At 66.1% G+C, this 95,542-nt stretch carries 98 protein-coding genes and 2 pseudogenes (1 of these 100 only partly in view); 43 read left to right on the forward strand and 57 right to left on the reverse strand.

Annotation, left to right across the window (positions count from 1 at the left end; genetic code table 11):
• A protein-coding gene (locus ACLMAL_RS24205) for a methionine ABC transporter permease (protein WP_328402849.1) crosses the window boundary here: on the forward strand, nucleotides 1-566 show its 3' portion. Its footprint begins 97 nt before the window's first position; only the last 566 of its 663 coding nucleotides appear in the window; the start codon falls outside the window, past its left edge; it ends in the stop codon at nucleotides 564-566.
• Between the two features lie 45 nt (nucleotides 567-611).
• On the opposite strand, the gene ACLMAL_RS24210 is transcribed toward ACLMAL_RS24205, so the two are convergent.
• The 11 genes from ACLMAL_RS24210 to ACLMAL_RS24260 all read right to left on the reverse strand — a co-directional run bounded on the left by ACLMAL_RS24210 (nucleotide 612) and on the right by ACLMAL_RS24260 (nucleotide 8,954).
• Complete coding sequence (locus ACLMAL_RS24210; protein ID WP_412001175.1) at nucleotides 612-1,046, reverse strand: DUF4189 domain-containing protein; 435 nt, start codon at nucleotides 1,044-1,046, stop codon at nucleotides 612-614.
• A gap of 75 nt (nucleotides 1,047-1,121) precedes the next feature.
• The gene (locus ACLMAL_RS24215; RefSeq protein ID WP_412001176.1) at nucleotides 1,122-1,544 is read right to left on the reverse strand and encodes a DoxX family protein; all 423 of its coding nucleotides are present in this window, start codon (nucleotides 1,542-1,544) and stop codon (nucleotides 1,122-1,124) included.
• A 203-nt stretch (nucleotides 1,545-1,747) separates the two neighbouring features.
• A complete protein-coding gene (locus tag ACLMAL_RS24220) occupies nucleotides 1,748-1,966 on the reverse strand; it encodes a hypothetical protein (protein WP_412001177.1) in 219 nt (72 codons plus the stop codon).
• Nucleotides 1,967-2,144: 178 nt separating this feature from the next.
• Nucleotides 2,145-2,522 carry a metal-sulfur cluster assembly factor gene (locus ACLMAL_RS24225; RefSeq protein WP_328402857.1) on the reverse strand — a complete coding sequence of 126 codons (378 nt, stop codon included), beginning with the start codon at nucleotides 2,520-2,522 and terminating at the stop codon, nucleotides 2,145-2,147.
• Nucleotides 2,519-3,013: a Fe-S cluster assembly sulfur transfer protein SufU gene (gene sufU, locus ACLMAL_RS24230; protein WP_328402859.1), complete on the reverse strand. Its 495-nt coding sequence runs from the start codon at nucleotides 3,011-3,013 to the stop codon at nucleotides 2,519-2,521. Before sufU ends, ACLMAL_RS24225 begins: the two co-directional genes overlap by 4 nt.
• Nucleotides 3,014-3,016: 3 nt before the next feature.
• Nucleotides 3,017-4,270, reverse strand: coding sequence for a cysteine desulfurase (locus ACLMAL_RS24235; protein WP_412001178.1), 1,254 nt, complete (start codon nucleotides 4,268-4,270; stop codon nucleotides 3,017-3,019).
• A 1-nt stretch (nucleotide 4,271) separates the two neighbouring features.
• Nucleotides 4,272-5,048: a Fe-S cluster assembly ATPase SufC gene (gene sufC, locus ACLMAL_RS24240; RefSeq protein ID WP_328402862.1), complete on the reverse strand. Its 777-nt coding sequence runs from the start codon at nucleotides 5,046-5,048 to the stop codon at nucleotides 4,272-4,274.
• A 38-nt stretch (nucleotides 5,049-5,086) separates the two neighbouring features.
• On the reverse strand, nucleotides 5,087-6,298 hold the full coding sequence (gene sufD / locus ACLMAL_RS24245) for a Fe-S cluster assembly protein SufD (protein WP_328402864.1): 1,212 nt from the start codon (nucleotides 6,296-6,298) through the stop codon (nucleotides 5,087-5,089).
• The gene (sufB, locus tag ACLMAL_RS24250) at nucleotides 6,298-7,734 is read right to left on the reverse strand and encodes a Fe-S cluster assembly protein SufB (protein ID WP_412001179.1); all 1,437 of its coding nucleotides are present in this window, start codon (nucleotides 7,732-7,734) and stop codon (nucleotides 6,298-6,300) included. The genes sufD and sufB overlap by 1 nt, the downstream gene beginning before the upstream one ends.
• Nucleotides 7,731-8,552, reverse strand: a complete 822-nt coding sequence (locus tag ACLMAL_RS24255) for a helix-turn-helix transcriptional regulator (protein ID WP_412001180.1) — start codon at nucleotides 8,550-8,552, stop codon at nucleotides 7,731-7,733. Before ACLMAL_RS24255 ends, sufB begins: the two co-directional genes overlap by 4 nt.
• 192 nt (nucleotides 8,553-8,744) lie before the next feature.
• Complete coding sequence (locus tag ACLMAL_RS24260; RefSeq protein WP_412001181.1) at nucleotides 8,745-8,954, reverse strand: hypothetical protein; 210 nt, start codon at nucleotides 8,952-8,954, stop codon at nucleotides 8,745-8,747.
• Nucleotides 8,955-9,052: 98 nt separating this feature from the next.
• On the opposite strand from ACLMAL_RS24260, the gene mptB reads away from it, so the two are divergent.
• The 11 genes from mptB (at nucleotide 9,053) to ACLMAL_RS24315 (ending at nucleotide 20,263) form a co-directional block, all read left to right on the forward strand.
• Nucleotides 9,053-10,732 carry a polyprenol phosphomannose-dependent alpha 1,6 mannosyltransferase MptB gene (gene mptB, locus ACLMAL_RS24265; RefSeq protein WP_412001182.1) on the forward strand — a complete coding sequence of 560 codons (1,680 nt, stop codon included), beginning with the start codon at nucleotides 9,053-9,055 and terminating at the stop codon, nucleotides 10,730-10,732.
• Nucleotides 10,729-11,661 carry an ABC transporter ATP-binding protein gene (locus ACLMAL_RS24270; RefSeq protein WP_328402874.1) on the forward strand — a complete coding sequence of 311 codons (933 nt, stop codon included), beginning with the start codon at nucleotides 10,729-10,731 and terminating at the stop codon, nucleotides 11,659-11,661. Before mptB ends, ACLMAL_RS24270 begins: the two co-directional genes overlap by 4 nt.
• On the forward strand, nucleotides 11,658-12,449 hold the full coding sequence (locus ACLMAL_RS24275; RefSeq protein ID WP_412001183.1) for an ABC transporter permease: 792 nt from the start codon (nucleotides 11,658-11,660) through the stop codon (nucleotides 12,447-12,449). The genes ACLMAL_RS24270 and ACLMAL_RS24275 overlap by 4 nt, the downstream gene beginning before the upstream one ends.
• Nucleotides 12,450-12,517: 68 nt before the next feature.
• Entirely contained in the window at nucleotides 12,518-13,492 is a 975-nt protein-coding gene (locus ACLMAL_RS24280; RefSeq protein ID WP_412001184.1) for a COX15/CtaA family protein, read from the forward strand.
• A 725-nt stretch (nucleotides 13,493-14,217) separates the two neighbouring features.
• Nucleotides 14,218-14,910 carry a type 1 glutamine amidotransferase domain-containing protein gene (locus ACLMAL_RS24285; RefSeq protein ID WP_412001185.1) on the forward strand — a complete coding sequence of 231 codons (693 nt, stop codon included), beginning with the start codon at nucleotides 14,218-14,220 and terminating at the stop codon, nucleotides 14,908-14,910.
• A gap of 5 nt (nucleotides 14,911-14,915) precedes the next feature.
• On the forward strand, nucleotides 14,916-15,500 hold the full coding sequence (locus ACLMAL_RS24290; protein WP_412001186.1) for a TetR/AcrR family transcriptional regulator: 585 nt from the start codon (nucleotides 14,916-14,918) through the stop codon (nucleotides 15,498-15,500).
• 232 nt (nucleotides 15,501-15,732) lie between these two features.
• Nucleotides 15,733-16,605, forward strand: coding sequence for an aldo/keto reductase (locus ACLMAL_RS24295; protein WP_412001187.1), 873 nt, complete (start codon nucleotides 15,733-15,735; stop codon nucleotides 16,603-16,605).
• 119 nt (nucleotides 16,606-16,724) lie between these two features.
• On the forward strand, nucleotides 16,725-17,597 hold the full coding sequence (locus ACLMAL_RS24300; protein WP_412001188.1) for an LLM class F420-dependent oxidoreductase: 873 nt from the start codon (nucleotides 16,725-16,727) through the stop codon (nucleotides 17,595-17,597).
• A gap of 497 nt (nucleotides 17,598-18,094) precedes the next feature.
• Entirely contained in the window at nucleotides 18,095-18,304 is a 210-nt protein-coding gene (locus ACLMAL_RS24305; protein WP_328402891.1) for a hypothetical protein, read from the forward strand.
• A gap of 9 nt (nucleotides 18,305-18,313) precedes the next feature.
• Nucleotides 18,314-19,774 carry an SPFH domain-containing protein gene (locus tag ACLMAL_RS24310; protein ID WP_412001189.1) on the forward strand — a complete coding sequence of 487 codons (1,461 nt, stop codon included), beginning with the start codon at nucleotides 18,314-18,316 and terminating at the stop codon, nucleotides 19,772-19,774.
• A gap of 282 nt (nucleotides 19,775-20,056) precedes the next feature.
• Nucleotides 20,057-20,263: a hypothetical protein gene (locus tag ACLMAL_RS24315; RefSeq protein ID WP_412001190.1), complete on the forward strand. Its 207-nt coding sequence runs from the start codon at nucleotides 20,057-20,059 to the stop codon at nucleotides 20,261-20,263.
• A gap of 77 nt (nucleotides 20,264-20,340) precedes the next feature.
• Here ACLMAL_RS24315 and ACLMAL_RS24320 read toward each other — a convergent pair whose 3' ends face one another.
• Complete coding sequence (locus tag ACLMAL_RS24320; RefSeq protein WP_412001191.1) at nucleotides 20,341-20,871, reverse strand: CGNR zinc finger domain-containing protein; 531 nt, start codon at nucleotides 20,869-20,871, stop codon at nucleotides 20,341-20,343.
• Nucleotides 20,872-20,909: 38 nt separating this feature from the next.
• Here ACLMAL_RS24320 and ACLMAL_RS24325 point away from each other — a divergent pair, with 38 nt between their 5' ends.
• A complete protein-coding gene (locus ACLMAL_RS24325) occupies nucleotides 20,910-21,857 on the forward strand; it encodes an EamA family transporter (RefSeq protein WP_412001192.1) in 948 nt (315 codons plus the stop codon).
• A 300-nt stretch (nucleotides 21,858-22,157) separates the two neighbouring features.
• On the opposite strand, the gene ACLMAL_RS24330 is transcribed toward ACLMAL_RS24325, so the two are convergent.
• Both ACLMAL_RS24330 and ACLMAL_RS24335 read right to left on the reverse strand, forming a co-directional pair.
• A complete protein-coding gene (locus ACLMAL_RS24330; protein ID WP_412001193.1) occupies nucleotides 22,158-22,517 on the reverse strand; it encodes a hypothetical protein in 360 nt (119 codons plus the stop codon).
• Between the two features lie 241 nt (nucleotides 22,518-22,758).
• Nucleotides 22,759-22,905, reverse strand: coding sequence for a DUF1059 domain-containing protein (locus tag ACLMAL_RS24335; protein ID WP_412001194.1), 147 nt, complete (start codon nucleotides 22,903-22,905; stop codon nucleotides 22,759-22,761).
• A gap of 540 nt (nucleotides 22,906-23,445) precedes the next feature.
• Between ACLMAL_RS24335 and ACLMAL_RS24340 the strand changes: the two genes are divergently transcribed.
• Nucleotides 23,446-23,601, forward strand: coding sequence for a hypothetical protein (locus tag ACLMAL_RS24340; protein ID WP_412001195.1), 156 nt, complete (start codon nucleotides 23,446-23,448; stop codon nucleotides 23,599-23,601).
• 164 nt (nucleotides 23,602-23,765) lie between these two features.
• Here the strand turns inward: ACLMAL_RS24340 and ACLMAL_RS24345 are convergent, their stop codons facing one another.
• On the reverse strand, nucleotides 23,766-24,506 hold the full coding sequence (locus ACLMAL_RS24345; protein ID WP_412001196.1) for an SDR family oxidoreductase: 741 nt from the start codon (nucleotides 24,504-24,506) through the stop codon (nucleotides 23,766-23,768).
• Between the two features lie 133 nt (nucleotides 24,507-24,639).
• On the opposite strand from ACLMAL_RS24345, the gene ACLMAL_RS24350 reads away from it, so the two are divergent.
• Nucleotides 24,640-25,032, forward strand: coding sequence for a hypothetical protein (locus ACLMAL_RS24350; RefSeq protein ID WP_412001197.1), 393 nt, complete (start codon nucleotides 24,640-24,642; stop codon nucleotides 25,030-25,032).
• Here ACLMAL_RS24350 and ACLMAL_RS24355 read toward each other — a convergent pair.
• The 4 genes from ACLMAL_RS24355 to ACLMAL_RS24370 are packed head-to-tail and all read right to left on the reverse strand — an operon-like array spanning nucleotide 24,984 to nucleotide 29,541.
• Nucleotides 24,984-26,699, reverse strand: coding sequence for an ABC transporter ATP-binding protein (locus ACLMAL_RS24355; protein ID WP_412001198.1), 1,716 nt, complete (start codon nucleotides 26,697-26,699; stop codon nucleotides 24,984-24,986). The genes ACLMAL_RS24350 and ACLMAL_RS24355 overlap by 49 nt on opposite strands.
• The gene (locus ACLMAL_RS24360; protein ID WP_412001199.1) at nucleotides 26,696-28,039 is read right to left on the reverse strand and encodes an ABC transporter ATP-binding protein; all 1,344 of its coding nucleotides are present in this window, start codon (nucleotides 28,037-28,039) and stop codon (nucleotides 26,696-26,698) included. The genes ACLMAL_RS24355 and ACLMAL_RS24360 overlap by 4 nt, the downstream gene beginning before the upstream one ends.
• On the reverse strand, nucleotides 28,018-28,527 hold the full coding sequence (locus tag ACLMAL_RS24365) for a hypothetical protein (protein ID WP_412001200.1): 510 nt from the start codon (nucleotides 28,525-28,527) through the stop codon (nucleotides 28,018-28,020). Before ACLMAL_RS24365 ends, ACLMAL_RS24360 begins: the two co-directional genes overlap by 22 nt.
• A 33-nt stretch (nucleotides 28,528-28,560) precedes the next feature.
• Complete coding sequence (locus ACLMAL_RS24370; protein ID WP_412001201.1) at nucleotides 28,561-29,541, reverse strand: alpha/beta hydrolase fold domain-containing protein; 981 nt, start codon at nucleotides 29,539-29,541, stop codon at nucleotides 28,561-28,563.
• 129 nt (nucleotides 29,542-29,670) lie between these two features.
• On the opposite strand from ACLMAL_RS24370, the gene ACLMAL_RS24375 reads away from it, so the two are divergent.
• Entirely contained in the window at nucleotides 29,671-30,396 is a 726-nt protein-coding gene (locus ACLMAL_RS24375; RefSeq protein WP_412001255.1) for a helix-turn-helix domain-containing protein, read from the forward strand.
• A gap of 14 nt (nucleotides 30,397-30,410) precedes the next feature.
• Here the strand turns inward: ACLMAL_RS24375 and ACLMAL_RS24380 are convergent, their stop codons facing one another.
• Nucleotides 30,411-30,551, reverse strand: a complete 141-nt coding sequence (locus ACLMAL_RS24380) for a hypothetical protein (protein WP_412001202.1) — start codon at nucleotides 30,549-30,551, stop codon at nucleotides 30,411-30,413.
• 161 nt (nucleotides 30,552-30,712) lie between these two features.
• Here ACLMAL_RS24380 and ACLMAL_RS24385 point away from each other — a divergent pair, with 161 nt between their 5' ends.
• The 3 genes from ACLMAL_RS24385 (at nucleotide 30,713) to ACLMAL_RS24395 (ending at nucleotide 32,377) form a co-directional block, all read left to right on the forward strand.
• Nucleotides 30,713-30,838, forward strand: coding sequence for a hypothetical protein (locus ACLMAL_RS24385; protein WP_412001203.1), 126 nt, complete (start codon nucleotides 30,713-30,715; stop codon nucleotides 30,836-30,838).
• A gap of 97 nt (nucleotides 30,839-30,935) precedes the next feature.
• The gene (locus tag ACLMAL_RS24390; protein WP_412001204.1) at nucleotides 30,936-31,781 is read left to right on the forward strand and encodes a metalloregulator ArsR/SmtB family transcription factor; all 846 of its coding nucleotides are present in this window, start codon (nucleotides 30,936-30,938) and stop codon (nucleotides 31,779-31,781) included.
• A complete protein-coding gene (locus tag ACLMAL_RS24395; protein WP_412001205.1) occupies nucleotides 31,778-32,377 on the forward strand; it encodes a dihydrofolate reductase family protein in 600 nt (199 codons plus the stop codon). Before ACLMAL_RS24390 ends, ACLMAL_RS24395 begins: the two co-directional genes overlap by 4 nt.
• A 209-nt stretch (nucleotides 32,378-32,586) precedes the next feature.
• Here ACLMAL_RS24395 and ACLMAL_RS24400 read toward each other — a convergent pair whose 3' ends face one another.
• Nucleotides 32,587-33,426: a helix-turn-helix transcriptional regulator gene (locus ACLMAL_RS24400; protein WP_412001206.1), complete on the reverse strand. Its 840-nt coding sequence runs from the start codon at nucleotides 33,424-33,426 to the stop codon at nucleotides 32,587-32,589.
• Nucleotides 33,427-33,529: 103 nt separating this feature from the next.
• Here ACLMAL_RS24400 and ACLMAL_RS24405 point away from each other — a divergent pair, with 103 nt between their 5' ends.
• The 4 genes from ACLMAL_RS24405 to ACLMAL_RS24420 all read left to right on the forward strand — a co-directional run bounded on the left by ACLMAL_RS24405 (nucleotide 33,530) and on the right by ACLMAL_RS24420 (nucleotide 36,832).
• Nucleotides 33,530-34,246, forward strand: a complete 717-nt coding sequence (locus tag ACLMAL_RS24405) for an SDR family NAD(P)-dependent oxidoreductase (RefSeq protein WP_412001207.1) — start codon at nucleotides 33,530-33,532, stop codon at nucleotides 34,244-34,246.
• A gap of 107 nt (nucleotides 34,247-34,353) precedes the next feature.
• Nucleotides 34,354-36,093, forward strand: coding sequence for a DUF3556 domain-containing protein (locus ACLMAL_RS24410; protein ID WP_412001208.1), 1,740 nt, complete (start codon nucleotides 34,354-34,356; stop codon nucleotides 36,091-36,093).
• Nucleotides 36,094-36,144: 51 nt separating this feature from the next.
• Nucleotides 36,145-36,324 carry a hypothetical protein gene (locus tag ACLMAL_RS24415; protein WP_412001209.1) on the forward strand — a complete coding sequence of 60 codons (180 nt, stop codon included), beginning with the start codon at nucleotides 36,145-36,147 and terminating at the stop codon, nucleotides 36,322-36,324.
• A 34-nt stretch (nucleotides 36,325-36,358) separates the two neighbouring features.
• Nucleotides 36,359-36,832 carry an NUDIX hydrolase gene (locus tag ACLMAL_RS24420; protein ID WP_412001210.1) on the forward strand — a complete coding sequence of 158 codons (474 nt, stop codon included), beginning with the start codon at nucleotides 36,359-36,361 and terminating at the stop codon, nucleotides 36,830-36,832.
• 14 nt (nucleotides 36,833-36,846) lie between these two features.
• Here ACLMAL_RS24420 and ACLMAL_RS24425 read toward each other — a convergent pair whose 3' ends face one another.
• Nucleotides 36,847-37,425: a TetR/AcrR family transcriptional regulator gene (locus tag ACLMAL_RS24425; RefSeq protein WP_328402933.1), complete on the reverse strand. Its 579-nt coding sequence runs from the start codon at nucleotides 37,423-37,425 to the stop codon at nucleotides 36,847-36,849.
• Between the two features lie 91 nt (nucleotides 37,426-37,516).
• Between ACLMAL_RS24425 and ACLMAL_RS24430 the strand changes: the two genes are divergently transcribed.
• On the forward strand, nucleotides 37,517-38,233 hold the full coding sequence (locus tag ACLMAL_RS24430) for an alpha/beta fold hydrolase (protein ID WP_412001211.1): 717 nt from the start codon (nucleotides 37,517-37,519) through the stop codon (nucleotides 38,231-38,233).
• A gap of 141 nt (nucleotides 38,234-38,374) precedes the next feature.
• Nucleotides 38,375-38,962 carry a CAP domain-containing protein gene (locus ACLMAL_RS24435; protein ID WP_412001212.1) on the forward strand — a complete coding sequence of 196 codons (588 nt, stop codon included), beginning with the start codon at nucleotides 38,375-38,377 and terminating at the stop codon, nucleotides 38,960-38,962.
• 13 nt (nucleotides 38,963-38,975) lie between these two features.
• On the opposite strand, the gene ACLMAL_RS24440 is transcribed toward ACLMAL_RS24435, so the two are convergent.
• Both ACLMAL_RS24440 and ACLMAL_RS24445 read right to left on the reverse strand, forming a co-directional pair.
• A complete protein-coding gene (locus tag ACLMAL_RS24440; protein WP_412001213.1) occupies nucleotides 38,976-39,305 on the reverse strand; it encodes a hypothetical protein in 330 nt (109 codons plus the stop codon).
• Between the two features lie 5 nt (nucleotides 39,306-39,310).
• On the reverse strand, nucleotides 39,311-39,643 hold the full coding sequence (locus ACLMAL_RS24445) for an ArsR/SmtB family transcription factor (protein ID WP_412001214.1): 333 nt from the start codon (nucleotides 39,641-39,643) through the stop codon (nucleotides 39,311-39,313).
• A 62-nt stretch (nucleotides 39,644-39,705) separates the two neighbouring features.
• Between ACLMAL_RS24445 and ACLMAL_RS24450 the strand changes: the two genes are divergently transcribed.
• Nucleotides 39,706-40,047 carry a putative quinol monooxygenase gene (locus ACLMAL_RS24450; RefSeq protein WP_412001215.1) on the forward strand — a complete coding sequence of 114 codons (342 nt, stop codon included), beginning with the start codon at nucleotides 39,706-39,708 and terminating at the stop codon, nucleotides 40,045-40,047.
• Nucleotides 40,048-40,183: 136 nt separating this feature from the next.
• Here ACLMAL_RS24450 and ACLMAL_RS24455 read toward each other — a convergent pair whose 3' ends face one another.
• The 5 genes from ACLMAL_RS24455 to ACLMAL_RS24475 form a co-directional block, all read right to left on the reverse strand.
• Nucleotides 40,184-40,642 (reverse strand): VOC family protein, encoded by a 459-nt coding sequence (locus ACLMAL_RS24455; RefSeq protein ID WP_328402941.1) that lies wholly within the window; start codon nucleotides 40,640-40,642, stop codon nucleotides 40,184-40,186.
• Between the two features lie 59 nt (nucleotides 40,643-40,701).
• On the reverse strand, nucleotides 40,702-41,952 hold the full coding sequence (locus ACLMAL_RS24460; RefSeq protein ID WP_412001216.1) for a cytochrome P450: 1,251 nt from the start codon (nucleotides 41,950-41,952) through the stop codon (nucleotides 40,702-40,704).
• Nucleotides 41,953-42,384: 432 nt separating this feature from the next.
• The gene (locus ACLMAL_RS24465; protein ID WP_412001217.1) at nucleotides 42,385-44,172 is read right to left on the reverse strand and encodes a hypothetical protein; all 1,788 of its coding nucleotides are present in this window, start codon (nucleotides 44,170-44,172) and stop codon (nucleotides 42,385-42,387) included.
• A 9-nt stretch (nucleotides 44,173-44,181) separates the two neighbouring features.
• A complete protein-coding gene (locus ACLMAL_RS24470; RefSeq protein WP_412001218.1) occupies nucleotides 44,182-45,396 on the reverse strand; it encodes a cytochrome P450 in 1,215 nt (404 codons plus the stop codon).
• Between the two features lie 1,178 nt (nucleotides 45,397-46,574).
• The gene (locus ACLMAL_RS24475) at nucleotides 46,575-46,925 is read right to left on the reverse strand and encodes a hypothetical protein (RefSeq protein ID WP_328402949.1); all 351 of its coding nucleotides are present in this window, start codon (nucleotides 46,923-46,925) and stop codon (nucleotides 46,575-46,577) included.
• Nucleotides 46,926-46,986: 61 nt separating this feature from the next.
• Here ACLMAL_RS24475 and ACLMAL_RS24480 point away from each other — a divergent pair, with 61 nt between their 5' ends.
• Complete coding sequence (locus ACLMAL_RS24480) at nucleotides 46,987-47,952, forward strand: quinone oxidoreductase family protein (protein WP_412001219.1); 966 nt, start codon at nucleotides 46,987-46,989, stop codon at nucleotides 47,950-47,952.
• A gap of 66 nt (nucleotides 47,953-48,018) precedes the next feature.
• On the opposite strand, the gene ACLMAL_RS24485 is transcribed toward ACLMAL_RS24480, so the two are convergent.
• The gene (locus ACLMAL_RS24485; RefSeq protein ID WP_412001220.1) at nucleotides 48,019-49,179 is read right to left on the reverse strand and encodes a serine hydrolase domain-containing protein; all 1,161 of its coding nucleotides are present in this window, start codon (nucleotides 49,177-49,179) and stop codon (nucleotides 48,019-48,021) included.
• Between the two features lie 325 nt (nucleotides 49,180-49,504).
• The gene (locus ACLMAL_RS24490; protein ID WP_412001221.1) at nucleotides 49,505-50,107 is read right to left on the reverse strand and encodes a TetR/AcrR family transcriptional regulator; all 603 of its coding nucleotides are present in this window, start codon (nucleotides 50,105-50,107) and stop codon (nucleotides 49,505-49,507) included.
• Between the two features lie 85 nt (nucleotides 50,108-50,192).
• Between ACLMAL_RS24490 and ACLMAL_RS24495 the strand changes: the two genes are divergently transcribed.
• Nucleotides 50,193-51,665: an FAD-dependent monooxygenase gene (locus ACLMAL_RS24495; RefSeq protein WP_412001222.1), complete on the forward strand. Its 1,473-nt coding sequence runs from the start codon at nucleotides 50,193-50,195 to the stop codon at nucleotides 51,663-51,665.
• 40 nt (nucleotides 51,666-51,705) lie between these two features.
• On the opposite strand, the gene ACLMAL_RS24500 is transcribed toward ACLMAL_RS24495, so the two are convergent.
• A complete protein-coding gene (locus ACLMAL_RS24500; protein ID WP_412001223.1) occupies nucleotides 51,706-52,695 on the reverse strand; it encodes a heme o synthase in 990 nt (329 codons plus the stop codon).
• Between the two features lie 383 nt (nucleotides 52,696-53,078).
• On the opposite strand from ACLMAL_RS24500, the gene tkt reads away from it, so the two are divergent.
• The 8 genes from tkt (at nucleotide 53,079) to ACLMAL_RS24540 (ending at nucleotide 63,045) form a co-directional block, all read left to right on the forward strand.
• Nucleotides 53,079-55,220: a transketolase gene (gene tkt, locus ACLMAL_RS24505; RefSeq protein WP_412001224.1), complete on the forward strand. Its 2,142-nt coding sequence runs from the start codon at nucleotides 53,079-53,081 to the stop codon at nucleotides 55,218-55,220.
• Nucleotides 55,221-55,226: 6 nt separating this feature from the next.
• Nucleotides 55,227-56,381 (forward strand): transaldolase, encoded by a 1,155-nt coding sequence (tal, locus tag ACLMAL_RS24510; protein ID WP_412001225.1) that lies wholly within the window; start codon nucleotides 55,227-55,229, stop codon nucleotides 56,379-56,381.
• A gap of 5 nt (nucleotides 56,382-56,386) precedes the next feature.
• Complete coding sequence (gene zwf / locus ACLMAL_RS24515; protein WP_412001226.1) at nucleotides 56,387-57,961, forward strand: glucose-6-phosphate dehydrogenase; 1,575 nt, start codon at nucleotides 56,387-56,389, stop codon at nucleotides 57,959-57,961.
• Nucleotides 57,958-58,866, forward strand: coding sequence for a glucose-6-phosphate dehydrogenase assembly protein OpcA (opcA, locus tag ACLMAL_RS24520; protein WP_328402969.1), 909 nt, complete (start codon nucleotides 57,958-57,960; stop codon nucleotides 58,864-58,866). The genes zwf and opcA overlap by 4 nt, the downstream gene beginning before the upstream one ends.
• On the forward strand, nucleotides 58,859-59,614 hold the full coding sequence (pgl, locus tag ACLMAL_RS24525) for a 6-phosphogluconolactonase (protein WP_412001227.1): 756 nt from the start codon (nucleotides 58,859-58,861) through the stop codon (nucleotides 59,612-59,614). The genes opcA and pgl overlap by 8 nt, the downstream gene beginning before the upstream one ends.
• Before the next feature lie 122 nt (nucleotides 59,615-59,736).
• Nucleotides 59,737-61,974 carry a thiamine pyrophosphate-dependent enzyme gene (locus tag ACLMAL_RS24530; protein WP_412001228.1) on the forward strand — a complete coding sequence of 746 codons (2,238 nt, stop codon included), beginning with the start codon at nucleotides 59,737-59,739 and terminating at the stop codon, nucleotides 61,972-61,974.
• Nucleotides 61,975-61,998: 24 nt separating this feature from the next.
• A complete protein-coding gene (locus ACLMAL_RS24535) occupies nucleotides 61,999-62,352 on the forward strand; it encodes a hypothetical protein (protein WP_412001229.1) in 354 nt (117 codons plus the stop codon).
• A gap of 213 nt (nucleotides 62,353-62,565) precedes the next feature.
• Nucleotides 62,566-63,045, forward strand: a complete 480-nt coding sequence (locus ACLMAL_RS24540; protein WP_412001230.1) for a hypothetical protein — start codon at nucleotides 62,566-62,568, stop codon at nucleotides 63,043-63,045.
• A 201-nt stretch (nucleotides 63,046-63,246) separates the two neighbouring features.
• On the opposite strand, the gene ACLMAL_RS24545 is transcribed toward ACLMAL_RS24540, so the two are convergent.
• Complete coding sequence (locus ACLMAL_RS24545; RefSeq protein ID WP_412001231.1) at nucleotides 63,247-64,230, reverse strand: alpha/beta fold hydrolase; 984 nt, start codon at nucleotides 64,228-64,230, stop codon at nucleotides 63,247-63,249.
• A 54-nt stretch (nucleotides 64,231-64,284) separates the two neighbouring features.
• On the opposite strand from ACLMAL_RS24545, the gene ACLMAL_RS24550 reads away from it, so the two are divergent.
• The gene (locus ACLMAL_RS24550) at nucleotides 64,285-65,133 is read left to right on the forward strand and encodes an SDR family NAD(P)-dependent oxidoreductase (RefSeq protein ID WP_412001232.1); all 849 of its coding nucleotides are present in this window, start codon (nucleotides 64,285-64,287) and stop codon (nucleotides 65,131-65,133) included.
• An 18-nt stretch (nucleotides 65,134-65,151) separates the two neighbouring features.
• Here ACLMAL_RS24550 and ACLMAL_RS24555 read toward each other — a convergent pair whose 3' ends face one another.
• Nucleotides 65,152-65,412 carry a hypothetical protein gene (locus ACLMAL_RS24555; RefSeq protein WP_412001233.1) on the reverse strand — a complete coding sequence of 87 codons (261 nt, stop codon included), beginning with the start codon at nucleotides 65,410-65,412 and terminating at the stop codon, nucleotides 65,152-65,154.
• Nucleotides 65,413-65,692: 280 nt separating this feature from the next.
• Nucleotides 65,693-66,397 (reverse strand): annotated as a pseudogene (locus ACLMAL_RS24560) (LysR family transcriptional regulator); the annotation flags it as partial.
• A 180-nt stretch (nucleotides 66,398-66,577) separates the two neighbouring features.
• Between ACLMAL_RS24560 and ACLMAL_RS24565 the strand changes: the two are divergent.
• A pseudogene (locus ACLMAL_RS24565) lies at nucleotides 66,578-67,608 on the forward strand (YbfB/YjiJ family MFS transporter).
• Nucleotides 67,609-67,695: 87 nt separating this feature from the next.
• Here the strand turns inward: ACLMAL_RS24565 and secG are convergent.
• From secG to ACLMAL_RS24585, 4 genes are all read right to left on the reverse strand, one after another.
• Nucleotides 67,696-67,929 (reverse strand): preprotein translocase subunit SecG, encoded by a 234-nt coding sequence (gene secG, locus ACLMAL_RS24570; RefSeq protein ID WP_328402986.1) that lies wholly within the window; start codon nucleotides 67,927-67,929, stop codon nucleotides 67,696-67,698.
• Nucleotides 67,930-67,962: 33 nt separating this feature from the next.
• Nucleotides 67,963-69,561: an MFS transporter gene (locus ACLMAL_RS24575; protein ID WP_412001234.1), complete on the reverse strand. Its 1,599-nt coding sequence runs from the start codon at nucleotides 69,559-69,561 to the stop codon at nucleotides 67,963-67,965.
• Nucleotides 69,562-69,712: 151 nt separating this feature from the next.
• On the reverse strand, nucleotides 69,713-70,291 hold the full coding sequence (locus tag ACLMAL_RS24580) for a hypothetical protein (RefSeq protein WP_412001235.1): 579 nt from the start codon (nucleotides 70,289-70,291) through the stop codon (nucleotides 69,713-69,715).
• A gap of 210 nt (nucleotides 70,292-70,501) precedes the next feature.
• Nucleotides 70,502-70,753, reverse strand: a complete 252-nt coding sequence (locus tag ACLMAL_RS24585; protein WP_412001236.1) for a TetR/AcrR family transcriptional regulator — start codon at nucleotides 70,751-70,753, stop codon at nucleotides 70,502-70,504.
• 221 nt (nucleotides 70,754-70,974) lie between these two features.
• Here ACLMAL_RS24585 and ACLMAL_RS24590 point away from each other — a divergent pair, with 221 nt between their 5' ends.
• Nucleotides 70,975-71,754 (forward strand): META domain-containing protein, encoded by a 780-nt coding sequence (locus ACLMAL_RS24590; protein WP_412001237.1) that lies wholly within the window; start codon nucleotides 70,975-70,977, stop codon nucleotides 71,752-71,754.
• A gap of 62 nt (nucleotides 71,755-71,816) precedes the next feature.
• Here ACLMAL_RS24590 and tpiA read toward each other — a convergent pair whose 3' ends face one another.
• From tpiA to ACLMAL_RS24640, 10 genes are all read right to left on the reverse strand, one after another.
• On the reverse strand, nucleotides 71,817-72,602 hold the full coding sequence (tpiA, locus tag ACLMAL_RS24595) for a triose-phosphate isomerase (RefSeq protein WP_328402994.1): 786 nt from the start codon (nucleotides 72,600-72,602) through the stop codon (nucleotides 71,817-71,819).
• Between the two features lie 2 nt (nucleotides 72,603-72,604).
• Nucleotides 72,605-73,819 (reverse strand): phosphoglycerate kinase, encoded by a 1,215-nt coding sequence (locus tag ACLMAL_RS24600; RefSeq protein ID WP_412001238.1) that lies wholly within the window; start codon nucleotides 73,817-73,819, stop codon nucleotides 72,605-72,607.
• 4 nt (nucleotides 73,820-73,823) lie between these two features.
• On the reverse strand, nucleotides 73,824-74,843 hold the full coding sequence (gene gap, locus ACLMAL_RS24605) for a type I glyceraldehyde-3-phosphate dehydrogenase (protein WP_328402998.1): 1,020 nt from the start codon (nucleotides 74,841-74,843) through the stop codon (nucleotides 73,824-73,826).
• 225 nt (nucleotides 74,844-75,068) lie between these two features.
• Nucleotides 75,069-76,052, reverse strand: a complete 984-nt coding sequence (gene whiA, locus ACLMAL_RS24610) for a DNA-binding protein WhiA (RefSeq protein WP_328403000.1) — start codon at nucleotides 76,050-76,052, stop codon at nucleotides 75,069-75,071.
• A complete protein-coding gene (locus ACLMAL_RS24615; RefSeq protein ID WP_328403002.1) occupies nucleotides 76,043-77,089 on the reverse strand; it encodes a gluconeogenesis factor YvcK family protein in 1,047 nt (348 codons plus the stop codon). Before ACLMAL_RS24615 ends, whiA begins: the two co-directional genes overlap by 10 nt.
• The gene (rapZ, locus tag ACLMAL_RS24620; RefSeq protein ID WP_412001239.1) at nucleotides 77,086-78,069 is read right to left on the reverse strand and encodes an RNase adapter RapZ; all 984 of its coding nucleotides are present in this window, start codon (nucleotides 78,067-78,069) and stop codon (nucleotides 77,086-77,088) included. Before rapZ ends, ACLMAL_RS24615 begins: the two co-directional genes overlap by 4 nt.
• A 119-nt stretch (nucleotides 78,070-78,188) precedes the next feature.
• On the reverse strand, nucleotides 78,189-80,282 hold the full coding sequence (uvrC, locus tag ACLMAL_RS24625; RefSeq protein ID WP_412001240.1) for an excinuclease ABC subunit UvrC: 2,094 nt from the start codon (nucleotides 80,280-80,282) through the stop codon (nucleotides 78,189-78,191).
• Nucleotides 80,283-80,370: 88 nt separating this feature from the next.
• Complete coding sequence (locus ACLMAL_RS24630; protein WP_412001241.1) at nucleotides 80,371-80,871, reverse strand: hypothetical protein; 501 nt, start codon at nucleotides 80,869-80,871, stop codon at nucleotides 80,371-80,373.
• 208 nt (nucleotides 80,872-81,079) lie between these two features.
• Nucleotides 81,080-81,640: a hypothetical protein gene (locus tag ACLMAL_RS24635; protein WP_412001242.1), complete on the reverse strand. Its 561-nt coding sequence runs from the start codon at nucleotides 81,638-81,640 to the stop codon at nucleotides 81,080-81,082.
• 56 nt (nucleotides 81,641-81,696) lie between these two features.
• Nucleotides 81,697-82,383, reverse strand: coding sequence for an HAD family hydrolase (locus ACLMAL_RS24640; protein ID WP_412001243.1), 687 nt, complete (start codon nucleotides 82,381-82,383; stop codon nucleotides 81,697-81,699).
• 97 nt (nucleotides 82,384-82,480) lie between these two features.
• On the opposite strand from ACLMAL_RS24640, the gene ACLMAL_RS24645 reads away from it, so the two are divergent.
• Nucleotides 82,481-84,427: a gamma-glutamyltransferase family protein gene (locus ACLMAL_RS24645; protein ID WP_412001244.1), complete on the forward strand. Its 1,947-nt coding sequence runs from the start codon at nucleotides 82,481-82,483 to the stop codon at nucleotides 84,425-84,427.
• 213 nt (nucleotides 84,428-84,640) lie between these two features.
• On the opposite strand, the gene ACLMAL_RS24650 is transcribed toward ACLMAL_RS24645, so the two are convergent.
• The 4 genes from ACLMAL_RS24650 to ACLMAL_RS24665 form a co-directional block, all read right to left on the reverse strand.
• On the reverse strand, nucleotides 84,641-85,168 hold the full coding sequence (locus ACLMAL_RS24650; protein ID WP_412001245.1) for a PH domain-containing protein: 528 nt from the start codon (nucleotides 85,166-85,168) through the stop codon (nucleotides 84,641-84,643).
• Between the two features lie 4 nt (nucleotides 85,169-85,172).
• Complete coding sequence (gene ribH, locus ACLMAL_RS24655) at nucleotides 85,173-85,652, reverse strand: 6,7-dimethyl-8-ribityllumazine synthase (protein WP_412001246.1); 480 nt, start codon at nucleotides 85,650-85,652, stop codon at nucleotides 85,173-85,175.
• Between the two features lie 37 nt (nucleotides 85,653-85,689).
• Complete coding sequence (locus ACLMAL_RS24660) at nucleotides 85,690-86,934, reverse strand: bifunctional 3,4-dihydroxy-2-butanone-4-phosphate synthase/GTP cyclohydrolase II (protein WP_328403020.1); 1,245 nt, start codon at nucleotides 86,932-86,934, stop codon at nucleotides 85,690-85,692.
• An 84-nt stretch (nucleotides 86,935-87,018) separates the two neighbouring features.
• Nucleotides 87,019-87,642 carry a riboflavin synthase gene (locus tag ACLMAL_RS24665; protein ID WP_328403022.1) on the reverse strand — a complete coding sequence of 208 codons (624 nt, stop codon included), beginning with the start codon at nucleotides 87,640-87,642 and terminating at the stop codon, nucleotides 87,019-87,021.
• A gap of 601 nt (nucleotides 87,643-88,243) precedes the next feature.
• On the opposite strand from ACLMAL_RS24665, the gene ACLMAL_RS24670 reads away from it, so the two are divergent.
• Nucleotides 88,244-88,714: a hypothetical protein gene (locus tag ACLMAL_RS24670; RefSeq protein ID WP_412001247.1), complete on the forward strand. Its 471-nt coding sequence runs from the start codon at nucleotides 88,244-88,246 to the stop codon at nucleotides 88,712-88,714.
• A gap of 34 nt (nucleotides 88,715-88,748) precedes the next feature.
• On the opposite strand, the gene rpe is transcribed toward ACLMAL_RS24670, so the two are convergent.
• Nucleotides 88,749-89,405, reverse strand: coding sequence for a ribulose-phosphate 3-epimerase (gene rpe / locus ACLMAL_RS24675; protein WP_328413168.1), 657 nt, complete (start codon nucleotides 89,403-89,405; stop codon nucleotides 88,749-88,751).
• Between the two features lie 96 nt (nucleotides 89,406-89,501).
• Here rpe and ACLMAL_RS24680 point away from each other — a divergent pair, with 96 nt between their 5' ends.
• A complete protein-coding gene (locus ACLMAL_RS24680; protein WP_328403027.1) occupies nucleotides 89,502-89,924 on the forward strand; it encodes an ATP-binding protein in 423 nt (140 codons plus the stop codon).
• A 68-nt stretch (nucleotides 89,925-89,992) separates the two neighbouring features.
• On the forward strand, nucleotides 89,993-90,865 hold the full coding sequence (locus ACLMAL_RS24685) for an RNA polymerase sigma factor SigF (protein WP_412001256.1): 873 nt from the start codon (nucleotides 89,993-89,995) through the stop codon (nucleotides 90,863-90,865).
• A 604-nt stretch (nucleotides 90,866-91,469) separates the two neighbouring features.
• On the opposite strand, the gene ACLMAL_RS24690 is transcribed toward ACLMAL_RS24685, so the two are convergent.
• The 3 genes from ACLMAL_RS24690 to def all read right to left on the reverse strand — a co-directional run bounded on the left by ACLMAL_RS24690 (nucleotide 91,470) and on the right by def (nucleotide 95,070).
• Nucleotides 91,470-92,981 carry an RsmB/NOP family class I SAM-dependent RNA methyltransferase gene (locus ACLMAL_RS24690; protein WP_412001248.1) on the reverse strand — a complete coding sequence of 504 codons (1,512 nt, stop codon included), beginning with the start codon at nucleotides 92,979-92,981 and terminating at the stop codon, nucleotides 91,470-91,472.
• A 602-nt stretch (nucleotides 92,982-93,583) separates the two neighbouring features.
• Complete coding sequence (fmt, locus tag ACLMAL_RS24695) at nucleotides 93,584-94,507, reverse strand: methionyl-tRNA formyltransferase (RefSeq protein ID WP_412001249.1); 924 nt, start codon at nucleotides 94,505-94,507, stop codon at nucleotides 93,584-93,586.
• Entirely contained in the window at nucleotides 94,507-95,070 is a 564-nt protein-coding gene (def, locus tag ACLMAL_RS24700) for a peptide deformylase (protein ID WP_412001250.1), read from the reverse strand. The genes fmt and def overlap by 1 nt, the downstream gene beginning before the upstream one ends.
• Nucleotides 95,071-95,542: the final 472 nt, after the last annotated feature.

The raw sequence follows: 95,542 nt of genomic DNA on the forward strand, positions 1-95,542 counted from the left end.
TCGGGCTGTTCCTCGGGACCGCCCTGTACACCACCCGCAAGGGCGGCCTGCTCGCGAACGCCCCGATCTACTTCCTGCTCAACGTGCTCGTGAATGTGGTACGGCCGATTCCGTTCATCATCCTGCTCGCGGCACTCGGGCCGGTAACCCTGGAGGTAGTCGGCACCACCATCGGCACCGAGGCTGCCGCCTTCGTCATGATCGTGGCCGCATCGTTCGGCATCGCGCGCATCGTGGAGCAGAATCTGGTCACTGTCGATCCCGGGGTCATCGAGGCGGCACGGGCCGTCGGCGCCGGACCGCTGCGGATCATTCTGACGCTGCTCATCCCGGAGGCACTCGGCCCGCTGGTGCTCGGCTACACCTTCGTGATCGTTGCGATCGTCGATATGTCGGCCATGGCGGGCACCGTCGGCGGCGGTGGTCTCGGCGACTTCGCGCTGGTCTACGGCTATCAGCGGTTCGACTGGCAGGTCACGCTGGTTGCGACGCTGATCATTATCGCGGGTGTTCAGGGCATCCAGTTCTTCGGCAATTTCCTGGCCAGGAAAGTATTGCGCCGCTGAAACATTGATACGCGCGATGGTCGACCGCGCGTATCAATGGGCTCGTCAGCGCGCGTTCGCTGTGCACTCCGAGGTGACGATCGCAGCGCGGCTCGGCGCCGCGCTGCCGAGGGCGGCCAGTAGCGGTGACGGGTCGGGACCGAGCTGCCCGACCGCGGCCTGCTCCGCCTCCACCCGCGAATACCCGAATGCCCAGGTGTAGTGGCCGTCGCGGACCGCGACGGCGCCGCAGCCATTGGCGAAGTGCACGATGACTCTGCACTTCGCGGCGCCGCATTCCGACAGCGCCCGCCGATCGGCGTCCTCGTAACTCCCATAGTTGACACCGGATCCGACGACCGCGCCGCGCGATGTGTTCGACATCGCCAGCGACCCGTACAGGTCGCCGGCCGCGCCTGCGGTTCCGGCCCCGAGCCCGACGAACGCGGTCGCGGATGACACGACCAGGCCGAGAGCCGCCTTGCCCGACACTGACATCATGATTTCTCCCCATTTATCGAAACAATGTGCAGCGCGATCGTTGTCCACCGCTCACGAATTATGCAAACCTGCTCCTCATCGCGACGTCATTCGATTCCGCAGCGGGACAACATCTCTCCAGTCGGCCGGCCAGTTCACCAGGGCGACGACCAGCATGATCACCAAGTGCAGCGGCGCGGAGACCTCCTCGTAGATCGCGCCGTCGTCGATGAGGTGCGTAGTCACGGCGCCGGTCAGCACCAGAACCAGCATCGCGGCGCCGAGGAATCGAGTCTCCTTGCGCGGCACCACCAACAACACGGCGGCGATCAGTTCCAACCCACCGACGACGAATCGCATTTTCGGGTCGAAACCCCACTCGGCGAACTTCTCCGAGTACGCCGGGCCGAAGAAGGTCGGCCCAGGCCAGAACTTCGTGGCGAATCCGATGACGAACTCGAACGCGAGAAACCAGTAGACGGCCTGGCCGAGCGGAGCCGATCGTGAACGTTGCGGCATGTTGTTCCTCCGGAGGAGTTGTCGCCACGCGGCGCGACGACGACGGGTAGATCCCGTCACCGCAATGACCGTGGGAGGCCCGAAGATGTGACAGCCGCAGATTCCGACTCAGAACCAGCGCCGTGCTCGGCGCGCGGAGGTCGGACGCATTCGATCGTACGTGCGCCGCGCCTGCGGAACACTCGAATAGCCGGCGAGCGGCGCTACCCGCCATTCGGCGCGGTAGTGCTCCGGATACAGAACGGCTGGCACGGACCCGAAGTGGACGGCACGGTCGTCGTCGGCCCGTCCTCGAAATCATCGGTGCTCACCAACACCAGTACCAGCACGGCGAAAAACAGCACGGCGGCAAGAATGATCACGACCCACCCCCAGCGCGGCTGACGGTCCCTCGAGAACTCGTGGATTTCCAACCAGAACATCGCCTGCTTCTTCCGACTCCCGCCCCATCATCGCAGGCCCACGGCGCGGCTTCATCACGAGTGGCACAGGTTTCGGCAAATACGAGAAGTACTCTCCTGTGTGGCCTCGCCGGACGATCGACTCCGGAATGCACAACGCCCCGACCACGGGGTCGGGGCGTTGCGAGCGGGTATCCGGTCAGACGGTGAAGCCCAGGGCACGGAGCTGTTCGCGGCCGTCTTCGGTGATCTTGTCGGGGCCCCACGGGGGCATCCACACCCAGTTGATCTTGAGGTCCTCGACGAGGCCGCTGCGCACGAGTGCGTTGCGCGACTGGTCCTCGATGACGTCGGTCAGCGGACAGGCCGCCGAGGTGAGGGTCATGTCCAGGATGGCGACTTCGTCCTGGACGGCGAGGCCATAGACCAGCCCGAGGTCGACCACGTTGATGCCGAGCTCGGGGTCGACGACGTCGCGCATCGCCTCCTCGAGATCCTCGAGGCGCTTGATGTCTTCCGCAGACAGCTCGACCTGTTCAGCCTGTTCGGCGGATTCGGTTACCGGTGTCTCGCTCATGCCGTTTCCCCATTCGTTGGCAATCCATTGCCCATCGGACGCTTGGCTTCCTCGGCGGAGGCTATCCGGACCACCGCGTCCTTGAACGCCATCCAACCGAGCAAAGCGCACTTCACCCGAGCCGGATACTTGGCGACGCCCGCGAAGGCGATACCGTCGCCGATCATGTCCTCGTCGCCCTCGACCGTGCCGCGGCTCGCGACCATCTCGTTGAACGAGTCGACCACCTTCAGCGCCTGCTGCAACGGCAGGCCGATGACCTGATCGGTGAGCACCGAGGTCGACGCCTGAGAGATCGAACAGCCCTGACCGTCGTAGGAGACGTCGGCGACGTCACCGTTGTCGTCGAGCTGCACACGCAGGGTCACCTCGTCACCGCAGGTCGGGTTCACGTGGTGCACCTCGGCGCCGAACGGTTCCCGCAGCCCACGGTGATGCGGGTGTTTGTAGTGGTCCAGGATCACTTCCTGGTACATCTGCTCCATGCGCATGTCTTATCCAACCCCGAAGAAGCTCTGAGCCTTCCGCACTGCGGCTACCAGCTTGTCTACCTCGTCGAGGGTGTTGTAAACCGCAAAGGAGGCGCGCGCTGTCGCAGGCACGCCGAGGCGGCGCATCAGCGGCCACGCGCAGTGGTGACCCACTCGGATGGCGACGCCTTCGTCGTCCAGGATTTGGCCGACATCGTGCGCGTGGATGCCGTCGACCACGAACGACACCGCGCCGCCGCGGTCGACGTTCTCGGTCGGTCCGACGATCCGCACGCCGTCGATGGCGCCGAGTCCGGCCAGCGCCGCGTCGACGAGCGTGTGCTCGTGTGCGGCAACGGCTTCCATGCCGATCGCCTCGAGATACCGCACCGCGGCACCGAGTCCGACCACCTGCGAGGTCATCGGCACGCCCGCCTCGAACCGCTGCGGCGGCGGGGCGTAGGTGCTCGCCTCCATGGTGACGGTCTCGATCATCGAGCCACCGGTGATGAACGGCGGGGTCTCCTCCAGCAGCGCACGGCGGCCGAAGAGCACACCGACACCGGAAGGTCCGAGCATCTTGTGACCGGAGAACGCGGCGAAATCGATGCCGAGCTCGCGGAAGTCCACCGGCATGTGCGGCACCGACTGGCAGGCGTCCAGCACCGTGAGAGCGCCGACTTCTTTTGCCCGGCGCACCAATTCGGCCACCGGCGCGATCGAGCCGGTGACATTCGACTGATGGGTGAACGCGACAACCTTGGTGGCGGGCGACAATTCGAGCGAATCGAGATCGATCCGGCCGTCGTCGGTGATGCCGTACCACTTCAGCGTCGCACCCGTGCGGCGCGCGAGCTCCTGCCACGGAACAAGATTCGCGTGGTGCTCGAGCTCGGTGATGACGATCTCGTCGCCGGGACCGACGTGGTACGGGAACCGACTGTCGGCGAAGGAGTACGTCACCAGGTTCAGTGATTCGGTCGCGTTCTTGGTGAAAACGATCTCACCGGCGTGCACGCCGACGAACCTGGCGATATCTGCCCTGGCATCCTCGTAGGCGTCGGTCGCCTCCTCGGCCAGCTGGTGCGCGCCGCGGTGCACCGCTGAATTGTGCTGGACCAGGAATTCGCGTTCCGCGTCCAGGACCGCGACGGGCCGCTGCGAGGTCGCGCCGGAGTCCAGGTACACCAACGGTTTCCCATCCCGAACCGTACGGCTCAGGATCGGAAAATCGGCCCGGATGCGGGCCACGTCGAGTGCGGGGACCGTGGCGGTCATATCAGGCTCCTGCGGTAGCAGACTGGGTGAAGCGGACGTAGCCGTTCGCGTCGAGCTCGTCGGCCAGTTCCGAACCACCCTCGGCGACGATGCGGCCACCGACGAAGACGTGCACGAACTCCGGCTTGATGTAGCGCAGGATGCGGGTGTAGTGCGTGATCAGCAGCACGCCACCGTTCTCGCGCTCCTTGTAGCGGTTGACGCCCTCGGACACGATGCGCAGCGCGTCGACATCCAGTCCGGAGTCGGTCTCGTCGAGGATGGCGATCTTCGGCTTGAGCAGGCCGAGCTGCAGGATCTCGTGACGCTTCTTCTCGCCACCGGAGAAGCCCTCGTTCACATTGCGCTCCGCGAAGGCGGCGTCGATCTCGAGCTCGCTCATCGACTCCTTGACTTCCTTCACCCAATGCCGCAGCTTGGGGGCCTCACCGCGGACGGCAGTGACGGCGGTGCGCAGGAAGTTCGACGTGGACACACCTGGCACCTCGACCGGGTACTGCATGGCAAGGAAAAGGCCCGCACGCGCGCGCTCGTCGACGGACATCGCGAGGACGTCTTCGCCGTCGAGGGTGATCGATCCGGAGGTCACCGTGTACTTGGGGTGGCCGGCGATCGCGTACGACAGCGTCGACTTGCCGGAACCGTTGGGGCCCATGATGGCGTGCGTCTCACCGGAATTGATGGTGAGGTTCACGCCCTTCAGGATCTTGATGGGCTCGCCGGACTCGTCCGGGTTGGCAACCTCGACGTGCAGGTCCTTGATTTCCAGGGTGGTCATCGAATTCGAGTTCCTTTGTGGGGGTAAGTGGTTCGGGATCAGACGCCGACAGCGGCGAGCTCGGCCTCGATGGCCGACTCCAGCCGCTCCCGGATCTGGGGGACCGCGATCTTCTGGATGATTTCTTGGAAAAAGCCGCGCACCACCAGGCGTCGCGCCACATCCTCCGGAATACCGCGGGAGCGCAGGTAGAACAGCTGCTCGTCGTCGAAACGGCCGGTAGCACTTGCGTGACCCGCGCCGACGATCTCGCCGGTCTCGATCTCCAGGTTCGGCACCGAGTCTGCGCGCGCGCCGTCGGTGAGCACCAGGTTGCGGTTCACCTCGAAGGTGTCGGTGCCCTCGGCGGCCGCACGGATCAGCACATCGCCGATCCACACGGTGCGGGCGTCACCCTTCGGCGAATGCGGATCTCCCTGCAGCGCACCCTTGTACAGCACGTTCGACTTGCACTTCGGCTGCGAGTGGTCGACGAGCAGGCGCTGCTCGAAGTGCTGGCCCGCGTCGGCGAAGTAGAGGCCGAGCAGTTCGGCGTCGCCGCCCGGGCCTGCGTAGCGGACGGTTCCGCTGAGGCGAACCAGGTCACCGCCAAGCGTGACCGCGATGTGGCGCAGCGTGGCGTCGCGGCCGAGCAGCGCGTGGTGTGCGGTCGCATTCACGGCGTCGTCGGCCCAGTCCTGGACCGCGACGACGGTCAGCTTCGCGCTGTCACCGAGCACGAATTCCACGTTCTCGGCGTAGGTTCCGCTGCCGCGCTGGTCGATGACCACAGTGGCCGTGGCGAAGTTGGCCAGCCGGATCTGCAAGTGACCGTAGGCGGTCATACCCTCGCCGGGACCGGTAACCGTGACGATCACCGGTTCTGCGACCTCGGTCTCCGCACCGACCGACACGATGGTCGCCGACTCGAAGCCCGAGTACGCCTGGGCGGCAACGCGATCCGACGGCACGCCGGCCTCGCCGAGGCGAGAGTCGGTGCGCGCCACGGTCTCCACGTTCACATCGGCGACCGAGCTGACCTCGACCGTGGCCTGTCCGTCGCGCACCGCGGTGCCGTCGTGCAGGCCGCGCAGTCGACGCAACGGCGTGAACCGCCACGCCTCATCCTTGGACGAGGGCACCTCGAAGGCGTTCACGTCGTAGGAGGTGAACACCTCACCCTTGTTGGTCGCGGAGCCGGCGCCCGGGTTCTGAATCGGCTTGGCCGTAGGGTTCTCGCCCTCGACCGCTCCAACAACGCCAGTCGCCATCAGCCGACGGCCCCTTCCATCTGCAGCTCGATGAGCCGGTTCAATTCCAGTGCGTATTCCATTGGCAGTTCCTTGGCGATGGGCTCGACGAACCCGCGCACCACCATCGCCATGGCCTCGTCCTCGGTCATGCCGCGGCTCATCAGGTAGAACAGCTGGTCCTCGGACACCTTCGACACGGTGGCCTCGTGGCCCATCGTCACGTCGTCCTCACGGATGTCGACGTAGGGGTAGGTATCCGAGCGGCTGATCGTATCGACAAGCAGCGCATCACATTTCACGGTCGACTTGGAGCCGTGCGCGCCCTTGTTGACCTGAACGAGGCCGCGGTAGGAGGCCCGGCCACCTCCGCGGGCCACCGACTTGCTGATGATGGTCGAGGAGGTGTGCGGCGCCAGGTGCAGCATCTTCGCGCCGGTGTCCTGGTGCTGCCCCGGACCGGCGAACGCCACCGAGAGCACCTCGCCGCGGGCGTACTCGCCGGTCATCCACACGGCAGGGTACTTCATGGTGACCTTGGAGCCGATGTTCCCGTCGACCCACTCCATGGTCGCGCCCGCCTCGGCCTTGGCCCGCTTGGTGACCAGGTTGTAGACGTTGTTCGACCAGTTCTGGATCGTGGTGTAGCGGCAGCGGCCGCCCTTCTTCACGATGATCTCCACGACCGCGGAGTGCAGCGAGTCCGACTTGTAGATCGGCGCGGTGCAGCCCTCGACGTAGTGCACGTAGGCGTCTTCGTCGACGATGATCAGGGTGCGCTCGAACTGGCCCATGTTCTCGGTGTTGATCCGGAAGTAGGCCTGCAGCGGGATGTCTACGTGCACGCCCGGCGGCACGTAGATGAACGAGCCACCCGACCACACGGCGGAGTTCAGCGCGGAGAACTTGTTGTCGCCGGCCGGGATCACGGTGCCGAAGTACTTCTGGAACAGCTCCGGCTGCTCCTTCAGTGCGGTGTCGGTGTCGAGGAAGATGACACCCTGCTTCTCCAGGTCCTCACGGATGGAGTGGTAGACGACCTCGGACTCGTACTGTGCCGCGACACCGGAGACCAGGCGCTGCTTCTCCGCCTCGGGGATGCCGAGCTTGTCGTAGGTGTTCTTGATGTCCTCTGGCAGGTCTTCCCAGGTCTCGGCCTGCTTCTCGCTGGAACGCACGAAGTACTTGATGTTGTCGAAGTCGATGCCATCGAGGTTGGAACCCCAGTTCGGCATGGGCTTGCGATCGAAGATGCGCAGTGACTTGAGGCGGTAGTCCAGCATCCAGTCCGGCTCGCTCTTCTTCGCCGAGATGTCGCGGACAACCTCCTCGGAGAGGCCTCGTTGCGCGCTGGCACCGGCCACATCCGAGTCGGCCCAGCCGTAACCGTATTTGCCCAGTGAAGCGATGGTCTCTTCCTGAGTGAGCGGTTGCACCTGGTCGGTGGTTGTCGTCATTCGGCACTCCTTCCGGAGTCGTTCGTACGTCCCGCTGCGGGCTGTGCAGCGGTTGATGGAGAAGCTGACTTCATATCGGTAATAGGGGGAACGAACAGCGGCACATGGGTGGTGCAGGCACAATCGCCGTTGGCGATCGTCGCAAGTCGTTGCACGTGGGTTCCGAGCAGGTCCCGGAAAGCCTCCAGTTCGGCCTCGCACAGCTGCGGGAATTCCTCCGCCACATGGGAGACCGGGCAGTGGTGCTGGCAGATCTGCACGCCCGCGCCCACTTTGCGAGTGGTCGCGGCGAAACCGGCGTCGGTGAACGCCTCGGCGATCTCGTCTGCCTTCGCAGTGGTCGTCTCCGGTGTGTGCTCACCGACGGGCTCGATGCCTGCCACGATGGTGCGCGCCCGCTTGCGTGCGAACTCGGTGATGGCCTCATCGCCGCCGATCTCACCGAGCTGCCGAATAGCCGCGCCGGCCAGGTCGTCGTAGGCGTGCCCCAACCGGCCGCGGCCCACGGAGGTGAGCTGGTACTGCTTGGCGGGCCGACCGCGGCCCTTCTGCTGCCAGGGCGCCGACCGGCTGGCCCTGGCCTGACCGGAGTCGATGAGCGCATCGAGATGGCGACGGACCCCGGCCGGGGTCAAGCCCAGCTTGGTTCCGATGGCGGTCGCGGTGATCGGTCCGTCTTCCAGCAGCAGCTGGACGATGGCTGCCCGCGTATGCCCCTCACCGCTCGGGACGAGGGTCGCAGGCGCGGCCGACGACGCAGCACCGGTACGGCGACCGGCCCTGGAGTCCTCGTCATGCGGCAAACCCACGGTTTTCACAACACCAGTGTGGCGGAATTCCTTCCCGGAATCTAATAAGGGTGCCCTGACCCAGAGGGCTCTTGACCTGCCGATGAATCCCGTCGAGCCCGACGATCACGCGATTCTTCGACAGCCAGATGTTCGCTACGAGATTTGGAGCTCGCAACTGTGATCGATCGCACTGCGTCTCGCTGCCGAACATCCGCGCAATCAACTGTGAAAACAAGGATTCGACCGAGTGGGAATCACCGGTATCCGAATATTCGCCAACGCCTGTGCGATCACTCGAATGACGATCGCTGCGACACTGGCCACAGCATCCAGCGCGGGCTTCCCATCGGTGGCTGGTGCGACCGTGCCCCGCCAGGCGAGCAACTCCGCCGCCGCGACCTCGATCCACCGCCTCGATTCCGAAACCATGCCGCCGATTCTGCTCCACCGACGCTGGCCGACAGCTCGAGATAGTCGGCTGCCGTCCGCCACGGTGAGGGCACCCGTATTCCTCTAGGCTTCGTCTCGTGGCGGTACTCGACAGCGCGCGGCGCAGCACAAAGGCACTCGGACGCCGGGTACTCGGGCTCGACGCGCCTGCCGCCGATCACACTGTCGCGGTTCTGCATCGCGACGAATCAGAGGTCCCGGAGCTCGACCGCCGGGAGATGGCGCAGCTCGATCGGATCCGCCTGCTGGGCGCGACCGGGACGGTGCTGATGGTGATCAGCGCGCTCGGCGTCGGAGCCCAGCCGGTGCTGCAGAATCCCACCTCGGGCATCCGCATCATCGCAATCTTCGGGCGCGCGCACACCGGGTCGCTGGCGGTGTGCATGGTCGGCACCACGATGGTGGTGCTCGCGTGGCTGCTGCTCGGCCGTTTCGCGGTCGGCGGTCTGGGTGGCTCGCCCCTGCACCGGCTGACCCGCTCGCAGCTCGACCGCACGCTACTGCTGTGGATCCTGCCGCTGTGTATCGCGCCGCCGCTGTTCAGCAACGACGTGTATTCCTATCTGGCACAGAGCGAGATCGCCGCGCGCGGCATCGACCCCTATGAGATGGGGCCGGCCCAGGCACTCGGAAACGACAATGTGCTGACCAGAAATGTCCCGAACATCTGGCGCGAGACGCCGGCACCGTACGGCCCGTTGTTCCTGTGGATGGGACGCGGCATCGCCGCGCTGACCGGCGACAACATCATCATGGGCGTCTGGATGCACCGAATCCTCGCGCTGGCCGGCGTCGCGCTGATCGTCTGGGCGCTGCCGCGGCTGTCGGCGCGCTGCGGGGTGGCGCCGGTGAGCGCGCTGTGGCTCGGCGCGGCCAACCCGCTGGTGCTGTTCCATCTCGTCGGCGGCGTGCACAACGATGCGCTGATGCTCGGGCTGATGCTCGCAGGCTTGGAGCTCTGCCTGCGCGCGATCGACATCGAACCGTTCGACGGACGAGCCTACGCGCTGTTGATCGGCGGGGCGGTGGTCATCACCTTGTCCTCGTCGATCAAGATCACCTCGATTGTCACCATGGGATTCGTCTGGGTCGCGCTGGCCCGCAAATGGGGCGGCGGTATGCGCTCGCTCGTCATCTCCGCCGCGCTACTCGGCGCAATCGCGCTCAGCACCACAGCTTTGATCAGTTCACTGAGCGGCCTCGGGTTCGGCTGGATCCATACGCTCAATACCGCGAGCGCGGTACGCAGCTGGATGTCGCTGCCCACCGCGGTCGGCATCGTCACCGGATTCGGCGGCGTGCTGCTCGGCCTCGGCGACCACACCACAGCGATGCTGAGCATCACCCGGCCGATCGCGGCAGTGGTCGCGGCGTTTGTGACGGTGCGCATGCTGGTCGCCACCGGAACCGGGCGACTGCATCCGGTCGGAGCGCTCGGTGTCTCGCTCGGCGCCATCGTGCTGCTGTTCCCGGTGGTGCAGCCCTGGTATCTGCTGTGGGCGATCGTGCCGTTGGCAGCATGGGCGACCCGGCCGATATTCCGCGTGCCCGCCATCCTGTTCTCGGCGATCGTCAGCGTGCTGCAGATGCCACGCGGCGGGGAGTTCGAGGTCTTCCAGATCGTCGGCTCGGCGATCGTCACCGTGATCGTGTGCCTGCTGTTCATCGTGATCACCCGCAATGCGCTACCGTGGCGTGGCCAGTCGGGGGTGTCGGCTCCGTCACAGCAGCCGACGTCCTACGGTGTCTCATCGTGACCGCAGCCTCCGGACCCGCCGTGCGCATCGACGGCGTCGTCAAGCGTTACGGCGAGACCACCGCGGTCGACGGGATCAGCTTCGATGTCGAGCAGGCACAAGTGCTCGCGCTGCTCGGACCGAACGGCGCAGGCAAGACCACCACCGTCGAAATGTGCGAAGGCTTCGTGACGCCCGACGCCGGGTCGGTGCGAGTGCTCGGCCTGGATCCGATCGCCGACTCCGATCGTCTTCGGCCGCGCATCGGCGTGATGCTGCAGGGCGGCGGCGCCTACCCTGGCGCGCGGGCGGGCGAAATGCTCGACCTGGTCGCGGCCTATTCCGCCGACCCGATCGACCCCGATTGGCTACTGAAAACCCTCGGCCTGCAAGACAACCGGCGCACCCCGTACCGCCGTCTTTCCGGCGGGCAGCAACAACGGCTCGCGCTGGCGTGTGCGCTGGTCGGCAAGCCGGAGATCGTGTTTCTCGACGAACCGACCGCAGGCCTGGACGCCCAGGCCAGGCTGATCGTGTGGGAGCTGATCGACGCGCTGCGCCGCGACGGGGTCACCGTCCTGCTCACCACGCACCTGATGGACGAGGCCGAACAGCTCGCCGACCAACTGGTGATCATCGACCACGGCAGCATCGTCGCCGCCGGTACGCCCGCCGAGGTGACCGCGCACGGCGCCGCCGGACAGCTACGCTTCTCCGCCCCACCGAAACTCGATCTCGAACTGTTGAAAACGGCACTGCCGGAAGGTTTCTCGCCGCGCGAGACGACGCCGGGCTGCTACTTGGTCGAGGGCGAGATCAATCCACAGGTGCTGGCGACGGTGACTGCGTGGTGTGCCAGGGTCAACGTGCTCGCCACCGACATCCGGATCGACCAGCGCCGCCTCGAAGACGTCTTCCTGGAACTCACCGGACGGGACCTACGCGGATGAACCAGCCCGATCTCGTCGGAAACCGGTTCGCACCCGGCACCTTCACCCCCGACTCGCGCCCCAACGGCTGGGCCTCCATGATGCGTGCGCAGACCAGACTCGAGCTGATCCTGTTGCTGCGCAATGGCGAACAACTGCTGCTGACCATGTTCATCCCGATCACGCTGCTGGTCGGACTGTCTCTGCTGCCCTTCGGCGATCTGGGCGAGGACCGGGTGAACAAACTCGTGCCCACGGTCATGATGGTGGCCGTGATGTCCACCGCGTTCACCGGGCAGGCCATCGCGGTCGGCTTCGATCGTCGCTATGGCGCGCTCAAACGTCTCGGCGCGACGGCGCTGCCCCGCTGGGGCATCGTCGGCGGCAAGTGCGCGGCGGTGCTGATCGTGGTGGTATTGCAGGCCATCCTGCTCGGCGTCATCGGCTTCGCGCTCGGTTGGCGGCCCGATCTCGCCGGACTCGCGCTCGGCGCGCTGGTGATCGCACTGGGCACCGCGACTTTCGCGGCGATGGGGCTGCTGCTCGGCGGCACCCTCAAGGCGGAAATCGTGCTCGCGCTCGCCAATATCCTGTGGTTCGTGATGCTCGGTGTCGCCAGCATTGTCTTCGCCTCCGACGACCTGCCGACCGCGGTGAACGTGCTGGCCCGGCTTGTCCCCTCGGGTGCGCTAGCGGTCACTCTCGAAGACGCTATGCGCAGCACTGTCGACTGGTTCGGCATCGCGGTCCTCGCCGCGTGGGGCGCGGTGTCCGCGCTCCTGGCAACCCGTTTCTTCCGCTTCGACTGAGTTGCACAACGACACCACGTAGTAGACCGGGTGAGTCGCCCCAACCGACAGCCGCTACCATCGTTCGCGTGCTGTATCGCGCATTTTTGCGTCTCGTCGACAAGCTTCCGCTCCCCTCACTGAAGGTGCAGCGTTGGATCGCGGCCGCCGTCATCCTGTCGCAAGCAGGCATTGCGGTCACCGGCGCGATCGTGCGCGTCACCGCTTCCGGTCTCGGCTGCCCGACCTGGCCGCAGTGCTTTCCCGGCAGCTTCACCCCGATCGGCGTCTCCGAGGTCCCGGTCCTGCATCAGACCGTCGAGTTCAGCAACCGCCTGCTGTCGTTCGCGGTGACCCTGTGCGCCGCACTCATCGTGCTGGCCGTCACGCGCGCCCGCCGCCGCCGCGAGGTGCTGGTCTACGCGTGGTTGATGCCGGGCGGCACCGTCCTGCAGGCGGTCATCGGCGGCATGACCGTCCGCACCGGCCTGCTGTGGTGGACCGTCTCCGTGCACCTGCTCGCGTCGATGCTCATGGTCTGGGTTTCGGTGGTGATGTTCGCGAAGGTCAGTGCACCCGACGACGGCATCGAAGTGATCCAGGCCCCCACCCCACTGCGCTGGCTCACCGCACTCAGCGGCGTCGCCCTCTCCGCCGTGCTCATCGCGGGAACCCTGGTAACCGGCGCCGGTCCGCACGCGGGCGACAAGAGCATCGAGCGCCAGGTCGAGCGCCTGCAGGTCGAGATCGTCACTCTGGTGCACCTGCATTCGCAACTGCTTGTCGGTTACCTGGCTCTGCTGATCGGCTTGGCCTTCGGGCTGTTCGCGGTCGGCATCACTCCCGCCGTCCGCTCGCGGCTGTTCGTACTGCTCGGCCTGGTCGGCGCGCAGTCGCTGATCGGCATCGTCCAGTACTTCACCGACGTGCCCGCAGCCCTCGTCGCGATCCACGTCGGTGGTGCCGCCGCCTGCACCGCCGCCACCGCCGCCCTCTGGGCGTCGCTGCGCACCCGCGAACGCATCTCGGCGGCGCTACCCGACGCTGCCGTTCGGTCTGCGTAAGCCGGGTCCCGCTGGTGGACACCTCGGTGTCGAATTCGAAACCGGTTGCCTGTCACCGTTTTTCGAGGGTCAGAATTGAGTTTCGCTACGTGAGGGTGGTCGCGGCGCGCAGACCGACCGTGCAGCCGGACACGGAGCGCAGACCGACTACGTGGACGCTGTCGACACCGCGCAATGCGCGGCAGCCCAGATATTGAACGTCGATTTCTTCGATACAGGCGCGGCGACCAGGGGGCACGGCACGTGCTCGGCGGATCCGTGGGTCAACGAATTCCTCAGCCCGCACGGGGAGTTTTTCGGATTGACTTGGCATCCAACCGAATACGGAGACACGGTCGTCTCGACCGCGCTGCAGCAGTGGATAGTCCACCAGCCGTAGGAAGTCCAGTGGTGCGGTGATGCACCCGCCTCGGCACCAGCCCAATCGATCGTGATGTCCACCGAATCTGTTGCGCTGGTGCCCCGGCGCAGCCTACGCGGCTCCACCAGCCGGGCCGCGCGACCTCGACCGATCCGGGCTTCATCATCTACCGGTCGTACCGACTCGGGCGCTTGCTCCACGCGTGGCGGGCGTCGACCGCTGAGCCATCAGCATTTCGATGTCTCGTATCAATGATCCTATTGGTGCTCCGATGAATCGCTACCTACCGTTGTGCTGGCGGCGAGCTGACGATCCGGACACGAAATGTCAGCACGTCGACAAATCCACGATCAGGAGGCAAATGATGTCGAAGATCCTTTTCGTCATGACCGGCGTCGACTACTGGACTCTTGCCGACGGCACCAGACATCCGACCGGCTATTGGGCCGAAGAGGTGGTCGCACCATACACAGCGTTCAAGGCCGCGGGTCACGAGATTGTGGTCGCCACCCCGGGCGGTGTGGCGCCGACGGTCGACAAGGGCAGCCTGGCGCCCGAGGTGAACGGTGGTCAGGAGGGTGCAGCCGCGATTGCGGCAGTGCTCGACGCGGCGACCGAGCTGCAGCAGCCGATCCGGCTGGCGGACGTGGACCTCGCCGACTACGACGCCGTCTATTACCCCGGCGGACACGGCCCGATGGAAGACCTGGCCGTGAACGCCGAATCGGGCGCGCTGCTCAACGCGACGCTGGCCTCGGGCAAGCCGCTCGGCGTTGTCTGCCACGCTCCAGCCGCCCTGCTCGCCACCGCCGCCGACGGCAACTCGCCGTTCGCGGGCTATCGGGTCACCGGTTTCACCAATGCCGAAGAGACCCAGGCCGGCTTCGCCGACAAGGCCAAGTGGCTGCTGCAGGATCAGCTCGTCGACCTGGGTGTCGACTTCCGCGAGGGCGAGCCGTGGGCTGCGCACATCGAGGTCGATCGCACCCTCTACACCGGCCAGAACCCCGCATCGTCGGCGCCGCTGGCGGCGGAGCTGGTCAAAGCACTGGGCTGAATACGATGGCCGCCGACCGGACCGACGAGGTGCTCGACGCCACGGCGCGCTGCCTTGCGCGCTACGGCGTGCGACGCACCACGATGGACGACATTGCCGGTGAAATGGGTATGTCGCGGTCGGCGGTCTATCAATACGTGCACAACAAAGAGGACGCGGTCCGCCGCCTGAGTGCGCGCCTGCACGACCGAGCACTGCGGCGGGCACGGCAGGCCGCGGCCGGGCACCCTCCCGTCGCCGATAGGGTGCACGAAATCCTTACGGCCAAGCTCGATCTCGCCACCGGACCATTTGCCGACTCGCCACACGCCGCCGAATTGCTCGATGAGCACACACGATTGAGCGGCGACATCTGCCGTGGCTTCACCACCGAGCTGCTCACATTGCTCACAGCAGTGTTCGCAGAGTCGGCCGCGCCGAGACCCGACGACGCGGCGCAGATCTGCCTGGCCGTGCTCGTCGGACTGATCGCCGCGGACCGCACCGAACTGCTGCGCCCCGCCGTCGACGCCGCGGTTTCGGGGCTCGGTGTACCGACTGGTGGCGAGCTGGCCGCGACCAGTCCGGTCCGATCGCGGGTGCGTGGCTAGCGAGCCGGTGCGCCTGTGTGCTGGAGCCGATTCACTATCCAGCCCTTTATTTTCCGTGGCGATGCCTTCCCCACAGTCGCGGAGGAGGCGTGCCCGCCGCAGGCACCGCTCGGGCATATCCGGGGCGGTCGAAATGTTGCTCGCAATGGTGAAGTGCGCCATCCGCGCCGCCCCACCTCACCACGTGCGCGCGACATTCGATGAATCAACGACTTGACCAGGGAGTTACCCTATGACCGCACAGACAAAGTCTCGCCCGGCCGACGCCTCGGGCACCTTCGCGCTCGGCGGCGACCTGCCGATCAATCGCCTCGGATACGGCGCCATGCAGATCACCGGTCCCGGCGTCTGGGGCGACCCCGACGACCCGGCCGAAGCCGTTCGCGTCCTGCGCCGCGCGGTCGAGCTCGGTGTCAACTTCATCGACACCGCGGACTCCTATGGACCGTTCGTCAGCGAGAGCCTCATCCGGCTCGCCCTGCATCCCTACGCCGATAACCTGGTGATCGCCACCAAGGGCGGTCTGACGCGGTCGGGCCCTGGCGACTGGCGGCCGGTCGGCAGGCCCGAATACCTGCGCCAGCAACTGCATTTGAGCCTGCGCCACCTCGGGCTCGAACAGATCGATCTCTACCAGCTGCACCGTATCGATCCGGCCGTCCCGCTCGCCGATCAGCTCGGTGCGCTCGTCGAACTGCAGCAAGAAGGCAAGATCCGCCACATCGGGGTCTCGGAAGTGACCGTCGAACAGCTGAAGCAAGCTCGGGAGATCGCCGACATCGTCTCGGTGCAGAACCTCTACAACCTCGCCAATCGCAAGGCCGAAGACGTGCTGGACTACGCGACGGCCGAAAACATCGCCTTCATTCCCTGGTTCCCCATCGCAACCGGCGAGCTCGCCCGGCCCGGCGGTCCGCTCGACACCTTCGCCGACGAGCACGGCGCGAGCCCGTCCCAGCTGGCGCTGGCCTGGTTGCTGCGCCGCTCACCTGTCGTGCTGCCGATCCCCGGCACCTCCAGCGTCGGGCACGTCGAGGAGAACACCTCGGCCGCGACGATCACACTCTCCGACGAAGAGTTCGTGGCACTCACCGAAGCAGTCTGACCGATGTTCGCCGGGACGGCGACCTGACGCCGCCCCGGCGAATGGCCGCCCGCCTCCTGCGCGCAGTGCGACCTGCGGTCTACTACCTGGGATCAAATCCGCAGCCACCGGGAGCACGCATGGAAATCGGGTTCAGCACGTTCCTGACCGACGAGGGCATCAGCCCGGCCGAGTTCGGCACGAGCGTCGAAGGACGTGGTTTCGCGGCAGTGTTCCTGGCCGAGCACACCCACATTCCGGTCGCGCGGCACACGCCCTACGGCTCCGGCGAACTGCCGCGCGCATACTTCCGTTCGCTGGACCCCTTCGTTGCACTGTCTGCCATCGCGGCAGTCACCGAACGAGTGCGAATCGGGACTGCGATTGCTCTTGTTGCCCAACGTGATCCGATCATCCTGGCCAAAGAGGCGGCCACCCTCGACCGGATCAGCGGCGGCCGATTCGAGCTCGGAGTCGGCGCCGGGTGGAATCTCGAGGAGATCCGCAACCACGGCACCCGTCCGGGTTCACGGACCCGGCTGCTGCGCGAGCGGGTCCTGGCCATCAAGGAACTTTGGACGCGGGAGCAGGCGGAATTCCATGGTGAATTCGTTGACTTCGATCCGGTGTTCCAGTGGCCCAAACCATTACAGCGCCCGCATCCGCCCGTCCTCATCGGCGGCATGGGCCCCACCGTGCTCCAGCGCGTGGTCGACTACGCCGACGGCTGGATGCCGTTCGTGTCCTCGATCGGTGCCATCGATAAGCTCGCGCACCGCATCGCCGAGCTCGATAACCTCACCGCGCACCTGGGTCGCGCACCGAGAATGGTTTCCGTGGTCGTGACCACCGATGTGTCCGCGGACGACGCCGCGATCGTCGTGGACCGACTGGCCGAACTCGGTGTGCACCGCGTGATCTTCAACCTCGACGCGCTGCCCACCGCGCAAACCCACGCGCTGCTTGACACCTACGCTGCTTCCTGCGCGGATCATCTGCGTCCTGCCGAGTAGCCCTCCGCGAGGTGAGCGCGACTCACGCATCTGCCGGTCGCGCACCACAATCCGCAGTTAGTGTGGAAGGCATGCCGGTCACTGTCCTCGTGCCAGATGATTATGGAGTCGGGATGCTCTCGGAGGTAACCGGCATCCGCCCACTGCGCTTCGAGCCGGGCAGGCCGCTCCCCGCACGCGCCGAGCTGGCCGAAGTCCTGATCCCGGCATTCCTCACCCGAACGCGCCTATGCCGTCGCCGCCTCGGAGATCGCGCGGTTCGCGGCCGGCGAACAGCCGAAGAATCTTGTCCACGGCGAGTATTGACCGAGTAACCTGATGTTTCGCCGGCATCGACGGCCAACCGCCGATGACGGCAAATCAGTCACCGAACTCGTCGGCGCAGACGGCGTACGTTCGGCCGTAAGGGAAACGTAAAGACCGACTGTGGGAAGCGTTTTCAGTGTCCGCGAGGTCTAACGTGAAGAAGTCGAACCGTGGTGGGGTCGGAGGTGTTGGTGGCGACAGACGTGATCGGCAAGATCGCACGCGTGACAGCGGCGATCAGGCCGGACCATCTCGGCGAGGTAGTGATCGAGGTGCGGGCGGGGACCGAGCGATTCCTGGCGCGCTCTGCGGACGGGGAGACAACCATTCCGAAGCACACGCAGGTTCTTGTTGTCGGGAGCCTGGGCGGGCGAACGGTAGAAGTCACTCCCTGGAAATGAAGGTGCAGAATGGACGTCCTCGTTGTGGTCGTCATCGGGATCGCTGTTGTGATGCTGTTGTTGTCGGCCGGATTGTTCCGGCTCGCCTGGCGAGTCGCCGAACCCGATGAGGCGCTGATCATTTCCGGATTCCGGGCCGGTGAGGGGCAGGCCTTCGGCGAAAGCATGGGATTTCGAATCGTCACCGGACGCGGTTCGCTCGTCGCACCGGGATTGACCAAGGTACGCCGAATCTCGTTGGAGGCACACGAAAGCCAGATCACGGTGCCGTGCGTCAGTCAGCAGAAGATCAGCCTGGAGCTCGCCGGCGTGGTGGTGTACAAGGTCGGTGACGACTATCGATCCATCGCGAACGCGGCACGCCGGTTCCTGGATCGCCCTGCGGAGGAACTCGAGACAAAGGTGCAGAACGTCTTCGTCGGCCACCTGCGCGCGATCGCGGGCTCGATGACCGTCGAAGACATGATCAGTGATCAAGACAAGTTCTCTGAACAAGTACGCGACCGCTGCTCTCAGGAGATGGAATCCTTCGGTCTCGTCATTGACAGCTTCCAGATCCAGTCCATTGCCAGCGGCTCGAATTACATTGCCAATCTGGCGGTTCCGCATCAGGCGGCGGTAGAGCAACACGCGCGCATTGCCAGGGCCAACGCCGAACGCGAGGCGATCGAGCAGGAGCAGGCCGCCCAAGCGAAAATCGCGCTCGCGGTGCGCGACACCCAGATCAAGAAAGCCGGGTATCAGGCGGAAGTCGACAGCGCCAGCCAAGAGGCCGCCCAGCAGGGACCGCTCGCCCAGGCCACCGCACGGCAGGCCGTCGTGGAGGTCGCGACACGAGTCGCACAGCTCGAAGCGCAGCAGAAGGAACAGCAGCTCCAGGTCGAAATCCGAAAGCCCGCCGACGCCGAAGCCTATAAGCAGACAACGCTCTCCCAGGCCACCCGCGACGCGCGAATTCTGCAAGCGGAAGCCGATGCCCAGGAGACTCGGCTGCGCGCGGAAGCCGCTGCGGCGCAGACGAAGATGCAAGCTATGGCCGAAGCGGAATCGATCAAGGTGCGTGCGGCAGCACAAGCCGAGGCGACCCGGCTCACGGGTCAAGCCGAAGCCGACGCTATCAAAGCCCGTGGCCTGGCCGAGGCGGACGCGGTGCGCGCCCACATGGCCGCGGAAGCGGCAGGCATCCAGCAGCGGGCCGAGGCGATGAGTCAGAATCAGGAAGCCGTCATCGCCCAGCAGATCGCCGAAAAACTCCCGCAGATCGTCGCCGCCGCAGCCGCGCCCTTCGAGCACGTCGACAACTTCACGGTATTGAACGGTGCGCAGGGGGTGACCTCGGCATTGGCGGAGATCATCCAGCAAGCCGGTGCTCTCACGTCCATCGCACGCGAATCACTGCTTCCCGCAATGAATCTCAACGGGGGATCCGTCAAGGAAAACGGACAGGTGGATATAGACCCGCCGAAGTAAGCATCCATGAATCGGCCCCTGTGCGTCGCCAGGACGCGTGGGGCATCGGTCCGCTATCGCGCGTCCCTGATTCGCTGGACTATTTGGCTTGATTCGCTGAATTGCTTCGCCGGTCTTGGACACGGCACTGAACAGCGCGTACATGGCGTCGACACTCATCGAGCAGCGCGTCGCGGGGTGCCCCCAGATTCAGTGACGCACCTTCCCAGGTCTGTCGGTGACGTCATCCCCGCCGATAGCCTGTCTGGCGCGGCCACCCTCGTCGCGCGAAGGGAAACATAGATGCGTAACCACGTTCGTGCCGGAATGCTTGCCAGCGCAATCCTGCTGTCCCCCTTGGCTGCCGCCGTACCTGCGTCGGCCATCCCGCTGCAGCCCGCCGAACCGGTCGAGCAGTCGGGTCCGATCGCCAGCCCGGGCTGCCCCGGCGGCGCCCCGCAATGGAGCTGCCTGCTCGAATCGCTGTCGGCGAGCGGTTCCGGCAAGTAGGTTTTCTGTTCGAGGTCCGTCCCTCCCGGGCATGGAATCCGGGAGGGACGGATACGCCGGACGCACCGACCGTAGGGTTATTTCTTCCTGGCGCGGTATGCCGCGACGGCGTTTCGGTTTCCGCATGCGGTGCTGCAATAGCGGCGAGATCTGTTGCGGGACAGGTCGAGAACGAGGCCCGCGCACGCACTGTCGGCACAGAGGGACAGTCGGCTCAGCTCGTCGGAGCGAATCAGATCGATCATCGCCATCGCGGTCTCGACGGCGATCCGGACGGGCATCGGAGCTTCCGCGGGCACCGCGTGAATGTGGTAGTCGATGTCACCGTGTCGGACGAGTTGCGGTACCGCTCGATGCTTCGCCAAAGTCTCGTTCACCAGCTGGACTGCCGTATCGCGGTCGCTGGTGAGCATCCGGCGTAGCGGCGCTCGCAGTGCGCGCACCGCTCCCAGCTCCGCAGCGTCGCCGGTGTGCACGCCGGTATAGACATGTTTGACGAAAAACTCATCGAGCTGGGCGATCTCAGTCAATGTGTCCGGCTCCTCCGCCGAGTTCACCAACTCCACCGCGGCAAGCAGCGCCGCTTCGGTGTCATGAGCAAATGTCATGTTGACATATTACCAATGCGATTCTAGCGTCATTACTCATGGCGACCATGACTCATGACAATGCCGTGCAGCGGCGACTGCGCTCCGGACTGATCTGCGCGGTGCTGTCGGCATCGTCGTTCGGGCTTTCCGGGCCACTGGCACGCGGCTTGATGAACGCGGGCTGGAGTTCGGCGTCCGTGGTGGCCGTCCGGGTGCTCGTGGCCGCTGCCGTGCTCGTGCCGATCGCCGCGGTGCAGCTGCGCGGCGACTGGCAGCTGTTGCGTCGCAACGCCGCCCTGATCACCGCCTATGGACTGCTCGCCGTCGCCGGCACCCAACTGGCGTATTTCAACGCGGTCGCCCATATGGAAGTCGGGGTGGCACTGCTCATCGAATACACAGCTCCGATCGCCGTGGTGAGCTGGCTGTGGTTGCGCCATCGCCAACGCCCCGGCGCGGCGACGGTCGCGGGCGCCGCGCTCGGGACCGCCGGTCTCGTCCTGGTCATCGACCTGCGCTCCGGCCTCACCACCGACTTGGTCGGCATCGCGTGGGCCCTCGCCGCCATGATCGGGGCAGCCGCCTACTTCATTCTCTCCGCCCACGGCGATGGCACGCTTCCGGGCACCGTCCTCGCCGCGGGTGGACTCCTCATCGGCGGAGTCGGCCTGCTGGCTGCGGGCGCGATCGGCATCGTCCCCCTGCACGCAAACACGAATCCCGTTGTCTTCCAAGACTTCACCATTCCGTGGTGGCCCCCGGTCCTGGCCCTCGGCATAGTGACCGCCGCCCTTGCCTACGTATCCGGCATCGCCGCCACCCGCCTCCTCGGCTCCCGACTGGCGTCCTTCGTCGCTCTCTTCGAAGTCCTCGCCGCCCTCACCTTCGCCTGGGCCCTCCTCGGCGAGGCCCCCCGCCCGATCCAACTCCTCGGCGGCGCGCTCATCCTCACCGGCGTCGTGGTCGTCCGCCGGGGCGAGCCCACCGGCGCCTCCGACTCCTGACGGCCAGCGGGGCCTCGATGCCCGCCGCAGGTCAGCGTGGCGCAGCGACCCGGACCTGCCGGCGACGGCATCACCAGGATCCTCGAGGACCAGCGCGCAGACGCATATCCCGACATGCCCTGGAGCCGAAGCGCGTTCACCGCAGTCGCCGAGTACAACCGAGGCCGAGTCGGCAGGAACGAGTATCGCGGCCCTCGGCCGAGCCCCGCACATCGGCTCGAGCACACGCTATGCCGACAACATGTTCACCGGATACGTTGGCAGACAAGCAGTCCCCGGCGCGCGAGGTGGTTGGCGCGATCATTGCCCGTAAGACAAGCGAAGATTCGCGAAGAGCAGTTGATTGAGCCGACGCCGTAAGTGTCCGACCTTGCTCTGGTCCGGAGCTTCGTCCGACGTGAGGAGAGTGAACCGGAGCAAGGTCTCGCAGTTCCCGGCAGCGGTGAGCTCGAAGTGCACCCGGTCGGCGGGCCTGCTCGGCCACAGCGATGACCACACGACGCTATCGGGTCGCTGCGCCTCGAGCACACTGGGCTCGACTTCGTCGGGCAGCAGATAGAGCCACGGCCTGGTAGCTGACCGACGCGGCTGCGTGAGCGAGTCCCAGACAACATGCGGAGGTGCGGGCAGCCTGCGCGCCCGCGCACCAATCGTGATCACCCACAGCAGCGTAGGGGTCGGGTGGTGATGAGCAGCGCGAACGAGCGCGTCCGGCTGTGTGTCTGTGGCACGCCGAATCGGAGAACGTCTCCACGGGCGGGACCGGAGCCGTACCGTGGTCGCCGCCGACTGCGCGCAGACGTCACTCAGCCGCCGATGCCACCTCTTCCCGGATGGCGAGTACTGGGCTAGCTCCATACGGCCCACTACTTTCCGGCGCGGGCCGCAACACAGTCATCGATCAGTAAGCGATGAACAGGATCTCGTCGCGCGAGTAGTCGTGGCCTGGATGGTTCGCAGCCAGGTGAGCCTTCGTCTTCTCGACGAGATCGTCCTCGTCGGTTCCGACGATGGCTTCTCCGCAGGGGCAGTTCAGGTTTCGCTTCATCAGCTGTCCTTCCTTCTCGATCGAGAGTCTAGGCGTGCGGTCCCACCGCGGCGTTGCGCAACCCCACCGCCCCTGGCCCACCGCCGACAAGCATTGGGCTTGCAGCCTGCCCGTAAGCGGTCGATCGAGGGTGTCCACTACATATGCGGCGGCCTCGGCGATGCGGGCCTGGTTGTATCGGCTCGGTAGGCAATGGTTGCACCGGTGCTGGTAGCGAGTGCGTACACCCTCAGGTGAGCGTCGAACTTCCGCTCCAATTCGACAAAGTGATCGTGCTGGTCGTCGGTAGGAGCAACGGAGGCGACAGCAGCAGGCGCCTGCTCCGTCGCACAGCCGACCAAGGGCAGGAGTGCGGCCGTCCCGGGGAGCGTGCGACGGTTGATGGTCGGTTGCGACAAGGTCATAGCCTTCCCTCCACTAGCCGGCTGCGACGTGATCGCGGTCGAACACGGCGATCATCCGGCGGTCCCACGAATACCGGAAACACCCGGCGACCGCACCGCCGATCGAGGAGGAATACTTTCGGTCACACTGGGATCTGTGAAGCGCGTCCTTGCATTCGCCGTCCTAGCGCTGGCTGTCGGGCTGGCCATCGATTACGGGCGCACCGATGGTCACTCCGGAGTCGCGGTAGCGCTCGCGGTAGCCATGGTGGTACTGCTGCTCGATCAGCTCGCCCGCATGGGCAGCCGCTGAAGGAACGCACTCGACACGGCCGGAGCGTGCGTACCGGCGAGGGCGAGTGCCGCCTGAATTCCGACACGGTTGATCGGCGAACGCTGGCGTCGGATGTACCCGTTCGAATGTCGATGGGAGGCACGCGCCTCGGCCTTGCCTGAAGCGGGACCGGGATCCCCTGATCAGTGGGCGTTCTGGATCCAGTCCCGGTAGTGCGTGGGTGCCAGGCGTGCGTCCGGTCCGGCGGTGAGCACATCGGCGGTGATGGCTGCGAACATGCCGGCCGTGTCGTCGGTGATGACGGTCCGGTTGTCGTGCTGTGCCGCCAGGGTGATCCTGCCGAGTTCGTCGAGGGGGAAGACGTCCGGGCCTGCAAAGTTCCGGATCCCTCGCAGCGGGGTGCCAGTGGAGACCTCGACGACCGCCTCGACGACGTCAGCGGCGGCCATCGGCTGGAGGCGGGTGGCGGGCAGGCGGACGGCGTCGCTGTCGGAGGTCCAGGACAAGACCGCGTCCATGAACTCGAAGAACTGGGTGGCGCGGACGATGGAGTACGGCGTGGGCCCCTGCCGGAGCAGGTCCTCCTGCAGTGCCTTGGCCCGGTAGTAGTCCAGCTGGGGCACCTGATCCACTCCGACGATCGAGAGGACGACCTGGTGCCGGACACCGGCGCTCTCTCCTGCCGCGAGCAGGTTGTGCATGGAGGTGCGGAAGAAGTCCAGGGACGCCTCGTCGAAGGTCGGCGAGTTCGCCAAGTTGATCACGACGTCGGCGCCCTCCAATGCCTGGTCCAGACCATTTCCCGAGATCAGGTCGACACCGGTGGACGGTGCCGCAGGGATGGCCTCGTGTCTGGCTGCGGTCAGCTTCTGCACCACCTGGGAGCCGATCCGTCCGGTACCACCGATGACTATGAGCTTCATGGTTCTCACCTTTCACGGCATGCGACCCAGGCAAGCCGGAGGTTCATAGCGGTCGATTGCACTGATGTCCGAAGACGTGGTCACTGCGGCGGCCCGAGGTCGATCCGGCCCTTTCCCGCGAACGTGGGTACGAGTGGTCGACTACCTTGCCGCATTTACAGCATCCCACCAGCAAACAGGTGGCGGACTGTGTCTGTCAGAAGTAGATGAATACTGGCAGGAAATAGGCTCCGGGCTGGAGAAAGCCGACATCCCGCTGCATCACGTCGTTCTGGGTGGATTGGATTCGAAGGGGCGGGCGTGGGCTTTGATCCGTTCCTCCGGACGGCCGCCTCGCGCCACGGTGACAGCCATGGTGTCGCGGGGCATCCAACTCGATGAGGTGCCATTGCTCTGCGATGAGCTTTCCTCGGGTGCGTTGTGCCTGGTGTGCCGGCCCGACGCTCCCGCGACCAATAGACAGATCAACATTCCGACTCATTCACTCGCTACGGATGCCATGGACATGTTCCAGAAATCGGCGTAGCGGCCGCCGCGGCGCAGTAGCTCCTCATGGTTGCCTTCCTCCACGATCCGGCCGCCGTCCAGGAAGGCGACGCGATCGGCGCGTTGGACGGTGCGCAGTCGGTGCGCGACCATGACCACTGTCCGGCCTGCCATCAGGCGCTCGATACCCGCGTGGACGGCCGCCTCGTTGACCGGGTCCAGCGCGGAGGTCACTTCGTCCAGCAGCACGATCGGCGCATTCTTCAGCAGAGCTCGCGCGATCGAAACACGTTGGCGCTCACCGCCGGACAGCAGTGCGCCGCCCTCGCCGACATTCGTCGCCCAACCGCCGGGCAATCGCTCGATCACTTCGTCCAGCCGGGCCGCGGTCGCTGCCGCCCGCACCTCGGCTTCGCTTGCGTCCGGGCGGCCGAGACGCACGTTCTCCTCGATCGTGCCGTCGAAGAGATAGACATTCTGGAAGACAATGGAGAACTGCGACATCAACATCTCGGTGCTGATCGCGCGCACGTCCGCACCCCCCACGCGCACCGCGCCCGTGTCCACGTCGTAGAACCGCGCGAGCAGCTGCAGCAACGTGCTCTTACCCGCACCCGACGGTCCGACAACGGCAAGCCGCTGTCCCGCTGACACCGACAACGACAGGTCATCGATCACCGTGCGGGCGTCGTGCCGGAAGGTAACGGACTCGAACTCGAGGCCATGGTGCATCGGCTGGATCAGTTCGCGGGCTACCGGGAGCGGCGCCGTGCGCAACACGGTGTCGAGCCTGGCCAGCTCAGAACGGGCGGCGCGCAGTTTGCCACCCATATCCGCCAGCGACAGCAGCGGGTCGGCGCAGCGCGCGGCCAGCACCAGAATCGCCAAAACCTCTGCCGTGCCGATGCCTCCGCCGAGCGCAAGGTAGGCACCCATGCCCAGCAGCGCGGTGAACAGTGCCTGCACCGTGAGCGTCAGACCCACCACACCGGGCAGCGCGGACAGGGTCGAACGGCGGGACGCACGATGGAGTCCGGACAGCGCGTCGTCGAGCGACCGGAAGCGTTCGGCAGTCCGGCCGCCTGCGCGCAGCACCGGCTGCGCCTGGATGTATTCGATGACTCGCCCGGCGGCCTCATCACCACGTTCGACGCGCTCGGTATCGGTGGCGGCCATCGCCCGGCCGGTCCAGATCTGGATCGCCGCGACCACCGGTGCAGCGACCAAGGCGGCCGATCCCATCTTCCAATCGAAGGCGAACATCACGACAACGATCGTCAGCGGCGTCACCGCGGCGGAAATGAATGGTGCCAGTAGATGCGCGATCACGCTCATCGCCTGCAGGATTCCCCGGCTCGCCAGTACCGACACCTCGCCGACACGACCAGTGGTAAACCAACCGATCGGCAATCGGGCCACGTGATCACCGAAACGGTGATACACACCCCGCAACATCGCCCCCGCGGCGCGGAAACCGGCCAGATCACTGCGGTAGCGCAACACCGCGTAGACCGCGACCGCGACGCCGAATGCGATCAGCCAGGGCCAGGCATCCGCGGGTGTACTCCCGAACAGTGCCCGCAGCACCGAAACCAGCAGGGCGTAGGACAAACCTTCGGCCACGGCGGTGATCGTCATCAACGTCATGGTGCGACGGATCGGCTGGGCGTACTCGTGTCCCAGCACGTGCAGCAGCATTCGAATCATCGGAGCTCATCTCCTTGCAGTACAGGGGCTTCGATCTCATCGGTGATCGCGGATCGGTGCGATCGCCAGAACTCGGCGAACTGTCCGTTCCGCGCCAGCAGTTCGGCGGGCCTGCCATGCTCGACGATCGCCCCGTTCTCCAGCACCACGACGGTGTCGGCGTCCGCGACCGTCGCCAGGCGATGGGCAATGACGAGAATCGTCCGATCGCCCGCCAGCGTCGAAAGTGCCTGGCGCACAGCTCGTTCGGTCTGCGGGTCGGCGAAGGCGGTCGCCTCGTCGAGTACCAGCACGGGCGCGTCGGCCAGCAGCGCGCGGGCGAGCGAGATCCGTTGTGCCTCACCACCCGACAGTTCGACGTCGGCACCGATCACCGACTCGTATCCGCGCGGCAGCTCGAGAATTCGATCATGGATGTGCGCCAGACGGGCGGCGCGAACCACGTCATCGAGGTCGGCATGGGGCACCGCCAGCGCGATATTGTCCGCAACCGATGCGCGCAGCAGGCGAACATCCTGGAAAACGAAGGAAACCGTCCGGTAGAGCTCACGGCTGCCGAGCTCGCGCAGATCGACTCCGCCCAGCGCGACCGAACCGCTGGACGGATCGAAGAACCGCAGCAACAGCTGAACCAGCGTGGATTTACCGCTTCCCGACGGACCGACGATCGCAGTGACCGTGCCCGGCTCGAGCACCAGGTCGATCCCGCGCAGCACCTCGCGATCGGCAACGTAGCCGAATCGAACGTCACGCAGTTCCACCCGGTGCCCCTGTGGTGCGACCGGGCGCGCAGGCTCCGGCAGCGACGCCACGGCAAGCACGTCCCGGATCCGGCCGACCGCACGCCGCGCGGCCTGCAGATCGTCGAAACCGTGGCCCAGAGCCGCAATCGGAGCAGTCAGTCCCAGCCCCAGCAGCAGGAACGGCAGCAGGTCCGCCGGGGCCAGCGAACCGTTCGTGATCAGAACCGTGCCACCGATCAACACGACCAGCAACACGAACGGCGGCGACAGCACCAGCGCGAGTCCCGCCGCGATCCCGGCGAGACCTAGCACCCAGCGGAGAAAGGAGTCGGTGAAATCGTTTGTGGCCGTGCGAAATTTTCGGTGTGCGCGCTCGCCGCTGCCGAATGCTTTGACCACCGCGATCCCCTGCACGAACTCGATGGCCGCATTCGAAATCTGCCCCATGGCCGCATCGAGATCCACCTGCTCGCGCTGACGCTTCGGGGTCATCATCAACGGGATCAGCGCCACCGACAGCGCTATCGGGATCATCGTGATCAGCGTGAGCCGCCAGTCGATGGTGAACAGGTAGATCAGCGATACCAGCGGCACCACGAAGGCGGAGACGAGCTCGCCGGGGACGTGGGCGATGAGCGGTGCACGGCACTCACGTCCTCCCCCACCACCTTCGCCAACTCGCCGGTTCGGCGCCCGGAGAGCCAGCCGATGGGGACGCGACCCAGCCGGGCGGCGAGTTTCCGGCGAAACGACAGTTCCACCCGGCCGTCGAGAAGATGCCCGACTCCCGACGATCCGGCCGTGAACAGCAGTCGAACGAACAGGCCGACCGCACCCGCGATCACCACGATCCAGACGTGACCGTGATCGATCGGGTTGGGCGACAACAGAGTTCGACCCAATTCGACGACGGCCAGCAGCGGGGCCAAACCCGCGACAGCGCCGATGACCTGGAGGATCACCACGGCGGCGAAACTCCCCAGGTAAGGGCGCAGCAACCCCGCAACGCTCCGTCCCGCCGCGGAATCGGCGCCCGATAATGGTGTGGACTGCTCTCTCGCCCCGGCGAGGTCAGTGGTGGTCATCGCTCTCCCTCTGCGTGAATCTCGGCGCGGTTTCTACTGCGTCGGTATGCCCGAGCGCTTCAGCAGATGGCTGCGCAAGTGGGCGAGGATTTCGGTGCGTGCGGGCCGGGCCGCGGGGACCACTCCCGGCATGCTCAGGAAAGCGTGCACCGCTTCCGGATAGCGGGTCAGCGTTACGTCGACTCCCGCCTGTCGCAGGCGGTCGGCATAGGCCGAAGACTGATCTTCCAGCGTGTCCAGACCCGCGGCTTGGATGAGGGCCGGGGCGAGTCCCGCGAGGTTGTCGCTCTCCAACGGTGAAATCGCTCGGGAGTCGAACGATTCGGGAAGCGCGATGCGCTGCACCGCGCGGCAATTGGCCGGTGTCGCGGTCGGGCTGTCCGCGTTCTCGGTGAACGAAGGGTACTCGAAGGCGCGCTCGGTCCAGTCGAGCTGCGGATTGATCAGTACCTGGGTCCGCACCGGCAGCCCGAGTTCATCCGCCCTTATCGCGGTGAGAGCAGCGAGCGTAGCTCCCGCGCTGGCACCCAGCAGGGCGATCCGAGCGGGATCGGCTTCCCACATCGGGGCCAGCTCGACGAGGCGGAGTGCGGCATCGTAGGCATCCTCGACCTGTGCGGGCACGCGGTGCTCGGGCGCCAGCCGATAGTCGACCGAGGCGACCACGGCCGGAGTGTTGGCCGCCAGGTGACTGAGGAGCCAGTCGTCCTGGTCCGGTGCGCCGCCGATGAATCCGCCGCCGTGGAACGCGACGATCAGCGGCAGTGCCGAACCCCGCCGCTTGGGCTGGTACACGCGGACATCCAGCCGACGACCAGGGAGATCGAGGGCGTGTGTAGTGATTTGTGCGCCACGATCGGGCTTGCCGGTGACGAGCCCGACGACTGCGGACCGGCGCTTGCGGTACTGCGCTTCGCGCAATTCGATGACCTGATCCGGGGTGATCGAATCCCAGTCCGGTTCGGTCATGAGTGCGGCCAGAATCCGAACTCGCAGTGGAACTTTGCCTCGCATGATGTGCCCTCCGGCTCTTCGTGGTGCTCGTCGGCCGCTGTCTTCGTGCGGCGTAGCGCTACCCTGGCAGCTGTGACCGTGGGTGCGCTTTCGGAAATATGCGGTCCGGCAAAATCGCCAGTGGTGTGGATGCGGACGGGGCATACCGGTTACATCGGGCCGGAGCTCGGTGTCGACCCGCATTCGCCCTCCGTCGCGGTGCTCAGCGTCGGCCTGGACCGGCCGTTCGTTCTGGAGACCGCCGCACACGGGGACATACGGACCGGCAGCTCGTTCGCCCCCGCCCGGGCGGTACACCGCGTCGTCGCGCCCGAGGCGTGGATTCTGCTGCTGTTCGTCGACACCGCGGGTGCGCCCGCCACCGGCATCGCAGAGGAGATGACGGCGACCGTCGGGCCGTACGGACTCGGCCACCGACGGGAACGGGAGCTCATCGAGCTCTGCCGTGCAGATGCCGTGGATCCGGACCGAATCTTCGCTCAGGCCATAGCTGGTCACGCACCGGCGGCCGACCCGCGGATCGAACGGGTCGCCGCCGCGATCCGCCAGGACCCGAATCGCACCTTCCGGGCCGAGACGATCGCCGCGAATCTGGGCCTGTCCACCACTCATTTCCTCCGCTTGTTCACTCAGCAGTCCGGTACCACGTTCCGCGGGTATCAGCGGTGGACCCGCCTCATGCACGCGCTCCGGGACGTCGCGACCGGCCGCGATCTCACCTGCTCCGCCACCGACGCAGGTTTCGCCACCCCATCTCACTTCAGCGAAACCTTCCACCACATGTTCGGAATGTCCGCCAGCGGAGTGCTCCGCTCCGGTATCCGCTTCGATCTCGGAACCTCGCCTGCGCCTTGATATTTCGATAGTCGCTAATTCCGCGCGCCGCATTGGGCCGGGGCGTGGCGCAGGGCCGCGGCGAGTTCGGCGTACTGCCGCTGGGACACCTCGGCGGACAGGATCGCCTGCGATCCGTGGAATGTGCCAGGCCACTGGTACGACTCGACCGACACGCCCGCTTCCAACAGGCGGTGCGCATAGCCGATGCTTTCTCGCGATTAGGACAGAACTCCGCGGCGAGGCGGGCGGGTGGCACGCCGGACAGATCGGCGGCGGGCGCGGGGCGGCGTACTGCGTGGCGGGAGTGGAGCCCAGGTAGTGGCCTCATATAGAGGTGACGTTGTCGCGATTCATCCAGGGCGTGTCGGTGAGTGCCGCGCAGACCACCGAACTCACCGAGCCCACCGGACTGCTACGGGCCAGGCTCGCCCGCACCGCATGGCGGCTGCTCGACGACTGAGCAAGAACCGCCTCGTCACCCCGGACACGCAGCCGATCCAACCTTGCCCAAAATATTCCTTGACGCGAATATTCTTGATAGTGAATACTTTGGGGGCGTGGACGAGATCGCATCAGCACTTGGAGACGGCGCGCGGTGGCGCATCGTCGAGCTCCTCGCCGAGCGGCCCCGGTCTGTCGGCGAACTGGCTGAGCGGACCGGCTTACGGCAGCCGCAGACCACCAAGCACCTCCAGACTCTCGCCCGCGCCGGCCTCGTCACGGTCTTCCCGCTCGGGCAACGTCGCGTCTACGCGGTCGAGGCGGCGCCACTGAAGGCCCTCGAGTGCCGGCTGCGGGAACTGGTCGAGACCACCGAGGCGCACCAGGACGAGCGAAACGTCATCGCGCGCTACCGTGCCGCCATCGAAGCGGAATCCGTTGTCGCGGACCGGGAACGGTGGGCGGACGGACGTACTTTCTCGTTCGAGCGCGTGCTGGCCGCGGCCCGGGACGTCGTCTGGCGGCATTGGGTCGACCCAGACCTGCTCGCGTCCTGGTGGGCGCCGCCGTCGATGACGGTCGTCGACTGCGCCGTCGAGCCCAAGCGGGGTGGTCGCGCCGTCCTCGAGTACCACGATGCCGAGGGGCGGCGGTACCGCTCCGAGGGACGGGTCCACGCCGCGAAGGAACCCGAGCATCTCGTGTTCGACCTATCAGTGCGGGACGCGGCGGGGGCGGTCTCGTTCACCGGCCACTACGACCTCACCCTCGCCGCGGTCCCGGACGGCACCCGGCTGCGGCTCGGCCTGACCATCACCGAAACGGCCGTCGAGGCCGTCCCCTACATCGCCGGGATCGAAACCGGCTGGGGCCAGGTACTGGACCACCTCGCCGACACAGTCGGTACTCCTACGCGCACCACCACGGCAGCGCATACCGAAGGAAAGGAAACACAAGCATGACCACCTCGACCGGACGCAAGGTAACCGCGAACATCGCCCTCACCCTCGACGGACGCTACAACGGCCCGGGCGGGCCAACCGATGCAGAGGCGATCGTCCGCTACGCAACCACCGAGGTCGCACGAGACCACCTCACCCGCATCTACGAGGGCGCGACGACAGCGCTGCTCGGCCGGCTCAACGCCGAGGGGTTCCTCGGGTACTGGCCGACGGTCGCCGCGGACGACAGCGCCGATCCGCGCGATCGCGGATACGCGAAGTGGCTCGTCGACACGGAAAAGGTGGTCCTCTCGACCACCTTGACCGAAGCGCCGTGGGAACGCACCCGCGTGGTGAACGCCCCCGCTGCCGACGTCATCGCCGAACTGAAGGCCACCGGAGCGGGCGACATCCTCGTCAACACCAGCCCGACCATCACCAAGGCACTTCTCGCCGCGGACCTGCTCGACCGGCTGTATCTCTTGATCTGCCCCGAGATCGCCGGAGATGGGCAGCGGCTGTTCGACGACGGCCTGCCGAGTTCGAAGTGGACACTCACACACCAGGAGACCGGCGAGCTGGGCGAGATCGCCATGGTCTACGACCGCGCACGCTAACGGCCGCGGTGTGCGGCCGTCCAGCACAGCGACTACGTCCTCACAGCCGTCAGCTGCTCGGGCTGCGGACACAGTAGACCGCTGTTACAGCGACGGTTGCGGGCACGCTGGCATGCGCGCGCATTGCGAACGCGGACGCGCTCGCCTGGCCGGATATCCTGCCGCACAACCGATCAGCGGCTGAGGCGGATGTATCGAGCGGCCGGCCGCTATCCGACGAGTGTCCGGGTGCCGAGCACCGTAAGTATTGCGAGGCGTTCGGCGTCCTCGGTGCCGGGCTCGGCTGTGTAGATCATGATGCGCAGGTCGCTGCCCGCCACGGTGAGCACGTCGCAGTCCAACGTCAAGGAACCTACTTGCGGATGATCGATCGTCTTGCGGGCGGCCTCGCGGCGGCTGACAGCGCCGGAATCCCAGAGTGCAGCGAACCGGGCGCTCTCGGCGCGCAAGTCCGCGATGAGCTTTCGCAAGCGCTGGTCGGCGGGATATTGGGCGGCGGCGGTGCGCAAATCGGTGACGAGGGCGGTTTCGTATGCGTGCATAGCCTCCGGGGTGCGACGGGCGGGGGTGCCCGCGCCGAGAAAATGTCGCCACACACCGTTGCGTTCATTGGTGTGGCGGGCCGGCGGATCGCCCATCAACGCTACGTGCGGTGGGTTGGTCAGCAGCAGCGTCCAGGATGCGTCGTAGACCGCGACGGGTGTCCCGGTCAGGCGGTCCAATACGCGCTGGACGCTCGAGGTGATGTAGGTGGGCACGGTTTCGGGGTCCGGCAGCGCCAGCCCGGCCAGCAGGAACAGGTGCGCACGCTCGGCCGCGGACAACCGCAGCGCCCTGGCCAGCGACTCGACGACCTGTGTCGAAGGGTTGGCCGCGCGGCCTTGTTCGAGGCGGGTGACGTAGTCGACGGAGATGCCGGCCAGCAGCGCGAGCTCCTCCCTGCGCAGTCCGGGAGCGCGGCGCTGCCCACCCACGGTCAACCCGGCGGTCTCGGGTGAGACCTGATCGCGCCAGCGGCGCACCGCCTTCCCGAATTCCGCTGTTGCCATGTCCTTCAGTGTGCCCGGCCGAGCGCCGAACTGCCTGGTATCAGCAGTCCCAGGAAGACCGGACGACTGGTTGACCACGGCTGCCCGGCGCGACTATGAAGCCATGACAACGACACTGATCACCGGAGCGAACAAGGGCTTGGGCTTCGAGACCGCCCGTCGGCTCGTCGCGGCAGGCCACACCGTTTACCTCGGCAGCCGGGACGCCGAACGCGGACGCCACGCCGCCGAACAGTTCGGTGCACGATTGGTGGTCATCGATGTCACCGATGACGCGTCCGTCGCGGCGGCGGCGAAAACGATCGAAGCCGATGGCGGTGTGGATGTGCTCGTCAACAACGCAGGCATCGCAGGCTTCGAAGGACAGACGCAGGACAAGGGCGTGGTCGGCGCCGCCGCGTTGACCGCCGACATGATGCGGCCAGTGCTGGAGACGAACGTCCTCGGTGTGGTACGCGTGACCCACGCCTTCCTGCCGTTGCTACAGCGATCCGCCGCGCCAGTCGTGGTCAACGTCAGCAGCGGCCTGGCCTCGCTGACCCGGGTCACCACCCCGGACACACCCGCACACGCATACCCGGGAGTCGCCTATCCGGTATCGAAGGCTGCAGTCAACATGATCACCGTGCAGTACGCCAAAGCGTTTCCGAACATGCGGATCAACGCGGTGGAGCCGGGCTACACCGCGACAGATCTGAACGGGCGCCTGGGCACGCAGACCGTTCAGCAGGGTGCCGAGATCATCGTCCGCATGGCCCAGGTGCCCCCCGATGGACCCACCGGCGGCTACTTCGACACCACCGGCGCCTTGCCGTGGTAACCACCGGGATCGGCGATTGACAGCAAATGCCGTACCTGCCAACGTATCGAAGGACATCGAGGTCCTGATTCGGCTGACCTCGGTATCGTCGAATCGGAGAGTGCTCGATGGGGTTTCTCGAACCCGACCTACCCGTGGTCGATATGGCGGAGTGGAGCAAAGGCACTCGGAGTGCACGAATCCGTCCCATGGCCAGGCATTGGGCCGAGGTGGGTTTCGGGACGCCGGTCGCGCTGCATTTGTTCTATGTCGGCAAGGTCGGTCTCTATATTCTCGGTGGCTGGCTGATCATGCTGTCCACCAAGGGCATCGACGGATTCACCGATGTCGGCGACTGGTGGTCGGAGCCGATCGTCTTCCAGAAGGCTGTGCTTTACACGCTGCTGTTCGAGGTGGTCGGACTCGGTTGCGGGTTCGGTCCGCTGAACAACAGATTCTTTCCGCCGCTCGGCTCGATACTGTATTGGTTGCGGCCGAGGACAATTCGGTTGCCGCCGTGGCCCGGTCGTGTTCCGTTGACCAGTGGCACCACCCGCACCCCAGTGGATATCGCACTGTATGCGGCGTTGCTGATGACGACGTCGGTCGCATTGGTGTCCGCCGGCACCGGTCCGGTACCGGCGCTGGACACGACAGTGGGGTTGATCCCGGTATGGCAAATCGCAGTGATCCTCGGCCTGCTTGCGGCAATTGGGTTGCGCGACAAGGTGATCTTCCTCGCGGCGCGCGGCGAGGTCTATGCCACCCTGGCAGTCACTTTTCTATTCACCTCCACCGACACGATCGTCGCCGCGAAGGTCGTTTTCGTGGTGATCTGGATGGGCGCGGCGACCTCGAAGCTGAACAAGCACTTCCCGTTCGTGGTGTCCACGATGATGTCCAACAGTCCGGTGTTCCGGCGAAAGTCGCTCAAGCGCATGTTCTTCGAGAACTTCCCCGACGACCTGAGGCCGGGTCGGTTGTCGCGCATTTTCGCGCACGGCGGCACGGCCGTCGAGATGGGTATTCCATTGGTGTTGTTCTTCTCGCACGGCGGCGCGCTGACGGCGGCGGCCGCGGTCGTGATGGTGGGATTCCACCTGGTGATTCTGACGGCCGTCCCCATGGGGGTGCCGTTGGAATGGAACGTCTTCATGATCTTCGGTGTGCTGGTGTTGTTCGTCGCGCACGCCGATCTCGGTCTCGGCAGCCTGAACAACCCCGTGCCGGTGGCGCTGCTGTTCATCGTGATCGCGGGCATTGTGATCGCCGGGAACCTGTTCCCGCGCACAATCTCGTTCCTGCCCGGCATGCGGTACTACGCAGGCAACTGGGATACGACGATGTGGTGCATCAAACCCTCGGCCGCGGAAAAGATCAACCGCGGCATCGTGGCGATCGCCAGTATGCCGCAAGCCCAGCTGGAGCGGTTCTACGGGAAGGACCGGGCCCAGATTCCGATGTTCATGGGATATGCCTTCCGAGCCATGAACACCCACGGCCGCGCGCTGTTCACCCTGGTTCATCGAGCCATGCCCGCCGGCCGTGAGGACGAGTACACACTCACCGACGGTGAGCGCATCTGCAGCACCGCAGTCGGCTGGAACTTCGGCGACGGACACATGCACAACGAGCAACTCATCGCCGCGATGCAGCAGCGTTGCCACTTCGACCCCGGCGAAGTACGCGTCGTTCTGCTCGACGCCCAGCCGATCCACAAGCAGACTCAGGAATACCGTCTTGTCGACGCCGCGACCGGCGAATTCGAGCGCGGCGTGGTGCATGTCGCGGACATGGTGACCCGCCAGCCTTGGGCCGACGATGTGCCCGTGCACGTGCACCGTGGCAACCAGAACGACCTCACCTGATGGCGGCCACGATGACAACGGCGTGATACTTCGGGACATGGAGCCCGTTTCATGATCGACGTGGATCTGGCACGAAATCCGCGCACCGCGCCGCGGGATGTGCCGGCCATGGCCACGCCCGGTTTCTGGCGGATGGAGGTCCGCACCGCTCCAGCAGCGGGTAACCGCCCGACGGTCAACGACGGGATGCCTTCCGGCGCAATCAATCAGCCCGGTCCTGATCGCCGATAGCCGGCACCGTCGAGCGCGGTTTACTGTCGAAACCATGGCGACCCCCGACTTCATTCACACCATCCGGGCCGACGCGGGCAAGCAGCTGTTGTGGTTGCCCGGTGTCAGCGCTGTTGTCTTCGATGACGAGGGCAGGGTGCTGTTGGGGCAGCGGGCCGACACCGGCACGTGGGCGGTCATTGCAGGGATGCCGGAACCGGGCGAGCAGCCTGCGGCGTGCGCGGTTCGAGAAGTGTACGAGGAGACCGCCATTCGTTGCGTCGCCGAGCGTATCGTGATCGTCCGCGCCATGCCGCCGCACACCTACCCGAATGGCGACATCTGTCAGTTCATGGACATCACGATCCGGTGCCGCGCCGTCGGCGGCACGGCGCGGGTCAACGACGACGAGTCGCTCGCAGTCGCCTGGTTCGACGTGTCCGCATTGCCGGAACTGCCCGAGCACGATCTGCTGCGCATCGAGGAGGCACTGTCCGATGGGCCGGTGTGGTTCGAACCGGCACCCTGAACACGGGTCGTCGATCAGTGTGCGGCGGCAGCCCCGTGCAGTACGAGATCGACTGCGCCGCTGAGGTAATCCGACGACATGGGCTGATCACGGAGCAGGATTCGGAACCAGATCGCGCCGGCCAGCAGGTCCATGATCATCGCCGGATCCGCCGTCGCCGGCAGTTCGGCACGGGCGATCGCGCGCTGGAACATCGGCTGCTCGCGGGTGAGGCGTTCGGCAAAGAACGTGTGCGCCACCGCAGCCAGCTCCGGCCTGCGGGGTGCCGCGGCGAGAACGGTGGCGACGATCGGTGCGGTCCGTTCTCCGGTCAGCAGTTGGGTGATCTCCCGGGCCAGCGCGAGGAGGTCGCCGCGCAGGCTGCCGGTGTCCGGCATCGCGAAGGCGAGCAGGTCGGAGTGGACCAGCGCGGCGGCCAGCACCGCGTCCTTGGACGGCCACCACCGGTAGATGGTGGTCTTGTTGACGCCGGAGCGGCTTGCGATGGATTCGATGGTCAGACCGTCATAGCCCTGTTCGGCCAGTAGCTCGAGGGTCGCGGCAAAAATCGCCGACGCTTGCCGTGGCCCTCCTCGGGCGCGTTCTTCGCTCACCCCGCCAGGATACAACGCAACGTTGCGTTGCATCTAGCGCCGGTATATCTTCAAATGCAACGCAACGTTGCGTTGTTGATAGGAGCGTGGAATGAGCTTTCCCTTGGTATTCGTGCACGGCATTCGGCTGAGCAGTACCTCATGGTCGGTAGTGCGCGAGCAGCTCGGCGCGCACCCCTCGGCGGCAGTCGACCTGCCTGGGCACGGCGCGCGGCGCGGCGAACGGTTCACGCTGGCCGCCGCCATCGACGCAGTCGCCGAAGCGGTGGACAACGTCGGCGGCCACGCCGTGGTGGTCGGGCATTCGCTGGGCGGATACGTGAGCATCGCCGCAGCTGCCCGGCATCCAGAGCGAGTGGCCGGGCTGGTGGTCGCCGGGGCGACCTGCGTGCCGAACCGCGGCTTCACGGCTCCGTTCACGCTGATGCATCGCGTGCTCTCGCGGCAATCCGACGGCGGCGAACGGGCCAGCGGCCGCCTCTTCGACTCGGTGCTCCCACCGCGGGTGGCCGAAGCGATCAAACACGGTGGGATTGCCACCGAAGTCATCCCTGACGTCGTCCGAGAAAGCCGGCATTTCGACCCGCTCGCCAATCTCGCCGAGTACCCCGGCCCGCTCTGGCTGATCAACGGCAGTCGCGATCACTTCCGCACCCACGAACGGCGATTCCTTGCCGCGAGCACTGACGGCCGACTACTCATCACGCCGCGGGCAGGTCACTACTTCCCCCTGGCCCAGCCGACCGAGTTCGCGCGGTGCGTCCTCGACATCTCCTACGCGGTGACCGGACACCACAGCAGTCGGTGAAGCCCGGCGGAAACTCCGAGGTGCGCGCCGATGCAAGGGAAGGGGTCCGCCGCTTCGTACGCTGGTTCCGGTTGATCACGTACCGCTTCGATGGAGAAGGGGCTACACATGATTCACGACACCACGGACCAAGGTTTCCGCGTGGACAGATCTCGGCGATCACCGGCCTGTCTCGCGGTCCCCGCACTCTGCGCCTCGCTGCTCGGCGCGCTCGGCGGAGTTCCTGCCTCCGCCGAGGCACGAGAGGTGAAGGAGTGCACCGACACCGGATTCGTCCAAGAGATGCTGGACGGACTCAATAAAGAACGATCTCACCACGGAGTCCCCGCGCTGAAGATCAGCCAAGAGCTGGCGGACTACGCGAAGACGCGCGCGGTGTTCCACGCGGAGAACGGCTCCCTGTCCCACAAAGAACTGGATGCGAGGTACGGCGAAAACGTATTCCTGGCCAGCAGCGACGATTCCAGGCCGACGCCCGCCGGTGATGCCGTCATGCATTGGAAGAATGAGCAAGAGCGCTACGAGTACGAAGCCGACCACCCGGCGCCGGGGACCGAGAATTTCACGCAGATGGTGTGGAAGACCAGTACCGCAGTCGGTGTCGGCCGAGCCTGCGTGCTTGCACCGGAATCCGAGGATCCGGGCTGGACCTACATCGTGGCGATCTATCGGTCACGCGGCAATATCCCCGGCGAATATCGCGACAACGTATTGCGGGGAACCGACTAGCGAGGCCGAGTCGTCATGAACGAATCGCGAAAGTCAGGTCGACCGGATCGACTACCACAGCGAACCGATCGCCGACCTCCCAGGCCGGGTCCCGAGTACCGCGCTCGCAGTCGGCGTCGAAGGTGTCGAAGCCCGGCCCACTGATCCGCACGGTCAGTTCTGCGACTTCGTACGCTTCACCGCTGATGTGCATCCCGTCGACAGAGATGACCTCGGCCGTCCCGGCGACCCCGGCCGCATCGAATCGTTCGGCCAACCGCCGCCATTCGACGACAGCTGCCGGCTCGGGGATCGCGACCTCGGCCGCGTCCCCGCCGCCAAGTCCAACGACCGACCCGCACATCGGGGCTAGCTCGGCGACTCGGCTCGGCGCCTGTTCTCCGCCTCGAGCAGCTCGATCAGGCCGGGAAAACGAGCGGCCAACTCCACACTGCGCAGTTGCGCCATATTGCTGTTGCCCCGATTCACCTGACGAATCAGACCGGCTTGCCGCAGAACCCGAAAGTGGTGTGTCAGAGTCGCCTTCGATACCGGCAAACCGAACGAACTGCAGTGCCGCTCGGCCCCGTCGACGTCCGCCAACAGCGCGCACACGACCTCCAGCCGGTGCTTGTCCGCCAGCGCGGACAACACCGCTCCCAGCTCCATCGCCTCCGGATCCGGCTGATCGTCGTCAGACAATGCCCCACCACCTTCCTAGGTACGATTTGCATCGTACCTCGCCCACCGCTATCGTCCAAGGTATGGCCAGCATCGTACCTATCGATCGGGTTCCCTTCGCCTTGATGGGGCTCGCCCGCCCCAGGCCGGACCGCGTCGACGAGCTCAAAGAACTGCTCCTGTCGTTCGTCGCACCAACTCGCGAAGAAGACGGAGCCCTCGAATACCACTTCCACGAAGACGCCGACGACCCGTCCACCTTTGTCTTCTACGAGGTTTGGCGCTCCAAGGAGGATCTCGACCGTCACCTGGCCCTACCACACATGCAGGACTTCTGGGAACGGCGCATGGACTACCTCGAACAGGACCTGGAGATCCGGTTCCTGTCCATGCAAAGCCCTTACCCCCGCCTTATCTCCGCATAGGCAATCACGAACCGTCATCTCGGGGCCGGACGGCTCGCCACATCGAGTGGGTCACGATTGCGACGGAAAGGTCGGGGCAACATCCGACCGGTATTGACAGCCGAGAGTGCGGGTCACACGATCGGTGCCTGTCGATCTATCCGCCGTAGAATTTCTTGGCGCGCTCCTGGATTTCTTCTATCGACAGGTCCTCTTTGTGGGTGCAGACAATCCAGACGTGGCCGAACGGATCCACCAGCGTCCCGCTGCGGTCGCCGTAGAACAGATCGCTCACCGCGCTGAATTCTCGGGCACCCAGCTCCAGCGCCTGAGCGAAGTGCTTGTCGACGTCCTCCACATACAGCCGGAGACCAACCGAGGCCTGGGACTGCGCTGGGCTCGTCAGCGGATGACCCTCAGAAGGCTCGGTGAGAACCAGCGAAGAATCGCCGATCCTCAGCTCCGCATGATCAATGCGACCGCTCGGTGATTCCCCCCGGTAAAGCTCGACGGCATCAAAAGCCCTCTTGTAGAACTCGATTGCCGACCGCGCATCCGCGACTGCCAAGTACACGGTCATGCTGTGCTGCCCGTGGGGAATCGGACTAACCGCCATGGGGACTCCTTCTTCGGTTCCGGTCGTTCGGGTGGGTTCGTCTCAAAGGAGCTATACCTTCAGACGTACAACGGAGGAGAAGGTGGGAACACAACCGGCAACGCTGTCAATGCTCGGTGAAATGGGCCAGGGCGCCACACGAGCTCCTCTTCGGCAACCGCTAGTTTCAGCTCCGGGAGGATGTCCAGGAGTTGATCGATGACGTCCTGCGCGAGCAGAAGCCCGTACGGCCGGGCGTGAGCAGGACAGGCATGTGGGCCGGTGCTGAACGCCAGATTCCATCCGTTGTCCAGGAATTCGCCTGTGTTCATCTCCGGATCCGTATTACAGGCGGCCATACTGATGATTACCGGCTGATTCGCCGGCAACCACACGCCCTCGATCAGAATTGGCTGGCGAGGATAGGTAATGCAATAGTTCGCCATTGGCGGGTCGGTTGCCAGCCTTTCTTCGAGTGCGGTCTTGATTGACAAGGGACGGCTATTATCCTCGCTGGCATAGCGGGTATCGGTCAGCATCAACAGCAGGGTGTTGGCAATGAGGTTCAGTGGTGGTTCGACACCGGCCGCAAACAGCAGGACCAGCTGATGCACCATCTCCTCGTCGGACAACCCTTCGGGATGCTGGGTCAGTCTCGTGGTGACATCGTCAGCCGGGTGAGCACGCTTCAGAGCCGTAAGGTCGAGCAACGCCTTGCCCATCTCCGCGTTTACTGCATCGGTATCCACACCGTCGAACATCGCAGCACTGGCCTGCGCGACCCGCTGACCGATTTCGGGTGGACAGCCGAGTACCTGGCAGAAGACCGAGAAGACCAGCGGGAGGATGTACTGGTTCAACAGTTCGGCGTTTCCGTCCTTGCAGAACGTGTTGATGATCGGGATGGCGGATGCCGCGACCATGGATCGCAGGGAGTTCAGGTCCATGCCAGCCAAGGCGTCGTTCAAAGCATTGCGGTAGCGAGTGTGCTCTGTACCGCTGGTACGTATTGCGTTGGGTCGGTACTCGATCATCGGCATGATCGGGATATCGGCAGGTGCGGTCTTCTGCCAGGTGCTCGGATCGGCCGGAAAACGGTCGGAGTCGTTGAGAATGCCCACGGCGGTGCGATATTTGATCACCAGGGTGGCAGGTACTCCTGGCCACATCTCGACCGGCACCAGCGGTCCGTAGTCTCTACGCATCTGGCGGTAGAACCCGTGGGGATCGGCCGCAAATTCTGCACTGTAGATCGGGATTCGAGGGCCTGTGAACTCGATCGACGACATTGAGTTGGCGGTAGCACCCTGATGCGTGTGCTGCGGATACACGTAGTCTCCTTGATATCGGTTGCGGCAGCATAGTACCCAAGGCGAGGGCCGAGCGAAGGCCGTCGGGTCGCTATGTTGTTCCCTGTCAACAGGATTCCGTCATCAGGGTTGGTTTCGGCCTCACCTCGCCAGGTCTTGTGTACCGTCTGCCGGCTGGCTCTGCAGGGATGCTGTCAACTTGGTGCGGTGTGGCTACTTCGACCTGAAGAGTAGGCTCGGCGTGGTCGCTGTTCGGGTCCCAAGTACAAGATGATCATCGAAATCCTCTGTGGTGTCAGGGGGCCAGGGACGGGATGGGGCGAACGTCGGCCGATCAGCCGCCCTCGTGGTACCCGGCCGAGCCATGATCGTGCGATTGCGATGAGTTCCGCTACGACGCGCCGAATAGGGCACCCCCGCCGGGGTGCCCTATCCGGGCTTGCCTTGGCAGGATCAGTGACGGCGTGGGTCGTGGCAGCGGGAGTCCCACGCGGCGGGCAGATCCTCGGACAGCACCGGTGCGCCGAGGATCTCGTCATCGAAGCCGAACGCCTCCAGCAGTGCTGGCAGGTGGTCGGCGAGGTTGTCGATGGCCTGCGGGAGCAGCCCACTACGGAGCTGCTGCTTCACGGCCTTTACGGCAGCGATGTCGAGAAGACCGTGGGTGAGATACCACGCAGACTCTTTGCTGATCTGATCCAGAGCGAAAACGTCACGCAGGGCGGCGATCTCGGGATGATGTTCGGCGTGCTCGTCGAGCAACCGCAGGGCCTGCTCGGCGCAGTAGGCCTCGGCGAGCTCGAGCGCGTCCGGAATGACCTCCAGCCGAGCTTTCAGCGCTGGATTGCCAAGGTACGGTTGGGCCTCTTGCGCGATCGTCAGTGTTCGGGCGCGCAGCAAGCGCGCGCGGTCGCCTGGGTCGGCGGGATCGTGGAGAGCAGGTTCGGGTGGCGGCGTGCCGATGAGCTGTTTGGCCAGTACGCGACCGGCGACGGACCCGAGGACGTAGATATCACCCTCGCCGGTGATAGCGGCATGACAGACTCCGAGGTAGTCGGCGACCCGGTTGGCGCTGAACATGCCTTGCGCAGCCATTTTGATGCGACAGTCAGTGACTGTCTCCAACGCATGCTCCTGGATGAAATACTTGGCCAACATCACCGACACGACGGTGTCGCGAGCGGTGAGATCGGCGCCCGCGAGGAAGGTCTTGACCGCGTTGCCGTAAATGGTCCGGGCGACCGTGCCGGCCAGGTCGGAGAGCAGGGTGTCGCGCACGTGCGGGATATCGAACATGAATGTGCTGTCGACAGGCGTCAACGGCACTACCCGCTCGGCGGCGTAGCGCAGGGCGATGTAGAGCGAGGCGCGGGCCGAGGCGTTCAAGCACGACGAGAGCGCCAAGCGCCCGACAGTCAGTTGGCTGATCGCCGAGGCGAACGCCCGCTTCCGGCTGTCCTCGTCGTGCCAGGTCAGCACACCCTCATCATCGATGGTGGCCAGGTCGTTGCTCAGCCAGTCAGCGCGCTCGACCCGGAGATTATCGAAGCTGATGACCGAGTTGTCCATGATGACCAGCGGCTGATGGTCGAGTTGGGTGATCGTCACGCCGGGGGCTGGGTCGCCGTTGGCGTCGCGTAGTCGCGCCGTGAACAGGTGCACACCCTGATCGACGCCCGCTGCGTCGATGAACCGTGCACCGATAACGCAGACTCGAGCAACCGGGATACCAACGGACGGCATAAATTTCCGCGCCAGCGGGTCCGGGGTGTTGAGCACGAACCCCGCACCATCCCAGGTCGCGGTGGTCTGCATGAATCCGATGTTGGAGCCACACCCGTACTCGGTCAGCAGCATGACGCCGACGCTGGTTGCGTCATCCAGGTCATGTAGGTACGGCTCGGCGGAGTCGGAGTTGGTCAGGGTGGCCAGGCTGCCCGACGCCAGGTTGTAGTGGCCGGAGATCAGCGGGATCAGGTCCGTCGCCAGCACTGCAGACCAGTCGAACACCGCGAACAGCTTGGGCAGATCGGTCGCGACATCGCGGGTACTGCCGATCTCCTTGACCAGATTCCGCAACTGGTCATACGCGTTCTCCCGCCGCTGCTCCTGGCTCTGCTTGTCCGTGACGGCGAAGTCCGGGTTGCTCAGAACCTGCTGCAGCTGCTGGTGGAACTCTATGTGGCCGTGCCGAAGAAGCTCTGCCAGCGATGTGCGTTCCTTATACCCGTGCGTAACCATAACCGCCTCCTACTCATTTCCGATCCCAACGGTTACTCGTGCACCGTTGGGCAAAGGTGGGGATGGGGGGAAGATCACCGGCAGCGTCTCTAATGCACGGTGGAAACCTCCCTGGCGCCACTGCAACTGCTCAGCGGGCACCGCCAACCGGATTTCGGGTAGCGCATCGAGCAACTGGTCGAGCGCTTCCTGAACGATGACCATCGCCAGCGACTTGGCCGGGCATGCGTGGGGACCGGCGCCCCACGCCAGATGCGAACGGTTCCCGGTGCGATCACCATTCACCGCCGCAGGATCGTTGTTGCACGCTGCGAGGCTGATCACGACCGGTTCGTGCATCGGTAACAGCAGATCGCCGAGTATTTGTGGCTGCCGCGGATAACTGAAGCAGGAGTTCGCCAATGGTGGATCGGTGAACAACACCTCATCGATCGCGTCCCGGGTGGACAGGGCTCCCGCGAGCAGCTCGCTGCCGAATCTGTCATCGGTTGCCATCAACAGCAACGTGTTGACGATGAGGTTCGATGTGGGTTCGGTGCCCGTGGCATACAACATCGCCATCTGTTGCACCATCTCTGCTTCGTCCAAGGCGGAGGGATGCTCCAGCAGCCAGGACGTCACATCCGTGGCCGGGGCTTCCCGCTTGGCCGAAATCGCCTCCAGCATCGCCGAGGTGAACATCCGATTACCCGCCTCGGCCGATGCTGCGTCGTCCGCATTGCGCAGCGTCACCAGCGCCGCGAACGCTTCCTCCCCCGCCTCCGGCGAGAACCCCAGCAAATCGTTGAGCACCTGCGCGGTGAGCGGGACCGCATACTGGCTGAGCAGGTCGGCCGAACCGGACTCGCAGAAACTGTCGATCAGCGCCGCCGCGGTGCGTTCGACCGTACCGCGCAGCGCATAGAGATCGATTTTGTCGAGACTATCGGTGTTGGCGCGCCGGTACCTTGCATGTTCTTCGCCTGCGGTCCGCGATGCGTTGGGCTGCCACTCCATCATCGACAACACCGGGCAATCCGCCGGAACCGTGGACTGCCAGACTCGCGGATCGGCTGGAAAATGTAGGGGGTCGCCCAGTATGTGTAGTGCCTCGCGATAGCCGATCACCAATGTCGCAGGCACACCGGGCGCTACCTCCACCGGCACGAGCGAACCATGGTTGCGGCGCATGTCCCGGTAGGCGCCGTGCGGATCAGCCGCGAACTCGCCCGAATAGAGCGTCACCTGCGTGGGCCGACGAGGTCAGCCGTCGCTGACTGGTGAACGATCCGACAGCCCTGCTGTGTCGTTGAATGCGCCAGGGACGATGACATAGTCAAAAGATGGCTCCTCACAACGATTAGAAAACTGACGACGAGATCCGCTTATCGGCATGGTCTTTCACACGCGGATGCGACCGCGTCGGACGCGGTCGCGGATTGCTGCCGGAACGCTGCCGGGTTGCCATGAATCCCAACGGTTTCCGTGTGGTTGTACGGTTTTGGTACCCCTTGAACTCCTGTGCTCATGCGGCTCGTTTCGGCGGGCGCGGCTATCGAACTCATGCCCGAACCGGCCGGTAACTCAAAACTGTTCGACCGCAGCGTGTTTCGATTCAACGGCTTGATGATACCCATCTATCCTCGAAACCGCAGCCGAAGACCGGCTGAACGGTCGGTATCCGTTGCAATGCACGGCCTTTGCCGAGCTCGGCGATCCCGCCGGGTGGAAGCCGGAACGAAGCTCCCCGATACCCGGGGACACCTAGTTGCACCGGGGTTGCACCGGCCACAGGCATGGTTCGCGCATCTGCGATGTTCAGGTGCTACTACGGATTCCGCGTCCACCGCGCGACGCCCCTCGGGCCACACGACATCGATGGGAACGCCCCACCCGCGATCTTGTGCACAGCCGGTCTGTGACCAGATGATCTTCTGCCGATGACAATGATGTGTCGGCGCGTCCGGTTCACGCCGGCGGCGTTACCGCTTCCATGAAGCACGCTGCTGTTCGGCGCGATGATGCGAGTCGGCACCCGGAGCGATACAGCTGACGCCGACGAGGTCTGCCGTGCTGTGCTCGGCGAGGATCTGCCGGATTGCTCCATACACCGACTGGACCGTGATCTCAGCAGGTTGGTCCTCGCGATTGCCGCGATGAGGGGCCGCGCACTTACGTTCGGACTGGCTTCGGTACGGATACTCGCCGAATGGGTGCGCGCTTCAGTCCCACTTCCGGGCAGGGAAGGAGTCGTCGGCTTAATGGTCGCCGAGGTACCGGATCACCTCGCGCGCTCCTGGCGTGAACTTCGGGACTCGGTCGAAGAAGGCTCGAGCGAGCTCGAGTACACCCACTAGCCTGCTCAGACCACCGAGCTCACGTGGCACCCATTCGCCAAGCCCGAGTATCCGATGGGACGAACCTCAGGATTCGTTGCGCGCCTTGGGGAAACGGGTCTGGCGAGCCACCCAGCCTGCCATCTTCGCCCAGTGACCCTTGCGGGGCGTCGCGATGGAGGTGAGTTCGCGGTTCCATTCGTCGGCTTCGGTGAGGCCGTCGACGGTGGCGATCAGGTTCTTGGCGGTGTCGAGGTCGGGGACGACCTGGTCGCCGAGGATGCCGTCGGAGCCGACGAGGGTGACTCGGACGCCGAGGCGGCCGATCGGCTGGAGAACGGCCGTTGCAGAGCCGCCGTGCTCGGCGACGAATCCCTTGACGGAGTCCACTAGGGAGCCCGACAGCTGTACTGGGGCCGGGGCGGCAGGAGCACTCATGGACGTTAGTTTACTGACCGGTACGTTCGGGTCCAGAGGCTATGGGTGTAGAACGGATCTCATGCGCGCGATTCAGGTTTCCGAGCACGGCGGCCCCGAGGTCCTGGAGTTCGTCGAGGTTCCGGATCCGCAAATCGGTCCGGATCAGCTGCTGGTCGATACCGAAGCCATCGGGATCAACTTCATCGACACCTATCTCCGGACCGGGCGATACCCGCAGGCAGTGCCTTACATCCCGGGGGCCGAGGGCACCGGGATCGTGGCCCAGGTCGGCGCTGATGTGACCGAATTCGCGGTCGGCGACCGGGTCGCCTGGGCGGCGGCGCCGGGTAGCTACGCTCAGCGGGTCGCGGTGAACGCCGCGGTGGCGGTCGCGGTACCCGACGGGGTGGCCCCGCCGGTCGCCGCGTCGGCCCTGCTGCAAGGGATGACCGCGCACTACCTGATCGAATCGATCTACAAGCCCGAACCCGGTGAGACGGTGCTGGTACACGCGGGTGCGGGTGGTGTCGGCCTGATGCTCACCCAGCTCGCCGCCAACCGTGGAGTGCGAGTCATCACCACGGTGTCGTCGGATGCAAAGGAAAAGCTGTCCAGGGAGGCAGGCGCGGTGGAGGTGCTGCGCTACAGCGACGATCTCGCCGAACAGGTGCGGGCGCTCACCGGCGGTGCCGGTGTCGCCGCCGCGTACGACGGGGTGGGTGCTGCGACCTTCGAAGCCAGTCTGGCCTCATTGCGCATTCGCGGCACGCTCGCGCTGTTCGGCGCTGCCAGCGGGCCGGTGCCGCCATTCGATCTGCAACGTCTCAATCCCGCGGGCTCATTGTTCGTCACCCGCCCGACGCTGGTCCACTACACCCGTGATCGCGCCGAATTGCTGTGGCGCGCAGACGATATCCTGTCCGCGATCGCCGACGGCTCGCTGCATGTCAGAATCGGTGCGACCTACCCGCTTGCCGGGGCCGCGCAGGCGCACCGCGATCTCGAAGGCCGTAAAACCACCGGCTCTATCGTGCTGCTGCCGTAGGGCGAATGCGCACTACGTGGGCCGTCGCCTCAGCATCCGGCGGTCACGAGTCTCCACGCACACCGGTTACGCTGGTCGGAGCGGCGGGCTGGCGAGACCACAGAGCGCCAGGCTCGCGAGCCGAATAATGGCTATCTGGAACGCTTCGCTCTCCGGCGCCAACGCGCCTTCGGTTACGGATATCACCGCACCGGCGCGACCATCCGGGCTGCTGAGCATCTCGGACGAATAGCCTGGCATGCGGCCGCCGTGCCCTAGACCGACACAGTCCGAAGGGAAGTCCCGCTCGAACAGACCGAGTCCATACCCCAGGGTCGAACCCAGCCGGTGGATATCGCGCATCTCCCCCATCAGGGCAGGCGACAACAGCCGTCCGCTCGCCAGGGCCATCACAAATGTCGTGAGATCCTCTGTCGTGGAGATGATTTCGCCGGATGCACCAGTAAAGGAGGGGTTGAGCCGGGTGATGTCGATGAGCTTGCTTTCACCGTCTCCGGAATAACGCACGTAGCCATGCGCGTGCGGCCCGAGAATCTCGATCCCCTGCCCTGGCAGCTCAGTGCGCCACAGTCCGAGGGGCAACACGATGCGGAGATTGACCTGCCAGGCGTAGGGCGTCCTGGTGAGCTTCTCGATCAGCAGACCCACGAGCACGTAGTTGGTGTTGGAATACGACCAACCCGTCCCAGGACCGAACTTCAGCGGTTCGGCGGCAACGAATCGCACGATCTCTTCAGGGAGATAGGTGCGGAATACGTCGTCGACCAGGACCGGGTCGGCGGCATCCGCCGGGTCCGAGCCGCGGGTGTGACTACGCAGACCGCTGGTGTGCTGCAAGATCATTCGCACAGTGATGCGGTGGTCCAAGCCGAATTGCGGCAGGTACCGTGCAACCGGGTCGTCGAGGCCGAGCTTTCCCTCATCGACGAGTTGCAACAGCACCGTCGCGATGAACGTCTTGGTAATGCTGCCCGCCCGGAATCGCCCATCCACCGGAACACCTTCCGGGCGGCCGATTTCCGCAACACCAGCGCTACCGGTCCATTCACCGGACCGATCGCGCACTCGGAGTTGGACCCCGGTTGCTCCGGCCGCGACGAAGTCGTTCATCGCCTGCTGCAGAGCGGCTCGATCTGCTCCGCCGGATTCGGCAACGGCATTCGTGCCCGCCGATCCGGTCAAGGCCACGATCGCCGCCACCGCGACGATCCCCGCGCGAATCCTCATGCACCCCCCTCGACGACATCGGTAGCGCCGACCCTGCCATCCCGCTACTGTTGCGGCAAGCGACTTTTCGGCTGCACGGAGCGCCATCCGGCCGTCACCGCCCGGCCGCGCCGCTGCTATCAGCTGAAGTCACAGAACCGACGCTGCACGAGAATCGTTCCAGCAATTATGCCGCGCGCAACCCAGGTTTCGAGTCGATCCAGAAATAGAACGCCGATTGCAGCGGCGACGAAAGCGCCGCCCAGTGGAACGCAGCGTTGGCCACGAACAGCATTCACCGCACCGGCCGTCCAGCGGCCGATTCTGCTACGCACCCCAACCACACTCAGTAGTCGCGCCCGGTGAGGCCGCGGTAGATGAACTTGGTCAACCCCTCGATAGCCTGCTCGTCGGTCAGCGTGACGGTGCCGTCCTCGACCGCCTGCAGCAGTGCCTGCGTCACCAGGAACATCATCGCCAGACTGGCATCGGTCGTGCTCGGCAGCCGTAAACCCTTGTCGGCGAACCCATCCACGTGGTCGGCGACGTCCGCACGCTGCTCGATGCCGAACCGGCCGATCATCCGTGCGAAGTCCTCGCTGACGATTGCCGCCTGACTCATCGCGCGCAGCACGGGCTCATGCTCGCGAGCGAATTTCCAGTACCCGGCGACGTGGTAGCGCACGCCGTCCGGATCGCTGAAGTCCGGATTGTGGTCCGGTCCCTCTGCCTGCGCGTCCCCGGCGTCGGCCATGTCCTTCAGCAGCGACTGGAGGAGTTCTTCCTTGCTCGCGAAGTGGTTGTAGAACGACCCGGCTGCGCGACCCGCCGCCGTGGTGATGTCGGAGATCTTCGCGTTCAGATAGCCGCGTTCAGCGAAAACCCGCAGCGCAGCGGCCTTCAGCGCCTGCTCGGTTTCCGCGGACTTCTCTCGGCGACTTGTCGACACCGACATCACCTCCTTGACAGCGAAAGGTACCAACTCCGATACTGAATCGACATTCAGTGAATCGTAATTCAGTTCAGGAGACATCGTGCAGACTCAGGTACTCATCGCAGGCGCCGGACCGACCGGCCTGACGCTCGCCCTCGAACTGGCCCGCCGCAACGTCCCGGTGCGCATCGTGGAGCAGGCGCGCGAGTTCTTCGCCGGCTCCCGCGGGGACGGCATCCAGCCGCGCACCCTGGAGGTGTTCGACGATCTCGGCGTGCTGGACGCGGTGCTGGCCGCAGGCACCCCGACGCCGGTCATGCGCGCCTACTTCGGCGGCGAGTTCGTCGGCGAGCGGCGGATGAGTGAACCGACCGAGCCGACTCCCGCGATCCCCTACCCGAACCTCTGGGTGCTCGGACAATCCAGGACCGAGGGCATCCTGCGGGATCGGTTGGCGGAGTTCGGTGTTCACGTCGAGCTGAGCACCGCGCTGGTGTCGTTCGATCAGGACGACTCGGGAGTCACCGTCACGCTCGCACACGACGGCGCCGACGAAACCGTTCGCGCCGCCTATCTTGTCGGGGCCGATGGCGGCCGGAGCACCGTACGCAAGACGCTGAACATCCCCTTCGAAGGCACGACCGATGACTCGATTCGAATGCTGCTCGGCGACGTCCGCGCCGATGTGCTCGACCACGAGTACGGCTACTGGTTCGCCGACGCGGAGCGGCCGATGGAGGGAATCGCGATGTCCCCCTTGCCCGGCGGACGGCATTTCCAGTGCGCCGCACCACTCGGCGCCGATGTCGAACCGACCCTCGAGGTCCTGCAAGGGTTCGTCGACCGATACTCCGGACGCACCGACATCGTCCTGAGCGACCTCACCTGGGCCACCGTGTGGCGGCCGAATATCCGCCTGGCGCAGCGCTTCCGCGAGGGCCGGGTCTTGCTGGCCGGGGACGCCGCGCACGTGCATCCGCCGACCGGCGGACAGGGCTTGAACACCGGCATCCAGGACGCTTACAACCTCGGATGGAAGCTCGCCGCGGCGGTGCACGGCAACGAATCACTACTGGATAGCTACGAATCCGAGCGCAGGACGGTGGCCGCACGGGTACTCGGCATCAGCAGCGAACTGCTCGACAAGCTGGTCGACGGCGACGAAGACGCCATGCATCGTGGCGAGGAAACGCGGCAGCTGGATATCAGCTACCGTGATCCGGCCGATCACGGTCCGCTCGTCGCGGGTGATCGCGCGCCCGACGCGCCGCTGAAGGACGCGACCGGACTGCCGATCCGACTGTTCGACCTTTTCCGCGGACCGCACTCGACGCTGCTGTGTTTCGGAAAGACCGCAGCGCATTCGAATGAGCCCGGTGTGCACACGTACACGGTGGTACGTCCGAGCGACGGGGTCCCGGGAGGGGCTGCCCTGGATGCAGGGCATGCTTCCGGTGCGACGCCACTGCGCTACGTCATGGACGTCGAAGGTCACGCGTTCGCGGCATACCACGCCGGCGAGGGCACCGCGGTGCTGGTCCGACCCGATGGCTATCTCGGTCGACGTAGCTGAACCCGTGGACTCGGTGTACAGGTGTCGCGGCGGATCGGCGCTAGCCGAAGAAGCTGCCGATGGTGTCCCAGCCGAGCACCGAGTCCACCGCAAGACCGCAGAACACCACGGCCAAATAGTTGTTCGACTGCAGGAACAGCCGCAGCGGCTTCACGGACTCGCCCCGGCGAACACCGGAGTACAGCTGGTGGGCCATGAGCAGGAACCACGCCCCGGCCACCAGCGCGACGGCGGTGTAGATCACGCCGGTCGCGGGTGCGAGGGCAAGGGTCGTGAGCACGGTGAGCCAGGTATAGATGACGATCTGCTTGGTCACCACCTGCTCGGTCGCGACCACCGGCAGCATCGGCACACCGGCCGCGCGGTAGTCCTCCTTGTAGCGCATGGCCAGCGCCCAGGTGTGCGGCGGTGTCCAGAAGAAGATGACGCCGAACAGGGCGATCGCGGGCCAGCCGATGCTGCCGGTGACCGCGGACCAGCCGACCAGGGCGGGCATGCAGCCCGCCGCGCCGCCCCACACCACATTCTGCGAGGTCCGGCGCTTGAGGCCGAGGGTATAGACGAAAACGTAGAACAGGATGGTCGCGACGACCAGCACGCCGCTGAGCAGATTCGCCTGCCACCACAACCAGGCGAACGATCCGAAGCCGAGCACCACACCGAACACGAAGGCGTGCGAGGTGGGCACCGCCTCCCTGGCAAGCGGTCGCTTGGCGGTCCGCTTCATTACCTTGTCGATGTCGGCGTCGGCCACACAGTTCAACGTGTTCGCGCTCGCCGCGCCCATCCAGCCGCCGAACAGCGTCGCGAGGATGAGGCGGATATCGATAGCGCCCCGGTCGGCGAGCAGCATCGTCGGAATGGTCGCGACGAGCAGCAATTCGATGACGCGCGGCTTGGTGAGCGCAATGTAGGCCAGCGGTTTCCGCACCGTTCGCGACAACAGACCATCACCCGTGAACCGGTCGGCCAGCGCCGTCGCGGAGGAGCCGTGCGCACCATTGCCACCCGGCTGTTGCCCAATCCGCACTGTCTCTCCTCGCACGCTGTGCATCGCATCCGGCAATGGAACTAGCAGCGCACGACCTGCACGGCGCGGCCACTACTACAGAGGATGGTAGACCCACGTCGGTGGTGTTCTCCCCATCGCCCCCTCGCGCGGCCGCGCACGAAGACGGGCGCGACCGGTCGGTACCCGGCCGCGAAACGACGCGTTCGACGGTGCGAAACGGCGCCCGCCGCGACCGGAACGCCCGACTCTGGACCCGGTAAGCCGGGTTCCCGCCCAGCCGGTCACCGGGCACATCTAGGGTGGTTGGGGTACACCGGTGCGTGCGCATTCGCCGCTGCCGCGCGTCAACGCCGCCAGTAACCACCACAGTCGACGAAACCAATGTCAGGAGAACCTCGGTCGTGTCAGTCACAGACGACATCCGCGCCCTCACTCAGCCGAACTACCCGGACGACTGGACGGATCTGGACACCAAGGCCGTCGACACAGTACGGGTGCTCGCCGCGGACGCGGTGCAAAACGCCGGAAACGGTCACCCGGGCACCGCGATGAGCCTGGCGCCGTTGGCGTACACCCTCTACCAGCGCACGATGCGCCTCGACCCGAGCGATCCGAGCTGGGTCGGCCGGGACCGTTTCGTGCTGTCCTGCGGGCACTCCAGCGTCACCCAGTACATCCAGCTCTACCTGGCCGGCTTCGGTCTGGAACTGGACGATCTGAAGCACCTGCGCAAGTGGGGCTCGCTCACCCCGGGTCACCCCGAATTCCGCCACACCGACGGTGTCGAGATCACCACCGGTCCGCTGGGCCAGGGTCTGGCCTCCGCTGTCGGCATGGCGATGGCCGCGCGCCGCGAGCGCGGCCTGTTCGATCCGGATGCCGCGCCGGGCGCGAGCCCGTTCGACCACTTCATCTACGTGATCGCCTCCGACGGTGACTTCGAGGAAGGCGTCACCTCCGAAGCGTCGTCGCTCGCGGGTACCCAGCAGCTCGGCAACCTCGTGGTGATCTACGACGACAACAAGATCTCCATCGAGGACGACACCACGATCGCATTCACCGAGGACGTCGCCCTGCGCTACGAGGCGTACGGCTGGCACGTCCAGACCGTCGAGGGCGGCGAGGACGTCGTCGCGATCGAGGCCGCGCTCGCGGCAGCCAAAGCGGAGACCGGCAGGCCGTCCATCATCGTGCTGCGCACCATCATCGGCTACCCGGCCCCCACCAAGATGAACACCGGCGCCGCGCACGGTGCCGCACTCGGCGCCGACGAGGTGGCCGCCACCAAGAAGATTCTCGGCTTCGACCCGGAGCAGAGCTTCGAGGTCGCCGCCGAGGTCATCGCGCACACCCGTGCGGTCGGCGCGCGCGGCAAGGAGGCCCACCAGGCCTGGCAGCAGCAGTTCGACGCGTGGGCGCAGGCCAACCCCGAGAACAAGGCGCTGTTCGACCGGCTCGCCGAGCGCAGGCTGCCGGCGGGCTGGGCCGCGAATCTGCCGACCTACGAGGCCGATCCGAAGGGCATGGCCACCCGCAAGGCGTCCGGCAAGGTGCTCGCCGCGCTGGCCCCGGTGCTGCCCGAACTGTGGGGTGGCTCGGCCGACCTCGCCGAGTCCAACAACACCACCATGCCCGACACCCCGAGCTTCGGCCCCGAGTCGATCTCCACCGGGATGTGGAAGGCCAACCCGTACGGTCGCACGCTGCACTTCGGTGTTCGTGAGCACGCGATGGGCTCGATCCTCAACGGCATCGCGCTGCACGGCCCGACTCGTCCGTACGGCGGCACCTTCCTGGTGTTCAGCGACTACATGCGCCCCGCAGTGCGGCTGGCCGCGCTGATGCGGATACCCGTCACCTACGTGTGGACCCACGACTCCATCGGTCTCGGTGAGGACGGCCCGACGCACCAGCCGATCGAGCACCTCGCCGCACTGCGCGCCATCCCCGGCCTGAACGTGGTCCGCCCCGGCGACGCCAACGAGACCACCTACGCCTGGCGCACCATCCTCGAGCGCGACAGCAACGAGCACACCTCGCACTTCTCGGTGTCCGAGCTGCCGCACCAGGACGGCCCGTCCGCTCTGGCGTTGACCCGCCAGGACCTGCCGATCCAAGAGGGCACCAGCTACGAGGGCGTCCGCAAGGGCGGCTACATTCTCGCCGAGGCGTCCACCGGAACCCCGCAGGTGATCCTGATCGCCACCGGTTCGGAGCTGCAGCTCGCCGTGGAGGCCCGCACTACGCTGGAGGCGCAGGGCATCGGAACCCGCGTGGTCTCCATGCCGTGTGTGGAGTGGTTCGACGCGCAGGACAAGGCCTACCGGGATGAGGTGCTCCCGCCCGCGGTCACCGCTCGGGTTGCCGTCGAGGCCGGTATCGCGATGCCGTGGTACCGGTTCACCGGTGACGCGGGTGAGATCGTGTCGATCGAGCACTTCGGCGCCTCGGCCGATCACAAGACCCTGTTCCGCGAGTTCGGCTTCACCACCGACAATGTCGTTGCCGCCGCGCAGCGCACGCTCGAGAACGTGAAGGGATAAGCGCTCATGGCACAGAACGAAAACACTGCAGCTCTTTCTGCGGCCGGTGTCTCGGTGTGGCTCGACGATCTGTCCAGGGACCGGATCCAGTCCGGCAACCTTGCCGAACTGATCGCCACCCGCAATGTCGTCGGCGTCACCACCAACCCGACGATCTTCCAGGGTGCGCTCAGCCAGGGCCACTCCTACGACGGCCAGCTCAAAGAGCTTGCCGCCCAAGGCGCGGACGCCGACGCCGCGATCCGTACCATCACCACCGACGATGTTCGCGCCGCCTGCGACGTGTTCGCGGAGGTGTTTGCGGCATCCGGCGGTGTCGACGGACGGGTCTCCATCGAGGTCGATCCCCGGCTGGCGTTCGACGCGGAGAAAACGACGGCCCAGGCCGTCGAGCTGTGGAAGATCGTCGACCGGCCGAACCTGTTCATCAAGATCCCGGCTACCGAAGCGGGCCTGCCCGCCATCTCCGCGGTGATCGCCGAAGGCATCAGCGTGAACGTGACGCTGATCTTTTCCGTCCAGCGCTACCGCGCGGTGATGGGCGCCTATCTCGACGGCCTGGGCAAGGCCAAGTTCGCGGGCCACGACCCGGCCAAGATCCATTCGGTCGCGTCGTTCTTCGTGTCCCGGGTGGACACCGAGATCGACAAGCGCCTCGAAGCGATCGGCACTCCGGAGGCACTGGAGCTGCGCGGCAAAGCAGGCATCGCCAACGCCCGCCTCGCCTATGCCGAATACCAGGACGTGTTCGACGGCGGCGCGCACACCTCGACCTACACGCACCTGGCCGCATCGGCAGGCGCGAATCGGCAACGTCCGCTGTGGGCCTCGACCGGTGTGAAGAACCCGGAGTACTCCGACACCATGTATGTCACCGAGCTGGTGGGACCGAACACGGTGAACACGCTGCCGGAGAAGACCCTCGAAGCGGTCGCCGACCACGGCGACATCCGCGGCAACACCCTCAGCGGGACCGCCGCGGCCGCCAAGGAGGTCTTCGACATGCTCGTCGCGGTCGGCATCGACCTCGACGACGTGTTCGCGGTACTGGAGCGCGAAGGCGTCGACAAGTTCGAAAAGTCTTGGGCGGAGCTGCTTTCCGCCACCACCGAGGAGTTGAACGCCGCTGTGCCCGATACGGCCGGCACCGGAAGCAACTGATCGGGATGGCCGGCACAGCGGCAGGAAAAACGGCAGCGGCCGTCTGGAAGAACCCGCTTCGCGACGAACGGGACAAGCGAGTCCCCCGCATCGCGGGACCGTGCAGCATGGTCATCTTCGGTGTCACCGGTGACCTGTCCCGTAAGAAACTGATGCCGGCCATCTACGACCTCGCGAACCGGGGGCTGCTGCCCCCGGGTTTCGCGCTGGTCGGCTTTGCGCGGCGGGACTATGCGGACGAGGATTTCGCCCAAGTCGTCCTCGACGCGGTGAAAGCACACGCGCGCACGCCCTTCCGCCAGGAGGTCTGGGACCACCTGGCCGAGGGAATCCGGTTCGTGCGGGGCACCTTCGACGACGACACGGCCTTCGCCACGCTCGCCGACACCCTTGCGAAGCTGGACAAGGATCGTGGCACCGGCGGCAATCACGCCTTCTACCTCTCGATTCCGCCGAACATGTTCCCGGTCGTGCTGGATCAGCTCTCCGAACACGGGCTTGCCAAGCCGTCCACCATCGACGCCAACGGCCGCAAGCCATGGCGTCGTGTGGTGATCGAAAAGCCCTTCGGGCACGATCTGGAGAGCGCTCAGGAGCTCAACGCACTGGTGAACGGAGTCTTCCCGGAAGAGACGGTGTTCCGGATCGACCACTACCTCGGCAAGGAGACAGTGCAGAACATCCTGGCACTGCGCTTCGCCAACCAGCTCTACGATCCGATCTGGAATGCGAACTACGTCGACCATGTCCAGATCACCATGGCCGAGGACATCGGATTGGGTGGCCGCGCAGGCTATTACGACGGCATCGGCGCCGCGCGCGACGTGATCCAGAACCATCTGCTCCAACTACTCGCGCTGACCGCGATGGAGGAGCCGATCAGCTTCCAGCCCGACCAGTTGCAGACCGAGAAGATCAAGGTGCTCTCGGCTACGAAGCTGGTCGAGCCGCTCGACGAGACCACGGCACGCGGGCAGTACGCCGCGGGCTGGCAGGGCGGCGAGCAGGTCGTCGGTCTGCTCGACGAGGAGGGATTCGACCCGCAATCGCGCACCGAGACCTACGCCGCGATCACCCTGGAGGTCGACACCCGGCGCTGGGCGGGCGTGCCGTTCTATCTGCGCACCGGAAAACGCTTGGGCCGCAGGGTCACCGAGATCGCGGTGGTGTTCAAGCGGGCGCCGCACCTGCCGTTCGACCAGACGATGACCGAGGAGCTCGGCCAGAACGCCCTGGTCATCCGGGTACAGCCGGACGAGGGCATCACCACCCGATTCGGTTCGAAGGTGCCGGGGTCGGGGATGGAAGTGCGCGACGTCAATATGGATTTCAGCTACGGCGAGGCGTTCACCGAGTCCTCCCCCGAAGCCTACGAACGTCTGATCCTCGACGTGCTGCTCGGGGTGCCGTCCTTGTTCCCGGTGAACGCGGAGGTCGAATTGTCCTGGCGCATTCTGGATCCGGTGCTCGAGCACTGGGCCACCGACGGTAAACCGGAACCGTACGAGGCAGGCACCTGGGGTCCGTCGTCGGCCGACGAGATGCTCGCCCGCACCGGGCGCGAATGGCGGCGGCCATGATCGTCGACATGCCGGAGACCACGACATCCGAAGTCACCAAACGCCTGGTGAGCCTGCGGGAAAGCAACGGCGTGATCACCATGGGCCGAGTACTGACCCTGGTCGTGTGCACGCTGGACAGCTCGGAAGCCGAAGACGCCATCGACGCCGCCAACGACGCCAGCCGCGAACACCCGTGCCGGGTGGTCGTCTTGGCCCGTGGCGATCGCGAAGCCGAGACCCGCCTCGACGCCCAGATCCGCGTGGGCGGTGACGCGGGCGCGGCCGAGGTGATCGTGCTGCGGCTGCAAGGCGAGCTGATCAATCATGAGAGCAGCGTCGTCATCCCGTTCCTGCTCCCGGATACCCCTGTGGTCGCCTGGTGGCCGCGCGGCGCACCGGAGTTCCCCTCCAAGGATTCGGTGGGGCGCTTGGCGACCCGTCGCATCACCGATGCGACCTTCGCACCCGACCCGCAGGAGACGATCAAGAAGCGGCGCGATTCCTACGCCACCGGCGATACCGATCTGGCGTGGAGCCGGATCACCTACTGGCGGGCGCTGCTCGCGGCCACCATGGACGAACCGCCCTACGAACCGGTCGAATCGGTGACAGTGTCCGGGCTGCGCGAAGAGCCCGCGCTGGACATGCTCGCCGGCTGGCTGGCCGCACGTTTGGGCTGCCCGGTGCGTCGCCGCACGGGTGAGCTGCGGGTGGAGGTGCATCGGCCGTCGGAGTCGATCGCCATCGCACGGCCGCAGACCGGCCGCACCGCGACGCTCATCCGCACCGGAGACCCGGTGCAGCGAATCGCTTTGGCCCGCAGGGAAACTCGCGATTGTCTCGCGGAGGAACTGCGTCGGCTCGATGCCGACGAGATCTATGCCGAGGCGCTCGCCGGAATCGAGAAGGTGACCTATGAGTGAGCGTATCTCGGCCGAATCTCCTACCGACACCGTCGAAGTCCATCCCGACACCGAGACGTTGGTGACCGCGGCGGCGACCACGTTCGTCGACGTCGTGACGGCCGCCCAGGCCGCGCGTGGTTCGGCGTCGGTTGTGCTGACCGGCGGCGGTACCGGCATCGCGCTGCTGGAACTGGTGCGCAAGTCGCCCGGTGCCATCGACTGGTCGAAACTCGATGTGTTCTGGGGCGACGAACGCTTCGTCCCCGCAGGCGACCAGGAACGCAACGACCTGCAGGCCCGCCGGGCCCTGCTCGACCACGTGCCGGTCGATCCGGCCCGGGTCCACCCGGTTGCGACCTCCGACGGCGAATACCCCGACCCCGTCGAGGCCGCCGCCGAGTATTCCGCCGCGGTGCACGCCCATCTGGCCGAACACGGCGCGTTCGATCTGCACCTGCTCGGTATGGGCGGCGAGGGCCACATCAACTCCCTCTTCCCCGACACCGACGCGGTCCGTGAACAGCACGAACTCGTTGTCGCCGTGACGAATTCGCCGAAACCGCCGCCGGTCCGGGTCACCCTCACGCTGCCTGCGGTCCGCCACACTCGGCACGTGGTGCTGGTCGTCGGCGGCGCGGCCAAGGCAGAAGCGGTCGCAGCCGCGTTAGCGGCCGCCGATCCGGTGGATATTCCCTCCGCCGGCGCCAAGGGCCTCGAATCGACCACCTGGCTGCTCGACGCGGATGCGGCAGCGGGGTTGCAATAGTCCGCATGCCCGAACCGCCGCATAAGAGTTGCCCACGAACTTCTCCATAGTTTTCGGTTCGTTCCCGGAAAAATACCGGCGAATGGTCGACTGAGCGGCCCCGAGTCCGGGATGATCGTTCGATGACCGAGCAGGGAGTCGACCTCGACGAGCGGTTTCGCACCGAGATCGAGGCGCTGACAGCTAGTCCGAGCCGCCCGGCCGGGGAGCTGATCGACCCGGGCGGCCGGGTTTCCGGTGCGCGGTGCCTGGAGCTGTTCGAATCGCAGGCGACGAGTAGGCAGCTCGATCTCGCGGCGCGCAGGCTCGGCGGCGTGCGACGCGGCTACTACAGCATCGGATCGTCCGGCCACGAGGGCAATGCGGCCGTCGCGGCGGCGCTGCGCGCGACCGATCCCGCGTTGCTGCACTATCGTTCCGGCGCGTTCTTCGTGCACCGCGCACGGCAGGTGGCGGGGCTCGACCCGATCCGTGACGTGCTGCTCGGCGTCGTTGCAGCGGCCGCCGATCCGATATCGGGTGGCAGGCACAAGGTGTTCGGCAGCAAGGCGGCGGGCGTGATTCCGCAGACCTCGACGATCGCGTCCCAGCTGCCGCGCGCGGTCGGACTCGGGTTCGCGATCGGTCGTGCGGCCCAGCTCGGGGTCACCAGCGAATGGCCGTCGGATGCTGTCGTGCTGTGCAGTTTCGGTGACGCGTCGGCCAACCACTCCACTGCGACGGGCGCGATCAATACCGCGATTCACACTGCTCACCAAGGGATTCCAATGCCCGTCCTGTTCGTCTGCGAGGACAATGGGATCGGCATCAGCGTGCCGACCCCGCCGGACTGGATCGAACACGCCTACGGCCTGCGTCCCGGCCTCGAGTACTTCTGCGCGGACGGCTGGGATGCGCTCGACGCACTGACAACCGCGCAGTCCGCCGCCGACTGGGTACGTGAAAACCGCAAGCCTGCCTTCCTGCGCCTGCGCACGGTGCGGCTGCTGGGCCACGCTGGATCCGATGTCGAATCCGCTTACCGCCGCCCCGCCGACATCGCCGCCGACCTGCTGCGCGATCCTGTCATCGAGACCGCCCGACTGCTCGTGACGGTCGGTGTGGCGACACCCGATGAAGTCATCGACCGCTACGACGACGTCCGCACCCGCGTCGAGGCGATGGCCGAATTGGTGGGGCACGAACCCAAACTGAGCTCGGCAGCCGCGGTCATGGCGCCGCTGGCACCATCGCACCCGGATGCGGTACGAACCGATGCGCTTCGCCAGCACGCAATCGACACTGCAAACCAGGCTGCCCGGCCGGCCCAGGTACCCGGCCAGGGATCGAATCGAGTTGCGGTGGTCAACGATGCGATGACGCTCGCGCAGGCCGTCAACCACACCCTCGGTGCGCTGCTGGCGCGAGATCACGATGTGCTGGTCTTCGGTGAGGATGTGGGCAGGAAGGGTGGCGTGTACGGCGTCACCAAGGGATTGCAGAAGGCCTTCGGCGCGCGGCGGGTTTTCGACACGTTGCTCGACGAACAGAGTGTGCTCGGCACCGCACTCGGCACCGCGCTGGCCGGCTTCCTCCCGATACCGGAGATCCAGTATCTGGCATACCTGCACAACGCGGCCGATCAGCTGCGCGGCGAGGCTGCGACGTTGCAGTTCTTCTCCCATGGACAGTACCGGAACCCGATGGTGATCCGGATAGCCGGCTACGCCTACCAGAAGGGTTTCGGCGGGCACTTCCACAATGACAACTCGATCGCCGCGCTGCGTGACATCCCCGGCCTCATCCTGGCGTCCCCGTCCCGCGCCGACGACGCCGCGGCGATGCTGCGTACCTGCGTCTCCGCCGGGCGGGTCGACGGCCGAGTATCGGTCTTCCTGGAACCCATCGCGCTGTACCACACCCGTGACCTGCACGAGCCCGGCGACGGTGCCTGGCTCGCGCCGCCCTCGGCCGATCATGTCGCGATCGGCCGTGCTCGCGTCTATGGCGACGGCACCGACCTCACCATCGTCAGCTTCGCCAACGGCGTGCCGATGAGTCTGCGCGTTGCTCGGCGACTCGCCGAAAGCGGTATATTCGCCCGGGTTCTCGACCTGCGGTGGCTGGCGCCGCTCCCGCTCGAAGACCTCCTCCACCATGCCCGCGCCACCGGCCGTGTTCTCGTCGCCGATGAAACCCGCCACTCGGGCGGCGTCTCCGAGGCGCTCTGCGCCGCGCTCGTCGATGCCGGTTTCGACGGTCGCATCGCGCGCGTCACCAGCGAGGACAGCTTCATCCCCCTCGGCCCTGCCGCCGAGACGGTGCTGCTGGACGAGGACCGCATCGAAGCCGCCGCCGGAAAACTCCTTGCCGAGCCATAACACCGTCTCGCTAGGCTGAATCGCGTGCCACTAGTCGAGGTCACCTACGCCCCGCACGTCCCCGAGTCCGTTCTGCGCGACCTTGGAAAGCATCTGCCCCACATCGTGTCCGTGGCCGTGGAATGCCCGGAAGAACCCTACGACGGCGACCTGCGGCCCGGCGATATCGAAATCCGCTTCCGCCAACTCGGCCCCTTCGACCAGAGCGGCCTCGACGCCGTCATCGAAGTCCGCTCCAAATGGTTCCAGAGCCGAGCCAGCAACCGCCAGGACCGCTGCGACCTGCTGCACGATCTGGTCTCGCAAGCCACCGCTCTCGAAGACTTCGGCGTCTACCTCACCCTCCCTGTCGCCGCCTGGACCCAAACCGACGACTGACCGGGCCCGTCCGCACCGCTTGTCGGGACCTGCCCCTTTGGCCCGACCGGCGGTGCGGATCCCGACGGAGGTGCGCTCCCCGACGCAACCGGCGAAGCCCGGGAAAGCCGCGTTCTGCTCGCAACACGATTGCGATTGGGCGATTCGGATTCGGTTGGTGCGGACTGGAAATACAGTGGGCAGAACGGTAACCGGCAGTGGAAGGGCACGGCGATGACCACGATGTCCATGCTCGGCGAGGTACGGCCAGAGCACGATCGCGAGACCGACGGCGATTTGGTGTTGCTGCACTACCTGCGGTCTTTTCGTAGGCCGGTGTTGGAGGTGTGGTCGGCGTGCACGGAGTGGCGGCAGTTGGGGCGCTGGTTCGGGACGGTGTCGGGAGTGGGCGGGGAGCTGACGATCGAGCCGATCGACGGGCCCGGGATCGGGCCGATCACGGTGCGGGTGGACGAATGCCGGGCGCCGCACGAATTGGTCGCGCAGATCGACGGCTGCGTGCTGGAGCTGCGCATGACCCAGGTCGGCGTTGTCACGAATGTCGAACTCATCCGCAGGCATGTGTGCCCCGCCGACGCGAGCACGATCGGTCCACGCTGGCAGTACCTGCTGGACCGCCTCACCGCCTACCTGGACCGCCAGCCGCTCCCCCAGTGGCCCGAATATCCGGAACTGGCCTGCGAATACAAGTAGGCGAAAATCTCGCGACAGCCGAGTGCGTGGCTCGGTCGCGAGCCGCACGCACGCGCGCGTCCACCGGGCGATCAGTGCACCTCTGATGTCGACTACGCCTGGGCAGCTCCGCGGCAAGTGACCTGTCCAGTCGGATTCATTCGCCAGGGCTGGTCACCGCGGTGCGCGCGGACTCGGACCGCCGATCGCTTTCCGGATTCGTCAGTCGGGAACCGGTACCGGAGCAAGCTCGCGCAGATGAGCGGTAATCCAGTCGTTGACCTCCGTCGTCCGCTCCAACTGAACCAGGTGGCCCGCGCCGCCGATCTTGGTGACCCCGCGCAGGTTCGGGACGTTTTCCCGTAGCGTGGCCAAGGGGTCGCGGCCGCTGAAGCCCTCCATGTCGGGGTCGCGGTCGCCGTAGAGGAAGTAGGTCGGCGGGGTCACTGTGGCGTCCGCGTAGTCGGCGGTGAGTTCCCAATTGCGGTCGAGTGCGCGGTACCAGTTCAGGCCGCCGGTGAAGCCGGTGCGCTCGAAATCCTGTGCCAAGACATCTAATTCGTCATCCGAAAGCCAGCGCCACGGCAGCGGCGGGGCCTCGGGCAGCACATCGAGATAGCCGGTGCCTTCCGCCGGGAAACGCCAAGTGTCCAGGTAGTGGTAGTCGGCGCTGAGGGAGTAGTAGACGCGGGCCAGGAAATCCCGCGGGTCGGCACCGAGTTCGGCATCGGCAACGCCGGGCTTCTGGAAGTAGTCCAGATGCAGGAAGTGTCGCTGCGCGGCTTTGGCCCACAGTTGCGACGGCGGACGCGACGGACGCGGTGCGAACGGGTTGTTCAGCACGATGATGCCGCGCACCCGTTCCGGCGCGCGCAATGCCAGCTCCCAGACCAGTGCGGCACCGAAATCCAAGCCGACGAACACAGCTTGTTCGGCGTCGATATCGTCGAGCAGGCCGAGGAGATCGCCGATCACCTCACGATTCGTGTGCGCCGCCACATCGGCGGGCGCCTCGGTACATCCGTAGCCACGCAGATCGGGTGCGATAGCCCGGTAACCTGCTGCAGCGACCGCCGCCAGCTGGCGATTCCAGATGAACCACGTGTGTGGGAAGCCGTGGCAGAAGATCACCGGATGCCCCTCGCCTTGTTCGGCGACGTGCATTCGAATGCCATTGGTCGCCACGAACCGATGGGTCAACTCCACTGCGGCCTCCAAAACATAGAACGCGTTCTCGTTTCAAGGTAATGTCCCGAGATCGTGAACGGAATACCTCACCTACTCGGCGGCCGCGTAGCCGTCGTCACCGGCGCCAGCCGCGGAATCGGCAAAGGCGTCGCGCTGGAATTGGGCGCAGCAGGTGCGACGGTGTACGTCACCGGGCGCTCGGCCGCGGCCGGCAGGCTGCCGGGGACGGTGCACGAGACGGCCGCGGAGATCGATGCCCTCGGCGGCCACGGGATACCGTTCGTGTGCGACCACCGCGACGACGATGCGATCCAGCGCCTGTTCACCCGCGTGCGCGATGAGCGAGGCCGGCTGGATGTGCTGGTGAACAATGTCTACAACTCCCCCGCCGCTGCCCGCTGGCTCGGCAAGCCGTTCTGGGAGGTGCCCCCGGCCGCATGGGACGAGACGTTCGATGTCGGCGTCCGATCTCACTACACGGCAAGCGCATTCGCCGCGCCACTGCTGATCGAGTCGGCGGGTTTGATCGCCAATATCTCCTCGCCGGGTGCACAGCGCTACATGCACAATGCCGTGTACGGCGTGGCGAAGACCGCACTGGACCGGCTCACCGCCGATATGGCCCACGACCTCACCGACACCGGCGTCACCGTAGTCTCCCTGTGGCCCGGAATCGTGAATACCGAACTCCTGCAACTGGTCCCGGCAAACGAGCAGGGCAGGCGCCTGGTCATCCTCCCGGGCGAGGGCACCTTCGACCTGGACGCCGCCGAATCCCCCCGCTTCCCCGGCCGGGCGGTCGTCGCCCTCGCCACCGACCCCGACCGCCGCGCCAGGACCGGTCGAGCCTGGCGGGTTGCCGATTTGGCCGAGCAATACGGCTTCACCGACGTCGACGGCCGCATCCCGCGCGCCGACTGACTCCGTGACGAACACACCTCACCTGGGCATCAATCCCTCGAAGCTCACCGCAAGAGCGCGGTCACGCTGTGCACTGTCCCAGCCGTAATGCTTTGCGGCCGTACACCATCCGTACAGCAAAGCGAGCAGATCGAATAGCTCGAGGTCCGCGCGCACCACGCCATCGACACGAGCGGCGACCAACAGCCCCGACAGTGCTCGACGCATCTCCGCGGCGACTTCGGCGTGCCCGTCCGCTGATTTGACGTCTACTCCGGCCGCGAGTATCGCGTTCCCCAAGTCCTTCTTCGCGGCGGCAACGACGCTGTCGATGATCTCGAACGTGCAGACGCCTGATCCACGGCCGAGTAGCCCAACCTGTTGCCCCGACTACCCGCGCGACTCGCATCCGCCCGACGGTGCGACAACTAGTCATCGATTGGTGTTGCGTCTCGAGCGATTCCGAGAAAGCGCTGCACCGAGCCCAATGGGGCGGGCTTGGCACGCCAGGTGAGGTAGACGTGCGAAGGCGGGCGTCCGGGATGTCGCGGTAGACCACGCCGGGATGCGGTGCACGGGTCCGCGCCAGGGTGGGGACGCCGCCGATGCCGCGGTCCGCCGCAACGAGTTCGATCCATTCGTCGAAATTCGTGCAGGTGATGATGGTGCGATCCGGGTACGGCGGATCCCATGATCCGGCATGGATGGTGCCGGAGACCACGTTGACGACCAATGGGTAGCTCGCGAGGTCGGCCCAGCGTAGGTCCTCGACATGGGCAAGTGGAGAGTTCACCGAGACTGCGAGCATCCGATCCTCGGTCCCGATCACCCGGGACGCGAGGTCGCGTGGGAGCCGAATCTCGTTGCGGTGGATCGCGATATCGATCGACCGGTCCGCCAGCGCGGCCATCGGGTCTTCGACGCGGTGCAGCGAGATGCGGCCGCCGAGCACCTCGTAGCGGGTGCGGGTCTGTGCGAACCAGGTATCGGGGAGCAGCCAGGAGAAACCGACGTCGAGGGTGGCGCGCGAGCGGAGTTCGTCACGGACGGTATCGATGTCGGCGATGATCCGCCTGCTGTGCGCCAGCAGTTCCGCGCCTTCTTCGGTCAGTTCGAAGCGGCGGGACGAGCGCTCGATCAAGCGGCATTCGACTCGGCGTTCCAACTGCTGGATGGTCCGGGTGAGCGCGGGCTGACTGAGGTGCAGGCGTGCTGCGGCACGGGTGTAGTTCGCCTCCTCGCACAGCGCGAGGTACGCCCGGAGGTGCCGCAACTCGATATCCATGCATCGAGCGTATAAAGCATTTCACGGCCGGGTCGGCGGTCCGTACGGTCAGCAGGTGTGACCGATACCGCCGTAGCTTCCACCACGCGCAGCAGCATTGCACCGGCACTCGCCGCAAGCGCCGGCCTCGCCGCGGCGGTGGGAGTGGGCCGGTTCGCCTACACCCCGGTGATGCCTGCCATGGTCGATGCGCACCGGATCAGCGCACACGACGGAGCGTTGATCGCCGCCGCCAATTACGCGGGCTATCTCGTGGGTGCCGTGCTGTTGGCTCGACGGCCGGACCTGAACAGCCCCCTGTCTTTTCGCCTCGCCGCCGCGACGCTGGTGATGAGCGAAGTGCTGCTGGCGATACCGGGACCGGCGGTGTTCCCCGCTGTGTTGCGACTGATCGCGGGGTAGCGAGCGCGGTGATCTTCGTCGGCTGCGCCGGGGCGATCGCCCGACTCGGCGGGCATGGACACGCGGCGGGCATCGCGTTCGGCGGCGTCGGCCTCGGCATTGCGCTGACCGGCCTGCTGGCCCTTGCCGCACGACCGGTACTGCCCTGGCAAGCACTCTGGTCCGGCGCGGCGGTATTGACAGCGCTGCTGTTGCTGCCGGCGCTCCGGCTCGACATCCATCAGGGCTATCGGTCCACCGCAGTAGCAGGCAGACGCCGCTCGACTCCGGCTTGGCGTGCGTTGCTCGTCGCCTACTCCCTCGAAGGTGTCGGCTATATCGTGATCGGCACTTTCCTGGTCGCCGCCGTCAGCGCGCACAGCGGCCCGACCGTCGGCTCGGTGATGTGGGTGATCGTCGGTGCGGCCGCGGCGCCCGCCGTGTTGTGGGGCATAGCCGCCCGACACTGGAGACCCGCGACAGTGTTGGTCGCAGCGCTATCGGCGCAATGCGTGTCGGCAGGACTGCCCGCCCTGGCCACCGCGCTCTGGTCCGCCATCATCTCCGCGGTGCTGTTCGGCGGCACCTTCATAGGCATCACCATGCTCGCGATCCGAGTGGGCACCGAGCTGTCGGACCACCGAGCAGCGGCAACGCTCACCGCGGGCTACGGATCCGGACAGATGATCGGCCCGCTCGTCGTGGCGCCGGTAATCGGCGACGGCTACACCACGGCATTCGTGATCGCCACGGCGGTGCTGATCGCGGCGACGGCGGCAGCCGTTATCGTTGCGCGGATACCCGAACCCTCAGCACCATCGAACCCGTGACGATCGATCAACCTCGAGATCTTCGGCGCAGCACAAATCGCCGCAGCTCACTCGAATCGTGAGCTGCGGCGTTGGGCCGAAGGACCGTCAGGCGAACTTGATCTCCAGCCCGATGCCGAGGATGGCGATGAGCCAGACCAGGCCGGTGAAGATAGTGACGCGGTCGAGGTTCTTCTCGACGACAGTGGATCCCGACAGGCTGGACTGGACACCACCGCCGAACAGGCTGGACAGACCTCCACCCTTGGCGCGGTGCAGCAGCACCAGCAACACCAGCAGCACGCTGGTGACGATCAGGAGGATATCCAGGAACATCCGCATGTCGGACAGTCTATGGGGTAGCCCCTGCCGGACCTAATGCGGCTCCACCGCGACGAGATGGGTGATCTTGTCGTCGCCGTTGGTGAACGCCGCTACCGCGCGTTCCCGCAGTTGATCTTGGGCGGTGAGCCGCACCTGATGCTGATGCATGTGTTCGGCCCAGGAGCGCACCACGAACGCCTCCACATAGCGGTCGAGCACACCGACGTCGCGATACAACCGCCACTCCATCGCGCCGGTGCGCTGCCGCGAGCGCCCGACGAAGGCCATCGCGGCCATGAACTCGTCGACGTTCTCGGCGGGCACGTCATAGGTCCGCAGCACCAGCACCGGGCCGTCGGCCGGATCCGGCTCGACCACGAGTTGCGGCTCGGGCCAAAAGGCCGACGGCGTCAGGTCCAGTTCTTCGGCGTTGTGCCGGATCGGCAGCCAGAGCGTGCTCACCGCGCAACAGGCGAGCAGCGCAGCGGAAATGAGCATGGTCGACACCGGGCCGACAGCACCGGCGACCAGACCCCAGACCAGCGACCCGATCGCCTGACCGCCCATGAACACCAGCATGTACACCGACAGCCCGCGCGCCCGCACCCACGCGGGCAACAGCAACTGCATGGTCGAGTTCAATGTGGCCATCGCCAGCAGCCAGGCCAGCCCCGCGCCGACCAGCAGGACAAGCACCACCGGCACCGAGTGCAGCAACACCGTGGCCACCGTCGCGGCACCGAACAACACCGCGGCCACGGCCAGCCGGTGCGTCGGGGTCAGCATCGACCGCAATCGCGACAACGCAAGCGCGCCGAGCACCGCGCCGATGCCGAGGGCGCCGAGCATCAGCCCGTAACCGGACGCGGACAGACCGAAATGGTCGCGCGCGATGACCGGAAGCAACGCCCACAACGCACTCGCCGGCGCGATGAAAAGGATCGCGCGCAACAGCACGCGGCGAATCGCGGGAGCCGCTCGAATAAAGCGGGTGCCCGCCTGCAACGCCGCCAGCGGGCGCTCGGTCGGCAGGCTCTGATCGGTCCGCGGGCGGCGCCACAGTGCGAGCGCCGCGACGATCCCGCCGAACGACACCGCGTTGAGCGCGAACACCACGGTCGGCCCGGACACCGTCACCAGCACACCGGCCACCGCGGGACCGACCGCCCGGCCGATGTTGATATTCATGCTGCTGAGTGCGGCGGCGGACGTAATCTGTTCGCGTGGAACCAGTTCCGGCTGGATCGCCTGCCACGCGGGCGCGGTGAGCGCCTGCCCGCAGCCGAGCAGGAACAGTAGCGTCAGCAGCACCGCAGGCGTGGTGTGTCCGGTCGCGGTCGACACCGCGAGCAACGCGGCGAGCAACGCCATCGCCGACTGCGCACCGAGCAGCAGTCGGCGCCGATCGACCAGATCGGCGAGCACCCCCGACGGGATGGACAGCAACATCACCGGCAGCGTGATCGCGGTCTGCACCAACGAAACCAGCGTCGCCGCATTCGGCTCGTCGACCAGAATCCACTGCGCACCCACGGTCTGCATCCAGGTGCCCAGGTTCGACACCAGCTGGGCGATCCACAGCGCCCGATAGACCGGCGATCGCAGCGGCGCCCAGGTGGATAGCGGGATCGTTGCGTCGGCGGTGGTCACGGTGCCGAGTTTAGCGGCGCTCGCCGAGCACACCGGGGCAGAACCATTGCCACTGATCCGTCCTCAGCGTGCACTTCCACGGCGCTCCAGCTGCTGATCCGGGCGGCCGAGTGTTACTTTCACTCCGCACGAACAGGATTGCGCCTATTCATCAGTCGGGCCGCACGCATTGCGGCTGGGCACGAAGCAGTGGATCGGCCGCGATTCGGGCTGCGGTCTCGGGGTCCGGCAGGTAGGGGCGGGCGGTCAATAGCCACTCGCAGCGCAGCTCGGGGATGACGACCTGGGGTTGGTCCCATTCGTTTTCCAGTTCAGGACCCCAATTCATGGGTGCGGCACCGGGTGCGAAGGCAGGACCGTCGGACAGACCCTTGGCACGCAGGAGGTCCATGGTGACGCCGAGGTAGTCGTTCCATCGGGAGTACGAGGTGGCCAGGGTCTGAGAATCGGGGACGTCGAGCTTCAGCAGCCAGATGCCGTGCGCCCACTGGTCATCGCCGAGCAGCGAATTCGCAGTCTGCCGGATTCGGTTGCGCCGCAGCGCCCGACCTGGCCAACACCAGATGGGTGGCGCGCTATCGCAGACGATGTCCCGACCCCGCATCTCCGCGACCATCGCCCGGAACGCGGGCCGCCAGTTGACGATCACTCGATCCCATTCGGCCAGGTAGCGCCCGTCGGATCGCACTGCGGCGACGACTTCCGGCGCTTGCAACGTCCACAACCGCATCAATGCCCTCCAGCTATGACAGCCCACTCCGTGCGGGCGCGATGCTCGCTCCAGCGGATTCCACCGACATGCCGCTTGCCTGAGGCGCTGTTTGCCCAACCCTGCGATCCAACGACGGTATCCCCTGCGCAATGTGTGGGCACGCCATTTTCGGCGTGCCCACAGGTAGCGCAGCGCGGTATCGAGTGAATCATCCTGTGCACCAACGTGTTACATGACCGCCCGGCAGGCTGCCCGCTGCCGAGTGAAGACCTCCTCCGAGGTCCGCACGATCAGATGCAGCCTGCTGTCGAACGGCCGGAACATCGCACCGGCCGGAAGCCCTGCACGCCCGCAGATCTCTTGCACCGTGGCGCGCTGATAACCCACTTTGCCGATCGCGACGATGGTGGCGTCGACCAGCTCGGCTGCCGTCGCAGCGCGGCGTTCCTGCTGGGTGCGACGCGGACGCGGATTCGGCACTACCAGTCACCGCTGAGCATCCTGCCGGTGGGTCCGGTCGGGGCGAACGCGGCATCGCCGCCGTGTCCGGCGCTCGACCGCAAAGTGGTTGAACGACAGGCCCAATGGCGCGCCTGCCGCTTCAGGACGCAGTGACCGCGAGCGGACCTCGGACCGCATCGGCGGGCCGGTCGGGGTAGAGAATGCCGGTTTCGGTACGGCAACGTCGGTAGGATCGCAACATGTCGGCAAACTTCGTGCGTTTCGGTCCGATTCTCTTGCTCACATTGTGGGCGGCTGCCTGCACAAGCGACTCGGAGAAATCTCCAGAGCATGCGCCGGCCCCGATCGGCCACACCTACGTCTCCACCGAAGTCGAAGGTGTGCCCATCCCGGGTGACGGCCCGCTGACGCTCACCTTCGTAGCCGATCGGATCTCGGCCGCCGCGGGTTGCAACACCTACAGCGGCGCGGTCGTCCTCGACAACCACAAGCTGCAGGTATCCACGCTGGCCGGCACCCTCATGGCCTGCTCGGGTGACCACGATGGCGCCGACGAATGGCTCGTGAACCTCCTGAACTCGTCGCCTGGCTGGCAGTTGGACAACACCGAACTCACCCTGCACGGCACCAACTCGACCGTGCACCTGCTCGACAAGAAGGTCGCCCAACCCGACAAGCCGCTGACCGGCACCACCTGGATCGTTACCGAGATCATCACCCCCGACGCCAGGACCCGATCGCAGACCATCGACGAGGTGAAACCGACCCTCACCATCGCCCCCGACGGTGCCGTCTCCGGAAGCGGCGGCTGCAACCGGCTGACCGGCAACGCCACCATCACAGGCGCCGACGTCACCTTCCAGGTCGCCGGCACCAGGATGATGTGTTCACCCGAGGTGATGGAGGTCGAGACCGCCGTCCTCGCGGCCCTCGACGGCAAGACCACCGCCACCATCGACGCGGACACCCTCACCCTGCGAAACGACAAGGGCGACGGCCTGACCTTGCGCGCCGTATAGGGCCATCGAATAGCGACGAGCCGGGCATCATGTCGATGCCCGGCTCGTCGTCACGAAAACGCTTACGGCAGTGGGCCGCCCGCGGCGATCGCCGACAGGGTTGCGAACTCGTCACCCTTGAGCGAAGCGCCGCCGACCAGTGCGCCGTCGATATCCGTCTGTGAGACGAGCTCACCGACGTTCTTGGCGTTCACCGAACCGCCGTAGAGCACCCGCACGCCCGCGGCGACCTCCGGGTTGGCCAGCTCGGCCAGCTCGGCACGGATCGCGCCGCACACTTCCTGCGCGTCGGCAGGCGTGGCGACCTTGCCGGTCCCGATGGCCCAGACCGGCTCGTAGGCGATGACGACCTTCGAAATCTGTTCGGCCGATAGACCTTTCAGCGATCCACGCAACTGCTCGAGATTGTACTCGACGTGTGTGCCCGCCTCGCGGATGTTCAGGCCCTCACCGATGCAGACGATCGGCGTGATCCCGTACTTCAGCGCCTGCTTCGCCTTGGCGAGCACGGTGGCGTCGTCCTCCAGGTGGTACTGCCGACGCTCCGAGTGCCCGACGACCACATAGGTGCACCCCAGCTTGGCCAGCATGGATCCGCTGATTTCGCCGGTGTACGCGCCTTCGTCGCGCGTGGACACGTCCTGCGCACCGTAGGTGAGCAGCAGCTTGTCGCCCTCCACCAGGGTCTGCACGCTGCGCAGATCGGTGAAGGGCGGGACCACGGTGACGTCGACCTTGGCGAAGTACTTCTCCGGCAACGCGAATGCGATCTTCTGCACCAGAGCGATGGCCTCGAGGTGATTGAGGTTCATCTTCCAGTTGCCCGCGATGAGCGGCTTGCGTGCCATGGTCAGTCCTCCAGAACCGCGATGCCCGGAAGTTCCTTACCCTCCAGGTATTCCAGCGACGCGCCGCCGCCGGTGGAGATATGCGAGAAACCGTCCTCGGGCAGCCCGAGCGCCCGCACAGCCGCGGCCGAATCACCGCCGCCGACAACAGTGAACGCACCCTTGCCGGTTGCGGTCACGATCGACTCGGCGACACCACGGGTGCCTGCCTCGAACTTCTCGAATTCGAACACGCCCATCGGGCCGTTCCAGAAGACGGTGCGCGCCTCGGTCAGCAGCGCCGCGAACCGGCTCACCGACTCGGGGCCGATGTCCAGACCCAGCCAACCCTCCGGAATCTCGTGGGCCGCAACGACCTTCGAGTCCGCGTCGGCAGCGAACTTGTTCGCGACGACGATGTCACGCGGCAGGTGGATCACATCGGCGTAGCGCTCGAGCAGACCCTTGCAGGTACCGATCATCTCCTCCTGCAGCAGCGAGGCCCCCACCGGGAGTCCTTGTGCGGCAAGGAAGGTGAAGCACATACCGCCACCGATGACCAGCGTGTCGACCTTCGGCGCGAGCGCCTCGATGACAGCGAGCTTGTCGGAGACCTTCGAGCCACCGAGCACAACCGCGTATGGACGCTCGGCGTTCTCGGTCAGCTTCGCGAGCACCTCGACCTCGGCGGCGACCAGCGTGCCCGCGTAGTGCGGAAGCAGCTTCGCGACGTCGTAGACCGAGGCCTGCTTGCGATGCACAACACCGAAACCGTCGGAGACGAACGCACCGTCGTCGCCGACCAGCTCGACCAGCGCCGCGGCGAGCTTGGCCCGCTCGGCGTCATCTTTGCTGGTCTCACGCGGATCGAAGCGCACGTTCTCGAGCAGCAGCACATCACCGTCGGTGAGGCCCTCCGAGCGCGACAGCGCGTCGTAGCCGACGACGTCACCGGCGAGCTGGACATTGCGGCCGAGCAGCTCCGCCAGCTGCACCGCGACCGGAGCCAGCGAGAACTTCGGATCCGGCTCGCCCTTGGGGCGGCCGAGGTGCGCCGTGACAACCACCTTGGCGCCGGCCTCGACCAGCGCTTTGATGGTGGGCACCGAGGCGATGATGCGGCCCGGATCGGTGATCTGGCCGTTGTCGTCGAGGGGAACGTTCAGGTCGGAGCGCACGAGCACGCCCCGACCCTCGACACCCTCGCTCAGGAGATCCTGGAGTGTCTTGACTGCCATCGCGTCAGAGCGACTTGCCGACGAGACCGATGAGGTCGGCGAGGCGGTTGGAGTAGCCCCACTCGTTGTCGTACCAGCCGACGACCTTCACCTGATCGTCGATGACCTTGGTCAGCGGCGCATCGTAGATGCAGGAGTGCGGGTCGGTGACGATGTCGCTGGACACGATCGGGTCCACGTTGTACTTCAGGAAGCCCTTCAGCGCACCTTCGGCGGCCGCCTGGTACGCGGCGTTGATCTCGTCGACGGAGGCCGACTTGGTCAGCTTCACGGTGAGGTCGGTGACCGAGCCCGTCGGGACCGGAACACGCAGCGCGTAACCGTCGAGCTTGCCGTTGAGCTCGGGGAGCACCAGGCCGATGGCCTTGGCCGCGCCGGTGCCGGTGGGCACGATGTTCAGCGCGGCGGCGCGGGCGCGACGCAGGTCGCTGTGCGGGCCGTCCTGCAGGTTCTGGTCCTGCGTGTAGGCGTGAATGGTGGTCATCAGACCGCGCTCGATGCCGAAGCTGTCGTTCAGCACCTTTGCCAGCGGGCCGAGGCAGTTGGTCGTGCACGAGGCGTTGGAGATGATGTTCTGGCTGCCGTCGTACTTGTCGTCGTTGACGCCCATGACGACGGTCAGGTCCTCACCCTTGGCAGGCGCGGAGATGATGACCTTCTTGGCGCCGGCGGCGATGTGGCCCTTGGCCTTGGTCGCGTCGGTGAAGATGCCGGTGGACTCGACGACGACGTCGACGCCCAGGTCACCCCACGGCAGGGCGGCCGGGCCCTCCTTGATGGCCAGTGCCTTGATCCGCTGCTCGCCGACCACGATGGTGTCGTCGCCGTCCAGCGAGACGTCCTGCGGCAGACGGCCGAGGATCGAGTCGTACTTGAGCAGGGTCGCGAGGGTCGCGTTGTCGGTGAGGTCGTTGACCGCGACGATCTCGATGTCGGTGGTGCCGAGCGCCTTCTGCGCCTCCACCGCCCGGAAGAAGTTACGTCCGATACGACCGAAGCCGTTGATGCCTACCCGGACAGTCACGTTATCGCTCCTCAGCTTTCAAGCGGATTCATTCCGATGCCATAACCACACTAATGCCCGCCCGTAACCTCTCCGACACGCACCTGGGATTTGTGCGCTCGGCATACCCGGCGCAGCACGACACACCCGCCGCCGCGGCGTGTGCCGGAACCCGGCGGCAACCCGCGAGCGCGAGTGCCGACGAGTCCCGCCACGCCGAGACGGCGGGTGCGGTAGAACGTCGAATCAGGCGTCGTCGAGTAGTTCGGCGGTGACGGCCGATTCGGTGTCGGGCACGCCCAAATCCTTGGCGCGCCGATCGGCCATCGACAGCAGACGCCGAATCCGGCCCGCCACAGCATCTTTCGTCATCGGCGGGTCGGCCAGCTGGCCGAGCTCCTCCAGCGACGCCTGGCGATGCTGAACGCGCAGCTTGCCCGCGGCCGCGAGATGGTCGGGCACTTCGTCGCCGAGGATGTCCAACGCGCGCTCCACTCTGGCCGCGGCGGCGACCGCGGCGCGAGCCGAGCGGCGCAGGTTCGCGTCGTCGAAGTTGGCCAGCCGGTTCGCGGTGGCACGCACCTCGCGGCGCATCCTGCGCTCCTCCCAGGTGAGCCTGGTGTCATGCGCACCCATCCTGACCAGCAGCGCGCCGATCGCCTCGCCGTCGCGCACGACGACCCGATCGGTGCCGCGCACCTCGCGGGCCTTCGCCGTGATGCCGAGCCGCCGTGCGGCGCCGACCAAGGCCAGTGCCGCCTCCGGACCGGGGCAGCTGACCTCCAGCGCCGACGAACGACCCGGCTCGGTGAGCGAGCCGTGCGCGAGAAACGCTCCGCGCCAAGCCGCTTCGGCATCGCCGATGCTGCCGCCGACCACCTGGGCCGGCAAGCCGCGCACCGGACGCCCCCGCACGTCGAGCAGCCCGGTCTGCCTGGCCAGCGCCTCGCCCTCCTTGGACACGCGCACCACATAGCGCGAGGTCTTGCGTAGACCACCCGCACCGAGCACGTGCACATCGGAGCCGTAGCCGTATAGCTCGAAGATCTCCCTGCGCAACCTGCGCGCAATGGAACCCATGTCCACCTCGGCCTCGACGATCACCCGCCCGCCGACGATGTGCAGGCCGCCCGCAAACCGCAGCAGCGCCGACAGTTCCGCCTTGCGAGAACTCACCTGCGAGACCGTGAGCCTGCTCAGCTCGTCCTTCACTTCGGCTGTCATCGCCACGAGACGCGCTCCTTTCCACCCAACCCGGAACGCACATCCTGACCCATGTGACGTCCCTCGACTCGAAGCCCTGCCATGTGTGGCCGAGGTTGCCGGATCAGCTGATCCAGTGCGGCGGCAAGCTTTCCGGGGTGATGCCGGTCCGTTCCCGCTTCGGCGACATCGGAGAAGGTTACTCGCGCCCGCAATTGTTCGGCAGCCCTGGCCACATGTTCTCTTTCGCGACCTTCTGGCACGGACCCGGAATCGACCAGTACCTCGTCGACCACGAATTCCGGTGCGTGCTGGGACAATACATGCAGATGCCGTTCGGCGGAGAACCCCGCCGTCTCGCCCGGCTCGGCGGCGAGATTGAGCACAAGCACCTTTCTGGCTCTGGTGTACACCAGCGCGTCGCGCAGTTCGGGCACGAGCACGTGCGGAATCACACTGGTGAACCACGATCCGGGGCCGAGCACAACGACATCCGCGTGCTCGATGGCCGAGGTCGCCTCCTGGCTCGCGGGCGGATCCGACGGTATCAGCCGCACCCGCCGCACCTTACCCGGTGTCGTCGCGATGGCAACCTGTCCGCGAATACAGCGGCTCACTCGCGGATCTGCTTCCAGCCCAGAGACATCCGCTTCGATATCGAGCGCGATGGGCGACATCGGCAGCACTCTGCCGGTGACCCGCAACATCTTCGCGACCTCGTCGAGCGCGGCCACCGGATCACCGAGCACCTCGGTGAGACCGGCCAATATCAGGTTTCCGACCGAATGTCCGGCCAGTGCACCGGTGCCGCCGAACCGATGCTGGATGGTCCGCGTCAGGACGTCGTCGCTGTCGGCGGCAAGCGCGGCAAGCGCCATCCGCAGGTCACCCGGCGGCGGTACGCCTAGTTCCGCGCGCAGTCGGCCCGAGGAGCCACCATCGTCGGCGACGGTCACCACCGCGCAGATCTTCGTGGTCAGCCGACGCACGGCCGTCAGCGTCGCATACAGGCCGTGCCCGCCACCCAGAGCAACGATGGCGGGATTCGATTCCCACCCGGTCATTCGCGCCCCAGATCCCGATGCACGATCCGCACGACATCGGCGGATTCGCCGGTCTCCGCGCTCATCAATTCGCCCAGCGCTTCCGCAATTGCCACGCTGCGGTGCTTACCCCCGGTGCAGCCCACTGCCACCGTCATGTATCGCTTCCCCTCTTGGCGGTAACCATTCGTCGTCAGGTCGACCAGGTGGTGGCAGGTGCGCAGATAATCGTCCGCGCCGGGGCGCGACAGCACGTACTCGCTGACCACGGTCTCCTGTCCCGAATGTTCCCGAAGTTCCGGTATCCAATGTGGATTAGGTAGAAAACGCACATCCAACACCATGTCCGCGTCCAGTGGAACCCCGTACTTGAACCCGAAGGATTGCACGGTCACCTGCAGCGCGGTGGGCGCGCCACCACCGTAGGCCTCCTCCAGCTTGCGATGCAGTTGGTGGACCGACAGCTCGGTGGTATCGATGACGAGGTCGGCGGCGGTTTTCACAGCGGAGAGGCGGACCCGTTCCGCGGCGATGCCTGCCGAAAGGGTGCCATCGGTGCTTTCGCTCTGCAGCGGGTGACGTCTGCGGGCAAAACCGAAGCGCCGGATCAACACGTCGTCGGAGGCCTCGAGGAACAACACTCGCGTCCGCACGCCGCGGGCCCGCAACTGCTCGGTGACGACGGAGAGATCACCGGTGAAAAATCGGCTTCGCACGTCCATGACCAGGGCCAGCCTGCGGATCGGCGGATCGGCGGAGGCGCCGAGCTCGACCATGCGCCCGATCAGCTCGGGTGGCAGGTTGTCCGCGACGTACCAGCCGAGATCCTCGAGCACCCGGGCCGCGGTGCCACGTCCGGCACCGGAAAGGCCCGTCACGATGACGGCCTCGACCTCCCGCAACCCCCCCTCGACCGGCGTGACGTCAGCATCCACCGGGCCGGCCCGCCCAGCGGTCGGCCGCGGACTGCCCGCACTGTTGTTCGATTCGACGCGTGTCATGTCCTACCGGATCTGTTTCAGGTGCCTGTCGATCATCCCGCACCGTTTCGGGTATCGGGCGCAGACACACAACGTAGGCGGCACGGAACTTCCGGCGGTTCCGAGGACGCTGTTCCTTACTACTCCTCTCGAAGCGCTGCGAGCACCGCTTTGGCAGTCGCCACGCCGATGCCGGGCACTTCCGTGATCTGCTCGACCGTCGCCTCCTTCAACTTGGCCACCGAACCGAAGTGGGTGACCAACGCGGTCCGCCGCGCCACGCCGAGGCCACGCACCGAGTCGAGAGCGGAGGCGGTCATCCGCCGCGAACGCTTGCTGCGGTGGAAGGTGATCGCGAATCGGTGCGCCTCGTCGCGCACCCGCTGCAGCAGATACAGCGACTCACTGTTGCGCGGCATGATCACCGGGTCGCTCTCCCCCGGCACCCACACCTCCTCGAGCCGCTTGGCAAGGCCGATCACCGCGACATCGGTGATACCGAGCTCGTCGAGCACCTCGGCCGCGGCGGCGACCTGGGGTGCACCGCCGTCGACGACGTAGAGGTTCGGCGGGTAGGCGAACTTCTTCGGGCGTCCGGTGCGTGGATCGATGCCGGGTCGCGAGGTGAGTTCAGCGTCGTCGGATTCGAAGTCGATGACCGTCGTTTCCACATCGACGACCGCGCCCGACCCGGTGACCTCCAGTTCGGTGTGTTCCGCGACGGCGACGACGCCCGGCGGGCCGTCCAGTTCGCTGCGCTCGGCGGCGTCGCGGTCGCGGCGTAGCTTGAGGAACCTGCGACGGGTCACCTCGGCGATGCTGCCGACGTCGTCCGAGCGGCCTTCGCCGGCGGCCTCCTTGATCGCATAGTGGCGGTACTCGGACTTGCGCGGCAGACCGTCTTCGAAGACCACCAGCGAGGCCACCACATCAGTGCCCTGTACGTGGCTGATATCTACACATTCGATGCGCAGCGGCGCACTGTCGAGATCGAGGGCGTCCTGAATGTCTTGCAGAGCTTGCGATCTCGATGTCAGATCGCCTGCGCGCTTGAGCTTGTGCTGAGCCAGCGCCTCCATCGCGTTGCGCTGTACCGTCTCGGCGAGCGCCTTCTTGTCCCCGCGCTGCGGCACCCGCAGCTGCACCGCCGATCCGCGCAGCCTGCTCAGCCATTCCTGGATCTGCTCGGCGTCAGCGGGCAATCGCGGGACGAGCACCTCGCGCGGCACCACGTTCGCGGGCTGCTCGTCTTCGCCCTGTTCGACCTGCGCCACCTGCTCGCCGTAGAACTGGGTGAGGAACTGCTCCACCAGGGCCGCCATTTCGCCGCCGGCCTCCGGTACGTCGATGGCGTCGCCGGATTTGTCGACCACCCAGCCGCGCTGGCCGCGAACCCGGCCGTCGCGGACGTGGAAGATCTGCACCGCCGCCTCCAATTCGTCGGTGGCGAAGGCGATCACGTCGGCGTCGGTGCCGGTGCCGAGCACGACGGCCTGCTTCTCCAGTGCCCTCCGCAGTGCCTGGACATCGTCACGCAGCCGGGCGGCGGTCTCGAAATCGAGCTCTTCGGCAGCGTCGAGCATGCGGCGTTCCAGTTGGCGCACCATGCGGTCGGTGCGCCCGGCCAGGAAGTCGCAGAAGTCGTCGACGATGTCGCGGTGCTCCTCGGCGCTCACCCTACCGATGCACGGCGCCGCGCATTTGTCGATGTAGCCGAGCAGGCAGGGGCGGCCGATCTGGTTGTGTCGCTTGAAGACTCCGTTGGAGCAGGTGCGTGCCGGGAACACGCGCAGCAGCAGGTCGAGGGTCTCGCGGATCGCCCAGGCGTGCGCGTATGGGCCGAAGTACCGCACGCCCTTGCGGCGCGCGCCGCGATAGACGAACAGCCGCGGGTACTCCTCGTCGAGCGTGACCGCCAGCACCGGATAGGACTTGTCGTCGCGGTAGCGGACGTTGAAGCGCGGATCGAATTCCTTGATCCAGTTGTATTCCAGCTGCAGCGCTTCGACCTCGGTGGAGACGACCGTCCACTCCACGCTCGCGGCGGTGGTGACCATCTGCCGCGTCCGTGGGTGCAGCGAAGCGACATCGGCGAAGTACGAGTTCAGCCTGCTGCGCAGGCTCTTGGCCTTGCCGACATAGATGACCCGCCCGTAGGAGTCCCGGAACTTGTACACACCGGGTTCGACGGGAATCGTGCCGGGCGCGGGCCGGTACGTCGCTGGATCTGCCACCCATCAAGCCTATCGAGCGGGTCCGACAGGCCGATCGGGGCCGACGCTCACCGGCAGCACGATAACCTGCGGGACAGACACGGGCCGATCAGGCCGTCTTGCGGAAGAACCATCCTGTCGATGCGGAGTGGAACAGCAGCGCGACGATCACGGCAGCGCCTGCGATGACCGCGAGGACCGGCAGGACGCCCACCTGAGACGGCAGCCCGGAGATGATCGTGAAGAGTCCGATGAAGATCTGCACACTCGCCAGAATCACGGCGGTCACCCAAACCCAGAGTTCCCGGAGCCCGAAGATCAAGACGTTGGCGGCGAGCACCCAGCTGGCAAAGAACTCGGCCGAACTAGCACTTGCGGATTCGACATTATCGAGCAGACCGAGCACGAAATGCCCAAGGGTAAAAGCCACCAGGAACCCGGCCCCGAGGCGCACCCTGCGCACCGCATCGGGCATGTTCGACGTGACGACGGCGAATCGAAAGAAATGACGGACCGTGGTGCTGGCATCGACCATTCGGCGGACCTTGGACAAATCCCCGACTGCCGGAACGATTTTCGGCTCGTCCACGACAGCAACATTCGAAACCACGATCACTCCTCATCGAGCTTTGCGCCACGTCCTCACAGACGCGCAAATCGGACGCTATCGGAATGATCGGCCTGCTTACAATCGAGTAAGTATGCTTATGACGAGGGCCACAACCACATTCAGTCGGCAGATCGATGTGACCCACGCGACATATTCCCACGCCAGAGCCGGTGCCCTTCCACGTCGAATAATCGCGCGAACTCTCCGCTCAGCGCGCAGGAAGCGAGACGCCCACGACGAACCAGGCTTGCGCCACGGGCCGCCGAAGCAACCAGGCAACAGCGGCGCAAACACCCGCAGAGTAGAGAACCGCCACAATCCAGAGCACGGGTGGAATGACATCGCTGCGCGCCCACACGCAGACCGCACACTGCAAAAATGCCAACACGATCGCGGTGACCCCCGTCCACTGCCACCGACCGGCGAATCCGCAGGCGACGAGCCCCAATATCCAACCGAAGACGAATTGAATCGAGGCCGCCCGCGCCGCATCGACACCGATGGTCGATCCCATGATTGCCGGATAGGCGATCCCGAATACCGCCATGCCCCATGCGGCTTCACGCGCCTCGCAGACCTGCGTGGGCATGCCGCCCAGCATTCGGGCGGCCACCGCGATGGCATGATTCTCCGCAGCAGGGTCCGCATACACGGCGCTCCCCCATTCCAACGAGGAAACCAGCGAACCCCCGACGGGCCCGCAGATCGCACCGTAATTCGGCACGGTGGCCCAGACGACGCGATCGCTCATCACTGTGACACGGGACACAATCGAACGGTACTGCTATTGCGCGCCGTCTCGGCGCTCGCGATTCGATGGCGCAATCAGCCGAGTTCGTACCGCTCCAGGACTCGCAGCAGCGCGTCTGGACGTTCCACCGTCGGCAAGGGGTCGACGAGGGCGAAGCGACACCCGAGGGCAGTCGCACCACCATCGGCCTCCGCGCTGCCACCGACCATCAACGCCGACTCAGCGGGCACCCCGAGTTCCTCGAGCGCGGCCCGGAAGATACGTGGATCCGGTTTGACCGAACCGACCTCGAAGGACAGTACGAAGCTGTCGACCAACCGGTCCCAGCCCCTTGCCGCGAAGGTAGGACGCACATCGAACGCGATGTTGCTGACCAGGCCGACCGGAATACGCTGCGCCGCAAGCGTTTTCAGAACATCCTCGGTATCGGGATACGGCGTCCACGACATCGGGTCGACGAGCCTGCCGTACAACCGCTCCGCTTGCCGCACCGTCGGCACCCCGAAGTGCCGCAGCACCTCGAGGCAGGCCTTTCGGTGCTGCCGTGGATCCAGATCCCTTTGCTCCCAGGCGATCTGACCTTCGGCGTCGAGCTGCACGCACTGACCGACAGGGGCGGTCATGCGCCGGATGATCTCGGCCGTTTCGTGCACATCAAACGGCTGCCCGTCCTCGCCGACCAGATCATCGGCCCAGGATTCGTCATCCTCCAGCCGAAACAGCGTCCCGGAAAAGTCGAAGAGCACCGCCGTTACCGTCACCGAGCCAGCTTGCCGGCCCGTGATCGGCCTCTCATGACCTTCCCAGTGGCGGGGGAAAACTGCGCTGCGGGCGGCGGCAGAGCGATACAGTCCGTGAATGCGCGTGCGACACATCTGGACCGGGGCCGGCGCGGCCTTGGTCCTCACGGTGGGACTGGTGACAGGTTGTTCGTCCGACAGCGACAAGGCCGCGGCATGTGCCAGTGTGCCGAACGGGACGCCGATGACGGCCGCCCCCGCCACGGCGGGTGCCACCACCTCACAGAACATCAGCACCAACCCTGAGAGCGCGTCCGGTTATCGCAGCAATATGACTGCGGTCCGGACCAGCTCGTACGCCGTGGCGACGGCGAATCCGCTCGCCACCGAGGCGGCCTGCAAGGTGCTGAACAATGGGGGCACTGCGGCCGACGCACTGATCACCGCACAAACGGTGCTCGGCTTGGTCGAACCGCAGTCGTCCGGAATCGGCGGCGGCTCGTTCATGCTCTACTACGACGCGGCGGCGAAAACTGTCGACGCCTACGACGGGCGCGAGGTCGCCCCCGCCGCCGCCACCGAGAACTACCTGCGCTGGATCAGCGATACCGACCGGACCGAACCCAAACCGAACACCCGCGCAAGCGGCCGCTCCATCGGCGTCCCCGGTGTGCTGCGCATGCTGGAGCTCGCGCATCACGAACACGGTAAGACCGGTTGGCGCGAGCTGTTCGATTCCGCGGTGTCGTTGGCCGATCAGGGCTTCCCTATCAGCCCGCGGCTCGCGGGTCAGATCGCTGATTCGGCCAAGGATCTCGCCAACGACGAGGCCTCGAAGGCGTACTTCCTCAACCCCGACGGCACCGCCAAACCCGCCGGCACCAACCTGGCCAACCCGGCGATGGCGAAGGCGTTGGGCGCCATCGCTTCTGAGGGTGCGCAAGCGTTCTACACCGGCGCCATTGCCCGCGACATCGTCGACGCGGCCGCTTCGACGACGGGCGGCCGCACTCCTGGCCTCATCACCGCCAGCGACCTGGCCGGGTACCAGCCCAAGAAGCGGACCGCATTGTGCACCGGCTACCGCAACCATGAGATCTGTGGAATGCCCGCCCCGTCCTCCGGCGGCATCGCCGTCGCCGCCACCCTCGGCATCCTGGAGAACTTCGACCTGGCAGCGCTGCGACCGGACAATATCGATCACAACGGTGGCAAACCGAAGGCCGAGGCGGTGCACCTCGTCTCCGAGGCGGAGCGGCTCGCCTACGCCGACCGCAACAAGTACGTGGCCGACACGGATTTCATTCCGCTGCCCGGCAATTCACCGCAGACACTGCTGAACAAGGACTATCTGAAGCAGCGTTCCTCGTTGATCAACCCCGGCCACAGCATGGGCACCGCGCAGCCGGGCGATTTCGGCCCTGTCCCGGTCGGCGTCGGCCCGCAGCCGCCTGAGCACGGCACCAGCCACATCTCGGTGGTCGACAAGTACGGCAATGCCGCCTCGATGACGACGACGGTGGAGTCCGCGTTCGGCTCCTTCCATCTGGTCGACGGATTCGTTCTCAATAACCAGCTCACCGATTTCTCCGCCGATCCGCTCGGCACCGACGGAGCGCCGGTGGCCAACCGTGTGCAGCCGAACAAGCGCCCACGCAGTTCGATGAGCCCCACCCTGGTCTTCGATCGCGGTGCCGACGGCACCCGCGGCGAGCTCACCCAGGTGGTCGGCTCCCCCGGTGGTTCGGTGATCATCCAGTTCGTGCTGAAGTCCCTCATCGGGGTGCTGGATTGGGGCCTCGACCCACAGCAGGCGGTCTCGGGCGTCGACTTCGGCACGGCCAACACCCCGTCGACCAATGTCGGCGGCGAACACCCTGCCATCAACGCCACCGACAACGGCGATCACGACCCGCTGGTGCTCCGGCTCCGTGAGCTCGGCCACCAGGTCTCGATCGCTCCGCAGATCAGTGGCCTGAGCGCCCTGCAGCGCGACGGGACGAATGGCTGGATCGGCGGCGCGGACCCCCGCCGCGAAGGCGCTGTTCTCGGCGACACGCACTGACCGCCTGGTGTCCGAGCCGGGATATCATCCCCGCTCGGACACCAGCCTTCGGTGCCATCACAGGCCACCCACGAATCGGCCACCCACCTTCCCCTGGATTCCTGCCGACGAGTAGCACACCGTGGAGGAGCGCTCACTCGGTTTGCCGCAACGATGTGTCATTTACCGAACACGGCCGACCGGCAGGATGGCGAGTTGAGGTGGTGGGCAGTGCTATTCGGCGGTGGTGGTGTACTTCATGCCGAGCTCGCGGAGCCGATCCAGGGCACGGGCCGCGTGCTCTTTGTCATTGGAGCGGATGGCGAGCAGCGGGACATAGTCATCGTCGATCAGTTCGAGGCGGGCCCAGGACTTTCGGTCCTGGAAGGAGACACCACGGATGTGCTCCCAGGGGAACACCGTGTCGCCGAGGATGTTTCGGACCGCGACGCCGCGCGCACCGGCGCGCAGCCGGGGCCTGGTCAGCAACAGCACCGCGGCGGCCGCGAGCAGGCCGATGCCCATCATCGCCAACTGGTCGGCCGGGCGGAAGTTGACGCCGGTCGAGCCGGTGCGTAACCAGATGCCGCCCGCGATGAAGAACGCGGCGAGCAGCACCGCGACGATCCAGGCGGTGCGAACCGCCCGACGCGGGCGCACTTCGAGCTCCCACTCCGGGGTGTCACCCTGTCCCGCAGCCGAATCGGCGGGCGCGCCCGCCCCGGTGCCGGGCTTCCTTCGCCAGATCCGGACGACTGGCATCGGTCTACGCGGACCGACGCAGGGTGCGCAGGGTCAGCGCGGCGTCGAGCGCTGCCGCGGCGGCCTGTTCACCCTTGTTCTCGGCAGATCCGGGAAGCCCAGCCCTGTCCAGGGCCTGTTCCTCGTCGTTGGTGGTCAGCACACCGTTGGCGACGGGCTTGCCCGCATCCAGCGAAACCCGGGTCAGACCGGCGGTCACCGCATCACAGACGTACTCGAAATGCGGTGTGCCACCACGGATCACCACACCGAGCGCGACGACCGCGTCATGCGTGCGGGCCAGCTCCTGTGCGACCACCGGCAGCTCCATCGCACCCGCGCACCGGACCACCGTCACCTGCGAGACGCCGGCTTCTTTCGCCACCCGTTCCGCGTTCGCGACCAGCGTGTCGCAGATCTGCGTGTGCCAACGCGACGCGACGATGCCGAGCTTGAGCTCCTTGGCATCCTCCAGCGCGAATGTCGGTACGCCGGTACCGCTCATCGAAGTCCGCCCTTCCGGATCTCGTCGACTGTGTGCATTACTGTGCTGTCTCACCGAGGTCGAGCTCGTCGAGGCCGATCAGGTCGTGGCCCATCCGGTCCCGCTTGGTCCGCAGATACCGCAGGTTTTCCGCGTTGGCGCGCAACGGCATCGGGACCCGGTCGGTGATCTTCAGCCCGTAGCCGTCCAAGCCGACGCGCTTGGCCGGATTGTTGGTGAGCAGCCGCATCGAGCGGATGCCGAGGTCGACCAGGATCTGCGCGCCGGTGCCGTAATCGCGCGCATCCGCGGGCAATCCGAGCTCCAGGTTCGCATCGACGGTGTCGTGACCGGAGTCCTGCAGCTGGTAGGCCTGCAGCTTGTGCATCAGACCGATGCCGCGGCCCTCGTGCCCGCGCATGTACAGCACCACCCCGCGACCCTCCTGGGCCACCATCTCCAGCGCGGCATCGAGCTGCGGACCGCAGTCGCAGCGCAGCGAGCCGAACACGTCACCGGTGAGGCATTCTGAATGCACCCGCACCAGCACGTCCTCGCCATCGGAGATGTCGCCGCGCACCAGCGCGACATGCTCCACCTCGTCGTAGATGCTCTGGTAGCCGACAGCCTTGAATTCGCCGTGCGCCGTAGGGATCCGCGCCTCGGCGACCCGCACCACATGCTTCTCGTGCTTGCGACGCCAGGCGATCATGTCGGCGATCGAGATCAGCGCCAGGTTGTGCTCGTCGGCGAAGACGCGCAACTCCTCGGTGCGGGCCATGTGGCCCTCGTCCTTCTGGCTGACGATCTCGCAGATCACACCGGCAGGACGCAGGCCCGCCATCCGGGACAGGTCCACCGCGGCCTCGGTGTGGCCGGGCCGACGCAGCACGCCGCCGTCCTTGGCACGCAGCGGCACCACGTGGCCGGGCCTGGTGAAGTCGTCGGCCTTGGTTTCCGCGGCGGCGAGCAGGCGCATGGTGGTCGCGCGGTCCGCGCCGGAGATGCCGGTGGTGATGCCCTCGCGGGCGTCGACCGACACGGTGTAGGCGGTGCCGTGCTTGTCCTGGTTCAGCGCGTACATCGGCGGCAGGCCGAGCCGATCGCAGTCGTCACCGGTCAGCGGCACGCAGATGTAACCAGAGGTGTAGCGAATCATGAAGGCCACCAACTCGGGGGTCGCCTTCTCCGCCGCGAAGATGAGGTCGCCCTCGTTCTCGCGATCCTCGTCGTCCACGACGACGACCGCCTTACCGGCGGCGATATCGGCGACTGCGCGCTCGATGGTGTCGAACCTGGTCACGTCTGCTGTGCTCCATCTCGAAAAGGGTGCGTCCCTAACATTACGGCGTCCGCCGTATGTTCCCGGCGGCGCATATGCGACCGGTCAGCCGCGTTGCTGGAGCCGCTCGACGTACTTGGCGATCACGTCCACTTCCAGATTGACCGTGGTGCCCACCGTCGCGGCGCCGAGATTGGTCATCGTGAGGGTGGTCGGGATGAGCGAAACCTCGAACCAGTCGCGATTGCCGTCGACCGCTGGTTCCTCCGAAAGGCCGAGGCCGGAGACCGTCAGCGAGATGCCGTCGACGGTGATCGAACCCTTTTCCACGACATAGCGGGCAATCGCGTCGGGCAGCGAGATCCGCACGACCTCCCAGTTCTCCGAGGGCGTGCGGGAGAGCACGGTGCCGGTGCCGTCGACGTGACCCTGCACGAGGTGTCCGCCGAGCCTGCTGTCGAGCGCAGCCGCGCGTTCCAGGTTGACCCGGGAGCCGGCGCCTAGGCCGCCGATGCTGGAGCGGTTCAACGTCTCCTGCATCACGTCGACGGTGAACGAGTCGCCGTCGATCACATCGACCACGGTCAGGCACACCCCGTTCACGGCGATCGAATCTCCGTGTCCGGCGTCGGAGGTCACCAGCTTGCCCTTGATCGTCAGTCGAGCGGCGTCGGCCAACCGCTCGGTGGCGACGATCTCGCCGAGCTCCTCGACGATGCCTGTGAACATGCCTTGACTCCCTGTCGCGTCGTTTCTACCGGTTGCGGAACAGCTCGGGCCAGGCCGCTATTCCCGTCGGTCGGTGCCAGACCAGCCTAACGACGGGTGTCGGCGAGCAACCAGCACGGTTCCATCCAGTGGCCGGGCGAAACCCTGACTCCGCAGCCGGCGCAGGAACCAGACCGCCGGGCTGGTCGAATCGCGCCGAACACAACGTCAATTATTGTTCACAGCCGAATCGTGACCGAGCATAAGGAAATATCGCCGTTTACCGGTCGGCGATCAATATCAATTCATATTTCCGATACCGTGCGGAAGAATTTCACTCGCGGCTCGTAATGTGGGATTTTGCTGGGTACCCCGCCGAAACACGGGTTACACCGAATGCTTGCGCGGGAACAAAATTGGATGCAATATTGTTATGTAGCTGATTCCTGATGTTCAACTTCGACCCGAGCAGTTCAGTGCGGAGCGGTTCGACCCGAGGTCCGTTGCAGCCCCGGGGAGTTCGATCCAGGGAAGTCCACCACTCGAGGAAGACAGACAGCGCCGTGGGTCAAATAGACAGCACGATGGGTCAAATCAGGTTCGACACACTTGGGGGTGTTGCGTGACCACTCTTCTCGATTCGACGCTGGAAGTTCGCTGCGTGCAGTATCGGCGCGAATTTCACATGCCGGCATCAATCGATCCGACGTCGCGCCGCATATTACTGCACATAGGCACGCACTACGGTGCCATCACGATGCCCGCGGAGCTCGGCGAACGGGTCCAGCACGAGCTCACCCAGGCCCAGATCGCCGCGCCGGTTGTCCATCATCCGCGCGCGCGGCGGTGGACCTTCATTACCGGACCCGCCCGGCCCGACACCCTCACCACCGCCGTGTCCGCCGAACTGTTCCGGCTTTATGCCACCGTCGCCTGCACCGGAAGCCAGGTCGTGCTGCCGTCGCCGGACGACGAACGCACCGGCTACCGGACCTGGATACAGCCGCCGGAGAACGCAACAACACTGCCGCCGCTGAGCGCGGTCGTCGAAGCGACCCGCACCCTCGGTGCTATGAAAGTTCGCGCGTTGTAAAGATATTCGGGCCCCGTTGGACCCGAATCCCGGGCTACTGGACGCGCAGCGCGGCGGCACGCTGCCGCAGCGCGGCCACCGTGGCTCCGGGATCGGCCGTGTTGTACACGGCGGATCCGGCGACGAAGCAGTCGATTCCAGCCTCCGCCGCCGCCTCGATCGTGTCGTTGTTGATGCCGCCGTCGATCTCTACGATCAGCCGCAGCTCACCCGCGTCGACAAGCCTGCGCACGATCCGTGCCTTCTCCAACACGTGCGCGATGAAGGACTGTCCGCCGAAACCGGGTTCCACGCTCATCACCAGCAGAGTGTCGAACTCGCGCAGGATCTCCAGGTACGGCTCGATCGGCGTGTTCGGCTTCACTGAGAGTCCGGCCTTCGCACCCGCCGCCCGAATGTCGCGGGCCACCGCAATCGGATCGTCGGTCGCCTCGGCGTGGAAAGTGACATTGTGCGCACCCGCCTCGGCATACGGCGGCGCCCAGCGGCCCGGGTCATCGATCATCAGATGGCAGTCCAGCGGAATATCGGTCACCTTCAACAGGCTCTGCACCACGGGCAGCCCGAGTGTCAGGTTCGGCACGAAGTGCGCGTCCATCACATCGACATGCAACCAGTCAGCGCCCTCCACAGCTTTGACCTCGTCGGCGAGGTGCGCGAAGTCCGCGGAGAGGATGGATGGGGCGATCATCGGCGCGGCCGGGCGCAAAAACGTCGAAGAGGACACAACGCGGCAGTCTAACGGTAGTGAGGGTTGCCTCGGCCGGGAGTGGGTAGCCTGCATAGGGTGATCAACATTTCGGCGGAACAGGGGCTTTACAGCACCCCGGTGGAGATTCGGGTAGCTGCGTCGGTGACACAGCTACCCATTGTGCGTGGGCTCGCCGAAACCCTCGTCTTGCTCAGCGATTTCACCCTGGACGAGGTGGCCGACATCAGGCTCGCGGTGGACGAGGTGTGCTCGACGCTCATCGCGGTCGCGGCGCCGGACACCAGCCTGCATTGCCGGTTCACCGTGGGTGAGACCGAGTTGCTGGTGCGGGTCAGCGGTGTGGCGGGCAGCGAGGGGCTACCCGATCAGCGCAGCTTCGGGTGGCATGTGCTGCGCACGCTCACCGATGTGGTGGAGGCAACACAGGATTCGTACGATGCGGCCGTCTCCGGATATCCGACGACGGTGGAGTTCCGTCGGGTCCGGGGGAAGGCGTAGTGGCGGACGAAAACGCCGTGTCGGACAAACGCGCCGAGTCGGACGAGAGCGCTTTGTCGGACGAAAACATGGTGTCGGACGAAACCGTGGTGTCAGGGGTTGACGAAAGAGAGGAGGACGAGGTCGAACCGGCTCAGGCGGAGGATTCCGCCGAGGTGGCCGAGACGCTCGAAGAGGCCGGGTCGAGCGGAGGGTACGACGACGTCGCCGCACTCTTCGAACAACTCTCCGCAAGCACACCAGGCACCGCGAGACACACCGCGCTGCGGGCCGAATTGATCGGCCGCTGTATCCCGCTCGCCGACCACATCGCCCGAAAATTCAGCGGACGCGGTGAGCCGTTCGACGATCTCACCCAGGTCGCCAGGGTTGGTTTGGTACACGCGGTCGACCGTTTCGATATCTCGCGCGGCTCGAACTTCCTGTCTTTTGCCGTGCCGACCATCATGGGCGAGGTCCGGCGCTATTTCCGTGACAACACCTGGGCGATGCGTGTGCCGCGCCGTGTCAAGGAAACACACCTGCGCATCGGCGCGGCCATCGATTCGCTGTCCCAATCGTTGGGCCGCTCCCCCACCGCGAAAGAGATCGCGGCGGAACTCGACGTGGATCCCGACGAGGTGACCCAGGCCGTCATCGCCGGCAACGCCTACCAGCCGAGCTCCATCGACGCCGCCTCACTCGGTCGCGACACCGAGGCCTCGCTGCTGGACACCCTCGGCGAGGAGGAATCCCAGTTCGACCGGGTGGAGGAATACGTCGCCATCCGCCCGCTGCTCGCCGGTCTGCCGGAACGCGAACGCCGTATCCTCACCATGCGGTTCTTCGAGTCGATGACCCAGACGCAGATCGCTCAGCGCATGGGCATTTCGCAGATGCACGTCTCCCGTATTCTGGCGAAAACCCTTGCCCGGCTCCGTGAGCAGTCCGCACAGGACTGAACGCGCCGAGTCGGGTGTACGGCCCGGGTGGCCAAGAGTCGATCCACATGAGGGAGGTCTGTCACAACCCGTCAGTGTGCGCGACATCGTCGACGACACGGCCAACAGAGGAACTCGTGGCCAGGCCGCCGCGGGGCGCGACCCGACGCGGTGATCGACTCATGTACGGACCCCGACTGTGGGTCGCGCCGCATGAATCAGCCACCTGAACGATCTTTTCGGTCTGCTGACGAACTCGCTGCCAGCGCCAATCGACCGAACTTACTACCCGGCCCGCCAAGAGGCCACGGATCAATCGCTGACTGCCCCACCGCAGGACGCGACCCGATCCCAACTGCGCGCTTCCCGCCCGACCGACGAACTCGACGCCCGGACCACTGCTACCCGCCGATGGCGAACCGCCGACCAGCCGGCAGACAAATCCGCCGACACCAGGTACAAACTCGCTGTCTGCGGACCGACGACCAGCTGGCGAGCGGCCGTACCGATACCCAGACTGATACCGACCGGATCACGAGCTCGCCGTGCCTCAACCCGATCCGACGAACTCGCTGCCGCCCCGGCCGTCGGGCAGCGACACGGCTGCTCGTGACTCGGTAGGCAACTACTCCACCGGTTTGCGCAGTGCCGCGAGGAACATCGCATCGGTGCCATGGCGGTGCGGCCACAGTTGCGCGGCGGGGCCATCGCCGATGCCGGTGACGCCGGGGAGGAGGTCGCGGGCGTCCAGTTGGGTTGCTCCGGTGCGGCGGACGGCGTCGGCGACAATGGCGACGGTCTCCTGCAGGTGCGGGGAGCAGGTGGAGTAGACCACGACGCCGCCGGGACGCACGAGTTCCCATGCGGCAGCGAGCAATTCGCGTTGCAGGACGACCAGGTCGGCCACATCGGACGGAGTACGACGCCAGCGGGCTTCCGGCCTGCGTCGGAGCGCGCCGAGGCCGGTGCACGGTGCGTCGACCAGGATGCGGTCGTAACCGGGGGCTAGGCCGCTGCTGCGACCGTCGGCGACGTGCACGTCGACGGGCAGGTTGTACACGGCCTTGCGGACGAGTTCGGCGCGGTGCTCCGCAGGCTCGATTGCGTCGATGCGGTGGCCGTCGATGCCGGCAAGCGCACCGAGCAGCGCCGCCTTACCGCCTGGGCCTGCGCAGAGGTCTAGCCAGCGGCCGTTGTCGGGGCCGTCCAGCGGTGCGCGGGCGAGTGCGAGTGCTACCAGTTGGCTACCCTCGTCCTGCACAGCCGCCATGCCCTCGCGCACCGGCTCCAGTTTTCCGGGATCGCCGCCTTCGAGGTACACCGCATAAGGCGACCACCGGCCCTCCTCACCACCGGTCACCAATGCCAATTCCTCCGCGGTGATCTCACCGGGGCGCGCGACCAGATGCACGATCGGGCGAGCGTCGTCGGCGGCCAAGACCTCTCGCAGCTCGCCCGCCTGCGCGCCGAGGGCATCGGCGAACGCCTGCGCAATCCACGTCGGATGCGCGAACTCGAAGGCCAACCGGCCGATCGGATCCCGCGGCGCGAGCGCGTCGACCCACTCGTCGACGGACTTCTCGCCTGCTCTGCGCAGCACCGCGTTGACGAATCCCGCCTTGCCCGCACCGAATTCGGCACGCGCCAGCGCCACCGAGGTGTCCACCGCCGCATGGGCCCCGATCCTGGTGCGCAGCAGCTGATACACACCGAGCCGCAACACATCCAGCAGCGGACCGTCGATCTCGTCGATCGGCCGTCCCGCACCATCGGCGATCACCGCATCCAGCAGCCCCCGCGACCGGCAGGTGCCGTAGGCGAGCTCGGTGGCCAGCGCAGCATCCCGACCGGAGATCTCGCGCTGCCGAAGCAGAGCGGGCAGCACGAGGTTTGCATAGGCGTCGCGTTCCCGAACCGCGCGCAGCACATCGAGCGCCACGAGCCGGACCGCGTCGACCGAACCGGCCCAAGCGCGTTCGTCCCGACCGGCCCGCGAAGCATTCGAGTCCTTCTGCCGTGCAGCACTTTTCGACGCTGGGCGCCCGGACCGATCGGCACCGCCTCGCGCCCGACCGCTTGCCGCTGCGCCAGCCTTGACCGCACCCCGGTCACCACTCGTCGACCTGGCGCCCCGCACCGTGCCCCGATCATCACCCGACTGCGCCGCCCCTGTCTTCCGAGGCCGCTCGTCCGATCGCCGAACGGGGTCACCCTGCCCACGCGGCGACGCAGCCTTGCGCTGCCCAGCAGCGCTCCACGATCCGCGGCCCGTACCACCTGCATCTCGCCCCTGCGCCGAGCCGCTACGCCCGCCTCGAGTTCCCTGTGCAGCCCCGCGGCGGTCCCCGGCATCCCGGGACCCCCGTTCAGACTGACCGGTCGCCGCGCCTTGGCCCTGACCGCGCTGCACTCGACGTGCATCGCCGGAGCGGCTCTGATCGCCGCGTGCGGCCTCGCCGCGTTTGCCGGTTGCGTTCCCGGCACCGGACTTGCTGCCTTGACCGCCGCGCTGCCCTCGTGGCGTGGCACCGGTGTCGCGGGCTCCCGAGGAACCGCTGCGGCCCGCGCCTTTCGACGGCGGCGCCTGCCGGTCGCCGCCACGATTCTGTTGTGTCGAGTCTCCGCCGCGTGCCGAGTCGTCGCGCAAGGCCGAATCCTTTCGTTGTGCACCGTTTTTCACCGGTGCCGATCCGGCCCGACGCGCGTCGGCCTGTCCTTTCAATTGGTCATCATGGGCGTTCATTCGACCACCGCGCCCAGCTGCAGGCGCGCACCGCGGGCCCAGTCGAGCGCCGCCATCATTCGTTTGCCTTGCGGCTGGACCTGATTCAGGCGGACCGCGGTGGTGGCGGTGCCCACGAAAACGCCGGACTTGCGAACATCGATCGTTCGCGGCGGCAGCACTTCCTCGACCATTTCGACCGGTCCGAGTTTCACGCGGGCGCCACCGATCTCGGTGAACGCGCCGGGGGCCGGGGTAACCGCGCGGATCCGCCTGCTGATGGCGAGCGCGGGCATGTCCCAGCGGATGCGCCCAGCCTCGACGGCCACCTTGGGGGCATAGGAGACACCGTCGGTCGGCTGCGAAACGGCCTGCAGCGTGCCGTCTTCCACACCGTCGAGGGTGGTCTCCAGCAGGTGCGCGCCGCTAGCCGCGAGCCGCTCGAGCAGCGCTCCCGCCGTGTCGGTCACCGCAATCTTCTCGGTAACGACACCGAAGATCGGTCCGGTGTCCAAGCCCGCCTCGATCTGGAAGGTGGATGCGCCGGTGATCTCGTCACCGGCGTCGATCGCCGCCTGCACCGGCGCCGCACCGCGCCAGGCAGGCAGCAGCGAGAAGTGCAGGTTGATCCAGCCGAACCGCGGAATATCGAGCACCTGCTGCGGCAGCAGCGCACCATACGCGACCACCGGACAACAGTCGGGCGCGAGCGCGGTGAGCTGCTCGATGAATTCCGGCTCGGCCGGGCGGCGCGGGGTCAGCACCGGGATGCCGTGCTCGTCGGCCAACCGGCCGACCGGCGACCTGGTCACCTTGCGCCCACGTCCGGCGACCGCGTCGGGGCGGGTCAGCACCGCAACCACCTCATGGCGCGACGAATCGATGAATCGCTGCAGCGACGGCACCGCCGGTTCGGGTGTGCCCGCGAAGACGATGCGCATCAGCGACCACGTCCGAACGGACCGGCCTGGCCGGCCCCGAGCGCGCGCGAACTGCGCACGGTGATACCCGCTGTGAACCAATCGGATTCGCGGATGGTGCGCATTGCCTCCTTGCGCGCGGCCGGATCCAGTCGGTCCAGGAACAGCACACCGTCCAAGTGATCGGTCTCGTGCTGCACGCACCGCGCAAGCAGTCCCTCGGCCGCGAACTCGATCGGCGCGCCGTCCATATCGAACCCGGACGCGCGCACCCGCAGCGCCCGCCGCGTGTCATAGCGCACACCGGGAATCGACAGGCACCCTTCCGGCCCGACCTGTTCTTCCTCGCCGTCCACCACATATGTCGGGTTCACCAGATGGCCCGCGGCGTCGCCGGTGTCGTAGACGAACACCCGCAGGCCGACGCCGATCTGCGGCGCGGCCATCCCGACTCCGCCGTCGTCGTGCATGGTGTCGGTGAGGTCGGCGACGAGCTGGCGCAGCTCACGATCGAACTCGGTGACCTCCGCCGCACGTGCGCGCAAGATGGGGTCGCCGAAGAGGCGAACGGGCTGAATGGTCACGGCGGGCTCCCGGAAACGAATGAACACGGTCGTCTCATTCTAGTGAGACGACCCGATTCTCCTGACCTCCCCGACACATCGGCAGAAAGCTGGTAGAACTCCAGTGCGGTCCGGGCGGGGTGTCAACCCCTCCGCCCGGCCGCCTGGCAAGGCCTGGTCGGCGACCGAGAGTCGCCCTATCTCTGCAGCTCACCTGCCGATTCACGACACAAAGTAGCGCTGTACTGGTGACGGCGTAGCGATACAGGTCAAGGGCATCGTTGGCGGCATGCACCAAATCCCATTCCGGCGGACCGATCGACATACGCTCCAGATCCACGAGACCAGGTGGCGCGCAAGCACGAGCTAGCTTGAGTTTTAACCTGTGCGGCGTGGTCGCGGCCCGGCGGCTTTGGATGCTTTCTGGTTGCTGGGCGTCTTGATGTGCACGTCGTAGCGTGGTGCCGGGTGCTGGTTGCGGTGTCCTGCGGGT

The organism is Nocardia sp. CWNU-33 (assembly GCF_046764895.1).
Taxonomy (GTDB): Bacteria; Actinomycetota; Actinomycetes; order Mycobacteriales; family Mycobacteriaceae; genus Nocardia.

What these genes read in the sequence shown, in the direction of transcription:
- ACLMAL_RS24210 (WP_412001175.1), bottom strand. Translation starts at nt 1,046, where the DNA reads ATGATGTCAGTGTCGGGCAAGGCGGCTCTCGGCCTGGTCGTGTCATCC.
- ACLMAL_RS24215 (WP_412001176.1), bottom strand. Translation starts at nt 1,544, where the DNA reads ATGCCGCAACGTTCACGATCGGCTCCGCTCGGCCAGGCCGTCTACTGG.
- ACLMAL_RS24220 (WP_412001177.1), bottom strand. Translation starts at nt 1,966, where the DNA reads ATGTTCTGGTTGGAAATCCACGAGTTCTCGAGGGACCGTCAGCCGCGC.
- ACLMAL_RS24225 (WP_328402857.1), bottom strand. Translation starts at nt 2,522, where the DNA reads ATGAGCGAGACACCGGTAACCGAATCCGCCGAACAGGCTGAACAGGTC.
- sufU (WP_328402859.1), bottom strand. Translation starts at nt 3,013, where the DNA reads ATGCGCATGGAGCAGATGTACCAGGAAGTGATCCTGGACCACTACAAA.
- ACLMAL_RS24235 (WP_412001178.1), bottom strand. Translation starts at nt 4,270, where the DNA reads ATGACCGCCACGGTCCCCGCACTCGACGTGGCCCGCATCCGGGCCGAT.
- sufC (WP_328402862.1), bottom strand. Translation starts at nt 5,048, where the DNA reads ATGACCACCCTGGAAATCAAGGACCTGCACGTCGAGGTTGCCAACCCG.
- sufD (WP_328402864.1), bottom strand. Translation starts at nt 6,298, where the DNA reads ATGGCGACTGGCGTTGTTGGAGCGGTCGAGGGCGAGAACCCTACGGCC.
- sufB (WP_412001179.1), bottom strand. Translation starts at nt 7,734, where the DNA reads ATGACGACAACCACCGACCAGGTGCAACCGCTCACTCAGGAAGAGACC.
- ACLMAL_RS24260 (WP_412001181.1), bottom strand. Translation starts at nt 8,954, where the DNA reads ATGGTTTCGGAATCGAGGCGGTGGATCGAGGTCGCGGCGGCGGAGTTG.
- ACLMAL_RS24275 (WP_412001183.1), top strand. Translation starts at nt 11,658, where the DNA reads ATGAACCAGCCCGATCTCGTCGGAAACCGGTTCGCACCCGGCACCTTC.
- ACLMAL_RS24285 (WP_412001185.1), top strand. Translation starts at nt 14,218, where the DNA reads ATGTCGAAGATCCTTTTCGTCATGACCGGCGTCGACTACTGGACTCTT.
- ACLMAL_RS24290 (WP_412001186.1), top strand. Translation starts at nt 14,916, where the DNA reads ATGGCCGCCGACCGGACCGACGAGGTGCTCGACGCCACGGCGCGCTGC.
- ACLMAL_RS24295 (WP_412001187.1), top strand. Translation starts at nt 15,733, where the DNA reads ATGACCGCACAGACAAAGTCTCGCCCGGCCGACGCCTCGGGCACCTTC.
- ACLMAL_RS24300 (WP_412001188.1), top strand. Translation starts at nt 16,725, where the DNA reads ATGGAAATCGGGTTCAGCACGTTCCTGACCGACGAGGGCATCAGCCCG.
- ACLMAL_RS24310 (WP_412001189.1), top strand. Translation starts at nt 18,314, where the DNA reads ATGGACGTCCTCGTTGTGGTCGTCATCGGGATCGCTGTTGTGATGCTG.
- ACLMAL_RS24315 (WP_412001190.1), top strand. Translation starts at nt 20,057, where the DNA reads ATGCGTAACCACGTTCGTGCCGGAATGCTTGCCAGCGCAATCCTGCTG.
- ACLMAL_RS24320 (WP_412001191.1), bottom strand. Translation starts at nt 20,871, where the DNA reads ATGACATTTGCTCATGACACCGAAGCGGCGCTGCTTGCCGCGGTGGAG.
- ACLMAL_RS24325 (WP_412001192.1), top strand. Translation starts at nt 20,910, where the DNA reads ATGGCGACCATGACTCATGACAATGCCGTGCAGCGGCGACTGCGCTCC.
- ACLMAL_RS24335 (WP_412001194.1), bottom strand. Translation starts at nt 22,905, where the DNA reads ATGAAGCGAAACCTGAACTGCCCCTGCGGAGAAGCCATCGTCGGAACC.
- ACLMAL_RS24345 (WP_412001196.1), bottom strand. Translation starts at nt 24,506, where the DNA reads ATGAAGCTCATAGTCATCGGTGGTACCGGACGGATCGGCTCCCAGGTG.
- ACLMAL_RS24355 (WP_412001198.1), bottom strand. Translation starts at nt 26,699, where the DNA reads ATGATTCGAATGCTGCTGCACGTGCTGGGACACGAGTACGCCCAGCCG.
- ACLMAL_RS24365 (WP_412001200.1), bottom strand. Translation starts at nt 28,527, where the DNA reads ATGACCACCACTGACCTCGCCGGGGCGAGAGAGCAGTCCACACCATTA.
- ACLMAL_RS24370 (WP_412001201.1), bottom strand. Translation starts at nt 29,541, where the DNA reads ATGCGAGGCAAAGTTCCACTGCGAGTTCGGATTCTGGCCGCACTCATG.
- ACLMAL_RS24375 (WP_412001255.1), top strand. Translation starts at nt 29,671, where the DNA reads ATGCGGACGGGGCATACCGGTTACATCGGGCCGGAGCTCGGTGTCGAC.
- ACLMAL_RS24395 (WP_412001205.1), top strand. Translation starts at nt 31,778, where the DNA reads ATGACCACCTCGACCGGACGCAAGGTAACCGCGAACATCGCCCTCACC.
- ACLMAL_RS24400 (WP_412001206.1), bottom strand. Translation starts at nt 33,426, where the DNA reads ATGGCAACAGCGGAATTCGGGAAGGCGGTGCGCCGCTGGCGCGATCAG.
- ACLMAL_RS24405 (WP_412001207.1), top strand. Translation starts at nt 33,530, where the DNA reads ATGACAACGACACTGATCACCGGAGCGAACAAGGGCTTGGGCTTCGAG.
- ACLMAL_RS24410 (WP_412001208.1), top strand. Translation starts at nt 34,354, where the DNA reads ATGGGGTTTCTCGAACCCGACCTACCCGTGGTCGATATGGCGGAGTGG.
- ACLMAL_RS24415 (WP_412001209.1), top strand. Translation starts at nt 36,145, where the DNA reads ATGATCGACGTGGATCTGGCACGAAATCCGCGCACCGCGCCGCGGGAT.
- ACLMAL_RS24420 (WP_412001210.1), top strand. Translation starts at nt 36,359, where the DNA reads ATGGCGACCCCCGACTTCATTCACACCATCCGGGCCGACGCGGGCAAG.
- ACLMAL_RS24430 (WP_412001211.1), top strand. Translation starts at nt 37,517, where the DNA reads ATGAGCTTTCCCTTGGTATTCGTGCACGGCATTCGGCTGAGCAGTACC.
- ACLMAL_RS24440 (WP_412001213.1), bottom strand. Translation starts at nt 39,305, where the DNA reads ATGTGCGGGTCGGTCGTTGGACTTGGCGGCGGGGACGCGGCCGAGGTC.
- ACLMAL_RS24450 (WP_412001215.1), top strand. Translation starts at nt 39,706, where the DNA reads ATGGCCAGCATCGTACCTATCGATCGGGTTCCCTTCGCCTTGATGGGG.
- ACLMAL_RS24455 (WP_328402941.1), bottom strand. Translation starts at nt 40,642, where the DNA reads ATGGCGGTTAGTCCGATTCCCCACGGGCAGCACAGCATGACCGTGTAC.
- ACLMAL_RS24465 (WP_412001217.1), bottom strand. Translation starts at nt 44,172, where the DNA reads ATGGTTACGCACGGGTATAAGGAACGCACATCGCTGGCAGAGCTTCTT.
- ACLMAL_RS24475 (WP_328402949.1), bottom strand. Translation starts at nt 46,925, where the DNA reads ATGAGTGCTCCTGCCGCCCCGGCCCCAGTACAGCTGTCGGGCTCCCTA.
- ACLMAL_RS24480 (WP_412001219.1), top strand. Translation starts at nt 46,987, where the DNA reads ATGCGCGCGATTCAGGTTTCCGAGCACGGCGGCCCCGAGGTCCTGGAG.
- ACLMAL_RS24485 (WP_412001220.1), bottom strand. Translation starts at nt 49,179, where the DNA reads ATGAGGATTCGCGCGGGGATCGTCGCGGTGGCGGCGATCGTGGCCTTG.
- tal (WP_412001225.1), top strand. Translation starts at nt 55,227, where the DNA reads ATGGCACAGAACGAAAACACTGCAGCTCTTTCTGCGGCCGGTGTCTCG.
- zwf (WP_412001226.1), top strand. Translation starts at nt 56,387, where the DNA reads ATGGCCGGCACAGCGGCAGGAAAAACGGCAGCGGCCGTCTGGAAGAAC.
- opcA (WP_328402969.1), top strand. Translation starts at nt 57,958, where the DNA reads ATGATCGTCGACATGCCGGAGACCACGACATCCGAAGTCACCAAACGC.
- pgl (WP_412001227.1), top strand. Translation starts at nt 58,859, where the DNA reads ATGAGTGAGCGTATCTCGGCCGAATCTCCTACCGACACCGTCGAAGTC.
- ACLMAL_RS24530 (WP_412001228.1), top strand. Translation starts at nt 59,737, where the DNA reads ATGACCGAGCAGGGAGTCGACCTCGACGAGCGGTTTCGCACCGAGATC.
- ACLMAL_RS24540 (WP_412001230.1), top strand. Translation starts at nt 62,566, where the DNA reads ATGACCACGATGTCCATGCTCGGCGAGGTACGGCCAGAGCACGATCGC.
- secG (WP_328402986.1), bottom strand. Translation starts at nt 67,929, where the DNA reads ATGCGGATGTTCCTGGATATCCTCCTGATCGTCACCAGCGTGCTGCTG.
- ACLMAL_RS24580 (WP_412001235.1), bottom strand. Translation starts at nt 70,291, where the DNA reads ATGCGGTTGTGGACGTTGCAAGCGCCGGAAGTCGTCGCCGCAGTGCGA.
- ACLMAL_RS24590 (WP_412001237.1), top strand. Translation starts at nt 70,975, where the DNA reads ATGTCGGCAAACTTCGTGCGTTTCGGTCCGATTCTCTTGCTCACATTG.
- tpiA (WP_328402994.1), bottom strand. Translation starts at nt 72,602, where the DNA reads ATGGCACGCAAGCCGCTCATCGCGGGCAACTGGAAGATGAACCTCAAT.
- ACLMAL_RS24600 (WP_412001238.1), bottom strand. Translation starts at nt 73,819, where the DNA reads ATGGCAGTCAAGACACTCCAGGATCTCCTGAGCGAGGGTGTCGAGGGT.
- ACLMAL_RS24615 (WP_328403002.1), bottom strand. Translation starts at nt 77,089, where the DNA reads ATGACCGGGTGGGAATCGAATCCCGCCATCGTTGCTCTGGGTGGCGGG.
- rapZ (WP_412001239.1), bottom strand. Translation starts at nt 78,069, where the DNA reads ATGACACGCGTCGAATCGAACAACAGTGCGGGCAGTCCGCGGCCGACC.
- ACLMAL_RS24645 (WP_412001244.1), top strand. Translation starts at nt 82,481, where the DNA reads ATGCGCGTGCGACACATCTGGACCGGGGCCGGCGCGGCCTTGGTCCTC.
- ACLMAL_RS24650 (WP_412001245.1), bottom strand. Translation starts at nt 85,168, where the DNA reads ATGCCAGTCGTCCGGATCTGGCGAAGGAAGCCCGGCACCGGGGCGGGC.
- ribH (WP_412001246.1), bottom strand. Translation starts at nt 85,652, where the DNA reads ATGAGCGGTACCGGCGTACCGACATTCGCGCTGGAGGATGCCAAGGAG.
- ACLMAL_RS24665 (WP_328403022.1), bottom strand. Translation starts at nt 87,642, where the DNA reads ATGTTCACAGGCATCGTCGAGGAGCTCGGCGAGATCGTCGCCACCGAG.
- rpe (WP_328413168.1), bottom strand. Translation starts at nt 89,405, where the DNA reads ATGATCGCCCCATCCATCCTCTCCGCGGACTTCGCGCACCTCGCCGAC.
- ACLMAL_RS24685 (WP_412001256.1), top strand. Translation starts at nt 89,993, where the DNA reads ATGGTGTCGGACGAAACCGTGGTGTCAGGGGTTGACGAAAGAGAGGAG.
- fmt (WP_412001249.1), bottom strand. Translation starts at nt 94,507, where the DNA reads ATGCGCATCGTCTTCGCGGGCACACCCGAACCGGCGGTGCCGTCGCTG.